The organism is Brenneria populi, from assembly GCF_036016195.1.
Classification (GTDB): domain Bacteria; phylum Pseudomonadota; class Gammaproteobacteria; order Enterobacterales; family Enterobacteriaceae; genus Brenneria; species Brenneria populi.
Window position 1 is genome coordinate 57,086 of the sequence record NZ_JAYWTM010000007.1, and the last position, 115,017, is coordinate 172,102.

The following is a 115,017-nucleotide window of genomic DNA, read 5'->3' on the forward strand; positions in this document are numbered from 1 at the left end:
CCGGATGATCGTGTTCTTGGCGCTGGGGGGAATATTTCTCGACGCCTACGATCTCACCACGCTCTCTTACGGCATTGATGATGTGGTGAAAGAGTTTGCGCTGACGCCGGTGGTCACCGGGCTGGTGACCTCTTCGATCATGATCGGCACCATTATCGGCAACCTGATCGGCGGCTGGCTGACCGACAAATATGGGCGCTATTCGGTCTTTATGGCGGACATGCTGTTTTTCGTGGTCTCGGCGATCGCCGCCGGGCTGGCACCGAACGTCTGGGTATTGATCGGCGCGCGTTTTCTGATGGGGATCGGCGTCGGCATCGATCTCCCGGTGGCGATGGCCTATCTGGCGGAGTTTTCCAAATTCAGCGGCAAAGGCAATAAAGCCGCGCGTCTCGCCTCCTGGTGCCCGATGTGGTACGCCGCTTCCTCCATGTGCTTTCTGATTATCTTCGGCCTCTACTTTCTGCTGCCCGAAGAGCATATCGACTGGCTGTGGCGCGCCTCGCTGCTGTTCGGCGCGGTGCCGGCGCTGCTGATTATCGCGGTGCGGCGCAAATTTATGAATGAGTCCCCGCTCTGGGCGGCCAATCAGGGGGATTTGCGCAGCGCGGTGCGCATTCTGCGCGATTCGTACGGCATTCATGCCCATGAGGCGGAGCCGGATCGCCCGGCGGCGGAGAAGCCGAAACCGCCGCAGGCCAGCTTCCGCGTACTGTTTCAGAAGCCCTACCGGGAACGCACCATCGTGGCCGGCGTGATGAATGTGTGTATCGCCTTTGAATATACCGCCATCGCGTTCTTCCTGCCCTCCATTCTGGCTCAGTTCCTCGGCGCCGGGGTGTTTGAGACCATCTCCGCCTCGCTGGGGCTGAACGCGCTGTTCGCCTTTACCGGCGGCCTGCTCGGCATGCGTCTGGCGTGGAAATATCCGTCGCGCCACGTGGCGATCGCCGGTTTCGCGCTGCAATTTATCGCGCTGGTTTCGCTGGCGCTGATCGGCCAGCCGCAGGCGCTCATCGGCATCGTGCTGGCGGTGAGCATGCTGGCGCTGTGGCTGTTCGCCGAGGGCTTCGGGCCGGGCGCGCAGCTGATGATCTACCCGGCGCTCTCTTACCCCACCTCGATCCGCGCCACCGGCGTCGGCTTCAGCCGTTCGCTGTCGGGGATCGGCAGCGCGCTGGCGCTGTTCGTGCTGCCCATTTTGCAGGCGCGCTTCGGCACCGACATGTTCTGGTTGGTGTCGCTCAGCGCCATTATTCCGATTATTTTCCTGCTGGCGGTGCGCCATGAGCCGACGCAACGGGATATTGACGATGACACCGATGAAAGGAGCGAAGTATGAGCATAAATCCGTTGATTGCGACAGGCGCCGACTACGCGCGGCTGGCCGCCAGGTACCGTCCGATTTTCGCCCGCATCGCCGCCGGCGCCCTGGAGCGGGAACGCGCGCGTCAGCTCCCCTATGAACCGCTGCGCTGGCTGAAGGAGGCCGGATTCGGCGCGCTGCGCGTTCCGCGCGAAAAAGGGGGCGAGGGCGCGTCGCTGCCGCAGCTGTTCCAGCTGCTGATCGAACTGGCGGAGGCGGATTCCAACCTGCCGCAGGCGTTGCGCGCGCACCTGGCTTTTGTCGAAGATCGTCTGAATGCGCCGGACGGCCCGGCGCGCGATCGCTGGTTTCGCCGTTTTATCGACGGGGAGATCGTCGGCAGCGGCTGGACGGAGATCGGCGCGGTGAAGCTGGGCGACGTCAACACTAAGGTAACGCCCGCCGCCGACGGCTGGCGGCTGGACGGCGAGAAATTTTACAGCACCGGTACGCTGTTCGCCGACTGGATCGACGTCTACGCCGAGCGCGTCGACACCGGCGGCGCGGCGATCGCCATCGTCAGCACCGCGCAGCAGGCGGTGCGGCGCGAGGACGACTGGGACGGCTTCGGGCAGCGGCTGACCGGCAGCGGCACTACCCGTTTTAATCAGGCGCATGTCGAGGCGGAGCATGTCTATGATTTCGCCGATCGTTTCCGCTATCAGACCGCGTTTTATCAACATGTGCTGCTGGCCGCGCTGGCGGGCATCGCCAAAGCGGCGGCGCGCGACGCGGCGCAGGGGGTGCGCCGCCGTAGGCGCGTCTACAGCCACGGCAACGGCGATCTGGTCAGGGACGATGTGCAGGTTCAGCAGGTGGTGGGGCAGATAGCGGCCTGGTCGTACGCCGTCGAAGCCACGGTTCTCCAGGCGACGGCGTCGTTGCAGCGCGCCTACGAGGCGCATTTCAGCGGCGATGAGGCGCTGGAGCAGGCGACGAATATTCAGGCCGAGATCGACGCGGCCAAAGCCCAGGCCATTGCTAGCGAATTGGCGCCTCGGGCGGCGACGGAGCTGTTTAATGCGCTGGGGGCGTCGGACACCCGCGCGGATAAGGCGCTGGATCGCCACTGGCGCAATGCGCGCACTCTGGCGTCGCATAACCCGGTGATTTACAAATTGCGCAATATCGGCGCCTGGGAGATAAGCGAAACGCCGCCGACCTTTATCTGGCAGATCGGCGGCAGTCGGCGGGAGGAGTAACGGCCGCCGCCGCCCTCCTTATTCAGTTCAGGCCAACTGCACTGGAATGGCTTTCGCCTGGCGCTGCAGCGCGTTGTCGCCGGAGAAGTAGGCGACTTTAGGGTGATGCTCCCGCGCCTGTTCGTCGGACATCTGCACATAGGAGCAGATAATCAGTCTGTCGCCCACGCAGGCGCAGCGCGCGGCCGCGCCGTTTACCGAAATAATCCGCGAGCCGCGCTCGCCGGCGATTGCGTAGGTTGAGAAGCGCTGGCCGTTGTCCACGTTATAGATATCGATCGCTTCGTATTCCAGTATGCCCGCGGCATCCATGAAATCCCGATCGATGGCGCAAGAACCTTCATAGTGCAAATCAGCCTGGGTCACTTTAACCCGATGCAGTTTGCCTTGCAGCATGGTACGTATCATGGTTTCTCACCTCGGTTTATGCGGTCAAATCGACCTGCTGGTTATCAATCAATCGCGCTTTGCCCAGCCAGGCGGCCATTAAGATCACCGCGCGGGTACTGTCCACCGTCAGCGGCAGCAGCGTATCGGCGTCGCGAATGAACAGCTCGTCCGGCGTGAATCCGGCTTGTCTCAAAGACTCCTCGGCCCGCGCGATAAGCTCGTCCAACTGGCGGTTGCCGTCGGCCAGCTGCGCCGCCACGGTCGCCATAATCTGATTTAGCCGCGGCGCAATCCGGCGCTGTTCGGGGCTGAGATAGCCGTTGCGCGAACTGAGGGCCAGCCCGTCCGGCGCGCGTACGATCGGCACGCCGATAATGCTGATGTCATAACCCATGTCGCTGACGAGCTGACGAATTAACGCCAACTGTTGGTAATCTTTCTCGCCGAAGCAGGCCAGGTCGGGCTGCGCCATATTAAACAGCTTGCTGACAATTGTCGCCACCCCGCGGAAATGGCCGGGACGGCTGGCGCCTTCCAGCATAGAAGAAAGGCCGGGAACCTCGACGAAGGTCTGTTCTTCCAGCCCGTTCGGATAGATCGCGTCCGGCGCGGGGGCGAAAACCAGGTCGACGCCGCGCCGGGTCAGCTTCTCGCAGTCTTCCTGCAAGGTTCGCGGATAGCTCGCCAGATCGTCCGGCCGTTCAAACTGCATCGGGTTGACGAAAATCGTGACGATAACGATATCGGCCCGTTCCTTCGCCTCATCAACCAGCCTCATATGTCCGTCGTGCAAGTTCCCCATGGTGGGGACCAGGGCGATACGTTTCCCATCCTGACGCCAGCGGCGGATTTCACGACGCAACAGCAGAGGGGTTTCAATAATCAACACGTCTATACTCCTTAACGAAAGCGGCTCTCCCCGCCATATTTCAGGCCGTCGCCGTGCCGGCTGCGGCTCGATTTATTTAGGGGTATATATCCGTCATGCTGCAAACTGCGGTTTTTTAATGAAAAGAGTGTTCTTCGGCCGGATAAATGCCCTGTTCGACTTCCTGCGCGTAAAGGCGCGCGGCCGCGCGTATGTCGCCGCTTTGCGCTAAAAAATTCTTGGCGAATTTCGGCGTTTTTTCGCCCGTGATGCCGAAGGCGTCATGCATGACCAAGATTTGTCCGTCGGTGACGTTGCCCGCGCCGATGCCGATAACCGGAATGGCGAGGGCTTGCGTGATGCGCTGCGCCAGCGCGACCGGAACGCATTCCAGCACCAGCAGCTGCGCGCCGGCCTGCTCAAGGGCGCGGGCGTCGTCGAACAGTTGATTGGCCGCCGCTTCATCCCGGCCCTGCACTTTATAACCGCCGAAGATGTTGACCGACTGGGGCGTAAGACCTAAATGGCCGCAGACCGGAACCGCGCGTTCCGTTAGCATCCGCACGGTGGGAGCCAGCCAGGCGCCCCCTTCCATCTTCACCATATTGGCGCCTGCGCGCATCAGCTGCGCCGCCTGGTCGCAGGCCTGTTCCGGCGTTGAGCAGCTCATAAACGGCATATCGGCAAGCACCAGCGCCAGCGGCGCGCCGCGGCGCACGCAGCGGGTGTGGTAAACCACGTCGTCGAGGGTGACGGGCAGGGTCGAGTCGTGTCCTTGCAGCGTCATCCCCAGCGAGTCGCCAATCAGCATTACGCGGATCCCCTGTTCGAAAAATAAACGGGCGAAGCTGGCGTCGTAAGCCGTAATCGAGGCGAATTTCCGCTGTTCCTGTTTCCATTGGCGCAAGTGAGATAGGGTCGTCGGTTTCATGACAGCCTTCCTGAAATCAAGTAATAGGACGAAGAATCGCAGGGGATCATTCTAATGGATGCCGGCGGGCAGCGATAGCGATCAAACGCGCGCTTCAATGAACGGGGCATCAGCCGCCGCGGCCGTCCCAAAGGGTTAATCCGTTGCGATCGACGTTGATCAGAACGTCGGAAAGCGACGTGCCGTCGGGAAAAACCAGCTCAGGGGCGATCTCCGCCAGCGGATAGAGTATAAACTCGCGGTTTTTCATGTCGTAGTGGGGCACGGTGAGCCGCGCGCTGCGGATAACCTCGTTGCCGAACAGCAAAATGTCCAGATCCAGCGTGCGCGGCCCCCAGCGCTGCGCCTTGCGCACCCGCCCCTGTTCCCGCTCGATGGCTTGCGTATGATCCAGCAGTTGCTCCGCGTCCAGAGCGGTTTCCAGCTCCGCGACGGCGTTCAGGTAATCGGGCTGATCCTGCGGGCCCAAAGGGCGGCTGCGGTAAAAAGAGGAGCGGCGGACCAGGCGGGTTTGCGGCACGCTATCCAGCGCGCTCAGAGCGGCATGCGCCTGCTGCAACGGCTGCGCGAGGTTGCTGCCCAAAGACAGATAGACGCGCGTCATCAGGCTTTGTCTCTGCCCGCGGCGGCCGGTTTTCTGGAACGCCGCGGACGGGAGCGGCGGTGCGGCGTCGGGCCGTCGTCCAGCGAATTTAGCATCGATTGTTGACGCGGCGGCACGGCCACCTGGAACTCGCTCCACCACTGCGCCAGGCGCAGAAGGTCCTGATGCTTTTCGATTTCAGCCCGCAGGCAGAGCAGATCGTAGGCCGCGCGGAACTTGGGATGCTCCATCAGTTTGTAGGCGCGCTTCCCCTGACGCCGCGACAGGCGCAGCTGCAGCTGCCAAATGTCGCGCACCAACGACGTAATGCGTTTGGGGATCGCCAGCGAGCGGCATTGTTCATCCAGAATGTCGTTCATCGCCAGGGAAAACGCGTCGAAATAGGCCAGACCGCTCTCCTGCGCCAGTTTCTGCGCATGTTCGATCAGCGGATACCACAGCATGGCGGAGAACAGAAACGCCGGATTGACCCGCATATTGTTTTGCAGGCGCTGGTCGGTGTTTTTCAGCACCTGTTCGATCATCCGCTCCAGCGTGGTGTCGCCGGCGGCGGTAAAGTTACGGCTGATCAGCGGGAACAGCGGCTGGAAAAGCTGGTATTCGCACAGCATTTTGTAGGTCGGATGGCCGTAACCCGTCTGCAGCAGCTTCAGCGACTCTTCAAACATCCGGGCCGCCGGAATATCGTGCAGCAGAGCGGCGAGGCGGGGGATCGGTTCGGCCGTTTCAGGGCTGATGGTCATACCCAGCTTGGCGGCGAAGCGAACGGCGCGCAGCATGCGTACCGGATCTTCGCGATAGCGGGTTTCCGGATCGCCGATCATGCGGATCACGCCCTGGCGCAGATCGTTTAGGCCGTTGGTGTAATCGCGCACGGTGAAATCGGCGATGCTGTAATAGAGGCTATTGATGGAGAAGTCGCGGCGCTGCGCGTCTTCTTCAATGGAGCCGAAAATATTGTCGCGCAGCAGCATGCCGTTCTGGGCCTGCTGGGCTGAATTCTTCTCTTCGCTTTGTTCCTGATGCCGATCGTGGTGCCCGCGGAACGTGGCGACCTCGATCACTTCCGGCCCGAACATCACGTGGGCCAGACGGAAGCGGCGGCCGACCAGGCGGCAGTTGCGGAACAGCTTACGCACCTGTTCGGGCGTCGCGCTGGTGGTGATATCAAAATCTTTCGGCTTTTTGCCCAACAGCAGGTCGCGAACGCCGCCGCCGACCAGATACGCCTCAAAGCCCGCTTTGCTTAGACGATAAAGTACCTTCAGCGCATTATCGCTGATATCGCTGCGTGAAATATTATGTTGGTCGCGCGGGATCACGGTCAGATGTTGACGCGGCTCCTCGGCTTTGACCGTTTCGTTCTCACGGCTCAGCACTTTACGGCAAAAATTAGCGACTCGGGTAAAGATAATACACCTCGATAATGATGAATAATTAATAAATACATGGCCATAAAAAACTTCCAGGAGACGTTTTTAACGTCGCTCCCGGCGACGGCCCGTAAGGGTGGCGGGCAGGGATAGCCCGCCATAAAAAACTTCCGGGAGAAGTTTTTAACGCCGCCAGCGGCGGCCCGCCCAAAAAATAGCGGCTAATCATAGCTCACCAGGCCCTGTTTGAGAATGCTGAAGTGATCGCCGGCCGATTTTCGCCTCCTGCCGCGGGATTGCGGCAAGCGACCAGTGGGCCACGGACCACTCGAGCAGCGCCGTAAGGGTTAAGTCTTGCCAGCTCTCCGGCAGCGGCTGATGCAGAAACTCCAGGGCGGCGATTAATACCGGGCGCGGATCGCCCTCCGGCAGCGCCGGGGCGTGATTCTGTTTGGATAATTTGTGCCCGTCCGCGTTCAGCACCAGCGGCAGGTGAATATAATCGGGCTCCCGCCGCCCCAGTAAACGGTATAGCGAAATTTGCCGCACCGTCGGTTCGATCAGATCCGCGCCGCGTACGATTTCCGTTACGTTCTGGTCGCTATCGTCGACCACCACCGCCAGATTATAGGCAAACAGCCCATCGCGCCGATGAATAATAAAATCCTCGCCGGCGAGCGCCGGGTCGGCGTAAATTTCACCGCTCAGGCCGTCATGGAAGCTCAATACCGGCGAAGTCTGGCGTATGCGGATAGCGGCGCCCGCCGCGGGCAGGGCGCGATCCCGGCAGTGGCCGTCATAGCGGCCGCCTAACTGACGGATACGGCTGCGGGTACAGGTGCAGTAGTAACTCAGCCCCTGTTGAGCGAGCCAGCGCAGCGCCTGTTGATAAAGCGCGTGGCGCTGCGACTGATAGGTCGCCTCGCCGTCCCAATAAAGGCCATAATGTTCCAACTGAGAGAGTATTCGCGCGGCGGCGCCGGGAATTTCGCGCGGGGGATCGATATCTTCAATGCGCACCAGCCAGCGTCCTCGTCTGGCGCGGGCTTGCAGATAGCTGCCGAGCGCGGCAATCAGCGAACCAAAGTGTAGATCGCCGGATGGGGAGGGAGCGAAGCGACCGATGTAATGATCTGTTTCGGGCATAATAAGTAAAAACGGCGCCGCTATTCACGGGTAAACACGACATAGCGCGGTAGAACAGCGGCGAATGTTCCGTTTCAATCGGTTAAGCGGGGGAGCACCCCGCGTAGCCTATCCCCGGGCGAGATTATTCTGCCCGCAGGGGTAGGCCGTTGGGTGAATAGTTATCCTGCCATCTGCTTTTCGCGTATTTCCGCCAGCGTCTTGCAGTCAATACACAAATCAGCCGTTGGACGGGCTTCCAGACGACGGATGCCGATCTCTACGCCGCAGGACTCGCAATAACCAAAGTCTTCGTCTTCGATTTTTTGCAACGTTTTAGCGATCTTCTTGATCAGCTTACGTTCGCGATCGCGGTTACGCAGTTCGAGGCTGAACTCTTCTTCCTGAGCTGCGCGATCCACCGGATCGGGAAAATTAGCTGCTTCATCACGCATATGCGATACAGTACGATCCACTTCATCCCTGAGTTGGTTGCGCCATGCTTCAAGAATACGCTTGAAATGAGCCAGCTGAGCGTCGTTCATATACTCTTCGCCCGGCTTCTCCTGGTACGGCTCTACTCCGGCAATTGCGAGAATGCTCAGAGAAGATGTCTTACGGTTTTGCCCTTCTTGCATGCTGCTTCTCCTACATAACACGACACGCACTATACCCTTCTTATTCGAAGTTACAGCATTGTTAGCAGCTCTCATTTACCTGAATAACCTACCTGCGTAAGTGCGCCAGATGCATTCGTTTTGCCTTACTGCAAATCCAATTTACTGGGTATATCGACCCCCCAAGGGGGAAAACAGGCCGCTATAAATAGCAGATGAAGATTAGGTTGGCAATGCTTCCTGACACCGGCCTGATAAAGTGTGAGGAATAACGTCTTATCATCAGATGATAAACAAGGTGTTAGCATATTATTGCCATAATCACTTTATTTATCGTGCTATCAGTATCGGCAACGGCTCGGTTAATTTGATGCCGTCCGGGGATAATGTGGAGCCGTAACATAAAACTTCAACCCCCTGTTGTTGCGCTGCGGTGAATAATTCGGCATAACGCGGGTCAATATGCCGGGCGGGAGAAACCTGTTTGATTCCCGAATGCAACACCGCGAAAAATAGCACGGCCCGTTCGCCGTTGGCGGCCACCTGCCGCAGTTCGCGCAGGTGCTTTTGTCCTCTAAGGGTGACGGCGTCAGGGAAGTAACCCTGTCCATGTTGCAATAATGTAACGGATTTCACCTCAATATAGCAGTTAATCTTGTCCGGCGCCTGTAACAGCAGGTCGATGCGGCTGTTTTCCGCGCCATACTTCACTTCGCTCTGGCAGGAGGTATAGCCGGCCAGCGGCGCCACCCGGTTGGCCGATAACGCTTCGCGCAGTAGCGCGTTGGCGCGCAGCGTATTGACGCAAATCCAGTCGTTGCGCTGCGTTTCGGTCAACTCCCAGCTGTGCGGATATTTACGTTTGGGGTTATCCGAGGTGGAGTACCAGACGGTATCGCCGGGGGTTGCGCATCCGGTCATGGCGCCGGTATTGGCGCAGTGGATGGTGAGCGTTTTTCCCTCCGGCGTCACTACGTCGGCGAGAAAACGTTTGTAGCGCTTAATTAACCGGGCCGGCTGTAAGCGGGGCGTATATTGCATCGGGATCCTATTTTTGTTTTGTTAGCGGCCAGCTTGCGATGGTCTGATAGCGCGTTTTGCCATTTTCGAACAGCGACTGATACAGGGAAAAATGGCGCATGGCTACCGGCCAGTTGAAATCCGCGGGCGGCAGAGCGACCGGCCTGGTGGCGCCGCGCAGCAGGGTGATATGCGGGTGGAACGGCTGCGCGCTTTGATGGCAGCCGTTGCGCGCCGCCTGCGATCGCAGTAGATCGGCCAGTTGCAATAGCCCCCGGGGAGCCTGCCGGCAGCCCAGCCAGACGACGCCGGGGCGCGGCCAGTGGCCGGCATCGTTGAGGTCGAGCGTAAACTCAGCTTGGCCGATGCGTCCCGCCAGCGTACGCAGCGCCTGTTCCTTTTGCGCGCTGACCTCGCCGAGAAACGCGAGCGTCAGGTGAAGATTGGCGGCCGCAACCGGGCGGCCGGCCTCCGGCGGAAAACGCTCGGCGCGCCAGCGGACGATCTCCCGCTGCGCTTTTTCCGGCAGCGGTAGGGCAAAAAACAGGCGTCGGGTAGGCTGCATGTCGCTCTCTTAAGTTCTGATTCCATCCAATGCTACAATGTCGGCCGTTGAAAGTTAACTTTATACGGTAATACCGTTCACTTAAGCCGATTTTTAGGCGAAACGCAGAGGGAGGTTCCCGTCGGGACGCCTCGCCCCGGGTATCTCGACGCTTAAACGATCGGCATTAACCTTTACGGAGATTTCTGTGATTTTACCGCCCGTCAGCGCCGTACTGAATGAGGTGATAGCCGCGCTGCGCACCTCGCCTCAGGTCTTATTGCATGCGCCGACCGGCGCGGGGAAATCAACCTGGCTGCCGCTACAGCTGCTTCGTCAGGGCGCGCCGGACGGAAAGATCATTATGCTGGAGCCGCGTCGTCTGGCGGCGAAAAGCGTCGCCTGGCGTCTGGCGCAGCAGTTGGGCGAAGAGCCCGGCGGGACGGTGGGCTACCGGATGCGCGCGGAAAGCCGCGTCGGCCCGGCGACCCGCCTGGAAGTGGTCACCGAAGGCATTTTGACGCGCATGCTGCAGCAGGACGCCGAACTGAACGGCGTGGCGCTGGTTATCCTGGACGAATTTCATGAACGCAGCCTGCAGGCCGATCTGGCGCTGGCGCTGCTATTGGATGTGCAGCAAGGGCTGCGTGAGGATTTAAAGCTGCTGATCATGTCCGCCACGCTGGACAATGCGCGGCTTGCGGCGCTGCTGCCCGACGCGGCGGCGGTGGTTTCTGAAGGGCGCAGTTATCCGGTCGAGCGCCACTATTTTCCGTTAAACGGCCAGGAACGTCTGGAAGAGGGCGTCGCCCGTCAGGCGAGACGTTTATTGCACGAACAGCCCGGGTCGATGCTGCTGTTTTTACCCGGCGTGGCCGAAATCAAGCGGGTAAACGCCCTGCTGGCGGGCAGCGTGGCGGATGATGTCGACCTGTGCCCGCTGTACGGCGCCCTGACGCTGGCGGAGCAGCAGAAAGCCATTCTGCCGCCGGCGCAAGGACGGCGCAAGGTGGTGCTGGCGACCAACATTGCCGAAACCAGTCTAACCATCGAGGGCATTCGTCTGGTGGTGGACAGCGGCCTGGAACGCACGACGCGTTTTGACGTCAAAAGCGGTTTAACCCGTCTGGTGACGCAGCGCATCAGCCAGGCATCGATGGTGCAGCGCGCCGGGCGGGCCGGCAGGCTGTGCGCCGGTATTTGCTGGCACCTCTGTTCCCGTGAACAGGCCGAACGCGCCGCCGCACAGAGCGATGCCGAAATATTGAATAGCGATCTCAGCGGTTTTTGGCTGGATCTGTTGCAGTGGGGCTGCGCGGACGCCGGGCAATTAATCTGGCTGGATGCGCCGCCGCCGCCCGCTTTACAGGCGGCCGGCCGGCTGCTGCGCCAGCTCGCCGTTACCGACGGGCAGGGCAAGTTGACTGAGGAAGGACGGAAAGTCGCCGCCCTCGGGTGCGATCCGCGGCTGGCGGCGATGCTGATTACGGCACGGCGGCAGCATCGGGACGCGCTGGCGACGGCCGGATGCCTGGCGGCGATACTGGAAGAGCCGCCGCGCGGGGGAGCGATAAATCTGCTGGACTGGCTGCATCGTCCGCTGCCGCACTGGCTGCGGCGTTCGCAGCAGCTTGTGCGCCGGCTGTCGTCGGAGGCCGGCCGTATTGACGAGGGATGGGCCGCCTGGCTGCTGGCCCGGGGATTCGCCGATCGCATCGCCCGGCGGCGCGGTCAGGACGGCCGCTACCAACTGGCGAACGGCGCCGGGGCGATGATGCCGGCGGACGAGGCGCTGTCCGGCGCCGACTGGCTGCTGGCGCCCGCGCTATTACAGAACGACCATAATGCGGACGCGCGCATTCTGCTGGCGCTGCCGCTGGATATCGAACGTTTGGAGCAACAGGCGCCCGGCTTGATTAGCGAACATAATGTGGTGCGCTGGGACGAAGAAAAAGGTACGCTGCGCGCCAGCGAACAGAGTCGGATCGGCTGCCTGACGCTGCGTTCCCGTCCGTTGAATAAGCCCTCGGACGAGGCGTTGCAGCGGGCGATGTTGGCCTGGCTGCGGGAACAGGGGCTTGGCGCGCTGAATTGGGATACGGCGGCGCAACAGTTGCGCGTTCGGCTGCTGTGCGCCCGGCGGTGGCTGCCCGAGGTAAACTGGCCCGCGGCCGATGATGAGAGCCTGCTGGCGACGCTGGAGCTCTGGCTGCAGCCCTCTCTGTCCGGAGTCAGGGATTTACGCGCGCTGCGCCAAATCGATTTGAGCGAGGCGTTGATGCGTTTGCTGGATTGGCCTTTACGCCAGCGGCTGGATAGCGCGTTGCCCAGCCACTACACCGTGCCGGGCGGCAGCCGGCTGGCGATTACCTATTATGAGGATAAGCCGCCGGTATTGGCGGTGCGGATGCAGGAGATGTTCGGCGAGCGCCAGAGTCCGATGCTGGCGGAAGGGCGCGTCGCGCTGGTGCTGGAGCTGTTGTCGCCGGCCCAGCGCCCCTTGCAGATTACGCGCGATCTGGCGGCCTTCTGGCAGGGCGCTTATCGCGAAGTGCAAAAAGAGATGAAGGGGCGTTACCCCAAACATGTCTGGCCGGACGATCCGGCGAATGCGCTGCCGACGCGGCGCACCAAGAGATATCAGAAGCACTAATTTCAGATGTTTCCTCTTCCTTGAGCAGGGCGCGGGAAACAGAGTAAGGCGGCTTAAGCGTAAAGCGGATAGCTGTTACAACCTGACGGAGAAGCAACAAGCATGTCTCGGGATGACCGCGAACCTATTGGACGTAAAGGAAAAACGTCGGGACGTAAACCTGCGCGCAGGCAGGAGATTCGGCGCCGCAGGGATGATGACTATGATGACGATTATGAAGACGAACGGGATGAGTTTGATGACGATGACGGCGGCTATGATGATGAGGACGCAATGACGGGCAAACCGCGCAAGAGACGCCGCTGGCTGGGGCTGTTCATCAAGCTGGCGTTGATTTTCGCCGTGGCGATGGCGATTTACGGCGTATATCTCGATAGCCAAATTCGCACCCGCATCGAAGGCAAGGTATGGCAACTGCCGGCGGCGGTGTATGGACGTATGGTCAATCTTGAACCCGGCATGTCCTATAACCTGAAGGAGATGATCAGTCTGCTGGAGGGGATGCAGTACCGCCAGGTGAGCCGCATTACCCGTCCCGGCGAATTCAGCGTGCGCGGCAACAGCATTGAAATGCTGCGCCGGCCTTTCGATTTCCCCGACGGTAAAGAGGGGCAGATTCGCGCCCGTCTGACGTTCAGCAACGATCGTCTGGCGCAGATCCAGAATCTGGATAATCAGCGCAACTTCGGCTTCTTCCGTCTCGATCCGAAATTGATCACCATGATGCAGTCGCCGAACGGCGAGCAGCGTCTGTTCGTGCCGCGCTCCGGCTTCCCCGATCTGTTGGTGGATACCCTGGTGGCGACCGAGGATCGCCATTTTTATCAGCATGACGGCATCAGTTTCTATTCGATCGGCCGCGCGTTTTTAGCCAATATCACCGCCGGCCGGGCGATCCAGGGGGGCAGTACGCTGACGCAACAGCTGGTTAAAAACCTGTTCCTCACCAATGAGCGGTCCCTGTGGCGTAAGGCGAATGAAGCCTATATGGCGCTGATCATGGATTATCGCTACAGCAAAGATCGCATTCTGGAGCTGTATCTCAACGAAGTGTATCTCGGTCAGAGCGGCAGCGATCAGATCCGCGGATTCCCGCTGGCCAGCCTCTACTATTTCGGCCGCCCGGTGAATGAGCTCAGTCTCGATCAGCAGGCGCTACTGGTGGGCATGGTGAAAGGGGCGTCGCTGTATAACCCGTGGCGTAACCCCAAAATCACGCTGGAGCGCCGCAACCTGGTACTACGCTTGCTTCAGAATCAGCAGGTTATCGATGCCGATCTGTATAATATGCTGAGCGCGCGTCCGCTGGGCGTGCAGCCCAGGGGCGGCGTCATCAGCCCTCAGCCCGCCTTTATGCAGTTGGTGCGTCAGGAGTTGCAGCAAAGGCTGGGCGATAAGGTCAGCGATCTCTCCGGCGTGAAGATTTTCACTACCCTCGATCCCGTTTCGCAGGATGCGGCGGAAAAAGCGGTAGAGGAGGGGATTCCGGCCTTAAGGGCCGCGCGCGGCGTCAACGATCTGGAGGCCGCCATGGTGATCGTCGACCGTTTCAGCGGCGAGATCCGGGCGATGGTCGGCGGATCGCAGACCCAATATGCCGGCTTTAACCGCGCCCTGCAGGCGCGCCGCCCCGTCGGGTCGCTGGCCAAACCGGCCACCTATCTGACGGCGCTGAGCCAGCCGGACACCTATCGTCTGAATACCTGGCTGGCGGACGAGCCGCTGTCGATGAAGCAGCCCAACGGCCAGCTGTGGCAGCCGAAAAACTACGATCGCCAGTTCCGCGGGCGCGTGATGCTGGTCGATGCGCTGGCCAATTCGCTGAACGTGCCGACGGTCAATCTGGGGATGGCCGTCGGGTTGGATCAGGTGACGGCGACGCTGAAGAAGCTGGGTATTCCCGCCAACGTTATCGAACCCGTGCCATCAATGCTGCTGGGGGCGATTAGCCTGACGCCGATGGAAGTGGCGCAGGAGTATCAGACGATAGCCAGCGGCGGAAATCGCGCGCCGCTGTCGTCTTTACGCTCGGTGATCGCCGAAGACGGCACCGTGCTGTATCAGAGCTTCCCGCAGGCCGAACGCGCCGTTCCCGCCCAGGCGGCCTATCTGACGCTGTACGGCATGCAGCAGGTGGTGGAACGGGGGACTTCGCGTTCGCTGGCGGTCAAATTCCCGAATTATCATCTGGCGGCGAAAACCGGCACCACCAACGATCTGCGCGATAGCTGGTTTGCCGGTGTGGACGGCAAGGAAGTGGCGATAAGCTGGGTCGGGCGGGATAACAACGGGCCGGCGAAGCTGACCGGGGCGAATGGCGCATTGACGCTCTATCGCCGCTATCTGGAAAACCAGACGCCGCTGCCGCTGATGCTGACGCCGCCGGAAGGCATCACCGCCATGACCGTGGACGCCAACGGTAACTTTGTCTGTAACGGCAGCAGCGCCGGGCGGCGGCTGCCGGTCTGGACGGATAACCCGCAGGCGCTCTGCCAGTCCAGGCCGGCGCAGCAGGCGGCCCAGCCGGAGCAGCAAAACGGCGACGGCGTCGCGGACTGGATTAGGCAAATGTTCGGCCAGTAATTCTTCTTTTATCCCCCGAGCGTTCGGGGGATATTTTTTCGCATTATTTCTCAGACTGCCATCCTCCGCTTTTCCAATTTGATGCTGAAAAACGATAATTGACTCTCAATCTGTTATGCGGGAATGTCGATCGCCTCCAGCAGCATCCAAATAGCGGTGATCACCAGCGACAATGCCATAATCGTGTTGAACAACCGCAATTTCCAGGGCTCTTGAAGATGTTTGCCGATTTGGTCGCCAATTGCCGCCCATATCAGAATGCATGGCAGGTTTAGCGCCATGAAGGCGAACATGATGGTGAAAATGCCGCTGCTGGCGGTATAGAGCAATGCCACGTTACTGGCCATCAGCCAGGCCTTGGGGTTGACCGCCTGGAACAGCGCGCCCTGAAGCAGGGTCATCGGCTTGCTTTTCCTGCGTAATTCCGGTGCGGACGCCCGTACGATTTTCCAGGAAAGCCACAGCAGATAGCCGCATCCCAGCACGGTGAGCGGCAGTCTTACCGCGCTCATCCAGCTCAGCAGCCACTCCAGCGCCACGCCCATCAGTGCCGTTTGCACCCCGCAGCCAAGCATAATGCCCAATAGCATCGGCAGGGTGCGGCGTATGCCGAAATTGACCCCGGAGGTCGCCAGCAGCAGGTTGTTGGGACCGGGAGTAATCGACATGACGGTAACGTAGCTGAAAAAAGAGGGATCGAGCATGGTGCTTTCCTTATAACGCTGAATGAGAACGCCATAATAAGTGGAATAAAATAATGGTAACAGTTACAGGAAAATACTATTGTAATGAGCACAGTTTGGATTAATTCTTAATTGTACCCATCGATTGGCGAGGTGATTGTGTCCATTATCGATCCACAAGAAAATACGCTTTATCAGCAACTGGCCGAAACCTTTGCGGCGGCGATCCATCAGGGAACCTGGTTGCCGGGGAGCCGTTTACCGGCAATCCGTCGCGTAGCGGGATCGCATCAGGTTAGTGTGAATACCGTGCTTAATGCCTGGCGTATCCTTGAGGATCGCGGTCTGATCGAAGCCCGCCCGCAATCAGGCTATTTTGTGCGCGGACGTTTGCCGTCGTTGACGAAAACCCGGCAGCACCGTGCGCAGGTTATCTCGCCAAGCAGCGATAAATTGGATCTGATTGATTCGGTCTTTGCCGCGCAAAATCATCCCGATTACCTCAACATTTCTCTCGCCTGTCCACAAAATAGCGATTTTTATCCCGTCGCGAAGATCGGCCGTATTACCGCTTCGCTATTGCGCCGTCAGCCGGACATGATTGGCCGCTATGCCCTACCGCCCGGCAGTGAGCGGCTGCGGCGCGAAGTGGCGCGGCGGGCGATGGAGTCCGGCATGGCGTTGAGCGGCGGCGATATCACGGTGACCCATGGCTGCATGGAGGCATTGCAACTGGCATTACGGGCCGTGACCCGGCCGGGCGATTGCGTGGGGTTGGAAACGCCAACCTATTTTTACCTGTTTCCTCTGCTGGCTAGTCTGGGACTGAAAACGGTGGAAATTCCGACCAGCCCGCAGCGCGGGCTTTCATTGGACGCATTGGAGTTGCTGCTTTCAGAGCAACGGCTTCAGGCGATCGTCGCCATGCCCAATGTGCAGAATCCACTGGGTTGCAGCATGACGCTGGAGGATAAAAAGCGGCTGGCGAAACTGGTTAACGATTATCAAGTGCCGTTGATAGAAGACGGTTTGTATGGCGAGCTACAGTTTAGCTGGCCGCTCTCTCCGGCGGTTAAGGCGTTCGATCGTGACGGTTGGGTGATTTATTGTTCCAGTTTTACGAAAACGCTGGCGCCCGATTTCCGTATTGGCTGGATGGCCGCGGGGCGGTTCAGTGCGACGGTGGCGCGGCTAAAAGCGGTGTCGTCAATGGCGGAGTCTACTTTGCTGTCGGAGACGCTGGCGCAATTTCTGGAATCAGGCGGCTACGACCATCATCTGCGCACGTTGCGCCGCCGCTATGCCGCCCAGTTGGATGAGGCGCGCGGATTGATCGCCCGCCATTTTCCGCAAGGCACCCGCGCCACGCAACCGCAGGGCGGCTTTGTCTTCTGGCTGGAGATGCCGGGTAATGTGGACGGCGTAGCGTTGTTTCATCGCCTGTTGCAGGAGAAAATCAGCGTGACGCCCGGCGCGCTGTATACCCTGAGCGACCGCTGCCAACATGCGATTCGCCTCTCCTGCTGTTATCCCTTTGATGAGCGATACACCTACGCGCTTAAGCGCGCAGGCGCGCTGGCCTGCGAAATGAGCGGCATCGCGCCGGGCAGCGAAAGTTAGTCGCGCGTTACAATCTTCGTGACGCGCGATATGGGCTTACAGCTGCGCGAAGCTGCGGCGCGCAGCGTCGATAGTGCGCTCGATATCCTGCTGGCTGTGGGCCAGAGACATAAAGCCGGCTTCGAAGGCGGAAGGCGCCAGATAAACTCCCTCTTCCAACATCATATGAAAGAAACGTTTGAAACGCTCTACGTCGCTCGTCATCACCTCCTGATAGCAGGTGACGCGCTCTGCCGCGGTGAAAAATAGTCCAAACATCCCGCCAGCCTGATTGATCACCAGTGGAATATTGGCGTTTTTCGCCGCGGCCGCCAGTCCGTCGGCGAGCTGGCGGGTGAGCTCGGTAAGCCGCTGATGTACGCCGGGCTTGGCGACTTCCGTCAGGCAGGCGTAACCGGCCGCCATCGCGATGGGGTTGCCCGATAAAGTGCCGGCTTGATAAACCGGGCCGGTAGGCGCCAGCGCCTGCATTACTTCGCGCCGGCCGCCAAAGGCGCCCACCGGCATACCGCCGCCGATGATTTTGCCCAGGCAGGTCAAATCCGGCGTTACGCCGTAGTGCGCCTGCGCGCCGGCCAGCGCCACGCGAAATCCGGTCATCACTTCATCGATGATCAATAACGCGCCGAACTCGTCGCATAGCGCGCGCAGCCCCGGCAGAAACTCCGGCAGCGGAGGCACGCAGTTCATGTTGCCGGCGACGGGCTCGACGATAACCGCGGCGACCTCTTCAGGATATTGCTCAAAGGCGGCGCGTACCGATGCCAGGTCGTTGTAGGTACAGGTCAGGGTATGACGGGCGAAATCCGCCGGCACGCCAGGGGAGTTGGGCTGACCCAGCGTCAGGGCGCCGGAGCCGGCTTTTACCAGCAGGCAGTCCGCATGGCCGTGATAGCAGCCTTCGAACTTGATGATTTTATCGCGGCCGGTATAGCCGCGCGCCAAACGGATGGCGCTCATGGTCGCTTCGGTGCCGGAGTTGACCATGCGCACCATCTCCATGGTCGGCACCAGCGAGGTCACCAGCCGCGCCATCCGAACTTCCATTTCCGTCGGGGCGCCAAAGCTTAATCCGCGTTCGGCCGCGGCGATGACCGCCTGGCGTACGGCCGGGTGGTTATGTCCCAATATCATCGGCCCCCAGGAGCCGACGTAATCTATATAGGATTTGCCATCGGCATCGTAAAGATAGGCTCCGTCCGCCCGCTCGATGAACAGAGGCGCGCCGCCGACGCCGTTAAACGCGCGCACCGGCGAATTGACGCCGCCCGGAATGAGCTGTTGCGCCGCGGCGTACAGACTTTCAGATTTATTCATTAAAGGATCCTGACGTTACGTTTGTCGTGGAAAGTCAGGCCATTCTAATCAACTGACTACGGTTATGAAAATCGTTGTGCGACGATCGTTTTATTCCGATACGGGTTACGGGAGTGCTTTTGGGGTGCAATCTCATCGTTAAGGGTTAAAATTACTCCCTTTGTTCGTGACTTCTTCATTAGTTGATATGGATTCCTGTGACGAGATTGGCTTCCCCTTCTTTTCCCACCGATCGTAAACGCGGCGCTGCGATCGGGCAGTTTATGCGGCGTGATAAAACACCGGCTCTGATTTTGGCATTGGCGGCGCTGGTCGGCACTCTGGTCGGGTTGATCGGCGTCGCCTTTGAAAAAGCCGTAAACGGGGTTTTGGCTCTGCGAATGTCGGTATTGACTGAATCGGTGCGTGGTTGGATGGTATGGCCGACGGCATTTTTCATCTCCGCGCTGCTGGCGGTCTTTGGTTATTATCTGGTGCGGCGTTTTGCGCCTGAGGCGGGCGGATCGGGCATCCCCGAAATTGAAGGCGCGCTTGAGGAGCTGCGCCCGGTCCGCTGGCGGCGCGTGATTCCGGTGAAGTTTTTCGGCGGGATCGGTACGTTGGGATCCGGCATGGTGCTGGGGCGTGAGGGGCCGACGGTGCAACTGGGGGGGAATATCGGCGGCATGATCGCGGATCTCCTGCCCAAAAGGTTGCGCGACGGCCGCCACTCCTTATTGGCCGCGGGGGCGGCGGCGGGTCTGTCGGCGGCGTTTAATGCCCCGCTGGCGGGGATTTTGTTCATCATTGAAGAGATGCGTCCGCAGTTTCGTTACAGCCTCATTTCAATAAAAGCGGTATTCCTGGGCGTCATTATGTCGAGCATCGTATTCCGCTTGTTTAATGGTGAACAGGCGGTGATCGCCGTGGGGAAACTCGCCGCCGCGCCAGTCAATACCCTGTGGCTGTATCTGGTGCTGGGAATGGTTTTCGGCGTGGTCGGCGTGGTGTTCAACGCGCTGGTATTGCGCGCGCAGGCGCTTTTTTTACAGTTTCATGCCTCGAGTTTGCCGCGTTTTTTATTGGTCGGCGCGGTTGCCGGCGGCGTTTGCGGTATTTTATCCCTGCTGTTTAACGCGGCGACCGGCGGCGGTTTCGCGCTGATACCGCTGGCGGCGGCGGAACACTATAGCATCGGTCTGTTATTGATCATCTTCCTGGTTCGCGTCTTGATGACGCTGATCTGTTTCGGCTCGGGGGCGCCCGGCGGTATCTTTGCCCCGATGCTGGCGCTGGGAACGCTGCTCGGCGCCGCTTTTGGCATGGGGGCCGGTCAGCTATTTCCTGATTATGCGCTTGGCGCCGGAACCTTCGCGATTGCCGGAATGGGCGCATTATTCGCCGCATCCGTTCGGGCGCCGCTGACCGGCATCGTGCTGGTGCTGGAAATGACGGATAACTACCAATTGATTTTGCCGATGATCATCACCTGTCTGGGGGCGACGCTGCTGGCTCAGTTTTTGGGCGGGAAGCCGTTATATTCCGCTATCCTGGCGCGTACGCTCCAGCGTCAGGCGCCGGCGCTGCATGATAAGGGGCATCATGCGTCCGCCGATGTCAAATCTTGAACGTTTTAATTCGCTATTGAATAATAGGCGTCATACTTCAGGCTGCATGTGCGTTGGCTTTGTTGCCCGCTCATGACCCTAGGCCTTTCGCGGAAATGACGAACCCGGTGCGGGCTCACCCGACGGGCCAGCGTGTAGGCGTTGTGCAAAAACGCTTTGCCGTTTTTGTCCTGCAACTGGAATTATTTAGGGTATAATCGAATAAGTTGCGTATTACCTGATAAGAATTAGGTTGGGAGTAAGAAAATGAGCGATGAAGCGGTATTGCCTCTGCAATTTACCGATGCAGCGGCGAAAAAGGTGAAACTCCTGATTGCTGATGAGGAAAATCCGGAGCTGAAACTGCGGGTTTATATTACCGGGGGCGGTTGCAGCGGCTTCCAGTACGGTTTTACTTTTGACGATCGGGTCAACGAAGGGGATATGACCATTGAAAAGCAGGGCGTAGCGCTGGTGGTCGACCCCATGAGTCTGCAATACCTGGTCGGCGGCTCGGTCGACTACACCGAAGGTCTGGAAGGCTCGCGCTTTGTCGTCAGCAATCCGAATGCCAAAACCACCTGTGGCTGCGGTTCGTCTTTCAGTATCTGATTCACTTTTCCCGTCTAAAACGCTAAGCCCCGCGCAATCTGAACGCTTGCGCGGGGCTTTTTGCCGGATTGAATTACCACTCAATGGTAATCAGACGCGCTTCCTCCGCCTTGTTTTCTGCTGTGGCAACGGCTGACGCCTCCCGTTCAGTGGGTATCGGTATTCGCGATTCAGTGATTTTAGGTTGTGGCATACGGGCGACGTTGCATTTTATCTGATGGCGGTTGTGCGTTGATTCAACGCCGCATGCCGGCAGAATAACCAGTCTGGCGTCGATTTGTCCGCCGCTATTGCCCGCATAAGCCGGATCGCAGGCAGCCAGAAGCAAGCCCGCGCGGAGCAAGAAATATTTCATTTTCAGTTTACCCGGTGTTGAAAAGAGCCCGTTCAGGCTTAAAAATAATTTCTATCCTTCATCTTGCGCATTACCGGCGCGCGGCTATGGCAGACGAGGTTTTTGTCGGCGAGTTGCCTGTATTTCAATTAGTGTGGTGAGATTATAGGCAAATCGCCGCGGCGAAAACAGCGATGGTGTTACAAGATGTTTTATTTAAATAGTGATTAATAATTAATAAGTTAGATGACTTATCGTATAGGCTCCAATCTGTTAATCATTTTTTTTCAGTTCGGCCAATTGCCGGCAAATGTGCTGCGCCGCCAGCATTAGGCGCGGTCCGCTGCGGTTGAACCAATCCTCATTGACTTCGACGACCGGAACGGATAGCTGCGGCCGCCAAAATGCCTGCGTAGCGGCGGCGCCCTCTGAAGAACCGCTGATGATAATCGCCTGCGGCTTGCGCATTAACACCTGTTCCCGGCTGACCTGCGGCCAAGGCACCGGGCTGTCGCTGAAAATATTCCGCGCGCCGCACAGCGAGACGACCTGACTTTGCAAGGTGCCGTGCGCCGAAGTGAACAGCGGGTGGGAGCCAAACTGCATAAAAACCCGGATCGGGCGGTTGTCGGCGTATCGCCGCCGCAATTCCGCCAGCTGCCGGCGCAGCGCGGCGGCGGCCTGATCCGCCTGCTCGGGATGCGTACTGTAGTGCGCCAACTTTTCCAGCATGTTGGGAATATCATCAAGGGTTTTGGGATCCAGATAGACGATCGGAATGCCAAAATTGACGAGTTGCTCCAGCGGTCTTTGCGGATTGCCTTCGCGCCAGGCCAGAATGAGATCGGGTTTCAGCGCCAGGATCCGTTCAAGATTGATTCCCTGCCAGGAGGCGACCTGCTCCAGCTTACGGGCTTCGGGAGGATAGTCGGACCAGCTGCTGACCGCTACTAGCTGCGTTTCCATCCCGGCGGCGAATGCCATTTCGGTGGCATGCGGCGCCAGACTGATCACGCGCTGCGGCGCCGCGTTGGCCGCGGCTAAGGTAAAAAAGAGCAATACCCCGCAAAGAGAGTGAATCCGTAATTTCATTGTGAGGCTACCGACGTTCGGCCAGCGCTCGCAGCATGGTCTCTACCATGTGGGTGGATTGCCGGGCGGCCACCGCCAGAAATTCGTCGAAGCTCAGGTGCGATTCCTGGTCGGCGACATCGGAAATCGCCCGAACGATGACGAAAGGCAGCGCAAATTGGTGACAAACATGGGCGATTGCCGTGGCTTCCATCTCTACCGCGATAGCCTGAGGGAAGGTTTTACGGATGCGGGCCAGCGGCTCCGCGCCGTTGATAAACGCGTCGCCGCTGACGATCAGACCGCGCACCGCGTTCAGCTGTAGCTTGGCGATGGCGTCTTTGGCCAGCGCAATCAGCCCCTCATCCGCGATGAACGCCGCCGGGCAGCCGGCCATCTGTCCGGGTTCATAGCCGAAGGCGGTGACATCGGCGTCGTGATAGCGAACCTCATCGGAAACCACGATATCGCCGACCTTCAGCGTCGCGGCCAGTCCGCCGGCCGAGCCGGTGTTAATCACCATATCCGGCCGGCAGTGCTCCAGCAATAATGTGGTGCCCAGCGCGGCGGAAACTTTGCCGATGCCGGATTTTAACAAGGCGACATCAATGCCGTGTAATCGGCCGGTGTAAATTTCACAACCCGCGCGCCGTAGGGTCTGGCGGTTTTCGATACGATCGCGAAGCAGGGTAACTTCTTGCTCCATAGCTCCGATAATGCCGACTTTCATAGTATTCCCCACAAATTTTGTTATAAATAGCATGAGTGTAGCGTCGGCTAGTCTATCATGGCTTACGGGATGAGATGGAGTGCGGGGAGCAACGCCGCCGTCGTTTGACATGGGGAATGGTATGTCCGATATCGATTTTGCCAAGAAGATGAGTTTCCAGCGCCATTTCAGCCGCGCCAAAACGGCTGAGGATAGGTATGCGATCGTGCGTCAGTTTGAGAGCGATCGCGGGCGTATCGTCAACTCCGCCGCCATCCGCCGCCTGCAGCAAAAAACCCAGGTGTTTCCGCTGGAACGTAATGCCGCGGTCCGCTCCCGCCTGACGCACTCCATGGAGGTTCAGCAGGTCGGCCGCTACATCGCCAAAGAAATTCTGCACCGTCTGCAAGCGGAAGATCGGCTGCGGGAGTTAGGGCTGGCGGATGGCGAGGCGCCATTTGAAAGCATGGTGGAAATGGCGTGCCTGATGCACGACATTGGTAATCCGCCCTTTGGCCATTTTGGCGAATCGGCGATTAACCAGTGGTTTAGAAAACTTCTGGATATCGCTTATCTGGATGTCGAGGCCCGGCATGGTGAGGATGGCTGCAAGGTTGGCGCATTGCGTATGCGTCAGGATGGGCTTGACGATCTGCGTGGTCAAATCCGGCAGGATCTGAGCAACTTTGAAGGCAACGCCCAGGCAATCCGGCTGGTGCATACCTTGCTGAAGCTGAATCTCACCTACGGCCAGGTGGGATGCATACTGAAATATACCCGTCCCGCTTACTGGCGCGGAGAGCTTCCCGCGCAGTTCGATTATCTGATGAAGAAACCGGGTTATTACCTGGCGGAAGAGGCGTTCGTAACCGCGCTGCGCCAAGAACTGGGGATGGGGGAGTTTCACCGCCATCCGCTGACTTACATTATGGAGGCCGCCGACGATATTTCTTACTGCATCGCGGATCTGGAGGATGCCGTCGAGAAAGATATTCTGACGATCGACACGCTCTACGAACGTCTGCGGGAGAACTGGGACAGCGTCGGCGAGAAGGATATTTTTGCCAAAACCATCGGCCGCGCCTATGACGAGCGCGATCGTCTGAAGTGGCGCAGCCATGACGATCAGTTTTTCATGAATCTGCGGGTGTATACCGTCGGCCAACTGGTGCCTCATGCCGCGCAGCGCTTTATGGATAATCTGCCGGCAATTTATGCCGGGGCGTTTAATCAGGCGTTGCTGGAAGACGAAAGTCAGCCAAATAAATTACTGAAAATATTCAAGAGGGTGGCGATTAAGCATGTCTTTAACCACCATGAGGTGGAGCAGTTGGAGCTGCAGGGGGACCGGGTTATTCGCGGACTGCTGGATATCTACAGCCCGTTGCTTGAGATGCCGTGCCCGGAGTTCAGCCGGCTTGTGAATGATGATACCCATAAGCGCTATCCTATCGAAACCCGGCTTTACCATAAGCTATCGCGCAAACACTGCCTAGCTTACCGGGAGGCCGTGGAGAGCCTGCGACATCTCGCTTATGAAGAACAGGAAATCCGCGAGTATTATTTCCGGGCGCGCCTGCTGCAGGATTATATCAGCGGCATGACCGACCTTTATGCCTACGATGAATACCGGCGCCTGATGGCCGCGGAATAATAACTTTTGTAAAGAGACCCAATATTTTCTTACGGTTCAGCATCTTCCATTAATGAACCAAGTTGATCCATATTTATCTCATACAGCACGCCTCGTATCTGCCTCGTATCTTGACCGATAAGATAAAGGGTATAAAGGCTGTGAGAGCCCGATCGTTGATTACTGTGAGATATATTCCCATGAAAAGAAAATCACTGGTTTTAAGTGCGCTGACATTCAGTCTCGCAATGGCGATGGGACCGCTCGGCGCGAACGCGGCGGAGTTAGTCCCTTCTTCATCCTCCTCCAATCAACTGCCAAGCCTGGCCCCGATGCTGGAAAAAGTTATGCCTTCGGTAGTGAGTATCGCCGTAGAGGGACACACCAGCGTCGCCAGAGAACAGATCCCGCAGCAGCTGCAACCGTTCTTCGGCGAAGACTCCCCGTTCTGTCAGGACGGCTCCCCGTTTCAGCAGTCCCCCATGTGCCAGGGCGGGGATGAGGGCGACGGCTCGCCATCCCGCCAGCAGGCTTTTCAGGCATTGGGCGCGGGCGTGATCATCAACGCGGAAAAAGGCTATGTGGTAACGAATAACCATGTGGTGGACAATGCGGATAAAATTCAGGTTCGTCTCAATGACGGCCGTAAATATGACGCCAAGGTGATCGGCAGAGATCCCCGTTCCGACGTCGCGCTGGTGCAGCTACAGAGTTTCAAGAACCTGACGGCGATCAAAATGGCCGACTCCGATCAGCTGCGCGTGGGAGATTACACCGTTGCGATCGGCAACCCGTACGGCCTGGGCGAAACGGCGACCTCCGGGATCGTATCGGCGCTGGGGCGCAGCGGGCTGAATATCGAAAATTATGAAAACTTCATCCAAACCGACGCCGCCATCAACCGCGGCAACTCCGGCGGCGCGCTGGTTAACCTGAACGGCGAATTGATTGGCTTAAATACCGCGATTCTGGCGCCCGACGGCGGCAATATCGGCATCGGCTTTGCGATCCCCAGCAATATGGTGAAAAGCCTGGTCGCCCAGATCGTCGAATTCGGCGAAGTGAAGCGCGGCGAACTGGGCATCACCGGGACGGAGCTGAATTCGGAACTGGCCCAGGCGATGAAAGTCGATGCGCAGCGCGGCGCGTTCGTCAGCCAGGTGCAACCGAAATCGGCGGCGGCACAAGCGGGCATTAAGGCCGGTGACGTCATCGTGTCGCTAAACGGCAAGGCGATAAGCAGTTTCGCGGCATTGCGGGCGCAGGTCGGCTCATTGCCGGTCGGCAGCAAGCTGTCGCTGGGCCTGCTGCGTGACGGCAAACCCGTTACGGTGGAAGTTACGCTGCAGCAAAGCACTCAGGCGCAGGTGGCGTCGGGGAATCTGTATTCCGGCATTGAAGGCGCCGAATTAAGCAATACCCAGGTCGACGGCCAGAAAGGCGTCAAAGTCGATAACGTGAAGGCGGGATCGGCGGCGGCGAAAATCGGCTTGAAAAAGGATGACATTATCCTGGGCGTGAATCAGCAGCCGGTTCAGAACCTCGGCGAGCTGCGTAAAATTCTGGACAGCAAGCCGGCGGTGCTGGCGCTGAGCATCCGCCGCGGCGACAGTAATATTTATCTGTTGATGCAATAATCCGCGCGGTTAACGCCGGGTATTTTTATACCCGGCTCTGCCTTTTATCTTCGGGCGCCTGCGGGCGCTCTATTTACTTAGATTGAAAACTATTACATAACCATAAACAATATAACGCTATAGCATAAATTATCGCGAAACAGTATTTTTGCCACTTTCCCATATCCTCTATTGTCACTTCCGTATCGTTAGTTTGCTGGCCGTGCCGGCTGACTACGCAAATCAGCAACATTCTCGTTATTTTTATGGCGGGCGTTTTGACCGCCGCCTTGCGGACCCGCGCTGTGTAAAGCAAGCCGCCGGCGATTTTGGCGCTTAGCTAATGCAATACATCAGAAATGATAATGCATTAAGCGTTTGTTCCAGGGCGGAAGGCAGCCGAAATTGCTGTAATTTGAAAAATGACAGGTAAAAATACCGTTCAATTTTAGGGAGTGATAATGATGTCAATTCGCCGTCTGGGATTATCTCTTGCTACAGCAGCGCTACTGTTTTCCGGCGTCGCCTCCGCGGCAACAGAGTTACTGAATGTTTCTTACGACCCTACCCGTGAGCTTTATCAGCAATATAACGCCGCTTTTATCAAACATTGGAAAGAGACCACCGGCGAGGACGTCACCATTAAAAATTCGCACGGCGGATCGGGTAAACAGGCGCGATCCGTTATCGACGGCCTACAGGCCGACGTGGTAACGCTGGCGCTGGCCGGCGATATCGACGCGCTGAATTTGAATCAGCAAATCATCGATCCCAAATGGCAGGCTCGCCTGCCCGACAACAGTACGCCCTATACCTCCACCATCGTTTTTCTGGTGAGAAAGGGCAATCCCAAGCAAATTAAGGATTGGGGCGACCTGATTAAGCCGGGCGTTGAAGTGATTACGCCGAATCCGAAAACCTCCGGCGGGGCGCGCTGGAATTTCCTGGCGGCCTGGGCCTACGCCAAAGCGCAGCCCGGCGGCAATGACGAAACGGCGCTGAAATTCGTGACGGAGTTGTATCGCCATGCGCCGGTGCTGGATACCGGAGCCCGCGGGTCGACAATCAGTTTCGTGCAGCGTCAGTTGGGCGATGTGCTGCTGGCCTGGGAAAACGAAGCCTACCTCTCTTTGAAAGAGCAGGGCGGCGATCAGCTTGAAATTGTAACCCCGTCGCTCTCCATTCTGGCCGAACCCCCGGTCGCGGTGGTGGACAAGGTGGTCGATCGCAAAGGCACGCGCAAACAGGCGGATGCCTATCTGCAATACCTCTACAGCGATGAGGCGCAACGGATTATCGGTAAAAACTTCTATCGTCCGCGCAATGCCAAAATCGCCGAAGAGTTTAAAGCGCAGTTTGCGCCGGTGAATCTGGTCACCATCGATAAAGACTTCGGCGGTTGGAAAGCCGCACAGGATAAATTCTTCAACGATGGCGGCGTGTTCGACAAAATCTTCCAGGAAATTAATAAGTAAATAACGGATTTCTGATGTTGGAAAGCCGCTGAAACCAGCGGCTTTGATTCGTCGGCGAAGGTTTGGTTTTGCCAGAATCATTGAGTATGACTATTAAAGGCGCCGTATGTCACAACGTAGCTCCCCGGTAATTCCCGGTTTCGGATTAACTTTAGGTTTCAGCTTAAGTTATTTAGGGTTGATTGTACTTATTCCGTTGGCAGGGATGTTTCTTTACGCCAGCCAATTGACGCTGGCGCAGTTTTGGGACCTGATTACCAGCCGACAGGTGCTTTTCTCTCTTCGTCTCTCCTTTGGCACGGCGCTGATGGCCGCTTTTATCAACGGTATTCTGGGCACGCTGCTGGCATGGGTGTTAGTGCGCTACACCTTTCCCGGCCGCAAGGTCATTGACGCGATGATCGACATGCCTTTTGCGCTGCCGACGGCCGTGGCGGGGATCGCGCTGACGGCCCTGTATGCGCCGAACGGTCTGATCGGTTCGCTGTTTCCTTTTAAAATCGCCTATACCGGCATCGGCATTACGCTGGCGTTGATTTTCGTCACCCTGCCGTTTGTCGTCAGGACGCTGCAGCCCGTTTTGGCCGATATTCCGCAAGAGATCGAGGAGGCGGCGGCCTGTCTCGGCGCGCGTCCGCTGCAGGTATTCCGCCATGTGCTGATCCCGGCGCTGCTTCCCGCCTGGCTGACCGGCTTTGCGCTGGCGTTCGCCCGCGGCGTGGGGGAGTACGGTTCCGTGGTGTTTATCGCGGGCAATATTCCTTTTAAAACAGAAATCTTGCCGTTGCTGATCGTCTCTAAACTCGATCAGTATGATTATAAAGGCGCGACCGGAATTGGCGTATTTATGCTGCTGGTGTCTTTCATTATGTTGCTGCTGATTAATTTACTGCAGCGCCGTATTCAACCGAAACTGTAGGCAGCGGCGATGGAACAGGTTATTTCTACTCAAACCCGGTCGGTAAAATCTCCCAAAAAACCGGCGGCGTACTACGTTTTGGTTTCACTGGCGTGGATCGTCTTTTTTCTGATTCTGGTTCTGCCGCTATTGATGGTGGTAACGCAGGGGCTGCATAACGGCATCGGCGCATTCTGGGATGCCATTACCGAGCCTGATGCCATCTCCGCGCTCAAGCTGACGCTACTGGCAACGGTAATTTCGGTGCCGCTTAACGTCGTCTTCGGCCTGGCGACGGCGTGGTGCGTAACCAAGTTTGAATTCCGCGGTAAAAGTTTTTTGCTGGCGTTGATCGATTTGCCGTTTTCCGTCTCTCCGGTGGTCGCCGGTCTGGTCTATGTTCTGCTGTTTGGCGCGCAAAGCCAGCTGTATCCGTTTCTGACCGCGCATAATCTGGAGATCGTCTATGCGGTGCCGGGAATTGTGCTGGCGACCATTTTCGTTACGCTGCCTTATGTGGCGCGCGAATTGATTCCCTTGATGGAGCAGCAGGGATCGCAGGAAGAAGAGGCGGCCAGACTGCTGGGCGCCAACGGCTGGCAGATGTTCTGGCACATCACCCTGCCCAACGTAAAGTGGGCGTTGATCTATGGCGTGGTGCTATGCACCGCCAGAGCGATGGGCGAGTTCGGCGCGGTTTCCGTCATTTCCGGGCATATCCGCGGGCTGACCAATACGCTGCCGCTGCATATCGAAATTCTTTACAACGAATACAATATCGTCGCCGCTTTTAGCGTGGCGATTCTGCTGTTAGTGATGTCGCTGGTCGTTCTATTGCTGCGCCAGTGGAGTGAGAGCCGCCTGACGAAGCAAATAGAGAAACAACAGGAGTTGACCAAAAATGAGCATTGAGATCCGCAATATTAATAAACAATTTGGTCAGTTTCAGGCTCTGAATCAAATTAACCTCGCCATTCAGAGCGGCGAGCTGGTGGCGCTGCTGGGGCCGTCCGGGTGTGGTAAAACCACGCTGTTGCGTATTATCGCCGGCTTGGAGCAGCCGGATAGCGGCAGTATTATTTTTCACGGCGAAGATGTCTCCATTCACGATGTGCGCAAGCGTAACGTGGGGTTCGTTTTCCAGCACTATGCCTTATTCCGCCATATGACGGTGTTCGACAATGTGGCGTTTGGGCTGCGCATGAAGCCGAAAAATATCCGTCCGTCGAAACGCGATATTGAAAAGCGGGTGCATGAGCTGCTCGGCCTGGTTCAACTGGACTGGCTGGCGGATCGTTATCCTGAACAGCTGTCCGGCGGCCAGCGCCAGCGCATCGCCCTGGCCAGAGCGCTGATCGTCGAACCCAGCATTCTGCTGCTGGACGAGCCTTTTGGCGCGCTGGACGCCAAAGTGCGTAAAGAGCTGCGCCGCTGGCTGTCGCGGCTGCATGAGGACATCAATCTGACATCGGTGTTTGTTACCCACGATCAGGAAGAGGCGATGGAAGTCGCCGATCGTATCGTATTGATGAATAAAGGCGTTATTGAGCAAATCGGCTCGCCCGACGAAGTCTATAACCGTCCGGCCAGCGAGTTTGTCTACCACTTCCTGGGCGACAGCAACCAACTGAAAATCGAACAGACGGATGAAACTATTCTGTTTCGTCCGCATGAGGTGGCGCTATCCGTTCAGGCGCAGGATGGCTATCAGCCGGTTATTGTGCGCGACATTCGCCCGCTGGGCGCCTTGACCCGCCTGTCACTCAAGATCGGCAATCAGCAGGAGCTGATTGAGGCTGAGGTAGCGCGGGACGATATTAGCCTGAACGGTTTGCAAAAAGGGGACGTTATCCAGTTCAAGCCTAAGCGCTATAACCATGACTGGGAAATCTGATCGTTTTCGCCAGGCCCGGTTATGGCGGCAAAACTCTTCATACTTCAAGCTGCATGTGCGTTGGCTTTTATTACTCGCCCCGTCGGAGCCGTCGCAAGCGGCGTTCAAATCCGCTCCCGGCAGATTCGTCAGTCATCCGAATCACTGACTTAAGTAAGCTCATCGGGATTAAATAAGAGATATCCTGTCTCTCTGCGCAGGCCAGCCGTTGGCTGGCCAAATTCGTTCCCGACGAATTTGGCCGACGCGGCGCTGGCTTTCGCGACGTCCTGTCGCTCACCCGGCGGTCACGCCCACCTCAGCGCAATTTTTTTACGCGAAGGAAAAATATCAAACAACATACTGTTATTTATGAATATTCGCTAAATAACGTTTAATTATTTTCTGGGGATTCCTCAGCCCTGCGGGGCGTTGTTGAATAAATTGAGCTTTTAGCGGTAGACAGGATCGGATCACTCTCTTCCCTGACAGTACATGGCGAACATCCATTATTCCCCCCTTTTTCTCACTTATTATAAAGTTTATCTAATTAAATAATTGTTATTGTTTTTTTTCAAAAAAAAACATAATTAGATGCTGTTTATTGACATGTATTAATAAAATTCGATCTATATGTGAAGTTTATATACATTTGGCGATGCTCAACGCATTCTTTCTATAGCGAAACATTAGAAATCATAATGGATGTTGTGAGAAAAATAGTTTTTGTTGGTTATTATAAAGCACCATCTATAAGGAAGTGTTTACGATGAGTGGGCGAGTTATTAATTATCAGGATAATATGTTTATACCGAAAGTTATCGCTAATGCTATTATTTGTCTGGTTTGTTCTTGCGGGCAAGGCCTTACCAATGGGAATAGAGAAATCCCGCTTCGCTTCCTGCGCTTATCTCATAAATATCTATCTGTTTCCTCAGTTTTATTTTTTCTTATAGTGATTAATTTATATTTGATCATTTTCATTTGAAATATATTCAACTCTATTGAATCAATCTGATTTTAAGCCTTTTGCAGAGGGGAGATGTTTAGCTTAATGGTGTGATTTTGTATGTTGACAACATAGAAGCCGGCAGCATGTTTTACAAAGCTATTTTTGGCGAGGGTCCGTTCGTGCCGCCGTCGCTGCGGCTGCTGGAGAGAGTGGTTAAATGCGTTGATTTTTCAGAACGGGCAACAGCGTCTGGCTGGCATCGCATAATCAAATAAGAATACTGTCTTATTTTATATGGAATTAAGGAGCAATGATGACGGAAAATAAAGTACGCACGAGTAATCGCAATATTGTCGAACAGTATATGAATACTTACGGGCAGGCTCGTTTATCCAGACACGAACTGTTTGACGAGGAGGGATGTGGGGGGCTTTGGACTACGGATAGCGGCGAACCGGTCGTTATCAAGGGCAAAAAGCAGCTGGCTAAACATGCGGTATGGTCGCTGGCCTGCTTCCCCGACTGGCGTTGGTACAACGTGAAGATATTCGATACGCAGGACCCGGATATTTTTTGGGTTGAATGCGACGGTAAAGGAGAGATTAATTTTAAGGGGTATCCTAAAGGATTTTATCAAAATCATTTCATTCATTACTTCCAGTTTAAAAATGGAAAAATAATCCTCCAGCGTGAATTTATGAATCCTTGTCAGCAATTCCGCGCGCTGGGTATTGATGTGCCGGAAATAATCAGAGAAGGAATTCCGACCTAATGTCCATGTCCATTTATTCATCTTTATCTCGTTTTTATGTGATTCCTTTTTACGTTCTGATAAGTCTAGGGATATGACATGGCTATACCTGATATTGAAGACTATGATCTCGGTTCGCTGGCATCGTCAACGCCAAATAAAGTGGATTGGCGTATTACTCCCGCCAGAAGTTTGCTTTTAGTTCACGATATGCAAAATTTTTTCCTTAACCCGTTACCTGAGTTATTACGTAATACCCTGCTGAAAAATTGCGAGCAATTATTAGCTTGGGCGAGAAGACATGCCGTCCCCGTGGTTTACACCGGCCAGAAAGGCAGCATGAGCGCGAAAGAACGCGGGTTGCTTTATGATTTCTGGGGGGCGGGTATGGATGCCGATCCGTTACACACGGCAATCACACCATTATTGTCGCCTCAACCGGGAGAGCCCGTATTGAAAAAGTGGCGATATAGCGCATTTTTCTCTTCAAAACTCGCCGATATATTTTCCGACCAACGGCGAGACCAAATAATTATATGTGGCGTCTATGCGCAAATTGGCATTTTAACCACCGCTCTGGATGCTTATTCCAGAGATATTGAGGTCTTTTTGGCGCGGGATGCGATAGCTGATTTTTCGCAGGCGGCCCATCAGCGCATGCTGACTTACGCCGCTTCATGCTGTGCTTCGATATTATCGGTGGACGAGGTGGTGGCATGAATACAGATACGGCAATAACCTCGTTGCTGCGGTATGGCAGCAACGATGAATCGTTTGCGTTGTTATTCAGATGCGGGCGCGGCACGGTTCCCGAAATCGAAGTGATCACGGGGGAAGAGCGGCATCTGAATAGCTTGCAAGAGCTGGCGGACTTACCGGCGAATACTGACGGCGGCGATGGGCGGCAAACGTTGCTGGTTGCGCCTTATCGGCAGATTGTTGAACGGGGCTACGCCGTGAATGATGACGGTAAGCCGCTAATTGCGTTCGTCAATGCGCGCTGCAGTAAAGTGCCGCTCCATGAGGCCTTGGCCCTGCTGCCCGATACGCCGTTGAAGGTTAACAACGCCGCGTTCGAATCTTCCGACGATGAGTATGCGCACACGGTCGCTCAAGTCATTCAACGGGAGATCGGCACCGGCCAGGGGGCTAATTTCGTTATCCGCCGCGCCTTTACCGCCGACTTCGCAGATTATGACTGCGAAACGGGATTAACCCTCTTTAAAAACCTGCTGCTGCAGGAAAGCGGCGCGTACTGGACCTTTTTCATTCAGTGCCGCGATGTCACCTTGATTGGCGCATCGCCGGAGCGACATATCACCCTGCAGCAACAGAGGGTCTCTATGACGCCGATCAGCGGTACCTATCGCTATCCCGCCACCGGGCCGACCCGCGAAGGGCTGCTCGACTTCTTATCCAACGAGAAAGAGAAGGATGAGCTGTCGATGGTGCTGGATGAAGAGCTGAAGATGATGACCCGCATCTGCGATGCCGACGTCAAAACGTTCGGCCCCTTCTTAACGCCGATGTCGCGCCTGGTGCATACCGGCTATCGGCTCGAAGGGCATTCGTCGTTGCCGGTGCCCGAGATTTTGCGTTCTTCCATGTTTGCGCCGACAGTCACCGGCAGTCCGCTGGAAAACGCGGCGCGCGTTATCGCCAAATATGAGTCGTCCGGGCGAGGCTACTACAGCGGTTTTGCCGCCTTGCTGGGCTCTGAGGGCGGTGAGCCGACGATCGATTCGGCGATCCTGATCAGGACGAGTGAAATTGATTCGACGGGCGCGCTGACCATAGGGCTGGGGGCTACGCTGGTTCGTACCTCGGATCCTATCGCAGAAGCGGCGGAAACGTGGGCGAAGGCCGCCGCGTTACAGTGCGCCATGGGGTTGAATGGCGGTTCGGCCTCCATTTTTCAGGATGATCAGGTCGCCGTCGCTCTGCAAAAGCACAATCATCGCCTGGCTGCGTTTTGGCGTGATGACGCCGGTGCGAATCCGCGGCGTTGTCGGGGCGAGGTGTTGCTGATTGATAACGAAGACGCCTTCACCTCGATGATGGAGTATCAGCTGCGTGCGATGGGGTTCAACGTCCGGCTCGCGCATTCCGATTCTCCTCTCCAATCCAACCCGCATGAGCTGCTGGTCATCGGCCCCGGACCGGGCGATCCGCGCGATCTGAGCGACAAACGGGTGATCCGCAGCCGCAAGCTGATTCAGACGGCCATGCAACAAGGCCAACCCTTTATCGCGATTTGTTTCGGCCATCAGATTCTGTGTGCCGCCTTGGGGTATCCGATAGTCGCGTTGGCGTCGCCCAATCAGGGGATACAAAAAGAGATTCCCTTCTTTGACAAGGTCGAATGCGTGGGGTTTTACAACACCTTCACCGGGCTGGCGGCCAGCAACGCGTTGGCCAGCGAGTATGGCGAGATTCGCGTTGCACGGGATGAGGCGACCGGCCAAATTTATGGCCTGCGCGGACCGCGCTTTTCGTCCATGCAGTTCCACCCCGAGTCGGTGTTAACCATTGATGGGCCGCGGATCCTTTATGAATCAATCCAACAGGTGGTGGCCTCATGATCTTGGAATGTGTGTGGTGGGAGCCGGCGCCAGACGAGCCGGACATCGGGCAGCTGCAGGCGCAGCTTGAGCAGGTCGATCTGGCCGCCTGGCAGCGAATCGACGCGCTGCAGGCCAAATATTGGATCATGAGTGAGGAGCCGCCGCGCTGGGGGGCGGTTATGGTGTGGCGTGATGAGAAACCCAACCTTGCGACGTTGCCGCTGAATGCGGCCGCCGAGGCGATCGGCAGGCCGCCGGATGTACGGCTGCAATTCACCGTAGCGGCATCTTGCCTGAACGAGTCGATTACCGCGCCCTGGGCGTCTCTGCTAAGTCAGGAGGAAACATGCACCACTATGTCATCGTAAATGCGTTCAGCGATCGCGCGCTGGCCGGCAATCCGGTCGCCGTATTTTTCGACTGTGACGATCTTGAGCCGGAAACCATGCAGCGCATAGCGGCGGAAATGCGGCTCTCGGAATCCACATTTGTATCGCGCCCTCGCAGCGGCGGCGATGCGCATGTCCGCATTTTTACCCCGGTGAACGAACTGGGTTTTGCCGGCCACCCGCTGCTGGGCACGGCGCTGGCGCTATCTCACCGGTTGCAAAAAACCAGCCTGAATATCGAAACCGCGAAGGGCGTTTTCCCCTTCACGCTGGAAGATGCCAAGCTGCGTAGCGATCTCCCGGTCGCCCATGTCGATATGCTCCAGCCGTCCCCGGTAATCCAACCCTATGCGCGAGCTGAAGCGTTGCTGCTCGCGCTGGGGGTATCGCACAGCACCTTGCCGATTGAACAGTACGACGTCGGGCCGCGTCATGTCTTTGTCGGCGTCGCCGATATGCCGGCGCTGGCGTCGCTCAACCCCGATCAGCGTGCGTTGGCGCAGCATGAAAACATGGCCGCGCTCTGTTTCTGCCGCGACGGCAATCACTGGCGCCTGCGCATGTTTTCACCGGCATACGGCGTAGTGGAAGACGCGGCGACTGGCTCGGCCGCCGGGCCTTTGGCGCTGCATTTGGCGCGGCACGGGTGGAGCGACTATGGCCAGCCGTTGGAAATCTGGCAGGGGGTGGAGATGGGGCACCCGTCAAAAATGTACGGCATGGCGCAAAGGGATGAAGGGGCGTACCGGCTGTATGCCGGGGGGCATGCCATCCAGGTAGCGCAGGGCGCCTATACGATTTGAAGGAGAAGGAAAAATGGGAAGTAGTGCGTTTGAAAGCGTCAGCGGCAAGGTGGATACGGACTTTTTGGCTTTCCATACGCCACTGAAGCAGCCGATTGAGCTCGCTTGCGCCTGGGTGCGGGAAGCGATACGCGAACAGGTCAGAGAACCGCGCGCGATGGTGCTGACGACCGCGAATGCGCAAGGGGAGATGAGTTCGCGCGTTATGGCGATCCTTGATTTTTCTGAGAGCGGCATTCTGTTCGCCACTCACAGCTGTAGCCGCAAGATTCAGGATATTGATAGCCATCCCTACGCCTGCGCTCACTTCTACTGGAAAGAGCTAGGGCGGCAACTCTCGGTCAGCGGCAGGGTGGTCAAACAGCCGCATGCCACGGCCAGGGCGATCTGGGACAAACGCCCGATTCCGTTGCATTCGATGTCGACGGTCTCTCATCAAAGTGAGCCGCTGTTGGACAGCGAGTCGTTGCGCAGGGCGGCTGAAGCCCTCGAGGACGCGGGCGCATTGCCCTGTCCCGATCGTTTCTCTGTCTACCAACTGGTACCGCAAACGGTGGAATTTTGGGCCGCCAGTTCGGATCGCCTGCACCGGCGCCTGCGGGCCGAGTATCACCGGAACGAATGGCAAAGCACCTGGCTGCAACCGTAAAAATTTGAAAATACGATGAATTTACCTGACTTTATCTCCCGCCTGACGGGAATAACGAAAGGGTATTTTTCACCGTAAACCGGCGCGCCGTTTTGGTTGGATATGCGTCAATCGCTAGGTTTTGATCCGCTGTATGAGGTTAACACCTTCGCCGAACTGGCGCGTTTCCCCGGTGTCGCCGGTCGTCTGCGTGATGTTCCGCTCGAAGCGCCGATCCCGCGCGGGTTGCAGGCAACATTATCAACGTATCCAGAGCATCATCCGAGGATCATGCTAAGGAGAGGCCATGAATAACGAACAGCAATTACGTGAAATATGTAAATTCATTAATCAGGAACGTGTATTAACGCTCAGTGTCGCTGCGGAAGGGGCGGTGTGGTCGGCAAGTTGTTTTTATCAATTCCAAAAAGATCAGATGGTGTTGTATTTAATGAGCGATATCAATTCACGCCACTCGCAATTAATGCTCAAGGAGCCAACGGTTTCCGGCACCATTATCTCATCGGTGAAGTCAATGATGTCGATGAGAGGGGTTCAATATCAGGCCCACATCACCCCGTTGTCTGAGGAACATGAGGAGCAGGCGCGAAATTTCTATTATGAACGCTATCCAATCAGCCGCGTTATGGCTTTGAAAATATGGAGACTGCAATTGATGGAAATAAAATTTACGCAAAGACGCATGGGCGTGAAACGGTGTTTGCATTGGCTGCGTTCGCCGAGGCGGGAGGCGTTGCCGCAATGAAGAAAAAACATATCGCCATTATCGGCGGCGGCGCGGCGCTAAACGCCATATCGGAGTAACGTAACGGCCGGCCTCGCCCCTTCGGGGTCAACGCTGGCGCGTTGCCGTCTCGCTTCGCTCGGCTCGAACCTGAACGCCGTTTCTCACCCGCACGGCGCGCGCGATATAAAACCGAAGGAGGATTACTGTTAAATTCGTGCAGAATCCTAATTCGGACTCTAATTTTCTGAAAAAAAAGAAAACATTACACAACGCTCTATCACTGTGGGCCTAACTGTAGGCCCATTTTGAAAAACTGCAAGAGGGAATTAATTCTCATAGTTTAAGCGCACGATTTTTAGGCGGCGACGGAATCACGGATATTTATCAGGAGACCATCAATCCCCATCACCTTCGATTCCACTATAGGCCCAGGCACCTAAAACCCGAATGGAAATGATGCAGTGGTGGTCGGATTAACCGGTTTCACTGTGCTTTAAACATCAATCCCTCTTTATTCATCAGCAGGCTCGGAACGACAGAGATGGATTCCTTGTGAGTCGTCATATTCGCTGTCTGATTTATGTAATCCTGAAAGTGTGGGGTTTGCCGATGTGTCTCTTCCGCACGATAGACGAACTTGAACAAGCTCTCATTAGCTACGATTAAAGCTATGCCTGTTTAACAGCACAGGAAGAAACGTCAAATTCCGTTGATGAGGAAGTCTATTGCGGCCTTTACCTGAGTACGGTATTGCGAAGCATCACAAAACACCGTCCCCAGGACCTGGACAGGGATACGATACTTGCCAGCTCGTGAGTCATTACAGCGTATTCTTTGCCGTCCGTCAGTCTGACTACAGGGACAAGGCGATCCGGTCGGCGGCCTGCCGGATACTTTTCAGCAGGTAACAACGGGATCACTATCCGGCGGTTCAACTGTCTAATAATATCGCTCGTGACATCAAGCAGCAGAGGGTAAACGGCACTTTTACCGGTATTACCGTATACGGTGAATTGCATGGTTAAAATGTCCTGTATTCATCACTGAAACAGCTATGTTCATCATGAAAACGATTTAATGCTTCGATAGCCTCCAGGTTCTCTTCCTGCCATTTTTTCGCTTCATGGTGGCGAAGCTCAACATCCAGGGCGGCTGTCAGGGTAGCGCTCAGGTTAATGCCTGCCTCACGCGCTCTGACCAGTAAGGTGCGTTCCACCGTCATGGTCACGCTCTGCGTGTTGCGTTGTTTCGCTGCCATGGTTTCTCTCCTGTAATGAGATACGTGTATATTACACGACATAATACACTTATTTATAACACCAAAATCAGGCCCGGATGCCTTTGCGGTTTCTTCAATTTTAATCGCCGTCGTCATACCTGTTTCGCAGTCCACAGACATGACCGGGGGATAAAATACCGTTTGCGGGATGAGCGGGCTCTTAGCCGCCCGCACCCGCAGCCTGCGAATTTCCCGGACATTGAATGCCGAAAATTCGCAGGGAAATTAATTTCCCTGAGACTTCTGTCACTCTGCCGTCCCGCAATAAGGTTACGGGAACGGAAAGCACACGGGAGAAAAAACTGACCTTGCATAGCCGGACATAGCGCCCCTTGCTCCGCAGCGGTGAAATGGGGTTGGACGTTGAGTTTGGCCCTGTTTCCACTTTAGCGCCGCGACTGTTCGGTGCTCACTTCGCCTCAGTCACCGTTCTAAAGCGTTGCTATCAGGTCTGCGGCGCTAAAGTTATTAAGAGAGTTTATCGTCCTTCAACGGGGTCGATACTAGGTACTCAGCGCACTGGTAATGTCCCAAAGTAATGGTGGTTCTGGCAGTCGAACCGGGGCGTTTATAGCGAAAGCGCCAGATTTTTTTACCGTTGGTTCTGACGAACAGGGTTAGTCCCTGACCGTCGAACAGTTCGTAATCTTTATCGGCGGGTTTTGCCTTCTGGACTTCTGAGGCAGACAATGGACGGGTAAGAACAGCCATAAAATCACTCCTTGATGTGTCAATGGGAAATGACAGCGATGGAGTGGTGCAATATTCTGTTTTCTGAAGAGTTTTTCAGCCCGAAACTCAAAATGGGCCTACAAGATTTCCACCATCAGAGGCATGGGCCCATTCATAGGCCTATTTGCTCTGGTTCCCCCGGCATGCGGAAGGGCGCATACAGACGAAAAAAAACCGTATCCTGTTGTCAGTGATACGGTTTTCTTACTTCCCCGGACTCTATGAGTCATCCCAGGAAGGTAGATTGGTGGGTCGTGCAGGATTCGAACCTGCGACCAATTGATTAAAAGTCAACTGCTCTACCAACTGAGCTAACGACCCGCAGAAGTGGTGGGTGATGACGGGATCGAACCGCCGACCCCCTCCTTGTAAGGGAGGTGCTCTCCCAGCTGAGCTAATCACCCACTTCTAAACTTTATTTTCAGCAAGAAGACCGCTGGCATGAGAGTGGTGGGTGATGACGGGATCGAACCGCCGACCCCCTCCTTGTAAGGGAGGTGCTCTCCCAGCTGAGCTAATCACCCAATCTCAATTCTTCTTACTTTACACAGCGCGGCACACTCAAAAAAAGTGGTGGGTGATGACGGGATCGAACCGCCGACCCCCTCCTTGTAAGGGAGGTGCTCTCCCAGCTGAGCTAATCACCCTCGCTGTGTGGAGTCGCATTATAGGGATAGTTGAAAGTGAGTCAACGCTTTTTAAAAGTAAAATGGCCGTTCGTTGTAAAATTAGGCAGGACGCCCTATTTCTCGACGATAGCGACGCTTCCTCATTCACTTCAATAAGGAATAAAGCGTGGCGTGATACGTTACGGCGTTGAGGAATCGGGGCAGAATGATAGAATATCGCCCACTTTTTGTTATTTGAACTCATGTCGGCACCTGCCGGCAGCCGTTGCGTAAAAAAGGCTGTAATCCCAAATGAAAATTAAAACCCGTTTCGCGCCCAGTCCGACTGGCTATCTTCACGTAGGCGGCGCCCGCACCGCGCTCTATTCCTGGCTGTTTGCCCGTCATCAGGGCGGCGAGTTCGTTTTGCGTATTGAGGATACCGATCTGGAGCGCTCCACGCAGGCGGCGATCGACGCCATTATGGATGGCATGAATTGGTTGAATCTTGATTGGGATGAAGGTCCGTATTACCAGACTAAACGCTTCGATCGTTATAACGCCGTCATTGATCAGATGCTGGAAAACGGCACGGCGTATAAATGCTATTGCTCGAAAGAACGTTTGGAAGCGCTGCGTGAAAAGCAGATGGAGAACGGCGAAAAGCCGCGCTATGACGGATGCTGCCGTGATTCCCACGCGCATCATGCGGATGATGAGCCGCACGTGGTGCGTTTTCGCAACCCGCAGGAAGGCTCGGTTATTTTTAACGATCGCATCCGCGGTCCCATCGAATTCAGCAACCAGGAGCTTGACGATCTGATCATCCGCCGTACGGACGGTTCGCCGACGTATAACTTCTGTGTGGTGATCGATGACTGGGATATGGAAATTACCCACGTTATTCGCGGTGAAGATCATATCAACAATACGCCCCGCCAAATCAACATCCTGAAAGCGTTGGGCGCGCCGGTGCCGGAATATGCGCATGTTTCCATGATTCTGGGCGATGACGGTAAAAAGCTCTCCAAACGCCACGGCGCCGTCGGCGTTATGCAATATCGCGATGACGGCTATCTGCCGGAGGCATTGCTGAACTATCTGGTTCGCCTGGGGTGGTCGGCCGGCGATCAGGAGATCTTCTCTGTCGATGAGATGAAAGCGCTGTTTTCGTTAGAAGCCATCAGCAAGTCCGCCAGCGCTTTCAATACGGAAAAGCTGCAGTGGCTGAACCATCACTACATTAATCATCTGCCGCCGGAATATGTGGCGACGCATCTGGCGTGGCATATCGAGCAGGCCGGCATTGATACGCGCAGCGGCCCGCAACTGAGCGAGCTGGTGACCCTGCTGGGCGAGCGTTGCAAAACGCTGAAGGAAATGGCGGCGTCCTGCCGCTATTTCTATGAAGATTTCGAGCAGTTTGACGCCGACGCGGCGAAGAAACATCTGCGTCCGGTGGCGCGCCAACCGCTGGAGCTGGTGCGCGCCAAACTGGCGTCGATTACGGACTGGACGGCTGAAAACGTTCATCATGCCATTCAGGGAACCGCGGATGAATTGGGGCTGGGCATGGGCAAAGTCGGCATGCCGCTGCGCGTGGCCGTAACCGGCGCGGGGCAGTCTCCCGGCGTTGACGTCACGGTGCATGCGGTCGGTCGGCAGCGGGCGCTGGCGCGTATCGATAAAGCGCTGGCGTTTATCGCCGAGCGTGAAGCGCAGCAGCAATAGCCGTTAGCTGGCTCTATTGACGAAAACCCGCCTGACGGCGGGTTCAGACTGTTGACAAAGTCAGATATTACTCGCCCCGCTGGCAGGGCTCGCCCTTCGGGCCGCCGCAAGCGGCGTTCAAAAACGCACGCGTTTTTGTAGGGGAAGCACGGGGTGAGGTTCCCGCTTACGACGCCTCACCCCCGTGGTCGCCCCGTGTATCTCGAACTGACAGACGGGTTTGTCAGCAACCTCAACCCGCCTGACGGCGGTTTTTTTGCATTGGACGAAAGGGATTACCGACCGGCGATTATCACCGCTTTGCCGATGGCGTCCGGGATGACGTCGCCGTGGTTCTTGCCGGCAAAGAGAATAAATTGCGCGTTGACGCCCTGATCTTTTAACTGCGCCGCCAGCGTGCGCGCCTGGGTAACCATTTTCCGCCGGCCGTGACGCTCTTCGCGCTTGGCGCTAATGGGTTTGCCTGTCGGGGCTTTTTCCGGCGACTCTTCGTACTCGCCCACGCTTAGCGTGACGGAGTGCGGCGGGGCGTCGAGCAGCGGCTTTCTGACCGGAATCACCACGCCGTAGCCCCACCAGATAGACGGGCTTGCCGCCACATAATGCTGAAAAGAGGCGGTATGGTTAAATAATGTGTAAAGCGTGAACAGTCCGCCGAAAGAGTGGCCGGCGAGAGTCTGTTTTTGCCCGTTCACCCGATGGCGCGCCTCCACCCAGGGTTTCACCCGCGTTAGCAAAAACTGGTAAAAAGCTTCGGCTTCGCCGCCTTGGTCGAAATGGGCGTCGACGACGGTCGTCGGCGGCGTGTAATCCCGCGTTCGCGCCGGCACGTCATAGCTTCGCTCGATCTGATAGCCGATGGCGACAATCAGCGGAGCGGGCCCATTCTCCGGTTTATAGCCGTTTACCGCGAAAGGAAACTGCGCATTCCCATCCAACATATACAGTACGGGATACCCTTTTTCTGGCGCCGCCTGGCGTGGCACCGCGATAAACAAACGGTAAGGGCGGTGTTGATCGCTCTCCATATCTGTCTGGCTGATGTCGAAATACTCTCTGGCTTGGTCTGTGACGAGGGGCGGCGCCGACTGCGCCCGGGCGGGTAAAACGCTGGAAGTCATCAAAGCAAAGGCAATCATCATGAAATATCGCATAGGTTGGCGTATCTGGATAAAGATTATCAGATGATAATAAAACGCGTTATCTCTATCATCCTTTTTATTCGCGTCAGGATTTCGGTTATTTTTAGGGCCGAATGACGCCGATAGGTTAGCGATTATAGGGCGGTTGATGCCTTTTTCAGCGGTTGACGTCATAAAAGGATTTAGCCGTTGACACCACTAATCGGGTTTCATATTATGCGACCCGTTCAACGGACTCGGTTCGTAAGGTACGGGGCTATAGCTCAGCTGGGAGAGCGCTTGCATGGCATGCAAGAGGTCAGCGGTTCGATCCCGCTTAGCTCCACCAAACAATCCCACTGTTTGGTATGATATCGTGAACACGCCACATTATGTGGGGCTATAGCTCAGCTGGGAGAGCGCTTGCATGGCATGCAAGAGGTCAGCGGTTCGATCCCGCTTAGCTCCACCAATCCGTTTATTTCCCTTTGCGTATTTTTTCCCGCTAAAGCATGCCGCTTATAAAGGTATTTTTCCTTGCGCCGCGTTACTCCCGCCTCCATCGCATGAAGGCCGGATTTTCCTACTGGTTCTCAGGTAAACGCGGCGTCCAGTCGATCGGCGCGATGCCTTGCTTTTCAAGAAGCTGATTGGCTTGAGAAAAGTGCTTACAGCCTAAGAAGCCGCGATGCGCCGACAGCGGGGAAGGGTGCGGCGCTTTCAGTACGTGATGACGCTGACGATCGATAATGTTGCCTTTTTTCTGGGCGTGCGATCCCCACAATAAAAAGACGATGCCTTCCCGGTTTTCATTCAGGGCGGCGATAACGCGGTCGGTAAAAGTTTCCCAGCCCAGGTTCGCGTGTGAATGAGCCTGGCCCGCCTCAACGGTTAGCACGGTATTAAGCAACATTACGCCTTGCTGCGCCCAGCTTTGCAGAAAACCATGGTTCGGGATGACAAAACCGGGAATGTCGTTGGCCAGCTCTTTATAGATATTGACCAGCGACGGGGGCGCCGGCACGCCGGGCCGAACCGAAAAGGATAATCCATGGGCCTGATTCGGGCCGTGGTAGGGATCCTGACCGAGGATAACCACCTTAACCTGATGCAGTTCGGTATAGCGGAAAGCATTGAAAACGTCTTTCTGCGGCGGATAAATCGTTTTTCCGGCCGCGCGCTCTTTAGCCACGAATTCCAGCGTATTGATAAAGTAGGGTTGTTGTTTCTCTTGCGCCAGCACGTCATGCCAGGTTAGGGAAGTCGCCATCATGCACTCTTTCTTTTTCATTCAGGGGATTTTGTTGCCAGTAGCTTACCGTTCAATTGTTCCAAGGTAAAACCGTAACGCCGGGAAAATACGCGCGGATATTGATTTTCTTGAAAAAAAATTGAAAATTTACAAAAAAATTGCAGGAAGACGTGGTATTAAAATTGATATGAAACAATAAATTGCCGAAGCGGTGAGGTTTTACACCATAATAAAATTGATTTAAGTCAATGAATGGCGGCTATTGTACTGGTATATAAGAAGGCAGATTCTTTTTGTTTTATATAATCGTTAAAAATTAATGGCATTTTGTTGCTAAAACCGTTTGCAATTTAGACAATAATACGCCGTTTACGGAGGCAATAATGGTTACTGGTATTCAAATCACCAAGTCAGACAACAGCGCTTTGATCAACTCTTTCTGGCTGCTGGATGAAGAAAAATCCGAAGCGCGTTGCGTCTGCGCTAAATCCGTTTATAGCGAAGATCAAATCGTTCCGGTCAGCGATCTGGGTCAGATCGAATATCGTGAAGTCCCGCTGGAAATTAAACCGGAAGTACGCGTAGAAGGTGGTCAGCACCTGAATGTGAACGTACTGCGTCGCGAAACGCTGGAAGATGCCGTTAAGCATCCGGAAAAATATCCGCAGCTGACTATCCGCGTTTCCGGCTACGCCGTACGTTTTAACTCGTTGACGCCGGAACAACAGCGCGACGTTATCACTCGTACTTTTACTGAAAGCCTGTAAGTTCCGATTTTCGAAAATCGCATGCGAAAAAAAGGGAGCCTCGGCTCCCTTTTTGTCATTTAGCGATTAATCAGCTTTCTGCGCCGGCTGCCGGCGTTTGCCGATATTTTTCTTATCCCGCTGACGCACCTTCACCTTGGTTTTCTCTTTTTCTTTCTCTTTCTTCTCTTTGCGCTTGGCCAGCACTTTCTTGGACGGTTTGCCCGTGCTCTTGGCGCTTGGCGCTTTGGTGGTCGGACGAAGCTCATCGACTACCCGGGGTTTGAGCGGCTCATTGAGATACCGGCTGATCTTGCCGAGCAGCTGGTGGTCGTGCGCCTCGACCAAAGAGATGGCGCAGCCTTTGCGGCCGGCGCGACCCGTGCGGCCAATACGATGCAGATAGGTATCGGCGGTGCGCGGCAGGTCGAAGTTGAATACGTGGCTGATATCGTTGATATCTATGCCGCGTGCGGCTACGTCGGTGGCAACCAAAACGTTTACCCGTCCGTCGCTCAGGCGTTTAATCGCTTCATTGCGTTTGGCCTGCACCATTTCGCCTTCAAGATAACAGGCGGTAATGCCGGCCTCGCGCAGCCAGGCGACCAGCTCATGTACCCGTTCGCGTTTGCGGACAAAAATAATGGAGCGGGTGACGTCCGGCTGTTTCAACTGGTGGCAGAGCAGGGCCGTCTTGTGTTTGATATCGTCGGCGCGGTAGTACCATTGCAGAATTTTTTTACGCTCGCGGCGCGAGGGATCGGCCTCCACTTCGACGGGATCGTTCAGCAAGCGCTCGGCGAAGTCTTTAATCGCCTCGCCTTCCAGCGTTGCGGAAAACAGCAGCGTTTGTTTACGCCAGCGGGTTTCACCGGCGATATGTTCGATATCTTGGGCGAAGCCCATATCCAGCATCCTGTCCGCTTCATCCAGGATCAGCGTCTCTACCGCGCGGCAATCAAAATTTTCTTCTTTTATGTATTGCAGCAGACGGCCCGTCGTCGCCACGACGATATCCTGGTTTTCGCTAAACACTTCGGCATGGTTCATATACGCCACGCCGCCGGTGATGGTGGCGATATCCAGATGGGTATGCGCGGCCATGGCGCGAGCCTGTTCGGCGACCTGCATGGCGAGTTCGCGCGTCGGTGTTAGGATAAGAATGCGAGGCGGCCCGGATTTTTTACGAGGAAAATCTAACAGATGCTGTAAAACCGGCAAGAGATACGCTGCGGTTTTACCTGTGCCGGTTGGCGCAGAGCCCAGCACATCACGCCCATCCATCGCCGGCGGGATGGCCGCCAGCTGAATTGCCGTCGGACGTTCGTAGCCCATATCGCGCAGGGCGTCTAACAGGCTGTCATCAAGATCTAGCTCGGAAAAATTTGTTGCTGTCATGGTCTACCTCTGTTTGGGGCGCCGATTATAGACGCATTGGCCGGGTTCTTCACCTGTTTAAACAGACAACCGATCTTTTACTGTATAGATGTTTACCCTATGCTACGACGGTTTTAATCGGGAACGGGCAATAATGAGCAGGCAATCTGATAACAAATCGCTGTTGCGGCGCGGCGGATTCACCTTTAAACGGTTTTTCGTCGCCCACGATCGCTGCGCCATGAAGGTGGGTACCGACGGGGTATTGCTGGGCGCCTGGGCGCCGGTTGCCGGCACGCGGCGAATTCTGGATATCGGCTGCGGCTCAGGTTTGATCGCGCTGATGCTGGCGCAGCGTACCGAGGACGACGTCCCGATCGATGCTGTTGAGCTGGATGCCGCCGCCGGCCATCAGGCGTCCGAAAACATCGCTGCGTCTGCGTGGTTCGAACGGATAAAGGTTTATCTTGATGATATCGCGGCGTTTGCCGAGAACAGCGCCGCGGACTATTCTCTGATCGTCAGCAATCCGCCTTATTTCGCGCCTGGCGTCGCCTGCGCTACGGCGCAGCGTACGCAGGCTCGCTATACCGTCACGCTGACGCATGAGCGGCTACTGGACTGCGCGCGACGCTTGATTACGCCCGATGGCCTTTTCTGCGTGGTGCTGCCGGCGCAGGCGGTCGAGAATTTTGTGCGGCTGGCGCGGCGACAGGAGTGGTTTATTCACCGGCGCCTGGATGTGGCGGAGTCTCCTTCCCGACCCGCGCACCGCGTTTTGTTTGCGCTGTCGCGGCGGCCGGGAGAGACTCTGGTGCGGCAATTGGCGATACGCGACGCCGAACATCGCTACTCCGACGCCTTTCAGGCATTGACGAACGCTTTCTACCTGTTTATGTAGGCTCGTACTTGGAACCGGCATCGGCAAAATACGCTATGGCGTAAGAACGGTGGGGACGGGCGTATCGAACGGCTCGGGATAGTCCAGGGTATAGTGCAATCCGCGGCTCTCTTTTCTCTCCAGCGCGCTGCGAACAATTAGCTCGGCCACCTGAACCAGGTTGCGCAATTCCAGTAAGTTGTTGGAGATTCGGAAATGCGCATAGTATTCATCGATTTCATGCTGGAGCAGGGTAATGCGGTGCAGCGCCCGCTCCAGCCGCTTCGTGGTGCGCACGATGCCGACATAGTCCCACATAAATAGCCTCAGCTCATGCCAGTTATGCTGGATAACCACCTGTTCGTCGGAATCGTCAACCTGGCTCTCATCCCAGGCCGCAAGCGTTTTTACCCGATCGATTTGCGGCAGGCGCCGCAGGATATCTTCCGATGCCGACCAGCCGTACACCAGACACTCCAGCAATGAGTTTGACGCCATGCGGTTTGCGCCGTGCAGGCCGGTATAGCTCACCTCGCCGATCGCATACAGCCCGTTGAGATCGGTGCGGCCGCGCCGATCGACCATGACGCCGCCGCAAGTGTAGTGCGCGGCCGGCACAATCGGGATGGGCTGCTTAGTGATATCGATTCCCAGCGATAACAGCTTTTCATAGATGGTCGGGAAATGCTGCTTAACGAATTCCGCCGGTTTATGGCTAATATCCAGATACATGCAATCGGCGCCAAGACGCTTCATTTCGTGGTCAATGGCTCTGGCGACGATATCTCGCGGCGCGAGCTCGCCCCTGGCGTCGAAGTCCGGCATAAAACGGCTGCCGTCAGGTCGCTTGAGGTGCGCGCCTTCGCCGCGTAGCGCTTCCGTCAGCAGAAAATTGCGCGCCTGCGGGTGAAATAGGCAGGTCGGGTGAAACTGATTAAATTCCATGTTGGCGACCCGGCAGCCCGCGCGCCACGCCATGGCGATGCCGTCGCCGGATGAGATGTCCGGATTGGTGGTGTACTGGTAGACCTTGGAGGCGCCGCCGGTGGCGAGAACCACGGTTTTTGCCCGGCAGGACTCGACCACTTCGCGTTCACGATTCCAGATGTAAGCGCCCACCACCCTTCGGGAGCCCGGCAGGCTTAATTTGTCGGAGGTGATTAAATCAACGGCGTTGCAGCGCTCCATGATATGGATGTTGGGGTGCGACAGCGCTTTTCGCACCAGGGTATTCTCCACTTCTTTCCCTGTGGCGTCCGCGGCGTGGAGGATTCGGCGATGGCTATGTCCGCCTTCCCGGGTGAGGTGATAACGCTCTTCTCCGTCGGCGCTGGTCTCGGTATCAAATAATACGCCCTGTTCAATCAGCCACTGCACGCAGTTTTTCGCATGGCCGGCGATGAACGCGACGGCTTCACGTTCGCACAGCCCGTCGCCGGCGATTAACGTGTCTTCGATATGCGCTTCAATGCTATCGGTTTCATCAAAGACCGCGGCGATACCGCCTTGGGCGTAGAAGGTCGAGCCTTCGTTCAGCGGGCCTTTACTGAGAACGGTAACGTTTGCGTGCGCAGCCAGACGGAGCGCGAGGGAGAGCCCGGCGGCGCCGCTGCCGATGATCAATACATCACAAGAGTATTCTGTGCTTGATTGCATGTTCGTATCGTTTCGTCGTGTAAAAAGAGGGGAAAACCGATGGTAGCACTCAATGTTTTATCCATATATTGATTTTTTGCCCCTGTAAAGATGTATAAATACCCGCCTTCCGGCGGGGGCGGTTGGTGCTTATGCCTCGGATTTATCGTATGATCGGCACGATATGCTTGATGATAAATATAAAAAAACGGCGTGCCGGCGTGATAAATCGACCTGAAAAGATTTGGGCGCTATGCGCGGCGGCCCCGACGGGGCAAGGTTCCGGGCGATGCCGAGTGCCGCGGTCTCGCGTCCGTAGTTTGCGGTATGACGAGCATCAAACGGTGTGTCCGGAACTTTATGCGGGGCATCGGCTCTAAGCTAGGGCTTGCTCTGGGATAACTCTATTTATGGCTGGCGGTATTATTTACGTGTGGAGAACGGTTTGAGGAGATATTACCTCGGATGAGCGAGCAGCTAGCAGACCAGGTTTTGGTTGAGCGGGTCCAAAAGGGCGACCAGAAGTCGTTCAATTTACTGGTTATTCGTTACCAGCATAAGGTGGCGAGCCTGGTATCCCGTTACGTGCCTCAAGGGGATGTGCCCGACGTGGTACAGGAATCGTTTATTAAAGCGTATCGCGCATTGGAATCATTCCGCGGCGATAGTGCTTTTTATACATGGCTTTACCGCATCGCCGTGAACACGGCGAAGAATTATCTGGTTGCGCAGGGAAGACGTCCTCCCTCCAGCGATATTGACGCCAATGATGCTGAGAATTATGAAAATGCGGGCGCGTTGAAAGAAATATCGAACCCTGAGAATTTAATGTTGTCAGAGGAGTTGAGAAGCATTGTTTTCCGTACCATTGAGTCGTTACCGGAAGATTTGCGTCTGGCGATTACGCTGCGTGAATTAGATGGATTAAGTTACGAAGAGATAGCCGTCATTATGGATTGTCCGGTCGGCACTGTTCGTTCCCGTATCTTCCGGGCCCGGGAAGCTATTGATAATAAAGTACAACCGCTTATTCAGCGCTAGCGCGTTTCAGGCATGGCGTATGACTAATGATGGATTTGACAAAGTAAGGGTGTCGGTATGCAGAAAGAGAAACTTTCCGCTTTAATGGATGGCGAGGCAGTTGATTCCGAACTGCTGAATGCCTTGTCGCAGGACGGCAAGCTGCAGCAAAGTTGGCAAAGTTATCATCTAATCCGCGATACATTGCGTGGGGATATCGGTGAAGGCGAAAATGTCGTTCACCTGGATATCGCCTCCCGCGTGGCTGCCGCGATTGAAAAAGAGCCTGTTCGTCTGGTTCCGCAAGCGCAACCGGAGTCTCAGCCGCACCCTGAGAGCTGGTCTCGGATGCCGTTCTGGCGCAAGCTGCGCCCGTGGGCCAGTCAGTTGACTCAGGTGGGCGTCGCCGCCTGCGTATCGTTGGCCGTTATCGTCGGCGTGCAAAACTATAACCATGCCGGATCCGCGGATGGCACGGCGGAATCCGCCGCGTTCAGTACGCTGCCGGCGATGGGAACCGCCTCTCCGGTCAGCTTCGGCGTGCCGTCGGAAAGCGTGGCTTCCCATAACGGCCAGCAAAAATTCGACGCGCAGCGCAATCGCCTCAACGCTATTTTGCAAGATTACGAACTGCAGCGTCGTTTGCACGCCGATCAGCTTCAGCATCACGACGATCAGCAGGCTGCAATCCAGGTTCCAGGAACTCAATCACTAGGAACTCAGCCTCGGTAATGAAGCCTGTTTGGTTAACCGCCTGTTTGCTGATCGGCAGTTTGTTTTATTCCATCGTCGCCCCGGCGCAAACCGCTTCCGGGGCGTTGTTGCAACAAATGAACCATGCCAGTCGCGCATTAAATTACGAACTTTCCTTCATCAATATTACCCGTCAGGGCTTTGAGTCGGTGCGCTATCGCCATGCGGTGGTGAACAACCGCTCATTGGCGCAATTGGTCTTTATGGACGGACCGCGGCGTGAAATCGTACAGCGCGGCAATGAAATCAGCTATTTTGATTCAGATCTTGAACCCTTCACGCTGTCGAGCGACCACATCGTCGATTCACTGCCCGCGCTGGTCTACGCCGATTACCAAAGCATCGCGCAGCATTATGATGTCATCCCTGCGGATGGGCGCGTTCGCATCGCCGACCGTCTGGCCGTCGGGGTCAGGATCATTTCAAGGGATGCGACGCGTTATAGCTATGCGGTTTGGATGGACGCCGAGTCTAAACTGCCGCTGCGGGTTGATTTGCAGGATCGTAACGGCGAGCGCCTGGAGCAGTTCCTGGCGACGTCGCTAATCGTGGATGACGACGTCGCCAAGGCGATGCGCCCGCTGGAGAGCATAAACCTGCCCCCGTCGCTGCCGGCGCCCGCGCAAACAAACGTCGACTTTTCCTGGTTGGCTGAGTGGCTGCCTGCGGGAATGAAGGAAATATCCCACAGCCGCAGGACACTGCCCGGCGTCAATATTCCTATTGAAACGCGGCTATACAGCGACGGTCTGTTTAGTTTTTCCGTCAATATCAGTCCCTCTTCCGAAACGCGGACCGAACAATCGGTTCGTACCGGAAGACGCACGATACATACCGAAATTCGCGATAATAATGAGATCACCGTGGTCGGCGAACTTCCGCCGGCTACGGCGAAGCGTGTGGCGGACAACATTATCCTGAAGGCGCGATGATCGATGATTAAAGAGTGGGCGACGGTTATTTCATGGCAGGACGGCGTCGCCGTCCTGCACTGTGAGCAGCGTTCGGGGTGCGGCGGCTGTCAGTCGCGCTCAACGTGCGGAACCGGGCTGTTGAACCAACTGGGCGCGCCTGCCGAACATCAGCTGCGGGTGCCCTGCGCGCAGCCTTTGCAAGCCGGGCAGCGGGTTGAGCTCGGCATCGCCGAAGCGCGTCTGCTGCAGTCCGCCGTGATGGTTTATTTGGTGCCGCTGGTGGGGCTGTTCGCCGGCGCCGCGCTGCTGCAGTCTCTCTTCGCCAATGAGTTTTCCGCCGTTTTCGGTGCTTTGCTGGGCGGCGGACTGGCTTTTTTATCGGTGAAGCGCTGGGCGGGGAGCCTGGGGAAACAGGGGCGCTATCAGCCCGTTATTTTGCAAATCGCGCTGCCCGGCGAATTGTTGAAAATCAGCGCCGTCGCCGAGTAATTCCCGCCTTTTTTCAGGCGTCGCCATCAATTTAATACCTGCTTTCATTCCGTTACCCGCTATTCCGAGTAAAACCGTCATAATCAGGAGTAATACGCCGGACATGACTAGGTTTTCGGGCGTTCGGCATGTAGAATGCAGCGGTTCAGGTGGAAGCCCGTCGCTGCTGTTTTCACCTTAATGCGCATGCCCATCGGCAAGAATTTCAGAAATATCAAGGTAGAAAAATTTTTATAATGAAGCATATACGAAATTTCTCCATCATTGCCCACATCGATCACGGTAAGTCGACGTTATCTGACCGGATTATCCAGATTTGCGGCGGTTTAACCGAACGTGAAATGGCTGCGCAGGTTCTGGACTCCATGGATCTGGAACGCGAACGCGGTATAACGATTAAAGCGCAGAGCGTAACCTTGGACTACAAGGCGCTGGATGGTCAAACCTACCAGTTAAACTTCATTGATACGCCCGGACACGTCGACTTCTCTTATGAGGTATCCCGTTCACTGGCCGCCTGTGAAGGCGCACTGCTGGTGGTTGATGCGGGACAAGGGGTCGAAGCCCAAACGCTGGCGAACTGTTACACGGCGCTTGATATGGATTTGGAAGTGGTGCCGGTGCTGAATAAAATCGACCTGCCCGCCGCCGATCCGGATCGGGTCGCTCAGGAGATCGAAGATATCGTCGGCATCGACGCCACGGACGCGGTGCGCTGCTCGGCTAAGACCGGCGTCGGCGTACCCGAAGTGCTGGAACGCCTGGTGCGTGATGTTCCGCCGCCGCAGGGCAGTGCGGACCAGCCGCTGCAGGCGCTGATTATCGACTCCTGGTTTGATAACTATCTGGGGGTCGTTTCACTGGTGCGCATTAAAAACGGTTCGATGCGCAAAGGTGAAAAAATTAAGGTGATGAGCACCGGCCAGGTTTATAGCGCCGACCGTCTGGGCATTTTTACGCCGAAGCAGGTTGACCGCGACGTGCTTAATTGCGGCGAAGTGGGTTGGTTGGTCTGCGCCATCAAAGATATTCTGGGGGCGCCGGTCGGCGATACGCTGACTTCGGCGCGCCAGCCGGCGGAAAAGGCGCTGCCGGGATTCAAGAAAGTTAAGCCGCAGGTGTATGCCGGGCTATTCCCCGTTAGCTCCGATGATTATGAAGCCTTCCGCGACGCGCTGGGCAAGCTGAGCTTGAACGATGCGTCTCTGTTCTATGAGCCGGAAAGCTCGACGGCGTTGGGATTCGGTTTCCGCTGTGGTTTCCTGGGGCTATTGCACATGGAGATCATTCAGGAGCGGCTGGAGCGTGAATACGATCTGGATCTGATCACCACCGCGCCTACGGTTATTTATGAAATCGAAACCACCGGCGGAGAGATCGTTTATGTCGATAGTCCGTCGAAGCTGCCGCCGCTGAACAATATTCAGGAGCTGCGCGAACCTATCGCCGAATGTCATATGCTGTTGCCGCAGGAGTATCTGGGCAACGTGATTACGCTGTGCATTGAAAAGCGCGGCGTGCAGACCAACATGGTTTATCACGGTAATCAGGTCGCGCTGACTTACGAAATTCCGATGGCGGAAGTGGTGCTCGATTTCTTTGACCGGCTGAAATCGACCTCGCGCGGCTACGCCTCGCTGGATTATAACTTCAAGCGCTTCCAGGCTTCCGATATGGTGCGCGTAGATGTCCTTATCAATGGCGAACGCGTGGATGCCCTGGCGCTGATTACCCACCGGGATAATTCGCAGTATCGCGGCCGCGAGCTGGTGGAGAAAATGAAAGAGCTTATTCCACGCCAGCAATTTGATATCGCCATTCAGGCGGCGATCGGCAACCACATCATCGCCCGCTCAACCGTGAAACAATTGCGTAAAAACGTGCTGGCGAAATGCTATGGCGGCGATGTCAGCCGTAAGAAGAAGCTGTTGCAGAAACAGAAAGACGGTAAGAAACGTATGAAACAGGTGGGCAACGTTGAATTACCGCAGGAAGCCTTCCTGGCTATTCTTCACGTTGGCAAAGACAACAAATAAATCCTGAGGAGTTGGCATGGCCAATATGTTTGCCGTAATTTTAGCGTTGGTAACGCTAATCACCGGCATTGTCTGGTGTTTGGAACGCTTTATGTGGGCGCCCGCGCGTCGGAAGAAATTTGCAGCATCGGGTGAAGGAACCGGCGGCGGCGAAACGTCAAAAGTCGTCGCGCAGCCTGGATGGATTGAAACGGTTGCATCGGTATTTCCCGTCGTCGCGCTGGTTTTGATTGTACGTTCTTTTATTTATGAACCGTTCCAGATTCCGTCTGGCTCCATGATGCCGACATTGCTGATCGGCGACTTTATCCTGGTGGAGAAGTATGCCTACGGTATTAAAGAACCCTTTACGCAACAGACTTTAATTGAAACGGGCCACCCCAAACGCGGCGATATTGCGGTATTTAAATATCCCTCCGATCCCAAAGTCGACTTTATCAAGAGGGTGGTCGGCGTGCCGGGCGATCGCGTCAGCTATAATCCGCTGAGCAAACAAGTGACGATTAGCCCGGGCTGCGACGGCGCGCAAACGTGCGATAAAGCGTTAGCCGTTACCTATAATAACGTTCAGCCCAGCGATTTCGTCCAGACATTTAATCAGCCTGAACTGGAGTCCCGCAGCGGTTTTTATCAAATACCGGTAGGCGAGAATAAAGCCGACGGCGTGCGTATGGGCATTCGCAAGGAGTCGCTGGGTAATGTGACGCACAATATTTTAATTGTGCCCGGCGTGCAGGATCAAATCGGCGGATATTATCAGCAGTCGCAGCAGCAGCTCGCGACCTGGGTGGTTCCGGCGGGCCACTATTTCATGATGGGCGATAACCGCGATAATAGCCTGGATAGCCGTTATTGGGGTTTTGTGCCGGAAAAAAATCTTGTCGGTAAAGCGACGGCAATCTGGATGAGCTTTGAAAAACAGGAAGGCGAATGGCCGACCGGCGTTCGGTTAAGCCGAATCGGCGGCATCCATTAATCAGTGGCAATAAACACGCAGCATTATTATGCTGTCCGTTGTAGAATATTTCCAGATATGAACGTTGGCTCCCGGTCGGGAGCCTATGCAAACGAAACAGTTTTGGCTGATATTAGCCGGTCAGGGCTGTTCCCTGTGCTGTTGTTTTTGACGCATTGTTGATCTATTGGTAACACATGAATCCCATCCTAATAAACCGTTTACAAAGAAAGCTGGGCTATACTTTTCAGCAGTACGAACTTTTGCTACAAGCTCTGACGCACCGCAGCGCCAGCAGTAAGCACAACGAACGACTTGAATTTCTGGGCGATTCCATTCTGAGTTTTGTCATCGCCAACGCGCTATATCACCGTTTCCCCAAGGTCGACGAAGGGGATATGAGCCGGATGCGGGCTACGCTGGTGCGTGGCAATACGTTGGCGGAGATCGCGCGCGAGTTTGAGTTGGGCGAATGCCTGCGTTTGGGGCCGGGAGAGTTGAAGAGCGGCGGTTTTCGCCGCGATTCCATTCTGGCGGATACGGTAGAAGCGTTGATCGGCGGCATCTTTCTCGACAGCGATATTCAGACCATTGAGCGCCTGATCCTGAACTGGTATCAAAGCCGTCTGGATGAGATTAGTCCTGGCGATAAGCAAAAAGATCCTAAAACGCGTCTGCAGGAGTTTTTGCAGGGGCGTCACTTACCGCTGCCAACCTATCTGGTCGTTCAGGTGCGCGGTGAAGCGCACGATCAGGAGTTTACCATTCACTGTCAGGTGAGCGGTTTTAGTGAATCGGTCGTCGGCACCGGCTCAAGCCGCCGCAAGGCTGAACAGGCTGCGGCAGAACAAGCGTTGAAAAAACTGGAGCTTGAATGAGCGAAGAACAGACATACTGCGGTTTTGTCGCTATTGTCGGCCGCCCTAACGTGGGGAAGTCCACGCTGCTGAATCAGCTGCTGGGGCAGAAAATCTCTATTACGTCGCGCAAACCTCAAACGACGCGGCACCGCATTATGGGGATTCACACGGAAGGGCCCTATCAGGCTATTTATGTGGATACCCCGGGGCTGCATATCGAAGAGAAGCGGGCCATCAATCGCCTGATGAATCGCGCCGCCAGCAGTTCCATCGGCGATGTCGAACTGATTATCTTTGTCGTGGAAGGCACGCACTGGACCGATGACGATGAGATGGTTCTGAACAAGCTGCGCGACCAGAAATGTCCGGTGCTGCTGGCTATCAATAAGGTGGATAACGTAACGGATAAAACCAAGCTGCTGCCGCATATTCAATTTCTCAGTCAGCAGATGAACTTCCTGGACGTGGTGCCGATTTCCGCGGAAAAGGGCACGCATGTCGATGCGGTGGCCGGTATCGTGCGTAAGCATCTGCCGCAGGCCGAACATCATTTCCCGGAAGACTATATTACCGATCGCTCCCAGCGCTTTATGGCTTCGGAAATTATTCGCGAAAAGCTGATGCGCTTTTTAGGCGAGGAACTGCCTTATTCCGTGACGGTGGAGATTGAACGCTTCGTCAGCAATGAGCGCGGTGGTTATGATATCAACGGACTGATTCTCGTCGAGCGCGAAGGTCAGAAGAAAATGGTGATCGGCAACAAGGGCGCCAAGATTAAGACCATCGGTATCGAAGCGCGTCAGGACATGGAGCAGATGTTTGAAGCCAAAGTTCACCTCGAATTATGGGTAAAAGTGAAATCGGGTTGGGCGGACGACGAACGTGCTCTGCGTAGCCTGGGTTACAGTGAAGACTGGTAAGGGTCGCGCCGATGGAGGGCTGGCAGCGCGCATTTGTCTTACATGGGCGACCCTATAGCGAAACCAGTCTGTTACTGGATTTATTCAGTGAAAACGACGGTCGGGTGCGCGTTCTGGCTAAAGGCGCCCGGGCCCGTCGCTCCAGTCTGAAAGGCAGTTTACAGCCGTTCACCCCGCTGTTGGCGCGTTGGAGCGGTCGGGGCGAAGTCAAAACCTTACGCAATGCCGAGCCGGTTTCTCTGGCCCTACCCCTTTCCGGCGTCATGCTCTATAGCGGTTTATACGTAAATGAACTGCTGATCCGCGTTCTTGAGCATGAAACCAACTATTCCGCGCTCTTTTTCGATTATCTCGATTGTTTGCGCCAGCTTGCTTCGCAGCAGGCTTCCCCCGAGCCGGCGCTGCGCCGTTTCGAGCTGGCCTTGCTGGGAAGTCTTGGGTATGGCGTGGATTTTCTGCACTGTGCGGGAAGCGGCGAGCCGGTCGCTGACACCATGACCTACCGCTATCGTGAAGAGAAGGGGTTTATCGCCAGTTTGGTTGTCGATAACAGCAGCTTTACCGGATATGAGCTGCGCGCGCTTGCGTCACGGGAGTTTCCCGATTCGGCGACGTTGCGGGCGGCCAAGCGTTTTACGCGCATTGCGCTAAAGCCCTATCTCGGGGGTAAGCCGCTGAAAAGTCGTGAACTGTTTCGCCAGTTTTTACCCAGGCTGAATTTACCCCAAACGCCCTCTTCTGATAAATAATCCCGCTTCTCCTGTACCCGGAAACCAGAACATCGGTGTAAACTGCCTCATGTTACACACTATTTTATCGAGGATTCACCATGTCAGAGCTGTTGTTGGGCGTTAATATCGATCACATCGCAACCCTTCGCAATGCCCGCGGTACCGCCTATCCCGATCCGGTTCAGGCCGCGTTTTTAGCCGAACAAGCGGGTGCGGACGGGATCACCGTGCACCTGCGCGAAGACCGGCGGCATATTACCGACCGCGACGTCCGTCTCCTGAGACAAACCATTCAAACGCGTATGAATCTGGAAATGGCCGTAACCGAAGAGATGGTGAATATCGCCTGTGAGCTAAAGCCCCATTTTTGTTGTCTGGTGCCGGAAAAGCGTCAGGAAGTGACCACCGAGGGCGGACTGGATGTCGCCGGTCAACAGGAAAAAATGAACCATGCCGTGGCTAAATTGAGTCAGGCGGGGATCCAGGTTTCCCTGTTTATCGATGCGGATAAGCAGCAAATCGACGCGGCTGTTGCGAGCGGCGCGCCTTATATTGAAATTCATACCGGCGCCTATGCCGATGCCGTTGATGAGCAGACCCGTCAATATGAGTTTGAACGTATTCGCGAAGCCGCGGCCTATGCAACGAAAAAAGGGTTGAAAGTGAACGCGGGCCACGGCCTGACATACCATAACGTGCAGCCTATCGCGGCGCTGTCGGAGATGCATGAGCTGAATATCGGCCACTCGATTATCGGGCGGGCGGTGATGAGCGGATTGAGCGGCGCCGTGTCTGAAATGAAAGCGCTGATGCGGGAAGCGCGTCGTTAATGGCGATCCTCGGCCTCGGCACGGATATTGTCGAGATTGCCCGCATCGAATCGGTGGTGAAGCGCTCGGGCGAACGTCTGGCGCGCCGTATCCTGACGGAAAATGAGTGGGGACAATATCAGCGGCACCAGCAGCCGGTCCGCTTTCTTGCCAAGCGTTTCGCCGTAAAAGAGGCCGCGGCGAAGGCTTTGGGAACCGGTATTCGCAATGGGCTGGCCTTTACGCAGTTTGAGGTTTTTAACGATGAGCTGGGTAAACCCTGCCTGCGTTTTTTCGCCAGAGCCTCCGAGTTGGCTGCCCTTATGGGGGTGAAACACGTGCACGTTACGTTAGCTGATGAGCGGCGTTACGCCTGCGCGACGGTTATTATCGAAAGCTAACTTAGAGTTGGTCTGCGTGGTGCATGAGTACATATTTTTCCCACAGTTGCTCAGTCTCTTCCTGATGCTCGGGATCTTTGATGATGGTATTGTCGATCGGGCACACTTTCTGACAGGTCGGCGTGTCGTAATGTCCGACACACTCCGTGCAGCGGGCCGCATCGATTTCGTAAATGTCCATTCCCATTGATATAGCCTGGTTTGGGCATTCCGGTTCACACATATCACAATTGATACACTTATGGGTGATGAGTAACGCCATGATAATCTTCTACCTTACAAACAGGGCGCAGATTATACCCGCTGACAGCCGTTTAAACACGCGCAACCGTTCTTGATGTGCGAAGTTACGGGGTAAAATCGCTCTTTATTTGTTAAATTGGTTCTGAATTTATCCTTTAGACTGAACGAATCAACTGAGGTAACTGTGATTATTTAGTTTTAATTTGTTGATTTAGAAATCAAATTAAGTTAATTATGATGTCGCCCCGGTATTTACGAATGTCGTTTGGGCATGATTTCTGTATCGCCGATAAAGTTTGCGACCGGAGAGTCGATAACGGTATAACCTGCATAAAGTGGTTTTTATACTCTAAATAATGCGAGTTGCGGGGGGATAAAACGTTATCGTTTTGAGCGACGCAAAGCGTCGCCCCTTTACGGTCGAGGCTTGCTCAGGAGTTTCGCAACGCGGCCTTGCTGCGAAAAGTTCGTCGGCAACGACACTGCCAGCCAACGGATAGGGCGAGTAACAAAGCCAACGCATCTGCAATTTGAAGTATGACGGGTATATAACTAACAATGTCAGTCTAATGGCGGAACGCATAGTGCAGCAGGAAGGGAATGTTAATCAGTTTGGGATATTGCTTCCTCATCAGGGGGAGGCTGAGCTATTGGGCTATGATTACTGGAACCAATGCCAGCGGCGGTACACCTTTCAGCCGATTTACCGAACATCAGGTAAACTTATGGCCATTGAGCTATTAACCTCGGTTTCTTCCCTCGCCCCGCCGCAAAATTTCATCTCTCCCGAAAAATACTTTGCCAACATCAATGTCGAAGAGCGTTTGCAGATTATTATAGAACAGCTGCAGCTTTTGTCGCATTGGCACCAGCGTTTTATCCGTGACGATCTGCTGGCATCCGTCAATATTGACGGTATGACGCTGCTTGCTTTGCAAAGTAGTCATGAAGCTAAGCGTCTGATTTCTTCAATGCCCTGGATTCGTTTTGAAATGGTGGAAAATCAGGGGGGGTTGCCAAAAGAGGCGCTAACGAAACTGCCCGAAGTGCAGGCGCTATGGTTGGATGACTTCGGGTGCGGTGTCGCGAACTTTTCATCATTAATGCTGGCGCAATATGACTGCATCAAGGTCGCCCGCGAACTTTTCATCCTGCTACAGCAGAGCGGGGAAGGGCGTGAAGTGTTTCCTGCGCTTATCTCCCTACTTGCCCGTTTTTGTAACTATGTTGTTATCGAAGGGATTGAAACCCAGGAAGAGTGGGCCATTGTTAAAGCTTCTCATGCCGATGCCGCGCAGGGATATTATCTTTCTCGTCCGCAGCCGTTTGATAACTTTGAAACGCTGAAAACGGAATTCTAAATAAAAATCAGATTCACTCCATACTTTATAAGTCGTTAATAATATGGTTGCAATGGCATCTATTCTTATTTGTTTTTTATTCATCTTTGATGATTACATTAATTTGTCTAATGCGTATCAGTTTTGAACGATCGCGCTCGCCGTCAAACCATTATCTTGGCTATCTATATACTCATCATGCCTTACGTTGCATGCCGGTTGGCTTTGCTAATGACGTGATAAAGGATTTTTAACGGCTATCGATGACCATGCTGACGGTGCGCCATAATCCGTCAATCGATTTTTCCATGATTTTAACTATTTGATTTATAAGTATAAAAAAATAAATATTTGTTATCAACGATCGAAAGTTGCTTTATGATAGATTTTGTTGATTAAAACAATGATATTTATTGGTATAATTGATTTGCTTACCTGGGATTGATGGTCAAAATGTATCACCGTACCAGATGTGGAGTATTTAATATTCTATTAGGGAAACTTATAACGCAAGCGTTGCTAATATTAAATTAAGACGCTTTTAGGATTTATCGTCCTATTTGATTTGCACACAGTGATATGCGGGGTTTTTATGTTGATATTTCCATGCTTCTGAATCTTCCAGCTTATTCTTTCATCTTTTCCGCTCTTCGGAAATGTGCCGATTATCCTGTAAAGACACGGGGAAAAGAGCTGTTGCCGGGATTTTTCGTCATCGGTGCCGCGGTCTCTACGATCGGGATCTTTCAGGCCTGAGGAGAGCGTTATGGTATATGAAATTATAATAATTATATTAGCATCGCTGCTGTTGCTTTCTGCTATAAGAAATAGAAAATACAAACAACTATTGAACGCTGAGCAGAAAAAACAAGAACTGTTAAATATGGTGTTTTTCGCAACGGAATATGGCCCGGCTTCTATTGTCATCGCCGATGAAAATTGTAATATCATATACGTAAACCGTCAGTTCGTTGCCATGTCGGGCTATATGCCCGATGAGGTTATCGGGAAGAAAACGAATGTATTAAGATCCGGCATGACTAATGATTCCGTTTACGAGGAGCTCTGGTCTACCGTAAATAAAGGGGAGATTTGGAGCGGTGAATTTGTTAACCGCCGTAAAGATGGACAGCCGTATTGGGAAAAAGCCAAGATTGTAAAAATATATAATAAAACGAATGATGCGACGCAGTACGTCGGCGTTAAGTTCGATATCACGGAGAGAAAAATACAGGAACACCACGATAACTCCTATAATCGGGCATTGGAGCTTCTATCGAGCGGTGCGCCGTTAAAAGATATTTTGGATGCCATTATCTTTAGCGTGGAGGAGAAAAACCCTGGCCGCATCGTCTGCTCGGTCCTGCTGGTTGATAAAGAGAAACAGTGTTTGACCCTGGCTTCGGCGCCCAGCCTGCCCGGTTTTTATAAGAATGCGATTCATAACGTCAAGATTGCCGATGGCATCGCTTCGTTTGGGACTGCCGCTTACCGCGGAAAACGCGTGATAGCCGATGATATCTCCGTTCATCCGGACTGGTCCGTGCATAAAGGCCTGGCGCTATACGCAGGGTTGCGCTCATGCTGGTCTGAGCCTATTTATGGTCAAAATAAAGAAGTACTGGGCGTACTGAGCGTTTATCATCGAAAAGTGTATGTTCCTAATGATGAAGAAATTTTTTCCATTGAGAAGTCGGCTCAATTAATCGCTATCGCCATAGAACGCTACCGCGCCATTGATATGCTGCGGCGCAGTGAAGAACACTATCGCCAGTTGGCGCATTATGACTCCTTAACTTCATTGGCGAATGGCTTAACGTTTGCCGAACAGATGGAACAGGCCATCTTGTTGTCGAAACAAACCGGCAGAAAAATTGCCTTAATGTTTCTCGATCTTAATAAATTTAAACAGATAAATGACTCGTTTGGTCATGCCGTCGGCGATCTATTATTAAAAGAAGCGGCGGCGCGTATGCGCAGCGCCGTCAGGGATTCCGATACGGTATACCGGCGCAGCGGCGATGAATTTATTATTTTATTACAAGGGATTAAAGAAGTAGATAATGCCCTGTACGTTGCCGAAAAGATCCATCATGTCTTAAATGAACCTTTTGAAATCGAAGGCAAGAAAATGGATATTTCCTGCAGCATCGGAATTGCTCTCTACCCTGAGCACGGTACGGACTCTCTGACGTTGGCTATTAACGCCGACTCCGCCATGTATCAGGCGAAGGCGATGGGGTGTAGCCAAACGCAAATTTATCATGATTTAAGCAATCATTAATCATGCAGTAATTGCAATAAATAGTATTGATTTAAAATTAATATGCCTGCCGGATATCGTATGTATTCCTTTCGGTAGCGATGTCCGCTTTCATCATTAGATTTGCCTATCAATATGATTTTAAAAAACGCCTTTCTCAACAGGTGAATTTAGTCATGTGTTTTTTGACTTTAATTATCACCGTGACGCCTATTCAATACTTAACCATTTTTAATGTAACGCCGGGGCGTAAACTGTTGCGTTAATAGCACAAAAGTTGAGCTTTGTCTTGCATATATCTGTGATACCTATCAATTTTTAATAAAAACTTAACTCAAACTGCTTGAGTTGAACGTATAACCTAGATTAAGATTAGTCCTATCTTTTGCGGGTAATATAAGATTGTCTTTTTATTGCTCGCGAGTGGGTCAATATAACAATCAGTATAAATCGATAATCTTACCTGGCGCTCTGTTGCATTATTCGCCGCAGCGGTGTGGGTGGGTTGTGTGCGGGTGTTTGTTTAATTCATATTAACTTTTAAGGAATGAAAAATGATACGTAAACTGTTTAAGGCATTACAGAAGGATGAGCGCGGCGTATCCGCCCTGGAATATGCCATTCTGGCCGGTGTGATTGTGGTGGTGGTGGTTGCAGGGGTAACCGGGTTTAAGGAAAATATTAATACTCTTTTTACTAATGCAGGCAATGCTATCTCCAGTGCGGCAACGGCTTCAACACCTAAATGACGATTAATGCTTTTTTTAAAGCTATTGCTCTCCGCATTATTAATAGCCCTGTTCGGGCTATTAATACGTGCCGATTTAACCCGGCGGCGTCTGCCTAACCGCTGGGTCGGTTATTACGCGCTGCTGTTTCCTCTCTATGCCTGGATTCAGGGATGGAGTTGGGGAGCCTTTGTCGCGCACGCGTTAACGGCCGTTATCGCATTTCTGCTGCTGCTGCTGCCGTTTCTGCGCGGCGGCGCCGGCGGCGGCGATGTCAAATTGGGCACGGCGGTGATGTTGTGGGCGGGGCCGCAGTCGGCCGCGGCCGTACTGATGGCGATCGGTCTGGTCGGCGCGCTGCTGGGCATCGGCGGATGGCTGGCGGATCGGCTGGCGGCGAGACGGCCGCCGGCGGCCGCGCTTGCGGGAAAGCCGCCTCTGTCGCCCGGCTATCTGCTGTCGGCGCGGCGCGGGGTGCCGTATGGCGTCGCGCTGGTGGCCGGAGGGATAACGGCGTTAATCAGCCAGGGCTGGGGCATGCAGCCTTAACCCTCTATCCGTCCGAGCGCGGGGTTCACCAACGACGGGTCGCTTTTTCAGTAATCCGATCGTCAAGCCGGGAGTGGCCTGTTGATGTCTTCAGTCTTGAAATTTGCCTTGATTCTCCTTGCGGCGGCCATGCTGGCCGTGGTCGCGCGTCTGTGGTTCGTTAGCAGCCAGAACGCCGCCGCGCCGGCGGAAAAGCCGGTGCAGGTACGCGTCGCCGGCGCGGAGTTGCCGGCCGGGCTACTGCTGCGCGAGAGCGATTTAGGCTGGAAAGCCTATGCCGCCGACAGCGTGCCGAAAGGGGCGCTGCGCGAAGGCAGCACCGCCGCCAATCTGAACGGGGCGCTGGTGCGCAAGCCGTTGACGTCAGGGGCGTTAATTCTGGCCGACGACGTTATCCGACCGGATACGCCCGGCTTTTTGGCCGCGGCATTAAAGCCGGGGATGCGCGCCGTTTCCATACCGGTGGATGAGGTGTCCGGCAATGCCGGGCTGATTCAGCCCGGGGATTTCGTCGATATTATCCTGACCCAACGGCTGAACCAGCAGGAAAACAACCATAGCGGCAATACGCGGCAGGTGGTGAGTGAAACGGTGGTTGAGCGGGTGCGGGTTATCGCTGTCGGTTCCAGTATCCAGCGCCAAACGGAGGAGGGCGGCAAAGCCAACCGCGCCAGGACCGTTACCGTCGAGGTGGCGCCGCGCGCCGCGGAAGCCGTTACCGTGGCGGCGCAGTTAGGCAGCCTCTCTATGGCGCTGCGCAGTTTCGCGCTGGCGGATCGGGATGCGGGCGCCCAGGATGACGCGCAGGGCGCAACGGCTTCGGTGGTGGCGTGGGACAGCGCGCGCGGCAGTGAGAGCCGTCCGGTATGGGGACGCGATGTTTCCCGCGCGCTGGGCGCCAGAGAGTATGAGACATCAGACTCGGAAGGGAAAATCAGTCCGCCTAAATCACAACGGGTGATCATTATGCGCGGCAGTCAACGTCAGGAACAGGAGTTTGGCTCTTATGCTCGCTAGAATCTCATGGCATATGTTGGCGCTGGCGCTGGCCGGCATGGTATTAAGCCTGTCCGTCAAGGCGCAGCAGACAATGACGCTGGCTGTTGGCGCGGGCGAACTGATTAACGTCTCTGATAATATGGCCTCGGTATTTGTCGCCGATCCCGCCATCGCCGACGTGCAGTCGCCCACCCCGGGGGCGGTGCTGGTGTTGGGCAAGCAGGTCGGCACCACGTCGCTGTACATTCTGGATAATAGCGGTAAGCGTCTGGTGCAGCGTACGGTTGTGGTGCGGCATAACTTGTCCGAGGTGCAGACGACGTTACGTCAGCGTTTCCCGAAGCTGCGTCTGACGCTGACGTCGTCGCCCGGCTCGATTATGGTGGCGGGAGCGGTGCCCAACGCCGAAACGGTCGAAGCCATCGCCCGCACCATTCGTCCCTATCTGGGAGAAAAAGATGAGCTGCTCAACCAATTGACGATCGCCAGTCCGGTCCAGGTGCATCTGCGGGTACGCGTCACCGAAGTGTCGCGTTCGGTTACCCAGCAGTTGGGCGTGAACTGGGAAGTGCTCTCCAGTCCGGGGAACTTTCTGCTGGGGTTGGGCGGACTGCGGGATTTCGCCTCAACCGACGCCTCGACCGGCGTAACGACCTATACCCGGGCGTCGAATAACTATGGCGTCGTCGGCGGATTCAAGTCGGGCAGCACCTCGGTTGAAACCATGATTGACGCGCTGGATAAAGAAGGGCTGATCAGTATTCTGGCCGAGCCTAACCTGACCGCGGTTTCCGGCCAAACCGCCAGTTTCCTGGCGGGCGGGGAGTTTCCCGTGCCGGTCCGACAGGAGTCGGATACCACCACCGTCGAATTCAAACCCTTTGGCGTAGCGCTCGATTTTACCCCCACGGTGCTATCGGACGATCGCATCAGTCTCAAGGTGCGTCCTGAAATCAGCGAGATCGATACCAATAGCAGCATCACCATGGATGGCTTGACCATCCCCGGCATCTCCGTTCGGCGGGTCGAAACCACGGTGGAGCTGGCCAGCGGGCAGAGCTTCGCCATCGGCGGATTATTGCAGAACAACGTCAGCGATGTGCTCTCCAAGGTTCCCGGCCTGGGCTCCATCCCGGTATTGGGCAAACTGTTCTCCTCTTCCGATTATCAAAATAATAAAAGCGAACTGGTGGTTATTGTGACGCCGTATCTGGTGCGCCCGACCTCCGCCAACCAGCTGGCGACGCCGTTGGATAGCCTGAGGGCCAATTCCGATATCGAATATATCGTGAATAAGAAGACCGGCGTTGACCCTTTACAGAACAAGGTTCCCCGTTTGACGGGGGCGGCCGGATTCGTTTATTGAAGGTTCACTGTCGCGGATGTTTGTCCATACCAAAGGGAGCGTGATGATGGTTGTGTTTAGCGGACTGCGTCGGTATCGGGTTTTACTGTTTATCTGCGGGGCGATAGGCGTGTTAACCGGCTGCAGCTCATGGCAGCGGGACGATGACGGCATGCCTGATGTTTCTTCCATTCAACTGCAGCAGCGGGGTAAGGAGTGGGTGGCCGTTCCGCCTGATTGCCGCAGCATGCTGCAGCCTAAGCGCGACTGGCGGGATAACGATCGTTGGCGCATCGCATTCGGGTGCGCGACTTACACCAATCTGGCGGTGAGTCTGGCCCGCCCGCAGGATCTGGCGGCGCCGCAGGCGTATAGCGGTATGCAGGCGGATGCGGCGGCGCTATCGGTAACCCGCTATCGCGAGAATAAAGTCGAACCCCTGCGGGAAACCGAGTCCACGGCGGAAACCAGCGATTGAGGCGGATACGGATATGAGTGTACTGGGTGATAAAGAACGTAGTGAACTGCGCGTCGTGAGCTTTGCGGCTTTTGTTCTGGATACGGATAGTAAAGATGAGCTGACGCGTTTTCTCAAAACCAGTACGGTGACGGACAGCCGGGTGGAGCGCGGCAATATTGACGACGCCATCGCCTGGCTGAAGAAAATGGGGCGCTCTCCCCAGCGGCTATTGGTGGATATTTCCGGATCCAGCGGTCCGCTGGATGAGCTGGATCGGCTTGCCAACGCCTGCGAGCCCTCGGTTCAGGTGTATGTCGTGGGCGATCGTAATGATATCGGGCTCTATCGCAATCTGTTGCAGCGCGGGGTACAGGATTACCTGGTGAAGCCGCTGGGCGCCGAATTATTACGCCGGGTTCTGGAAGAGAGCGATCATAATCCGGTGCGGCAGCGGCGGCTGGGAAAATCGATCGCCGTCGTCGGCACGCGCGGCGGCGTCGGCGCGACCAGCGTAGCGGTGCATTTAGCCAGACAGCTATCCGCCGGCGGGGCTCACCGCCGCGTGGTTTATATCGATCTTGATTTCTATGGCGGCAGCGGCATCAGTATGCTGGGGCTGTCGGGGGGAAACTCGCTGGTGGAGATCATGGGGAATGTCAACCGCCTGGATCTCCAGTATCTGGAGCGTACGCTAAGTACGGCGGATAACCGGCTCTACGCGCTGGGCGCCGAACTGGACTATATGGAGCCTTATGAAGCGGCGGAAGGCGTTTTGGGGGAGTTGCTGACGACGCTGAGCCAGCATTTTCACTATGTGGTTCTGGATATCCCGCAGCGCGGCGGCGCGCTGGCCTCCGAGGCGTTTTTCCACGCCAGTTTGGCCTGTATCGTCGCGGAACAATCGGTCTATTCGGCCAGGACCCTGGTCAGACTGGCGCGCCATATCGAAGCCCATCCGAATCCGGCGACGGTGTATAACGTCGTAAACCAGCCGCAGCCGCTGAATCGCAATAAGGTCAATAGCGGCGACTTCATTAAAGCGGTGGATCTTCCGATCGCGGTACAGATCGGCTATGACGCTCAATCCCTCGCGCTGGCGGAGAATCTGGCCGAGCCGCTGCCGGAACGTAGTGAGTTCGCCCAGGGAATAAAACAGCTTGCCGGTATTCTGACCGGCGAAGCGCAGAGCAAGCCCAAAACGGCATGGTGGTCGTCGCTGAGTCTGAAGAGGTCTTCATGAGTTTCGGCCGTAAACCGGTAGCGCCTGTCGACGCATCGCCGCCGCATGAAGCCATGCCGGCGCAGGATGAGCGGGAATATGGCAAAAAACGCGCGGAGGGCGCCCCTGACGTCGCGCAGCGCCGGCCCGCCGGCCCGCAAACGCACGACGCAGCGCCAGCGGCGCCGAACAAGGAGAGCGCGCCGGCGCCTTATCGCCTATCGAGCGGCGAAGATACGGTCGTGCGCTCCGTCCACTATGCCCGGATACGGCAGGCGGTCTTCGCCACGATAGACGTCTCCAGCGCGCTGCAGCGTACGCGCGATGAGGTCAGGCTTGACGTGGAGACGATAATCGCGGAAACGGTGGTCGCGGAAAATATGGCGATGACGCAAACCGAACAGAAGCTCATGGGGCAGGAGATCCTCAATGATATGTTCGGCGTCGGTCCGATCGAGCCGTTGCTACAGGACGATACGATTTCCGACATTATGGTCAACGGCCCGGATCAGATTTATGTGGAACGTTTCGGCAAGCTGGAGCTCACGCCGCTGAAGTTTCGCGATAACGCGCATGTGGTCAGCGTCGCGCAGCGTATCGCCTCATCGGTGGGGCGGCGGGTGGATGAAAGCAGTCCGATGGTGGATGCGCGTTTGGCGGACGGCAGCCGCGTCAACGTGATTTTGCCGCCGCTGGCGATAGACGGCGCGTCGATCTCGATTCGTAAGTTCTCGCGCAAAAACCTGACGCTGCAGCGGCTGGCGGCGAAAGGCAGCCTATCCCCGGCGATGGCGCGCGTGCTGGAAATCGCCGCCGCCAGCCGGCTTAATATTCTTATTTCCGGCGGTACCGGGTCGGGAAAAACCACGCTGCTCAATGCGCTGTCGCGCTTTATTTCCGTTGCCGAACGCATCATCACCGTTGAGGATGCGGCGGAATTACAGCTGCAGCAGCCGCATGTATTACGGCTGGAAACCCGTCCGGCCAATCTGGAAGGGGGCGGCAAGATAACGCAGGGCGATTTGGTGCGTAACGCCTTGCGTATGCGGCCCGACCGCATCATCCTCGGGGAGACCCGCGGCGCCGAAGCGCTGGATGTGCTGCAGGCGATGAATACCGGGCATGATGGGTCGATGACGACGCTGCACGCCAACAATCCGCGCGACGCCCTGATCCGTCTGGAAAGCATGGTGTTGATGGCGAATGGCAATCTGCCGCTGTATTCCATCCGCCGGCAGATTGCCAGCGCGGTACATATGATTGTGCAGGTCGAGCGTATGCGCGACGGCACGCGGCGCATTACCAGCATTACCGAACTGGCGGGCATGGAGGGCGACGTTATCGTGATGCAGGAACTGTTCCGTTTCAACTATGATGCCGGCGCCTATGACGATGAAGTGAAAGGCACGTACGACAGTAGCGGCATGCGGCCGATTTTCGCCGAGCGCGCCCGCTATTTCGGTATGGAAACCGCACTCCTGGAGGCGATGCATCCATGAGTCCGGCCGATATTGTCACGATCGCGTGTTTCGCCTGCTTTTTGCTGCTCGGGCTGGCGGCAATGATATTGACGGATGTGATGAGCCGCCGGGCCGGCGCCCGTATCCGACAGCGGTTGAAAGAGGTGACCGGCGTATCGCGCCACGTATCGCGCAAGAAAATTCTGCAGGATTTGGAGCGGGCGCAGGCCGAAGCCCGCCGCTATCGGCGGCGCAAGGCGATGGGAACGCTAGGCTACTATTTCAACCGGCTCGATACCGTCGGCGGGCGTCAGGGCGGCAGGGTGCTGGCCGGCGCCGTGCTGGCGACGCTGGCGTTCACCTTTCTTCTGCTTCTCTTTGGCGTTATCCCTATCACATGGTGGAGCGCTCCCGCATCGCTATTGCTGGCGCCGCTGGCGGTCGCCATTTTCCTCTACCGTAAACAGGTGGAACGCTTCCAGGTGCGGTTTCTCAATCAGCTGCCGGATGCGATGGATATGATTACCCGCGCCAGCCAGGCCGGGATACCGGTGGTGCAATCCATCCGCAATGTCGGAGAGCACTTCAACGCGCCGCTCGGGCCGGAGTTTCGCCGCATGGGGGATAGCCTGCTGCTGGGGAACGATATTCAGGATGTGGTAGACGATGCGGTGCTGCGCATTGAGCTGCCCGATTTCGCTTTTTTCGCCGTCTGCCTGTCATTACAGCGGGATACCGGCGGTTCGCTGGTGGAAGCGCTGGATAACTTATCCGGGATTATCCGCTCCCGGCGCGATCTGAGGCTGAAAACCAAAGCCATGACGGCCGAAGGGCGTCTGTCCGGCATGATTCTGACCGCGCTGCCTTTTTTTATCGCCGGCGCGCTGTTTGTGCTCAGTCCTGATTATATCGGCGTGCTGTTTGAGACGCCGACCGGACAAAAGCTGCTGTGGGGGGCCGGGATTATGCTGGCGCTGGGCGTGTTGTCGATTCGTAAAATTGCCGGCATGGAGGTGTGAAATGGTGTGGCTGCATCTGATTTCCCTGCTGTGCGCGGCGATCGGCGCGGCGCTGTATCTGTACGCCCGCACCGGCCGACGGGCCAGACTGGCTGAACGCGTACGCAGCGAGGTAAAGCGTAAAGGCGCCCAGCAGGTGGCGCCAAAGCAGCCGGGGCGCAACCGTCTGGCTCGCCGGCTGTTGCGCGTGCTGCAGCCGATCGGCAAGTTTGCGCCGCTGTTCAGCGTCGCTCAGCGGACGGAAATTGCCGAGAAGCTGGTCTCTGCCGGGTACCGCAGTCCGCAGGCGCTGATGATCGTCGTCGCGCTGGCGCTGCTGTCGATAGTGGCGTTATTGGCGCTGGTGGGGCTATTTGTCTGGCCGTTGCTGGAGGGGCAGCGTATTTACGGCATCGTGCTCTGCCTGCTGGCCGTCTACCTGGGCATGCTGTTGCCGCGCGTGCTGCTGGATAGGATGGTGGTGCGGCGCCAGCGCCGGATTCAGCAAGGTTTGCCGGATGCGCTCGATCTCCTGGTGATCTGCACCAATGCCGGATTAGGGCTAAACAGCGCCATTCATCGCGTCGCGGAAGAGATGGACGCCGTCTGCCCGGCATTGGCGGATGAGTTGCGTTTAACCTCGGGGGAGCTGCAGATCAGTAATGATACGGAAATTGTACTGAAACGTCTGGCGCGCCGCACGGGGTTGGAATCGATGAATACGCTGGTGAACACCCTGCTGCAGTCTCGCCAATACGGCACCTCGATCACCCAGGCGTTGCGCATTCTGGCGCGCACCGAGCGCACCGCCAGAATGATGAGGCTGGAGGAGCGCGCCGCCAAGCTGGCGGTCAAAATCACGCTGCCGATGATGCTGTTTATCCTGCCCACGGTGCTGATCGTGGCGGCGGGGCCGGCGGTATTGGGATTGATATCATTTTTTGCGCAGCAGCAACAATGAAAAATACAACGGAAGGGAAATGCCGATGAACGGTAAATACCGAACGGTAATGGTGCTGGTTTTATTGACGTTGCTGACGGGGTGTTCGATTTTTCACCCCTCCGCGCAGCGGCCCGATAGGCGTGTTCAGAGCCAGTCTGAGCTGGAGTCCGGCGATTTGCGCATCGCTTCCAGCGCATTGCAGAGCGGGGATTTCACTATGGCGATGTCTATTTATAGCCGCCTGGCGCAGAGCAATCCCGATGTCGTCGCCGTGTGGTTGGGATTGGCCGATACCCATTTTCTGCAGGGCGAGTTCGGCGCGGCCAATAATGCCTACGTTAAGGCGCAGCATCTGGAGCCGGAAAATATTAATGCCTGGCTGGGGCCGGCCCGGATCCTGGTGCGGCAGCGCCATCTGTCGGAGGCCGTCGCCCGTTATCAGTCAATCCTCACGCGTTTTCCCAATAATGCCCGGGCGTTGTCCGGATTGGGCGTCAGCTACGATCTGTCCGGCGATCATCGCCTGGCGCAGAGCACCTATCGGCGCGGGTTGCAGATCTATCCCGACGATAGCGCGCTGCGCAGTAATTTAGGGCTGTCGCTGGCGCTTGACGGCAAACCGCGCGACGCGATCAACACGTTACTGGGAGCCAGCGGCATCTCCGGCAAGCTGCCGCAGGAACGGGATAACTTGGCGCTGGCTTACGGCATGCTGGGGCGGGACGACGCGGCGGAAGATATCCTGATGAGCACGCAGTCGCAGGATATGGTGCAGGATAATCTGGCGTTTTATCACTACCTGCGCCAGAACATGGGGCAACCCGGCGTGGGTGGCGATGAGTAGCCTGAGAAAGCGCGGGCGGCGATTACGCCGCAGCCAGCGGGGCGTCACGGCGCTGGAGTACGCGTTGGCGGCGCCGCTGCTGTTTGCGGTGATATTCATCGCCATTGAGGTGGCCTTCATTATGCTGGCGGACGCCCATCTGGATATCGCCGCCAATCGGGTGGCGCGCCTGGGGCGTATTGGCTTCGACACGGAAAAAACGTGCGATACGGCGGTGAGAGAAGTGATGACGCAAACGCTGAGCGGATGGGCGAGCGCGGGAGAGATACGCGTCGATGCGCAGGTCTACACGCCGGGGCAGAGTAATGATTTTTCCGATGTGGATGACGAAAACTATAAACCGGTGTGCGACACCGGAGAGCGAGGCGATATGGTGATCTATCGTCTGGGGTTCGATCGCCCCGGCCTGACCGGGTTTATCTCCTGGCTGGGGCTGAGCAAGGTGCGTTTCGAACGGGTGATTCTGATCCAGAATGAATGATGAGAATAGCCGCGATGACGATTTTTTCCCGCTGTTGGCGACAAGGTATTGCGACATTACGGCGCTTCCGGCGCGACAGCCGCGGCGTGCTGGCGGTTGAGGCCGCGCTGATTATTCCTATCGGCGTGTTCGTGATTATCGCCTCATGGGAGCTGTATCAATATTTCAGGACCGCCTCGGTGGTGGATCGCACGGCGTTTATGGTGGCGAACAGCCTCTCCATGCAGCGTGAACTGCATGACAACGCCGACTGCACGTCGGCGAACTCGGTGTGCACCTATAACACCATCGCCTCCGACCTGATGACGCCGCTCGACTATAGCCGCAACGGGGGCATGGCGATCGGCCTCTATCAGGTCTCCTCTGATGAGAACGGCGCGCCTGTCTGGACCGATGCGCCGAACTGTTGGTCAAGAACGTATAAAGGCAGCGCGAATAGCCACAGTATCGTTTCACAGCTTACGCCATCGACGGATTTCCCGGCTCCCGCCAGTAAGAATACGGTGGACACGGTGATCGCGGTGGAGGTTTTTTATGACTACACCCCGTTTATCATCAGTTCGGCCTTCTGGCAGGCGCTGGGCGGCGAAAAGCGAATTGTCAGCGAGGTGTTCTATCGTCCGCGTTTCAACGCATTGTGCGACGATCTGAAGTAAAGACGGGAGGGAAGGGCGCCATGATAAAGCCAGTGCGGTTTTTACTCACCTTGCAACGGGATCAGCGCGGCGCGGTCGCCCTGACCTATCTGCTCTGCTTTCCGCTGATCCTGCTGGCGCTGCTGGGATCCATCGATTTTATCCGCTACAGCATGGCGCAAAGTAAATTGCAGAATGCGCTGGATACGGCGGTGATTTCCGCCGGGCGCAATTTGGATACCTTTACGCCGGTCGCGGGATCGGAGGATGAGGCTAGCTGGCGCGCCGACGCCATCAGCTACTTTTTCAGCAATATGCCGCGAAATTTTCTTGGCAGTTCCGTTACGGAAGATCGGGTAACCATCACCTACAGCGAAGAAACCGATGATTCAGGCAACGCCACCGGCGGGCAACTGGTCCAGATGTCCGCCGTTGGCACCTTGCCCTTGCTGGTGACGGGAATGATTGAGCGAACATCGTTTAACCTGGCGGCGACCAATGAAGCGGTGCGCCGTACCCGCAATGATTTGGAAATGGTGTTGGCGCTGGATAATACCGGCTCGATGAGTAATGAAAACCGGATCGGCAAGCTGAAAACCGCCGCGACGTCGCTGGTTAATACCGTGCTGGGCGCGGCGGCGCAGAAAGATGGCGGCGACAGTAAATCCTATATCGGCATCGTTCCTTTTGCCGATACGGTATATATCGGTCAGGATAAAAAGCACTGGCTATCGGCAGACGCTCAGGCTCTTCCCTATATTGCCGCTGATAAATATTGGGGCGGCTGCGTGGTGGAGCCGTATGTAAATGGTACCTTTAAGGCTAAACCTGGGAAACCAGGTGATTTTGAACCGCTAATGACGGTTGGAACGTTGAGCGAAGCTAATGGTCTGGTCACGACCGATAAACTGAAAGAAAAATATGCGTCAGACCATGGCATCGATGTAAAACGAATTACGTCATTCAAAATTCTGTCTTCCCCGACTCCCACCATCAGAGGCGATCGAGCGATTCAGATCATGCTTAACGGTAGTGGCGATATGGTGCCGAAGTTCGCCTTTAATCCTGATTGGCTATACACCAGTAATATGAATAACCGCTATGATTTCTGTCTGGCATCCAGAGAGATGACGTTTCTGAGCAATGATGAGAGCAATCTGGCGCAAAAGATTGGAGCGATGGATATTGACGGCGGCACCGTTATTCCATTGGGATTATTGTGGGCGTGGCGTATGCTGGATCCCGCTTGGAAAGGCGATAACGGTTGGGGAGATGCGGAAAAACCGCGCGATCCGGCGCTTGGTTTGCAAAAAGTTATTGTGCTGCTGACCGACGGTAATAATGGCCTGGATCCCAATGAAAGCAAAAGCGCCACCAATGGCGTAGTGATTGACGGCGAACGTAATATTAGCGGCAGCTATACCGTTAAATATAACTATCAGGCGACGGTTTCTGGCAGTCTGCTTACCGGGGCTGATAGCTATACAAGCAGTTTCAGTAATCTGAATGACGACAACGCCGCCTACTTTATTCCCCATTTCTATGTATATGCCGACCGTTCGGATTTTAATTCGTTGCGGGTGGGAAGCGATGAGGAGCGGAATAACAGAAATACCCGGCTAAATCCCTATGGTGCGTTGTTCGCAAGTTCCCAAAATGGCCAGGGAGAGGACTGGCAATATGGCAATCCCACCCTTAACCTACTGACCGCCGAGTTATGCACCAATATACGAGCTAAAGGCATTACCATCTACACGGTGGTGCTGGGCAGCGGCACCAACGCCAGCACGCAAACGCTGATGCAAAACTGCTCCAGCGGCGCCGGCAGCTATTATTTCAACGCCACCAACGTGGATAATTTATCGGCGGCATTCGCCTCTATCGCCGCATCGCTTACCGAACTGCGCCTCAATAAGTAATGCCGGCAGGCGTGTTAACCCCGGTTTCTTTCTCGTCATTCGCGCATGTTTCCGCCTGCGCGCGGCGTTTTATTGGCGCGGCCCATCTTTGCAAGCGCGCGGCAGATGGTGATGGTTTTATTCGGCCAAAAGAGATTACTATGGCGGCAGAACAATATCCGAAAGGAGGAGTGGTGTTTTGAGTAATAAGCCAGACCAGCGCATTGTGTTTTTTGATTTGGACGGCACGCTGCATCAGCAGGATATGTTTGGGGATTTTTTGCGTTTTCTGCTCAAGCGGTTGCCCCTTAACCTCATTCTCGTTCTCCCCTTATTACCGGTTATCGGCTGCGGCCTGTTGGTTCGCGGCCGCGCGGCCCGCTGGCCGATGAGCTGGCTGCTATGGGCCATTACCTTCGGCCGCAGCGAGCAGCATCTGATCGACCTGGAAAAACGCTTTGTCCGCCTGTTTCGCCGCCGGGTTACGCCTTTCCCTCAGGTACAGCAACGGCTGCAGGAGTATTTACAAGATAATCAGGCCCAGGTTTGGCTGGTAACGGGATCGCCGCAGCGTCTGGTTGAGCAGGTCTACTGTGACTCTCCTTTTTTAGCCGGCGTGCGGCTAATGGGAAGTCAGATAACGCGGCGCAAAGGCGGTTGGGTGCTCTCGTTGCGCTGTCTGGGACGGGAAAAAGTCATTCAATTAGAGCAACGCCTGGGCGCGCCGCTAAAACTCTATAGCGGCTATAGCGACAGTAAGCAGGATAACCCGCTGCTCTATTTCTGCGAACACCGCTGGCGCGTAACGCCGAACGGCGGTCTGCAACAGTTGGAATAACTTTTTGCCCCAGGAGAGCCAGTAGCTATAATGCCCGCCGCAAAAGTTACCGATGACATAGCGCAAGAGGAAATTGTGAGCAGCGAACGGGATGATGAATATTGGATGCGCCATGCGTTGACGCTGGCCCGGCGCGCTCAGGATGAAGGAGAGGTGCCGGTCGGCGCGGTGCTGGTGCTGGATAATCAGGCGATAGGCGAAGGCTGGAACCGCCCGATCGGCCATCACGATCCTACTGCCCATGCTGAGATCATGGCGCTGCGTCAGGCGGGAATGGTGCTGCGCAACTACCGTTTATTGGATACCACGCTGTATGTGACGCTGGAGCCGTGCATCATGTGCGCCGGCGCGATGATCCACAGCCGTATCGGCCGGCTGGTTTACGGCGCGTCGGATGAGAAAACCGGAGCGGCGGGGTCGCTGGTGGATATTTTGCGTCATCCCGGGATGAACCATCAGATAACCATTGATTCCGGCGTTCTGGCCGCGGAGTGTTCGTCTATGCTGAGCCATTTTTTCCGCATGCGGCGCGCGCAGCATAAAGCCAGGCGCGCGGCGGAGAAAAAAGAGGCGGATTAGCGGCGTTTAGGCTATCCGTTTGCGGTGACCATCCCGAAGAACGAGTGTGTTAGCTTTTCCCCATTACTATTTTTTCGAGCCATATTCCCGTCTATCCCTTTATCTGCGTTTTCCCGCCCCGTGTACGCTACGATGGCGAAGATATGGGCAGGGATGACGAGGTGTGGCGGTGCAAACGCATGATGCAATATTTAAACAGTTTCTCAGCGATATTGATGTAGCGCGGGATTTTCTCGCGATCCATATACCGTCGGATATTCGTGAATGCTGTGATTTCACGACATTGCAACTGGAATCCGCTTCATTTATTGATGAAAAACTGCGCTCCAGGGTGTCGGATATACTCTATTCGCTGCATACCAACACCGGGAAGGGCTATATTTATTGCGTTATCGAACACCAAAGCAGGCCGGAAAGGCTGATGGCGTTTCGTTTGCTGCGCTACTCTCTGGCGGCGATGCAGCAGCATTTGGATCAGGGACATAGTCTATTGCCCCTGGTCGTGCCGTTACTGTTTTATCACGGTAAGCGTAGCCCGTATCCCTATAGTCTGCGTTGGCTGGATAATTTTGCTAACCCGCCCTTGGCCGAGCGAATTTACGGCAACGCCTTTCCGCTGATAGATCTGACCGTTATTCCCGACAAAGAGATCAAAACTCACCGGCGGGTGGCGTTGCTGGAGCTGGTGCAGAAGCACATCCGTACGCGAGATATGCTGGAACTGGCGCAAGATATCGGGTTATTATTTGAGCGCTGGCAGGTGCCGCTGGCGCAAAAACGCGCGTTGCTGTTTTATATTGCGCAGGTCGGCAATACGTCCAGACCGGCGGCGTTTATTGAAACCGTGACGGAGCGGCTATCAACGGATAGGGAAGAAATTATGACGATCGCACAACAGCTTGAGAAGATTGGCTTTGATAAAGGTATTGAACAGGGTCTTGAACAGGGCATGAAAGCCAGCGCGCGGCAGATCGCCCGCCAGTTACTGCTGAACGGTATGGCGAGAGACAAAATCCAGCAGATCACCCAGCTTTCGGATGACGATATGGCGCGCTTATCCGGGGCGGGAGAGTGCGACCCTGAACATTAACGCCGGCTGGTGCCGCTCCGTTCGGTTCTCGCCCGCGGAGAGCCGCGGTTATTTATCGAATGGTCGGTTGGCCCCGCCGTGAATGGGCCGTGGCGTTAACCGGCGCCGCGCTACGTCAATCCGGCACATTGGCGGGCGAGACGGCCGGATAAGCCTGTATTGATAGCTGTTTCAGCTTGGCCTTCGCTTCCTTCTCCAGTAAATACCCTTCGAGGCTCACCATATAACGGCGAATATTTTCCACATAATTATAGGCTTCATGCCCGCGCGCATAGCCGTATGTGGTCTGCGTGTAGTAGCGTTTCTGGCTGAGCATCGGCAGGCGTATTTTCACATCGACCCAGCTGTCAGGGTTGCCGTTCTGTTTGGCGGTCAGCTTGCGGACGTCCAGCAAATGGGCGTAGCCCATATTGTAGGCGGCCAATGCAAACCAGATCTTCTCATCCTCGGGGATGGTCGCCGGCATCTTTTGCATCATGTGCGCCATATATTGCGCGCCGCCGCGAATGCTCTGCTCGGGATCGAGACGGTCGGTGACATCCAGACTTTCCGCGGTATTTCGGGTGAGCATCATCAGTCCGCGCACGCCGGTGGGCGAGGTCGCCAGCGGATTCCAGTGCGACTCCTGGTAGGAAATGGCCGCCAGCAGCTTCCAATCGATATCCGTGGCATATTTTTCAAATAATGGCCGGATGTCCGGCAAGGTTTCGTCAATGGCGCTGAGGAATGTGGTGGTGTCGACGTAATCGAATTCGCCGACATGGCCCAGATATTTTTCCTCCAGGCGGGCGAGGGTGCCGTCCTCAACGATGCGGCTGAAAAAATCGAGCAGCGCCGCGGATAGGCTGTCATCGTGCGATCGCCGCATATACCAGGTTACCGGCTCCTCATCGCTGAGATCGAACGCGACGGCAAGCTGCGGATGGATGCGCTGCATCAGGCCAATGGTAATCGAATCTCCCAGCGTATAGTCGAGTTTGCCGTCAGCCACCTGCTTCAGCAGTTCCGACGAGGTCAGGTCGTAGGCGGATTCCCAGCTCAATAGCGGGTATTTATCCGCTTTCAGATCGCGCAGCGTGGCGATGTGCGCCGACCCCGATGTGACGGCCAGACGTCCTTTTAGATTTTCCATGGTTTTGGGGCGGGGATTTCCCAGGCGGTATACCATCTGTTGCGAGACGGAATAGTAGGTTGGCCCGGCGCGAAAGCGTCCTAAACGCTCATGGTTGTAAATCAGTCCGGCGGCGAGTAAATCCGCGTCGTCGTTATCCAGATCGTCAAACAGCTCATCCAGATTTCTACGCGACGAAACCACCAGCTTGACGCCGAGATAATCGGCGAAACGTTTTGCCAGTTCATAATCAAGGCCCGACGCGGCGCCGTTAGCGGTCGTATAGGTCAGTGGCGAATTAACGGTGCTGATGCGCAGCTCGCCGCGTGCAAGGATCTGTCTGAGCTGGACGTCCTGGCTGCTGCGCCAGGGAATGTTGGGCCATAAGGCCAGCGCCAGCAGTAACGTGATAACCCCAATGAAAAAATAATTTATTTTTAAACGCTTCAAATAGTAGTCTCTCGGCGGCTTGCCGGCTGTCTGTCGCGGCTATTTTTATCACGGCCGTCCCTGTCCGCCGTCGATGCGACGTTTAAAGCCGCGCCCGGCGATTTTTTACTCGTCTCATCCATGAGACTCGCCCTGACGGGCCGCCGCAAGCGGCGTTGAAAATCGCTCTCGGCGATTTTTTATACGAAAAGTCCCAGAGTCGGGGCATTTTGCGCAACAAAGCGCCAGTGTGCAACTTTTATTGATTTGCCTAACGATTAGCCGGCGCCTCGATGCGATGTTTAACAATAGCGGCGCAAACGGTTTCGTCCTGGGCCAGGATTCTCTATAATGACGCGCGTTTCCCCCCTGTAGCGCCCAACGACCGCACCGCTGTCAGTGCATCGAAGACGAGAGAACTTTAGATTATGGAAATACTGCGTGGTTCACCTGCTTTGTCGGCTTTTCGCATTAATAAACTGCTTGCCCGCTGTAAAGAGCACTTTTTGCCGATTAGTGATATCTATGCCGAATACGTGCATTTCGCCGATGTCAGCGCGCCGCTGAACAACGATGAACTGGCCAAACTGACACGTTTGCTGAAGTATGGTCCTTCTCTCGCTGAACATGAGCCGCAAGGCCGTTTGCTGTTGGTCACCCCCCGTCCCGGCACCATCTCTCCGTGGTCTTCCAAGGCGACCGATATTGCGCATAACTGCGCTCTGAACAAGGTGCTGCGTCTGGAGCGCGGTCTGGCTTTTTATATTCATGCGCCGACGCTGAGCGACGAGCAGTGGCGACAGCTGGGCGCATTGCTGCATGACCGTATGATGGAGAGCGTGTTTGACGATATGCGGCAGGCCGAGCAGCTGTTCTCGCACCAGCAGCCCGCGCCGTTGAAACGCGTGGAAATCCTGCTGCAGGGGCGCCAGGCGCTGGAAGAGGCGAATCTCCGTCTGGGGCTGGCGCTGGCGGAGGATGAGATCGATTACCTGCTTGAGGCGTTCAGCAAGCTGGGGCGCAATCCCACGGATATTGAGCTGTATATGTTCGCCCAGGCGAACTCCGAACACTGCCGCCATAAAATTTTTAACGCCGATTGGGTGATCGACGGCGTGGAGCAGCCGAAGTCGCTGTTTAAAATGATCAAAAATACCTTTATTCATACGCCTGATCATGTGTTGTCCGCCTACAAGGATAACGCGGCCGTGATGGAAGGCTCCGCCGTCGGGCGCTTTTATGCCAACGCCGAGGGCAGCTATGGCTACCATCAGGGCGACGCGCATATCCTGATGAAAGTGGAGACCCACAACCACCCGACCGCCATTTCCCCCTGGCCGGGCGCGGCGACGGGCTCCGGCGGCGAAATCCGCGATGAGGGCGCGACCGGGCGCGGCTCCAAGCCCAAAGCGGGCCTGGTCGGCTTCTCCGTATCAAACCTGCGTATTCCCGGCTTTGAACAGCCCTGGGAAGAAGACTTCGGCAAGCCCGACCGTATCGTCAGCGCATTGGATATCATGACCGAGGGGCCTCTCGGCGGCGCGGCGTTCAACAATGAATTTGGCCGTCCCGCGCTGACCGGCTATTTCCGTACCTATGAAGAACGGGTGGACAGTCATAACGGCACGGAACTGCGCGGCTACCATAAACCCATCATGCTGGCGGGCGGCATCGGCAATATTCGCGCCGATCATGTGCAAAAAGGCGAAATCAGCGTCGGCGCCAAACTGATCGTGCTGGGCGGTCCGGCGATGAATATCGGTTTGGGCGGCGGCGCGGCATCCTCGATGGCGTCCGGCCAATCCGACGCCGATCTGGACTTCGCTTCCGTTCAGCGCGATAACCCGGAGATGGAGCGCCGCTGTCAGGAGGTGATCGACCGCTGCTGGCAGCTGGGCGAGCAGAACCCGATTCTGTTTATTCACGACGTGGGCGCGGGCGGGTTGTCCAACGCCATGCCGGAGCTGGTGAGCGACGGCGGGCGCGGCGGGCGCTTCGAACTGCGTGATATTTTGAACGACGAGCCGGGCATGAGCCCGCTGGAAGTTTGGTGCAACGAGTCGCAGGAGCGCTATGTTCTGGCCGTCGCGCCGCAACAGCTGGCGCTGTTTGCTGAAATCTGCCGCCGCGAACGCGCGCCTTACGCGGTGATCGGCGAAGCGACGGAAGAACAGCATCTGACGCTGAACGATCGCCATTTTAATAATAAACCTATCGATCTGCCGCTGGATGTCTTGCTGGGCAAAACGCCGAAAATGCTGCGCGACGTCGAACGCAAGCAGGTGGCGGGCGTACCGTTAAAACGTGACGATATTTATCTGGCCGACGCCGTCGAACGCGTGCTGCATTTACCGGTGGTGGCGGAGAAAACCTTCCTGATTACCATCGGCGACCGTTCGGTTACCGGCATGGTCGCTCGCGATCAAATGGTCGGGCCCTGGCAGGTGCCGGTGGCCGACTGCGCGGTAACGACGGCGAGCCTGGACAGCTACTACGGCGAGGCGATGTCCATCGGCGAGCGCGCGCCGGTGGCGCTGCGTAATTTCGCGGCTTCCGCGCGTCTGGCGGTAGGCGAGGCGTTAACCAATATTGCCGCGACCCATATCGGTCCCCTGACCCGGGTCAAGCTCTCGGCGAACTGGATGGCGGCGGCCGGTCATCCCGGCGAAGACGCCGGGCTTTACGACGCGGTAAAAGCCATCGGCGAAGAGCTTTGTCCGGCGCTGGGGTTAACGATTCCCGTCGGCAAAGACTCGATGTCGATGAAGACCCGCTGGCAGGAAAGCGGCAAGGAGCGCGCCATTACCTCTCCGATGTCATTGGTGATTTCCGCTTTTGCCCGCGTGGAGGATGTGCGTAATACGGTGACGCCGCAGCTGCGCGTCGATGAAGATAATGCCCTGTTGCTGATCGATCTGGGCGCGGGGCGCAAAGCGCTGGGCGCAACGGCGCTGGCCCAGGTTTATCGTCAGCTGGGCCGCGAAACGGCGGACGTTCACGATGCGCGGCAGTTGGCCGGCTTCTTCAACGCCATACAGCAGCTGGTGGCGGATAAAGCATTGCTGGCCTATCACGATCGTTCCGACGGCGGTTTGTTGGTTACGCTGGCCGAGATGGCGTTTGCCGGGCACTGCGGCGTAAACGTTGATATCGCCTCGCAGGGCGACGATGCGCTGGCGACGTTGTTCAATGAGGAACTGGGGGCGGTTATCCAGGTTTCCGAAGCGCGTCGGGCCGAAGTGGAAAGCGTGCTCGCCCGGCATAGCCTGGCGGATTGCGTTCACTATCTTGGCCGCGCCGAAGCGGGCGCTCGCTTTATTATTACCGACGGCGCGCAGGTGGTTTACCGCGAAAATCGTACCACAATGCGTACCTGGTGGGCGGAAACCACCTGGCAGATGCAGCGGCTGCGCGATAATCCGCAGTGCGCCGATCGGGAACATGCCGCCAAGCAGGATGATAACGATCCCGGCCTGAACGTAGCGCTCACTTTTGATCCTCAGGATGATATCGCCGCGCCTTATATCGCCAAACGGGCGCGTCCGCAGGTGGCCGTATTGCGCGAGCAGGGCGTTAACTCCCACATCGAGATGGCGGCGGCTTTCCATCGCGCCGGTTTTGACGCCGTTGACGTGCATATGAGCGACCTGCTGGCGGGACGCCGGGATCTGCAGGCGTTCCAGGCGCTGGTGGCCTGCGGCGGCTTCTCTTACGGCGATGTGCTGGGCGCGGGCGAGGGCTGGGCGAAATCTATTCTGTTTAACGCGCGGGTGCGCGATGAGTTTGCGGCGTTTTTCCAGCGTCCGCAGACGCTGGCGCTTGGGGTATGCAACGGCTGCCAGATGATGTCCAATCTGCGGGAGCTGATTCCGGGCGCCGAGCTTTGGCCGCGTTTCGTCAAGAATAAGTCGGAGCGTTTTGAAGCGCGTTTCAGCCTGGTGGCCGTCGAGAAGAGTCCTTCGTTGTTTATGAACGACATGGCGGGGTCGCGCATGCCGATTGCGGTTTCGCATGGCGAGGGGCTGGTTGAGGTGCGTGATGGCGCGCATCTGGCCGCGCTGGAGCAGCATAACCTGGTCGCGTTGCGTTATGTGAATAACTTCGGCCAGGCGACGGAGGATTATCCGGCTAACCCGAACGGTTCGTCGAACGGCATTACCGCGGTGACCAGCGTCAGCGGCCGGGCTACGGTTATGATGCCGCACCCTGAGCGGGTTTTCCGCACGGTCAGCAACTCCTGGCATCCGGAAAACTGGGGCGAGGACGGTCCTTGGATGCGCATGTTCCGCAATGCGCGCAAGCAGTTGGGTTAATCTTATCTTGAGTAACACCGCAAGGGCTTCGGCCCGAATGCTGGTCGCTTAAGCTGATTTTTAGGGGAAACGCCGGGGGAGGTTCCCGTAGGGACGCCTCACCCCCGGTGGCGCCCCGTGTCTCTCGATGCTTAAACGATCGGCATTAGGCTTCGGTCCCTTGTTTTTTGTGTGTCGCGTTTTCACGACAAATGAGTTGCTGGTCGTCTCCGATCGGCGACATGTAACTATTTGATTTTTATTGGGTGTGTTAGCCTCATGGAAAAGTGTCTGTTTTTGGCGACAGAAACCCAATCGTCGGTTAGCTCGACATGTTTTCCAACGCGGTAGTTAAACGGGATTTAGACATTAAATCAATTATAATCAAATAGTTATACATTTACGTTCTTTGTTGGCATGAAACATGCTTAATAATGGGCGTAGCTCATTCAACTGGTTATGATCGCGCTGTCGATTGGCAGAAATCTTCGCTCATAACGCCCGGAATGACGCCAAAAGAAAGGGTGCCTATCGTCCACCAGAACGATAACAGTCCGCGTAAGCGGCTTTATCAAACATCGGGCGACACGTTGAGTGAGGCACCGCCTATTCAGTTACGCGGTCGGTAAACGCAAGTTTCCCGGCCGCGTAATGTCCACTCCAGCCCGCTTTCCTCTCCCGTCGATGATCGCCTTTGTTTACCGCGTCGTTGCTATTCTCGTCATACTTCCAGTCGCCTATGCGTTGGCTTTGTTACCCGGCGCATCGGGGTCAGCGCCAGCGCGGTGCAAAAACGCTGCGCCGTTTTTGTCCGGCAGCTCGAACTATTTGCGGTATACGCGCGCGATGTTAAAAACGCCCTGACGTTTTTAACTGATTCGGTTAGCATCAGAGCGGATATCTATGGATAAATGAGATGATTTCCTTGAAACGATGGCGTTTATTTCCGCGTTCTCTGCGGCAGTTGGTAATCATGGCGTTTTTACTGGTGCTGTTGCCTTTATTGGTGCTGGCTTATCAGGCGTATCAAAGTCTGAATACGCTCAGCGAGCAGGCGGCGGGGATCAACCGGACGACCTCGACGGACGCCCGGCGCAGCGAGGCGATGACCAGCGTTGCGTTGGCCATGGAGCGCAGCTACCGCCAATATTGCGTTCTGGACGATCAAACGCTGGCGACGCTCTACCAGAATCAGCGTAACCAGTATTCTCAAATGCTGGATTCGCACGCGGCTGTTTTGCCCGACCCGCGCTATTACCAAACCCTGCGGCAATATTTAACCCGGCTTGCGGAACTGCGCTGCCAAGCCAGCGGCCCCGATCGGGCGGCCGCGGAACTGCTGGAGAATTTTTCCCGCGCCAACGGACAGCTGGTTCAAATGACGCGCGAGGCGGTTTTTTCCCGCGGGCAGCAGCTTCAGCGAGCGATTGCCGAACGCGGCCGATTTTTCGGCTGGCAGTCGCTGCTGTTGTTTCTGGTGAGCCTGATGCTGGTCGTTCTGTTTACCCGCATGATTATCGGTCCGGTAAACGGCGTGGAACGTATGATTAACCGCCTGGGGGAAGGCCGCTCTTTGGGAAATACCAGTACGTTTAAAGGACCGCGTGAAATCCGCTCGTTAGCGCAGCGCATTATCTGGCTGAGCGAGCGGCTATCCTGGCTGGAGTCGCAACGGCACGAGTTTCTGCGGCATATCTCTCATGAACTGAAAACGCCGCTGGCGAGCCTGCGTGAAGGCACGGAGCTGCTGGCCGATGAAGTGGTCGGCCCTTTGACGGCCGATCAGAAAGAAGTGGTCTCTATTCTGGACAGCAGCAGCCGCCATTTACTGCAATTAATCGATCAACTCCTGGACTATAACCGTAAGCTGGCGGATGCGCCGACGGAGTTGGAGCGGGTCGACATTGAAGAGATCGTCGATATCGTCGTCTCGTCCCATAGCCTGCCCGCCCGTAGCAAAATGATGCATACCGATATTACACTGGAGTCCGAATACTGTTGGGCGGAGACGACGCTATTGATGCGCGTAATTGACAATCTCTATTCCAATGCGGTGCACTATGGCAAGGAATCCGGTAACATTTGGGTCCACAGCCGTTTGACTGGAAACCGGGTGCAGATTGATGTCGCCAACAGCGGCGCGCCGATCCCGGCGGCGGAACAAAGCATGATTTTTGAGCCTTTTTACCAGGGAAGCCATCAGCGTAAGGGCGCGGTAAAAGGCAGCGGACTGGGGTTGAGCATCGCCCGTGATTGTTTGCGCCGCATGCATGGCGAGTTAAGTCTGATAGCCGTTGATTATGCCGATGTCTGTTTTCGTATTGAATTGCCATTAACTTCCGAGAATGAATAAACAATGAACGCATGGTTCGCCCGTCATTTCCCGCCGCGCATGCCGTCCGCCATTTTCGATGTGCCCGTTCACCGTATGCTGGAAGCCGTGGTGAGGCCGTCCCGGCGGCTGTTGATGATACCGTTATTGACGATGCCGCTACTGGCCGGCTGCAACAATAATAGCGGCAGCCGCCTGGTGTCCGAGGATGTGGAACACTTAACGCCCAAAGAGCAGGTCGCCGATTATCGCGTGGCGCCGTGTGAAGCCCTCTGGCAGGCGGACGAGCGCGAAGCGACGGACAATGCGCTGTTCTGGCTGCGTGCGATGGATTGCGCCGGCCGCCTGACTCAGCCGCAGGCGCGCGCGCAAGCGCGGCAGGTGGCGGGCAGCGGTTGGGAGAGCGCGTTTAAACAGGGGATTTTGCTGGATAATGCCGGTATATCGCAGGCTGAGCGGCAGCAGATGTTGAACAACATCAATCTGTACCGCCTCGATTTCCCCGCGGCGCTGCGTCCGCTGATAGATACCTGGCGTGATAAGCAAACGCTGTTCCTGGCCTTATCCGATGAGCGTTTGCGCTATAAAAGCCTGCTGGAATCGACGGATAAACAGCTGGAGGCGCAGCGGGCGGAGCAGGGAAATTTACACTATCAGCTCGAAATCACCAGGAAGAAGCTGGAGAATCTGACGGACATTGAGCGCCAGCTTTCGGCGCGTAAGCAACCGTCGGGGGAGATGCCCGACGGCGAGCCTGAGCACCGCAATAATGCGGGCGCGGGGCGCGATAGCCTGAACGGCGCCCTGCCGCCGGCCGGGTCCGCTACGGATAAATCGACGACGGAGGAGCCGAAAAAACTATGACGGCGCGGAAAACGGCGAATTTGCTGCTGGTGGACGACGATCCCAGCCTGCTGAAACTGTTGGGAATGCGTCTGACCAGCGAAGGTTTCAGCGTGATGACGGCGGAAAGCGGTCAGGAAGCGTTGCGTTTGCTGGCCAGGGAACGGTTCGAACTGGTGATCAGCGATCTGCGGATGGACGAGATGGACGGCATGGCGCTTTTTTCCGAGATTCAGCGCTACCAACCGGGAATGCCGGTGATCATTTTGACGGCCCACGGCTCGATTCCTGACGCGGTGGCGGCAACGCGGCAGGGGGTGTTCAGCTTTCTGACCAAGCCGGTCGATCGCGACGCGTTATACAAAGCGATTGATGAAGCCTTGGCGCTATCGGCCCCGGTTGGCGATGACGGCTGGAGAGAAAATATCGTCACCCGCAGCCCGCTTATGCTGCGCCTGCTGGAGCAGGCCAAGATGGTCGCCCAGTCGGACGTCAGCGTGTTGATTAACGGGCAGAGCGGAACGGGGAAAGAGGTGTTGGCGCAGGCGATTCACGCGGCCAGCCCGCGGGCCAAGAAAGCCTTTATCGCCATTAACTGCGGCGCGTTGCCGGAACCCTTGCTGGAGTCGGAATTATTTGGCCACGCCAAAGGGGCCTTTACCGGGGCGGTCAGCAGCAGGGAGGGGCTATTTCAGGCGGCGGAAGGCGGTACGCTGTTTTTAGATGAAATCGGCGATATGCCGATTGCGCTGCAGGTCAAACTGTTGCGGGTTTTGCAGGAACGCAAGGTGCGTCCGCTGGGCAGCAACCGCGATCTGGATATTGACGTGCGCATTATCTCCGCCACCCACCGCGATCTGCCTAAGGCGATGGAGAAAGGCGAATTTCGCGAAGATCTCTATTATCGGCTGAACGTCGTCAATATGAAGCTGCCCGCCCTTAACGAACGGGCGGAAGATATCCCGCTATTGGCTAATCACCTGCTGCGCGAGGCCGCCGCCAGACATAAGCCTTTTGTGCGCTCTTTTTCGACCGATGCCATGAAACGGTTGATGACGGCGAGCTGGCCGGGTAATGTCCGGCAGTTGGTTAATGTGATTGAACAGTGCGTTGCGCTGACCAGCGCGCCGGTAATCGGCGAGGCGCTGGTGGTTCAGGCGCTGGAAGGGGAAAATACCGCGTTACCGACATTTGTCGAAGCCCGAAATCGGTTCGAACTGAACTACCTGCGTAAACTGTTGCAGATAGCCAAAGGCAACGTTACCCAGGCTGCCCGAATGGCGGGGCGTAACCGGACGGAATTTTATAAGCTGTTGGGCCGTCATGAATTGGACGCCAACGATTTTAAAGAATAATGCCAATGGATTGTCGGTTTTCATTCCGGCACTCTTGTTATTCTTGCTGATGCCCGGCTTTGGCCGCAACTAGGTAATACAAAGGTTCTTCGATGAAAAAAATTGATGCGATTATTAAGCCGTTCAAACTGGACGATGTACGTGAAGCGTTAGCTGAAGTGGGCATCACCGGCATGACGGTAACGGAAGTGAAAGGGTTTGGCCGCCAGAAAGGCCACACCGAACTCTATCGCGGCGCAGAGTACATGGTCGATTTTTTGCCCAAGGTGAAGGTTGAGATTGTGGTCGGGGACGACATCGTGGATACCTGCGTGGAAACCATCATGCGGACGGCGCAGACCGGTAAAATCGGCGACGGTAAAATATTCGTCTTCAACGTCGATCGCGTTATTCGTATCCGTACCGGCGAGGAAGATGAAGAGGCGATCTAAGATACGCCCGCGATTTACCCGCGTCTTCGCCGTTATCCCTGCTTACGGCCTGATTATCCCCGCGGCAGTCGGCGGGGATCTCCCTTAAGATAACGCTACTGCTTATTGCCCGCCAGTTTATCCGCCAGCGTTTTGAGTTCCGGCGTTTTACGCATCGCGTCTGCCACCAGCTCCGATACGGCGATGGCTCCCTTTTTCTGGAAACGGATCGCATCCGGTTTTTTCAGGCTGCCAATCTGATTACGGTAGAAAGGGTAGCGGGCGGGATCGGCCGCCAGCCAGTACTGTTTCCAGTGATTGTCGTTCCCCTGATTAGCCAACGCGATGGTCGCCGGCTCCATATCCAGCAGCGCAACCTTATTGACCGCGGCGACGTTTTTGATGGTTTGGCTGTAGTCGCCGATAAACGCGTATCCGCCTTCGGCGTTCTGCCTGGTAAAGTGATTGTGCGCCACGGGCGTGCCGATTTTGCCGTCCGCCGTATGGACGCGGGTTGTCGGCGTAAGCAGTACCGGCGTTAACTGGTGCTGGCGGGCAAAATTGACATAGCGTTCCAGCGATGTTTGAAACGACATATCGGCTTTGCCCGGAGGGGATTGGATTTTACCCGCGGCATCGTTGGGATAGGTACACAGATTGGCGACATCGGCGGCCCCGCGCGCGGGTCTGGCGCCGTTGCAGTTCTGGTCGTTGATCCCCATTTGAATGAACAGGAAATCGCCGGCCTTCATCAATGGCTGTATCTGCCGAAACCAGCCGTCATAGAAATAATCGCGCGACCCGCTTCCCGCGCGGGCGCCGTTAACGACTTTTACGCCGCTATCCGGGCGAAATTGCTGTTCGAACGCCTGTCCCCACCCCATGCCGGGCAGAAGAGCCTTTTCATAGGTCGCCGCCGTGGCGTCGCCGATCAGGAAGATACGAATTTGCGCTTTTTGAATGGCGTCCAGATGCCGGCGGGCGAACGGGTAATCCAATGGTTCATAGTCGCCCTGTCCATAGCGACCCACAATCGGGCGAAAAACGCCGTCGGTCAGCACGGTGTATCCGGCGTACCCGGTATTAGGGTCATAATTACGGTTGTGATTAATGACATCGATGATTTTGGTGACGGATTCTTGCTGGGCGGCGGGATAAGTCAGCGGGTCGAAACGCGCCGGCGCGGCGATGCCGGTCTGCTTGAGCGCTGAATTGAATCCCGCGTGAAATGCGGCATAGGCTTTTTTCCATGCGGCGCTATTCAGCGTCGGAGAGGCTGAATCATCAGCCAGCTGTTGCGGACCGGGATAGCCCGCGGCAACCGCCACGTCGGAGATGATGCGGTCGGTCAGCGGGTTGATATTAACGATATTGTCGCGGCCGGATTGCAGCGACGGGGCGAGGGCGTTCAGGCAGATGGCCCGCGGGACGTTGCTGAGCTGGCAGTTGGTGCCGCCGGATTCGATGGCTAAAAGGCGCAGTGGCGATGACAATCCAGAAATATCAATATGATAGTTTCCCTTTTCGTCGGTTTGCGCCTGCCGGCGCTGGCCCTGCTGATCCCGGATGATGATGGTGGCGGGCAGGTGAATTTCGCGATGCGTGACGTGGCCCGTCAGGGTTGTTTCCTCTCCCAGCCTGGCGCCTGATAGCGCCTCGATAGCGCTTGGTTGTTTTGCATTATGCGCGCCGGCGGGCGCCGCATACGCCGGCAGCCAGGGGGCGGAAAACAGTATCGCGCAGGCCATTCCTTCAGAAAAACGTTTAAACATGATTAGACATATCCTTTGTTGCGGGAGTCGGAAACACTTTTTGCAATTTTACACGCCGCCAAATGACTTATGCGCTTAACTTCGTTAAAAGTTTAGGATTTTTATTATGCGTCCAATCCGCTCCGGGGGGATGTTTAAACTTCTCTGCGCCAAGATGAAGAAAAAACAGGTTGGAAATGAAGAAAACTCCGTTTCCCGTTCAGCGGCGTAAATCCTTCCAGGCCTTGCGCCGCCTGAAGCCAATCGTTTGCGTAAAAACCTCTGTCAAGACCTATCTTCATTAGGGAGAAACGGTTTACACTATAGGCCAGTACCCAAAAGGGTGATTGTATTCCAGTATAGAAAGTTAGCTGAGTCAGGAGATGCGGATGTTAAAGCGTGAAATGAACATTGCCGATTATGATGCCGACCTGTGGCAAGCAATGCAGCAAGAAGTGGTGCGTCAGGAAGAGCACATTGAACTGATTGCGTCTGAAAACTATACCAGCCCACGAGTCATGCAGGCGCAGGGTTCTCAGCTAACGAACAAATACGCTGAAGGCTATCCGGGCAAACGTTATTACGGCGGCTGTGAATACGTCGACGTCGTTGAGCAGCTGGCTATCGACCGCGCCAAAGCGCTGTTCGGCGCAGATTACGCCAATGTTCAGCCTCACTCCGGCTCTCAGGCAAACTTCGCCGTCTATACCGCGCTGCTGCAGCCGGGCGATACCATTCTGGGTATGAACTTGGCGCACGGCGGCCACCTGACTCACGGCTCGCCGGTAAACCTGTCCGGTAAACTGTATAACGTCATCCCTTACGGTATCGATGAAAACGGCAAGATCGATTACGACGAGATGGCGGAGCTGGCCCGCACCCATAAACCCAAAATGATCGTCGGCGGTTTCTCCGCTTATTCCGGCGTCGTCGATTGGGCGAAAATGCGTGAAATCGCCGATAGCATCGGCGCCTATCTGTTTGTCGATATGGCGCACGTCGCCGGTCTGATCGCGGCTGATGTGTATCCGTCTCCGGTGCCTCACGCGCATATCGTAACCACCACCACGCACAAAACGCTGGCCGGCCCGCGCGGCGGCCTGATTTTGGCGAAAGGCGGCGACGAAGATCTGTATAAGAAACTGAACTCCGCCGTTTTCCCCGGCGGTCAGGGCGGCCCGCTGATGCACGTCATCGCCGGTAAAGCCGTGGCGCTGAAAGAGGCGATGGAGCCGGAATTCAAGGTCTATCAGCAGCAGGTCGCCAAGAACGCCAAGGCTATGGTCGAGGTGTTCCTGTCCCGCGGCTACGACGTGGTGTCCGGCGGAACAAGCAACCATCTGTTTTTGCTGGATCTGGTCAGCAAAAACATCACCGGTAAGGATGCCGATGCCGCGCTGGGCCGCGCCAATATTACCGTCAACAAAAACAGCGTGCCGAACGATCCTAAGAGCCCGTTCGTCACTTCCGGCGTGCGCATCGGGACGCCGGCGGCGACCCGCCGCGGCTTTAAAGAAGCGGAAGTGCGCGAGCTGGCCGGCTGGATCTGCGACGTGCTGGATAACATCAACGATGAAGCGACCATCGAACGCACCAAACAGAAAGTCCTGGAAATCTGCGCCCGATTCCCGGTTTACGCATAATTCCCCCGGTATCCCCCTGAGAACCGTTGTCCAGGGATAGTTAACAACGGCAGCCTCGCGCTGGCGTTTGAGGTCGCTGACAAACCCGTCTGTCAGATCGAGATACACGGGGCGACCACGGGGGTGAGGCGTCCCTGCGGGAACCTCCCCCCGTGTTTCCCCTAATATCTGACTTTGTCAACAGTCTGTAACGCCAGCCTCGCGCTGGCGTTTTTGCGCGTTGAGGCGCCAAAGGGCAAAACACGCCGCCGCGCGCTTATCACCCGCCCCATCCCTTTCACGCCGTTGTCGAACCACGATTGAACGCCGCGTCGGCGGTTTTTACCGTTGCGTCCGCGTTTGCCCTCTGACAGAGTAGCCGCCGGAGAGGAGAACCCATGATACTGAAATCAACCTATTGGCTGGCGTTAAGCTATTTCACCTACTTTTTCTGCTATGGCGTTTTTTTGCCGTTCTGGAGCGATTGGTTAAAAGGCGAGGGGCTTGCGGCGGAGTCTATCGGCCTGCTGCTGGGCGCGGGTTTGGTCGCCCGTTTCGTCGGCAGCCTGACCATCACGCCCAGCGTTAAGAACTCGGCGCGGCTGATTTTTGCCTTACGCGGGTTGGGGCTGTTGGCGCTGGCGTTCTCCGTGGGGTTCTGGCTGGGCGATGCCTGGCTGTGGCTATTGCTGGTGATGGTCGGCTTTAATCTGTTTTTTGCTCCGCTAGTGCCGTTAACCGATGCGCTGGCGGCCGTCTGGCAACGACAGATCGCCATGGATTATGGCAAAGTACGGGTCTGGGGATCGATCGCTTTCGTCATCGGCTCCGCCGTAACCGGCGAACTGGTGGACATCTGGGGGCATCCGGCGATTTTGGCGATCCTCAGCGCGGGGTTGGCCGCCATGGTGCTGGGCATGCTGCTTCGTCCCAGCGTGATGCCGACCGCGAGCGTTTCTTGCGCGCGCTCCGCGGCCGTTACGCCGTGGAGACGGCTGCTTCGTGAACCCGCGGTATGGCGCTTTCTGCTTTGCGTTTCTTTATTGCAGGGCGCGCATGCGGCCTATTATGGCTTTAGCGTGATTTACTGGAAGGGCGAGGGATATTCAGCGGCGGCCATCGGCTATCTTTGGTCTCTCGGCGTGGCGGCGGAAATTGTCGTTTTCACGTTTAGCCGGCGTCTGTTTCAGCGCTGGAGCGCCAGAAGTCTGTTGCTGCTTTCGGCGATCTGCGGCGTCGTGCGCTGGGCGCTGATGGGCTCCACCATAGCGCTTCCCGGGCTGATTGTGATACAGATATTGCACTGCGGCACCTTTACGGTGTGTCATTTGGCGGCGATGCGTTTTATCGCGGCGCGTACCGATGGCGACGTGCTGCGTTTGCAGGCGATGTATTCGGCATTGGCGCTGGGCGGCAGTATTGCGCTGATGACGGTGGTTTCCGGTTTTCTGTTCGAGCATTTGCAGCGCGGCACGTTCTGGGTGATGGCGGTGTTGGCCGTTCCCGCGCTCTTTTCGCTGCCGCCGGCCGGGGCGCGGTCCGCCGCTGATGCGCAAGAGTAAACGGGCGGCTGCGGAGCGGCGCACGCCGGCGCGATGAGGAATTTATGTTATACTATAACATTTTAACCGATGGGATGCGGCGGCTCTGCTTGCTAAGCCTTGGTTTGGCTATGAGCTGTCAGTCTGTTTTCGCCCATCCCCATAGTTTTATTGATATGCAAACGACGATCGAAAGCCAGAATGAAAAGATCGCCGGCCTGCGCATGGTATGGACCATGGATCCCATTACCTCCGCGGATCTGCTGTACGATGCCGGCAACGCGGTAAAGGATTCCGAAATATGGAAGAAACTGGCCGCGGAGGTCATGGCGAACGTGTTGGGACAGCACTACTTCACTGATATCTACCGGGACGGCCAGCCGGTGAAATACCGGCCGACGCCGACGGAATATCGCCTGTCGCGCAAGGGTAATCAGGCCGTTCTCGAGTTCGTCCTACCCCTGGCCCATCCGCAGCCGCTGGCAGGAAAACCCTTGCTGATTTCTACTTACGATCCGACCTATTTCGTCGATATGTCTTACTCGGATGAGAAGGCCGTAAGGCTGGATCCGACGTTAACCCCGCGCTGTAAAATCACGCTGGTCACGCCGCAGCCTGACGCGAGTTTACAGTCCTATGCGCTCTCCCTGGATAAAGCCGATGCGCCGGCCGAGGATATGGAGCTCGGAAAACAGTTTGCTCAGCGGGTGACGTTGCAATGTCAGTGAACCAAGATTCGCTGGCGCATACGCGGCCGTTGGCGCACCGGCTGCGCGACCTGTGGCCGCTGTGGCTGTTACTGACGCTGTTTGCCGCAGCGGCGTATTACGGCATGAAGTATTGGCCGCAGCTCGTGTTGCAGAGCGCGCTCTGGCAGAAATCCCTGCATCGGCAGATGTCGCACCTGTTGCAGATGGTGGAGCAGCAGCCGCATCAGGCGGGCCTCAGCCTGATGGCGTTCAGCCTGATTTATGGCGTGCTCCACGCTATCGGGCCGGGACACGGCAAGGTGATCATCATGACTTATCTGGCCACGCACCCTGCGAAACTGAAAAGCAGCCTGAAGCTGACGCTCGCCGCGTCGCTGGTTCAGGGGGGAATGGCCGTCGCGCTGGTTACCGTCGTGCTGGGCCTATTACAGCTGTCGAGCAGAACGCTGCATAACAGCAGCTTCTGGATGGAGAAGGGGAGCTTTGTACTCGTGGCGGGGCTTGGCATCCTGCTCTGTTTTCGTGCGTTGAAACAGCTGTATGCGGCCATTGTCCGGCCGCCGAAGCCTGCCGCTATCTTACGCGTGACGCCGCTTGAACCGTCAGGTCGTGCAGGTTCAGCGCTCCGTCCTGCGCCGGCGCAGCGCCTTCCCCTGCATCAGCATGAGGCCGATTGCGGCTGCGGGCACCGCCATTTGCCGAGTCAGGAAGAGCTGGAGCGCGATGGCAACTGGCGCACGCGCCTGATGGTTGTTCTGGCGATGGGGATGCGCCCCTGCTCCGGCGCTATTCTAGTGCTGCTTTTTTCCAAGGTGATCGGCGTTTATCCGTGGGGAGTCGCGTCTGCGCTGGTGATGGCGGCGGGAACGGCGCTCACGATCTCGGCGCTGGCCGTGTTGGTGTTTTACTGCCGCCGTCTGATTGAGAGGCTGGGGGTGAATCGCGCCTCGCCGGTTTGGCGGCGCGTTGTCTTTTCTCTTCTGGCATTGGCCGGCGGGTTCATTTTGGTGAGCTCCGGCATCCTGCTTTATCTCAGCGCACAGCCCGCTATGATGGGCGGTATCCGCCCGTTCTCCGGCTGATTTTACCCTTTATTAACGTACTGTTAAAAAACCGTTGCCTCCGATAATCACGACAGTATATCATTCCGCAAATGATAATTATTATCATCTATTCCCTAGCGTTTCAGCCTTTGGTTGCCAGCCATTTGAATGCGTTGGGGGATATAACATAATCGGAGAAGGGAATAATAATGAAGAAATGGCTGTTCTCAGTCGTTGTGATGCTGGGGCTGAGTGCGAGCGTCGTCGCCAGCGCGAACCCGATTGTCGTTGAAGACGTCAGCGGCAGGAAGGTGGAAATTAAATCCGAAGTGAAACGGATTATTTTAGGCGAAGGCCGGCAGATTTATTTGCTGGCGGCTTTCGATACTGAAGCGCCATTCCAACGCGTGGTTGGCTGGCGTGACGATCTGCCGAAGGCCGATTACGACGGCTATCTGGCTTATGAAAAGAAATACCCGGAAATCAAAAAGCTGCCGACATTTGGCGGGGCAAAGGATGGTACCTTCAACGTAGAGCAGGCGTTGACGCTGAAACCCGATCTGGTACTGATGAATCTGGAATCAAAAGCGGCGACGGATGAAGGCAAGCTGATTGAAAAGCTTAGCTCGCTGGGGATTCCAGTCGTGTTCATCGATTTCCGCGAGAAGCCGTTTGAGAATGCGGAAAAAAGCATTCACATCATGGGACAGTTGCTGGGTAAATCGCAGCGCGCCGACGCATTGATTCAGTTCCGCCGCGAGCAGATTGAACTCGTTACCGATCGGTTGAAAAACTATCAGGGTGCGCGTCCGAAAGTGATGATCGACCGCGCGGGTGGGTATGACGATGAGTGCTGCATGTCATTCGGCGACGAGAACTTTGGCCGCATGGTTGAAGCGGCGGGCGGCGACAACATTGCCAAGAATATCATTCCCGGTACATTCGGCGCGCTGAACCCTGAGCAGATTATCAGCGCGCGTCCGGATGTGGTGGTGGTGACCGGCGCCAACTGGAAAAACTACAATACCGCGAACGGCTGGGTAGGCGTCGGGCCGGGAGCCGATCGGCAAGAGGCGCTACAGCGTCTGCAAAAGCTGATGGAACGTTCGGCATTCAAAACGCTGCCGGTTGCGACCAATGGCAATGCTCATGCCATCTGGCATCAGTTTTATGACAGCCCGTATCAGTTTGTGGCGATTCAGGTATTAGCGAAATGGATGCATCCTGAACTGTTCAAGGATATCGATCCTGATGCGACGTTCCGCACGTTCCATGAAAAATTCCTGCCGCTGCCGTATCAACCGGGCTATTGGGTGACGCTGCCGGCGAAGAAATAGCGCCGTTCCGCTTAATCCAGAGTATAAAAAAGCACTGAGCCTATCCCAGTGCTTTTTTTGCCTGCGCCGGGCGCGGGTTAGATGGCCGGTTCGCTGACCAGGCCATCGATAATCACCTGCGGAATGCCCTGCGAGCAACGCTCGATGCGTCCTTTCACGCCATAGACCGCCGCCAGGCTTTCCGGACTGATCACGTCGGCAGGCGCGCCGTCGGCGATCAGATTGCCGTTTTGCAGCATCAGCACATGGTCGCCATGGCGCAGTGCGATGTTGATGTCGTGCACCACCACCACCGTGATGATATTTCTCCTGCGCGTTTCCCGACGCACCAAATCCATAACGTGAAACTGGTAGTTGAGATCCAGCGCGCTGAGCGGTTCATCCAGTAGCAATAGCGAAGGCCGGCGGATTAACGACTGCGCCAGCCCGACCAGCTGTTTTTGCCCGCCGGAGAGCTGATCGAGGTAGCTTAACGACAGATGCGCGATGCCGAGTTGTTTCAGCAGCGCCATGACTTCAGCCTGACCGCCGGCGCTATGCAGGCCGCCGGACGCGCGCTGCGCGACAATGATGGATTCGAGCACATGCAGATGTACGCCGGCCGGCAGGGATTGCGGCAGGTAGACCACTTTCTCGGCGCGTTTGGCGAACGGCAGCTGCATCAGATTGCTGTCGTCCAGCCACAGTTCGCCTTCGCAATGATTAAGCCCCGCCATTGCCCTCAGCAGCGTGGATTTGCCGCTGCCGTTCGGCCCCAGCAGCACGGTGATCTTTCCGCTCGGCAGCAGGGGCGCCGACAGATCGCCAATCACCTGACGTTTGGGGTAGCCGGTGCGCAAGTGCGCAATGCGTAATCCTGATGGTTGCTGATGGCTCATATATTTCCCCTATGGCGCAGGATAATGCTCAGGAAGAAAGGCACGCCAATCAGCGAGGTGACGATCCCTACAGGAATAATGACTCCGGGGATCAGATTTTTCGACGCCACCGAAGCCAGCGACAGCACCAGCGCGCCGATTAACGCGCTGGCGGGCAAATAAAAGCGGTGGTCTTCGCCAAACATCATGCGGGCGATATGCGGGGCGACCAGTCCGATAAAACCGATGGGGCCGACAAAGGCCACGGATACCGCAGACAGAATACTGATGCGCAGTAAGGTCGCCAGACGCAGGCGCCGGACGTTGATGCCGAAACTGACGGCGCGGTCCTCACCCAATCGCAATGCGGTGAGTTTCCATGAGCTCATCAGCGACAGAGGCATGATGGCGAGCAGAATCAGCAGCAGAATCCCCAGCTTCTCCCAGGAGGCCCGCGCCAGACTGCCCATGGTCCAGAACACCAGCCCTTGCAGCGTATCTTCGTTAGCGATGAACTGGAGCATGGAAACCAAAGCGTTGAAGGTAAATACCAGCGCGATGCCAAATAAAACGACGCCGGATGTGGCCACCTGAGTCCAGCGCGTAATGCCGTCCAGCAACAGGGCGGCCAACAGTGCGAATATAAACGCGTTCGCGGAAATGAACCACTGCGCCGGAATCCCCGGAATACCGATATTCAGCACGATGGCGAGCGCGGCGCCGAACGCCGCCGCCGAAGATACCCCGAGCGTAAACGGGCTGGCCAGCGGGTTATTCAGGATGGTCTGCATCTCCGCGCCGGCCAAACCCAGCGCCAGGCCGACAACAATCGCCATCAGGGCATAGGGAAGGCGGATATCCCAGACGATCACCCGGGTTCCCGCGTCGGCGGCGGCGGGATGGGTTAATGTTTGCCATAACGCATCCAGCGTCAGCCCCGCGGGACCCATCGTGAAGTCCAGCAGCAAAGAACAGATAATCGCGAGAGCCAGCAGGGCGATCGCGGTCATTCTGCGGCGGATGATATGTCGATAGCGATACATTACGTCGCCGCCGGGAATAGCGTTTCCCGCGCCATGCTTTTCAGCGACCTGCGTGATATCGGCGAGCTTCGGGTCTGTTGTTACGCTCATAGATGTTTATTTAGCCTGCTTCCAGAAAAAAATAAAATCGTCGCCGGGCAATGCGGTGAAATTATCAATAATATAGCGATAGTTTTCATCTGGATTCAGCTGAGGAAAATGCTGCGGATAAATCGCTTTTGCCAGGTATTCCATACCGATGATATTGAAAGGATTGTTATAGAATTGATGATAGATGCCGTAGGCTTTTTTCTGCTGCACAGCCGGAATTTGGCTGACGCCGGTGCGGTTTAACAGAATGTCCGCCTGCGCATCGATGCTTTTCTCATCGGCGCCAAGCCCGAACGGCAGCGGATTTACGCCGCTGCCGTTGGCTTTGCTGCGCATGGCGCCGGTCATGATGTAGGCGTCCGGCTTCATGCTGATGAGCTTCTCCAACGAGATGTAACCGTTGGCACCCGGCAGTAGCTCGGATCCGATATTACGCGCGCCGACGGCTTCCACCAGGCCGCCCCAGCCGTTGTGGGCGTGGCTAAAGCAGCAGGTGTCCGAGCGCCCGGCCCATGCTTCGACAAACACGTTTGCCTTGGTCGGCAGCGACGCCGTCTGTTTTTGGATATCGGCAAGGTGCCGGCGATAAAAGTCGGTGTAGGCTTTGGCGTTGTCTTCCTTGTTTAACACCTTACCCAGCAGGTCAATACTGGACGCGGTGTTCTTGACGGGGTTGACCTCATAGTCGACAAACACCAGCGGGATGTTAAGCGCCTTCAGCTTGCTGATAACGCCATTGTCGGTCAATGACTGTTTAGCGCGTAGCTGGGCGATGATCAGGTCCGGCTGTTTTGACAGCACGCTCTCCAGTTCAACTTCGCCCTTGTCGCCAAAGCCCATATCGAGAATCGCCGCGGCCCGCGGCCATTTTTTCGTCATCAGCGCCCAGGTGGCCGCATCCGACCTTTTCGGCAGGTTATTCCAGGCAACCAGGCGTTGAAATGGATTTTCCCTGTCGAGCAGGGCGAGAGCCATAATATCGCGTCCGTCCTGTAGAACGATTCGCTGAGGTTCTTTTTTAATTTCAATGGATTGACCGTCGATATCGGTAATGGCGAGCGGGTATTGCGTGGCATAGCCGGCAATTGGGGCCATCAATGCGGCGGACAGTAAAAGACTACGCGCTATTTTTGGGGACATGTTCGTCATCCTTGCTTGCTTTGAAGAGAAATGATTTTAATAAGTATTATCATATACTCATAGAATTATTCCGCGGATGGAAGAGCAAGACGAGCAGGAGTAAGTAAAAAAAGCATGCCACTCAAGGAGCTGGCATGCGTTACTGCGTGGTAACCAGGTGTATCAGCGTTTTAGCGCGTCGCTTAAATCTTCGCGCATGGTCGACAGTATGGATTTGACGACGCGCGGATTACCCGCGACCAAATTGCCGGAGGCGAGGTAGTTGTGGCCGCCGATAAAGTCGGTCACGATACCGCCGGCTTCACGAACCAGCAGCTCGCCGCCGGCGAAATCCCAGGGCTTCAGGCCGATCTCAAAAAAGCCGTCGACACGGCCGGCGGCGACATAGGCCAGATCCAGCGCGGCGGAACCCGTGCGGCGGAAATCGGCGCATTGGGTAAACAGCGATTCGATAATTTTGATGTAGCTTTTGGCGTGCTGTTTAGCTTTAAACGGGAAGCCGGTAGCCAGTATGGCGCCATCCAGGTCGCGCGCATTACTGCTGCGCAGACGATAGCCATTCAGCTGCGCGCCCTGACCGCGAGTGGCGGTAAACAGCTCATTGCGCATGGGGTCGTAAACAACGGCGACTTCGGTGCGGCCTTTGATGCGAACCGCAATGGAAACCGCAAAGTGCGGCAGACGTTTGATGAAATTGGTGGTGCCATCCAGCGGATCGATTACCCATTGCACATCCTGGTCTTCGCCGACCAGTTCGCCGCATTCTTCACCGATAACGGTGTGTTGCGGATAAGACTTACGGATGATGTCAACAATCAGACGCTCGGCGTCTCGGTCGACGTTAGTGACAAAGTCATTGCTGCCTTTTTGACTGGCTTCGACCGCGTCGGGCGTTTCGTAATTTTTAGCAATTAAATTACCGCCTTTACGCGCAGCGCGTATAGCGATATTGAGCATCGGATGCATGGTATCGTCCACTAGAATGTTAAAGAACGGAAAGCGGGCGGCATTATAGCAGGAGAAAATGAAAATATCTAAGTTTGTGTTAGAATAACCCGATTTCCTTCTCGCATTACAGAGTCCGCATGTTACACAATATTCGCATCGTTCTGGTTGAAACGTCCCACACGGGCAATATGGGATCGGTTGCCAGAGCGATGAAAACCATGGGGTTAAGTAAACTCTATCTGGTTAATCCATTGGTAAAACCCGATTCACAGGCGATCGCGCTGTCTGCCGGCGCCAGCGACGTGATCGGCAACGCCGTGATGGTCGACACGCTCGACCAGGCGCTTGAAGGGTGCAGTTTGGTGGTGGGAACCAGCGCGCGTTCGCGTACCTTGCCCTGGCCGATGCTGGAGCCGCGCGAATGCGGCGAGCGCAGCGCTCAGGAAGCGGAACACGCCCCCGTCGCCCTGGTGTTCGGCCGGGAACGCGTCGGCTTGACCAACGATGAATTGCAGAAGTGCCATTATCATGTTGCGATCCCCGCCAATCCGGAGTATAGCTCTCTGAATCTGGCCATGGCCGTGCAGATCCTGGCGTATGAGGTGCGCGTCGCCTATCTGGATCGCCAGCAGACCGACAAAGAGGAGTATGGCGCAACGCCTTACCCGCTGGTGGACGATCTGGAGCGTTTTTATCAGCACCTTGAACAGACGCTGCGGCAAACGGGCTTTATCCGGCAGGCGCATCAAGGGCAGGTGATGAACAAGCTGCGTCGCCTGTTCACCCGAGCCCGGCCGGAGAGTCAGGAACTGAATATCTTGCGCGGCATTCTGAGTTCGATTCAGAAACAGCATAATGAGTGACGCTGAATAATACTTGAGCGAAATGCTAGGTTAAATAGTTGACTAAAACACTCGGGAATGTCAGACTCGAATCCTGGTTTGCCAATACATGTTTTAAGAATACATGTTTCATCTACAGGTACCACTATCATGAGACTGACATCTAAAGGGCGCTATGCCGTTACCGCCATGCTTGATGTGGCGCTGCATTCCAAAGAAGGCCCGGTTCCGCTGGCGGATATCTCCGAGCGGCAGGGCATTTCGCTCTCCTATCTGGAACAATTATTTTCACGCCTGCGTAAAAACGGACTGGTCGCCAGCGTTCGCGGCCCGGGCGGCGGCTATCTGCTGGGTAAGCATGCCCGCGAAATCGCCGTGGGCACGGTCATTTCCGCCGTGGACGAATCGGTGGATGCCACGCGTTGCCAGGGGCGTGAAAGCTGTCAGGGCGGCGAACGTTGCCTGACGCACACCCTATGGCGCGATCTGAGCGATCGCATCACCGACTTCCTGAATAACATTACGCTGGACGAGCTGGTCAATAACAAAGAAGTGCTGGACGTCGCGGATCGTCAGGAAACGGACGCGCGCCGCGCCGCCGGCGGACGCCTGCAGGAGACGATCAACGTCAATCTGCGCGCCTGAGATGCGACGCCGCTCTGCGGCGGACTGAAGGGGACGGGTGGGAAAGGCCCGTCAAGCTTGGCGAAAAGAATTTTTTAACAGCGCGTCGCGTTAGTATCCAAGAAAAGATACGGGCGGCATAGCCGAATGCTGGTCACTTAAGCCTGTTTCAGGGGGAAACACCGGGAGGTGCCCGTTGGGACGCCTCACCCCGAGTATCTCAATGCTTAAACGATCGGTATTAAGGCATAGCCCGTTATAAAACAAGACGCTTGGCACGTTTTGAAGTGATGTACGGAGTTTATGAGCAATGAAGTTACCGATTTATCTGGACTATTCAGCAACGACGCCGGTCGATCCGCAAGTCGCTGAAAAAATGATGCATTTTTTGACCCTGGACGGTACTTTTGGCAACCCGGCTTCCCGCTCTCACCGCTTTGGCTGGCAGGCGGAAGAAGCCGTCGATATCGCCCGTAATCAAATTGCAGAATTAGTGGGCGCGGATTCCCGCGAGATTGTCTTTACCTCTGGCGCGACGGAATCGGATAACCTGGCTATTAAAGGCGCGGCAAACTTCTACCAGAAGAAAGGCAAGCACATCATCACCAGCAAAACGGAACATAAAGCCGTACTGGATACCTGCCGCCAGCTAGAGCGTGAAGGATTTGAAGTCACCTATCTGGCCCCGCAGCGTAACGGCATTATCGACCTGAAAACGCTGGAGGCCGCGATGCGCGATGACACCATTCTGGTTTCCATCATGCATGTGAATAATGAGATCGGCGTGGTGCAGGATATCGCCACTATCGGCGAAATGTGCCGCAGCCGCGGTATCGTGTTTCATGTCGATGCGACCCAAAGCGTGGGCAAACTGCCTATCGACCTCAGTCAGCTAAAAGTGGATCTGATGTCTTTCTCCGGCCATAAAATTTATGGGCCGAAAGGCATCGGCGCGCTGTATGTTCGCCGTAAACCCCGGATTCGCATTGAAGCGCAGATGCACGGCGGCGGTCATGAACGCGGCATGCGTTCCGGCACGCTGCCCGTACATCAAATCGTGGGCATGGGTGAAGCATTCCGTATCGCTAAAGAGCGGATGGATACCGATATCGCTCATCAGCGCGCGTTGCGCGACCGCCTGTGGAACGGCATCAAGGATATCGAAGAAGTCTATCTGAATGGCGATCTCGAACAAGGGGCGCCCAACATCCTTAACGTCAGCTTTAACTACGTTGAGGGCGAATCGCTGATTATGGCGCTGAAGGATCTGGCGGTGTCGTCCGGATCCGCCTGCACGTCAGCCAGTCTGGAACCCTCCTATGTATTGCGCGCGCTGGGTATGAACGATGAGCTGGCGCACAGTTCGATCCGTTTCTCTTTGGGACGGTTTACCACCGAGGAAGAGATCGACTACGCCATTGATCTGATACGTAAATCCATCGGCCGCCTGCGCGAGCTTTCTCCGCTGTGGGAAATGTTTAAACAGGGCGTGGATATCAGCAGCATCGAATGGGCGCATCATTAATTCGCAGGATAGGGGACGACGATTATGGCTTACAGCGAAAAAGTAATTGATCACTATGAAAATCCACGCAATGTAGGATCGTTCGACAATGCGGATCCGAACATTGGCAGCGGCATGGTCGGCGCGCCGGCCTGCGGCGACGTCATGAAGCTGCAGATCAAGGTCAACAATGAGGGCATCATCGAAGATGCGCGTTTTAAAACCTATGGCTGCGGCTCCGCCATCGCATCCAGCTCGCTGGTCACCGAGTGGGTGAAAGGCAAATCGCTCAACGAAGCCGAAGCGATTAAAAACACCCAGATCGCCGAAGAGCTTGAGCTGCCGCCGGTGAAAATCCACTGCTCCATTCTGGCGGAAGACGCCATCAAGGCGGCGATCGCCGACTATAAAAGTAAACGTGAAGCCAAGTAAATCGCCGAGGTCGTTATGTCAATTTCTTTGAGCGACAGCGCCGCGCAACGGGTAAACGCGTTTCTGACTAACCGGGGCAAGGGCATCGGCCTGCGTCTTGGCGTACGGACATCGGGCTGTTCCGGTATGGCGTATGTGCTGGAATTTGTCGATGACGTAAACGCGGATGACGTGATATTCGAAGATAAAGGCGTTAAGGTCATTATTGACGGCAAAAGCCTGGTCTATCTTGATGGCACCGAGCTGGATTTCGTCAAGGAAGGATTGAACGAAGGCTTTAAGTTCAATAATCCCAACGTCACCGGCGAATGCGGCTGCGGTGAAAGTTTTAACGTTTGACCACTTCTCCGGGCATTCTCTGCTTCTTCCTACCGGGGAGAAGCGGAGGCAATGGTCGAATGCAGGTCACTTAAGCCGGTTTTTAGGGGAAACACAGGGGGAGGTTCCCGTCGGGACGCCTTACTCTGTTGGCCGCCCCGTGTATCGATGCTTAAACGATCGGCATTAGGCGATGACTCCGGATCCCTCAGAGCACGCTATGGATTACTTTACTTTGTTCGGACTGCCTATTCGCTACGATGTGGATGGCGGTCTGCTGGTTTCCCGTTTTCAGGATCTGCAACGGCGGTTTCACCCCGACCGTTTCGCCGCCAGCCCGGAAAAGGAGCGCATGCTGGCGTTACAGCAGGCGGCGACGATCAATAATGCCTATCAAACGCTGAAACATCCGCTGAAACGCGCGGAGTATATGCTATCTTTGCACGGTTTCGATTTAAGCAGTGAACAGCATACGTTGCGCGACACCGCGTTTTTGCTGGAACAGCTCGAATTGCGCGAGGAGCTGGACGCCATCGCGCGGCATGACGATGCCGAAGCGGAACTGGCGCGGTTCGCCGATCGGCTGCGCGCCATGCTGGCGGCGCGCGACGGGCAAATGCGCGCTGAATTGGACGGCGAGGCGTGGGCGGATGCCGCGGATACCGCGCGCAAACTGCGTTTTTTAGACAAACTCCAGCAGCAGGTTGAACAACTCGAAGAACAATTGCTGGACAGGTAAGTTTTTAATCCGGCAGGGAAAGCGGCGCCGTTCAGGCATCGTGCGCCGCGTTTCCCGCCAGCCAATTGATGGAAGCTCAATATGGCCCTATTACAAATCAGCGAGCCGGGACTCAGCGCGGCGCCGCACCAGCGGCGTTTGGCGGTCGGCATCGATTTAGGCACCACGAATTCTCTGGTCGCCACCGTACGCAGCGGCGAGGCGCAAACCCTGAAAGACGACGAAGGGCGCGAGCTCCTGCCGTCGGTCGTCTATTATCACGCCGCGGGGCATGAGGTGGGTTGGAGCGCCCGCGCAAAGGCGGCGCGCGATCCCGCCAATACCGTCAGTTCGGTAAAACGAATGATGGGACGCTCTCTGGCCGATATCCAGCAGCGTTATCCGCATTTGCCCTATCGATATCAGGCCAGCGAAAACGGCCTGCCTTTAATACAAACGCCGGCCGGAAATATGAATCCGGTGCAGGTTTCGGCGGATATTCTCTGCGCGCTGGCGCAGCGGGCAGAGCAAGCGCTGGGCGGCGCGCCGGATGGCGCGGTGATTACCGTGCCCGCCTATTTTGACGACGCGCAGCGTCAGGGCACCAAAGACGCCGCCCGTCTGGCCGGTCTGCATGTTTTGCGCCTGCTCAACGAGCCGACGGCGGCGGCCATCGCCTATGGACTGGATTGCGCTAAGGAAGGGGTGATCGCCGTTTACGATCTGGGCGGCGGCACCTTTGATATCTCGGTGCTGCGTTTAAGCCGCGGCGTGTTTGAAGTGCTGGCGACCGGAGGCGACTCCGCGCTGGGGGGCGATGATTTCGACAATCTCCTGGCGGAGTGGCTGCGCGAGCAGGCCGGTATCAACTCCCGCGACGATCGTCGTTTGCAGCATAGGCTGCGCGAGGTCGCGATTCAGGCCAAGATCGCATTGAGCTCGGCGCCGTCGGCGCGGGTCGAGGTGGCGGGCTGGCAAGGCGACGTCACGCGCGCGCAGTTGGACGCGCTGATTGCGCCGTTGGTTAAGCGCACGCTGCTCTCCTGTCGTCGCACCCTGAAAGATGCGGGCGTCGCGCCGGATGAAGTGCGGGAAGTGGTGATGGTGGGCGGTTCTACCCGCGTGCCGCTGGTCCGCGAACAGGTCGGCGTGTTCTTTGGCCGAACGCCGCTGACCTCTATCGATCCCGATAAAGTGGTGGCGATCGGCGCCGCCATTCAGGCCGATATTCTGGTGGGCAACAAGCCGGACAGCGAAATGCTGCTGCTGGATGTTATTCCGCTGTCGCTGGGGCTGGAAACGATGGGCGGCCTGGTGGAGAAAGTGATCCCGCGCAATACCACCATTCCGGTGGCCAGAGCGCAGGAGTTCACCACCTTCAAAGACGGCCAAAGCGGGATGATGATCCATGTTTTGCAGGGCGAGCGCGAGCTGGTTCAGGACTGTCGTTCGCTCGGGCGTTTCTCTTTGCGCGGCTTACCGCCGCTGCCCGCGGGCGGCGCACATATTCGCGTCACATTTCAGGTGGATGCTGACGGTCTGTTGAGCGTGACGGCGATGGAAAAATCCACCGGCGTGGAGGCCTCGATTCAGGTCAAGCCTTCTTACGGGCTGAGCGATACGGAGGTCGCGACCATGATTCAGGACTCCATGCTGAATGCGCAGCAGGACGTCGGCGCGCGAATGTTGGCCGAGCAGCGGGTCGAGGCGGCGCGGGTGCTGGAAAGCCTGCAGAATGCGCTGGCGGCAGACGGCGATTTGCTGACCGCTGATGAAAAAACGCTCATCGACGCGGCGTCCGAACAGGTACGGCAGGCGATGGCGGAAACGGATGCGCCGGCGATTGAAGCCGCAATAAAAAAATTAGATCAACAAACCCAGGGTTTTGCCGCCCGTCGGATGGATTCCTCTATTCGCCGCGCGCTGGCCGGCCACTCTGTGGACGAGGTTTAAACATGCCTAAGATTGTTTTTCTGCCTCATCAGGATCTCTGTCCTGAAGGGGCGGTTTTGGAAGCGGAACGCGGGGAAACCATTTTGGATGCGGCCCTGCGCAACGGAATTGAAATCGAGCATGCCTGCGAGAAATCCTGCGCTTGTACCACCTGTCACTGTATTGTGCGCGAAGGTTTCGACTCTTTAGCGGAAAGTACGGAAGACGAAGATGACATGCTGGATAAGGCCTGGGGACTTGAGCCGGAAAGCCGGTTAGGGTGTCAGGCGCGTATAGCGGGCGAGGATTTGGTGGTTGAAATTCCTCGCTACACGATTAATCATGCTCGTGAACACTAACGGACAGGAGTGACTATGGGATTGAAATGGACGGACAGCCGCGCAATTGGCGAAGCGCTTTATGATCGCTATCCTGATGTCGATCCGCAAACCGTTCGTTTTACCGATATGCACCAATGGATTTGCGATCTGGAAGAGTTTGACGATCTTCCCGACGCTTCCAGTGAAAAAATTCTGGAAGCGATCCTGTTGGTTTGGTTAGATGAAGCGGATTAATTGACGATACGGGCTGCCGACGGTGGCCCGTTTATTTTTTGCGATCGCGCAAAAGTAATCTATACCCGAACGCTGGTCGCCCCGTGTATCTCGATCTGACAGACGGGTTTGTTGGCAAATTCAAAAACGCTGTGGCGTTTTTGCCCTGCAACGCGAATTGTTTAGGGTATAAGGAATAATCCTGGAGCAGAATTATGACAAGCGAAGCTATGCTGATATCACTCTCCAATCAACCCGCTGATGCGCGCTGGGGTGAAAAAGCGCCGTTAAGCGTGAACGAGCGGGGATTTACTATCCATTTGAACGGCGCGTCTCCTCTGGCGGCCGTGCAACGTGCGGCCCGCAAAATAGATGGTCAGGGGATCAAGCATGTGAAGCTGGCCGGCGACGGCTGGGATCTGGAAAGCTGTTGGGCGTTTTGGCAGGGTTTCCGGGCGCCGAAAGGCAAACGGACGGTTGAATGGCCGGAGCTGAGCGAGGCCGACAGGAAAGAGCTGGACGATCGCCTCAAGATCGTCGACTGGGTACGCGATACCATCAACCTGCCGGCGGAAGATCTGGGGCCGGAACAGTTGGCGACCCGGGCGATCGATCTGCTGCACGATGTCGGCGGCGAGGCGATCGGCTATCGGATCACCAAAGGCGACGATCTGCGCGAGCAAAACTACGCCGGTATTCATACCGTGGGCCGGGGATCCGAGCGCGCTCCGGTGCTGCTGGCGCTGGATTACAACCCGACGGATAACCCGGATGCGCCGGTGTTCGCCTGTCTGGTCGGCAAAGGCATCACCTTTGATACCGGCGGCTACAGCCTGAAGCCCAGCAGCTTTATGGACTCGATGAAGTCGGACATGGGCGGCGCGGCGACGGTAACCGGCGCGCTGGCGCTGGCGATTGCCCGCGGGCTGAAACGGCGCGTCAAAATGTATCTGTGCTGCGCCGACAATATGGTGAGCGGCAATGCGTTCAAGCTGGGCGACATCATCCGCTACCGCAACGGCAAGAGCGTTGAGGTGATGAATACCGACGCGGAAGGGCGTCTGGTGCTGGCCGACGGGCTGATTGACGCCAGCGAACAGAATCCGCAGCTGATCGTCGACTGCGCTACCCTGACCGGCGCGGCCAAGACGGCGCTGGGCAACGACTACCACGCGTTGTTTAGCTTTGACGATGAGCTGGTCGCGGCGTTGCAGCGCAGCGCCAAACAGGAAGGCGAACCGTTCTGGCGTTTGCCGCTGGAGGAGTTTCACCGCAGCCACTTGCCCTCGAACTTTGCGGATTTAAACAACATCGCCAGCGCGGCCCACAGCGCCGGCGCCAGCACGGCCGCCGCGTTCCTGTCCCACTTTGTGAAAAATTATCAACAAGGCTGGCTGCACATCGACTGTTCCGCCACCTACCGGAAAGGGGCGGTAGAGCAGTGGGCGACCGGCGCGACCGGGCTAGGCGTGCGGACGCTGGCGAACTTGCTGTTAAGCAAGGCCGAGTAGATTCCGGCGTCCGTTTCCCGTTATGCCCGCGCAGGCGGGCATCTTCGGCGATGCCGCCGCGCCAGGCGTATCGAGCGGGAGATGGGTTCTCCTGTTTGCCAACGATGATTTGAGGACCGATATGGATTTTTCACCGCAAAACAAACTGGAAGAGCTCCTGGTTCTGGCGGCGGCCGAGCCGGCGCACCGGCCGGCGTTTTTCCAGGAACTGATGGACGCCACGGTATGTATACTGGGGCGCAGCGACGAGCTGGCCGCAGAGGGGGAGCAGGTCTTGGCGGCCGGCGGCAATGTCGAGATTCAGCACTGGGAAAAAGCCGACGGTGCGTCAGCCATTCCTTTTTTCTCTTCGCTGGCCGCGCTGCAGCTGGCGGTGACGGAAGAGGCGTCGTTTTTAGCCTTGCCGGCGCGCTCGCTGTTCGAGCTGACGCTGGGCGCGACGCTGTTCCTCAACCCGAATCTGCCTTACGGCAAAGAGTTCCTGCCGCAGGAAGTGGAGCATATGCTCTCTGGCGAGGGCCATGGCTTCGTGCGGCAGAGGGTGGTTGAGGAAGATACCGAAGTGTTGCTCAGTCAGCCCGCCGAAATGCCGGCGCAGATGATCGATTCATTAACGCAGTTATTGCCCAAATACCGGCATGTTCGCCGGGCGTTTCTGGCGCAGATTCATGAGGCCGGCGAGCGGGAGCCGCATCTGCTGATCGGGCTGGATGTCGATGGCGGTGATGCGGAAGAGGTTATTCGCGCCGCCGGCAGCGTCGCCAGCGACACCCTGCCCGACGAACGGCCCGTCGATTTATGCCTGGTTAAAGAGGGCGAGTCAGGCGTCAGCCACTATATGACGAAACATACCACGCCTTTCTATGAACGTAAGTGGGGCAGCTTTCTGCGGGAGTTTAAAGGCGTGGGAAGAGCCTGAAAAGATAGGCATCCCCAGCGCGCGATGAGAGGCGCAGTCGGCCTCGCCGCCGCGTATCCTCGACGGAATTAAGCGGGCGGCATTAACGCTTCGGTCGGCTTAATCCCGCGCGATCGGCAGATCGTCCCGCCCGCCCCATTCGCTCCACGAGCCGTCGTACAGGGCGACATCCTGAGCGTTGAGCTGCGTTAACGCCAGCACCACAACGGCGGCGGTGACGCCGGAACCGCAGCTGACGACGGCCGGCCGGTTTAGGTCCACGCCCTGCTTACGCAGGATCATCGCCAGCTCGTCGCTGGGTTTCAGCGCGCCGTCGACCACCAGATCGTTCCAGGGAACGTTAAGGCTGCCGGGGATACGGCCGCGATGCAGGCCTGGGCGCGGTTCGTCAACTTCCCCTCTAAAACGGGCCTCCGGGCGGGCATCGATAATTTGCGCCGAGTCATGCTCAACTATCGCCAATACGTCGTTACGCCGGCGAATCGCGGAGGCATCCAGGCGTGGCGAGAATGTCTGCGGCGAACGTTCAACATCTCCCTGTTCCAACGGCAGATTTTGGCTTTTCCAACCGGCCAGTCCGCCGCTCAGAATCGATATCCGCTGCGCGCCGAAGGTGCGCAGCATCCACCAGGCGCGGGGCGCGGAAAACAGATTTCCCTCGTCGTAAATGACGATATGTCGCCGCTCGCTGATGCCCAGCCGCCCCATCGCGCGCGCGAAGTCATCGCCGTCGGGCAGCATATGCGGCAGGTCGCTACGCTGGTCGGATAAGGTTTCAATATCAAAAAAAACCGCGCCGGGTAAATGTCCGGCGCGGTATTCGGCGTGAATATCACGGGTGGTTTCACCCGGCGGCAGCATACGGGCGTCGATAAGCGTGATATCGCTGTCGTCAAGGCGTGCGGCAAGCCAGTCGGCGGAAACGAACCGTACGGATGAAGATGCTGACATAGAGCCCCCAGGCAGAGGCTGAAGGAGCCAGCCCCGATGTGAATGATGCGGCCATTGTCAGCGATTTTATCCGTTACGACAAGTACGGGCCCGCCGTCCGACGCCGCGCTTGCCGGCCGGTTTGCATCGCGTAGGGAATAAACCTGGAAAATAAGGTAGGGGAGAAGATAATATTTTTTTAATAAAATGTTATTTCTTCGGTAGGCAAGCGGTTATGCCCACCCTATAATTTGCGCCGCTTTTGTTGTTGGTCAGAATTATTATTCTTTCAATCCGGCGTTACCGACAGTTATTGAACGAGGTCAATATGACGATAGAACGTACCTTTTCCATCGTAAAACCGAATGCTGTGGCAAAGAACGCCATCGGCGCGATTTACGCGCGTTTTGAAAGCGCGGGATTTAACATTGTGGCGGCCAAAATGCTGCATTTGACGCGCGAACAGGCCGAAGGCTTTTACGCCGAACACCGGGGCAAACCGTTTTTCGACGGCCTGGTTGCGTTCATGATATCGGGCCCGATCATGGTGCAGGTGCTGGAAGGCGAAAATGCGGTGCAGCGTAACCGCGACATCATGGGCGCGACTAACCCGGCTAACGCGCTGGCGGGCACGCTGCGCGCCGATTACGCCGACAGCCTGACGGAGAACGCGGTGCACGGTTCGGACTCCATCGAATCCGCGCAGCGCGAAATCGCCTATTTCTTCAGCGCCGATGAGATTTTTCCGCGCAATTAATTCCGCGCGCCGCTGGTCTGACGCTACTAAACTTTGTACAATGCGGCGCCCCGGCGGGTCTGCGCTTTGTCCGGGGCGCTTTTTATCATCCTTCTTACGAGCCATAACGTGTAATAACGAGGCCAAGAGTCTTTTATGTCCGAACACATCGTGTCTGAAAACGCCGTATCTGAAATTTCACCGGCGTCCGCCGTCGCTATCGAGCCCGCCAAACCTGCGCTGGAAAAAGTCAACCTGCTGGATCTGAACCGTCCGCAAATGCGGGAGTTTTTTGCCTCTTTGGGGGAAAAACCCTTCCGCGCCGATCAGGTGATGAAGTGGATCTATCACTATTGCTGTGATGATTTCTCCCAGATGACGGATATCAACAAAGCGTTTCGCGCCAAACTGCAAGAGGTCGCCGAAATCCGCGCGCCGGAAGTGGTGGCGGAGCAGCGCTCCTCCGACGGCACCATCAAGTGGGCGATTCTGGTCGGCGGCCAGCGTGTGGAAACCGTCTATATTCCGGAAGAGGACCGAGCGACGCTGTGCGTCTCTTCCCAGGTCGGCTGCGCGCTGGAGTGCAAATTCTGTTCAACCGCCCAGCAGGGCTTTAACCGCAACCTGCGGGTTTCCGAAATTATCGGCCAGGTGTGGCGCGCGGCGAAAACCATCGGCGCGTTTAAGGTCACCGGCCAGCGCCCGATCACCAACGTAGTGATGATGGGAATGGGGGAGCCGCTGCTTAACCTGACCAACGTGGTGCCGGCGATGGAGATCATGCTGGATGATTTCGGTTTCGGTTTGTCGAAGCGTCGCGTCACGCTGTCGACCTCCGGCGTGGTGCCGGCGCTGGATAAGCTGGGCGATATGATCGACGTAGCTCTGGCGATCTCCCTGCACGCGCCGAACGATGAAATTCGTAACGAAATCATGCCGCTTAATAAGAAATACAATATCGAAACCTTTTTGAGCGCGGTGCGGCGTTATCTGGAGAAGTCCAACGCCAATCAGGGGCGGGTGACGGTGGAATACGTGATGCTGGACCATATCAACGATGGAACGGAGCATGCGCACCAGTTGGCCGAATGTCTGAAAGACACGCCGTGCAAGATTAACCTGATTCCCTGGAATCCGTTCCCCGGCGCGCCCTATGGCTGCAGTTCGAACAGCCGGGTCAATCGTTTCTCCAAAGTGCTTATGGAATATGGTTTTACCACCATTGTGCGTAAAACGCGCGGCGACGATATCGACGCCGCCTGCGGTCAGCTTGCCGGCGAAGTGGTGGACAGAACCAAACGTACGCTAAAGAAAAAAATGGCGGGTGAACCTATCTCGGTTAAAACGGTCTGATACCTGATAGTCCGCGCGATAGCCGGGCGGCGATGATGCGCTAATCGCCTAGACCCGCAGGGGATGGCTGCGGCCAGACGCGGATTAAGGTAACATAGCCGCCGATATGCTCGGCCGGGACGACAATGGAAGGAAGTCAGGCGTGATGCGACAGGTAACACAGGGAAGGGGACGGCCGCTGGTTTTCGCCGCCGTTTTGTTGGCCGGCTGCGGCCATTCGTCCGGTGAAAAGGCCGATGCGGCGGCAGCGCAGACCCGCTTGCAGCTGGGGTTGGAGTATCTGGCGCGCAATAACCTCGACGCCGCTCGCCAAAATTTCGCCAAAGCGCTGGAGGCCGCGCCGCAAGACTACCGCACGCAGTTAGGCATGGCGCTTTACGAGCAGCGGGTGGGCGAAAACCAGGCGGCGGAACAGCGTTATCGGCTCGCGTTGCGGCTAGCGCCGGGAAACGGCGACGTAATGAATAATTACGGTGCGTTTCTGTGTAGTTTAGGGCAGTATGTGGCGGCGCAGCGGCAGTTCAGCGCGGCAGCCCGACTCCCCGATTACCATCAGGTCGCCGATGCGTTGGAGAATGCAGGTTATTGCTTTTTCAAAGCCGGTCAAAATGATAATGCGCGCAGCGTATTGAACCGGGCGCTGAGGTATGATCCAGCAAAAGGCTTCATGTTGTTAACAGAAGCGGATAAGCAGTTTTCCGCCGGACGGTACCAGCAGGCTCAATGGCTGCTGGACGTTTATCAGCATACTCTCCCGGCCAGCGCCGAGAGTTTATGGTTACAGATTCGTTTCGCCGCGCTGGCGGGTCATGATGACGACATCGAACGTTATGGCAAATCGCTGGCGCGAAGTTTTCCACAATCCAAACAGTACCAGCAGTTCTTAGCTAATGAATACTGAAGCCACTCAAGATAATACAGCACCAACCATTCCCGGCGAACGTCTTCGTCAGGCGCGTGAACGTCTGGGATTGACCCAGCAACTCGTTGCTGAACGTTTGTGTCTTAAGCTCTCCATCGTGCGTGAAATCGAAGAAGGCAACGCGCCGGCTAATTTGGCGCCGACGTTTTTACGCGGCTATATCCGTTCTTATGCGAAGCTGGTCCATGTATCGGAAGGCGAATTGCTGCCCATGCTGGATAAGCATGTGGTTCCCAAGGCGTCCAATGTGGCGCCGATGCAGAGCTTTTCTTTGGGAAAAAGCCGCAAGAAACGCGATGGCTGGCTAATGACCTTCACCTGGCTGGTGGTCATCATCGTTCTGGGGCTGACCGGCGCCTGGTGGTGGCAAAATCATCAGGCGCAGCAGCAGGAAATCAACAGTATGGTCGATCATGCCGCCTCGATGCAGACCGCGAGCGAGGGGCAGGATGTGCCGTTGATGGATAATAGCGACGCGCAGGATCCGGCCGTCTCCGCCGACGCGCCTTCCGCCCCGACGGATGCGCCGCTGAGCGCGGACAGCGCGGCGCAGACGCCGGCTCAGCCCGAGATCGCGCCGGCCGCGCCGACGGCCTCCGCGCCGCAGCCATCGGCGGCGAATGCGAACCCGAGCGCGCCGCCGCCGGCCGCAGGCGATGCGCCTTCGCCGGTCGCCGCGGCGCAAGCGCTGGTGATGAATTTCAGCGCCGATTGCTGGCTGGAAGTGACGGACGCCAGCGGGAAAAAACTGTTCAGCGGGATGCAGCGTAACGGCGGCTCCCTGAATTTGAGCGGTCAGGCGCCTTATCATCTGAAAATCGGCGCGCCCGCCGCGGTACAGATTCAATATCAAGGTAAACCGGTCGATTTAAGCCGGTTCGTAAGAAGCAATCAGGTTGCACGTCTGACGCTGGCGGCGGAATAAGCCAGACGCTACCCGCGATGTTGCAATTTTGGAGAAGAAGTAATGCATAACGCAGCACCCATCACCCGTCGGAAATCAAAGCGGATTTACGTCGGCAAGGTGCCTATTGGGGATGGCGCGCCGATTGCGGTGCAGTCTATGACCAATACCCGAACCACTGATGTTGAAGCGACGGTTAATCAAATCAAATCACTGGAACGCGTCGGTGTTGATATTGTGCGTGTTTCCGTTCCAACCATGGACG

General features: G+C 56.3%; 106 protein-coding genes, 6 tRNA genes, 1 other RNA gene and 2 pseudogenes (2 of these 115 only partly in view). 81 read left to right on the top strand and 34 right to left on the bottom strand.

The features are described from left to right. Positions 1-1,342, top strand: partial view of an MFS transporter gene (locus VSX58_RS10170; protein ID WP_327617962.1) — the 3' portion only. 113 nt of this gene lie to the left of the window's left edge; the window shows 1,342 of its 1,455 coding nt (coding positions 114-1,455); its start codon lies off the left edge, out of view; its stop codon occupies positions 1,340-1,342. Further along, positions 1,339-2,568 (top strand): acyl-CoA dehydrogenase family protein, encoded by a 1,230-nt coding sequence (locus VSX58_RS10175; RefSeq protein WP_327617963.1) that lies wholly within the window; start codon positions 1,339-1,341, stop codon positions 2,566-2,568. Before VSX58_RS10170 ends, VSX58_RS10175 begins: the two co-directional genes overlap by 4 nt. 27 nt (positions 2,569-2,595) lie before the next feature. On the opposite strand, the gene panD is transcribed toward VSX58_RS10175, so the two are convergent. The 9 genes and pseudogenes from panD to thpR form a co-directional block, all read right to left on the bottom strand. After that, the gene (gene panD / locus VSX58_RS10180; protein ID WP_327613661.1) at positions 2,596-2,976 is read right to left on the bottom strand and encodes an aspartate 1-decarboxylase; all 381 of its coding nucleotides are present in this window, start codon (positions 2,974-2,976) and stop codon (positions 2,596-2,598) included. 16 nt (positions 2,977-2,992) lie between these two features. Beyond that, a complete protein-coding gene (gene panC / locus VSX58_RS10185) occupies positions 2,993-3,847 on the bottom strand; it encodes a pantoate--beta-alanine ligase (protein ID WP_327617964.1) in 855 nt (284 codons plus the stop codon). A 115-nt stretch (positions 3,848-3,962) separates the two neighbouring features. Continuing rightward, a complete protein-coding gene (gene panB, locus VSX58_RS10190) occupies positions 3,963-4,757 on the bottom strand; it encodes a 3-methyl-2-oxobutanoate hydroxymethyltransferase (protein ID WP_327617965.1) in 795 nt (264 codons plus the stop codon). Between the two features lie 109 nt (positions 4,758-4,866). Then, positions 4,867-5,361, bottom strand: coding sequence for a 2-amino-4-hydroxy-6-hydroxymethyldihydropteridine diphosphokinase (folK, locus tag VSX58_RS10195; RefSeq protein ID WP_327617966.1), 495 nt, complete (start codon positions 5,359-5,361; stop codon positions 4,867-4,869). After that, the gene (gene pcnB / locus VSX58_RS10200) at positions 5,361-6,773 is read right to left on the bottom strand and encodes a polynucleotide adenylyltransferase PcnB (protein ID WP_327618210.1); all 1,413 of its coding nucleotides are present in this window, start codon (positions 6,771-6,773) and stop codon (positions 5,361-5,363) included. The genes folK and pcnB overlap by 1 nt, the downstream gene beginning before the upstream one ends. Positions 6,774-6,966: 193 nt before the next feature. After that, a pseudogene (gluQRS, locus tag VSX58_RS10205) lies at positions 6,967-7,880 on the bottom strand (tRNA glutamyl-Q(34) synthetase GluQRS). Positions 7,881-8,041: 161 nt separating this feature from the next. Beyond that, positions 8,042-8,497 carry an RNA polymerase-binding protein DksA gene (gene dksA / locus VSX58_RS10210; protein ID WP_136168102.1) on the bottom strand — a complete coding sequence of 152 codons (456 nt, stop codon included), beginning with the start codon at positions 8,495-8,497 and terminating at the stop codon, positions 8,042-8,044. 309 nt (positions 8,498-8,806) lie between these two features. After that, positions 8,807-9,517, bottom strand: a complete 711-nt coding sequence (sfsA, locus tag VSX58_RS10215; RefSeq protein WP_327617968.1) for a DNA/RNA nuclease SfsA — start codon at positions 9,515-9,517, stop codon at positions 8,807-8,809. A 7-nt stretch (positions 9,518-9,524) separates the two neighbouring features. Next, positions 9,525-10,061, bottom strand: coding sequence for an RNA 2',3'-cyclic phosphodiesterase (thpR, locus tag VSX58_RS10220; protein WP_327617969.1), 537 nt, complete (start codon positions 10,059-10,061; stop codon positions 9,525-9,527). A gap of 187 nt (positions 10,062-10,248) precedes the next feature. On the opposite strand from thpR, the gene hrpB reads away from it, so the two are divergent. Together hrpB and mrcB are read left to right on the top strand one after the other, a co-directional pair. Continuing rightward, a complete protein-coding gene (hrpB, locus tag VSX58_RS10225) occupies positions 10,249-12,693 on the top strand; it encodes an ATP-dependent helicase HrpB (RefSeq protein WP_327617970.1) in 2,445 nt (814 codons plus the stop codon). Between the two features lie 102 nt (positions 12,694-12,795). Continuing rightward, on the top strand, positions 12,796-15,276 hold the full coding sequence (gene mrcB / locus VSX58_RS10230; RefSeq protein ID WP_327617971.1) for a bifunctional glycosyl transferase/transpeptidase: 2,481 nt from the start codon (positions 12,796-12,798) through the stop codon (positions 15,274-15,276). A gap of 113 nt (positions 15,277-15,389) precedes the next feature. Here the strand turns inward: mrcB and VSX58_RS10235 are convergent, their stop codons facing one another. After that, on the bottom strand, positions 15,390-15,980 hold the full coding sequence (locus VSX58_RS10235; RefSeq protein ID WP_327617973.1) for a LysE family translocator: 591 nt from the start codon (positions 15,978-15,980) through the stop codon (positions 15,390-15,392). Positions 15,981-16,118: 138 nt separating this feature from the next. Between VSX58_RS10235 and VSX58_RS10240 the strand changes: the two genes are divergently transcribed. Continuing rightward, positions 16,119-17,579, top strand: coding sequence for an aminotransferase-like domain-containing protein (locus VSX58_RS10240; RefSeq protein WP_327618211.1), 1,461 nt, complete (start codon positions 16,119-16,121; stop codon positions 17,577-17,579). A gap of 36 nt (positions 17,580-17,615) precedes the next feature. On the opposite strand, the gene hemL is transcribed toward VSX58_RS10240, so the two are convergent. Then, positions 17,616-18,896, bottom strand: a complete 1,281-nt coding sequence (gene hemL, locus VSX58_RS10245) for a glutamate-1-semialdehyde 2,1-aminomutase (protein ID WP_327617975.1) — start codon at positions 18,894-18,896, stop codon at positions 17,616-17,618. A gap of 197 nt (positions 18,897-19,093) precedes the next feature. On the opposite strand from hemL, the gene clcA reads away from it, so the two are divergent. Both clcA and erpA read left to right on the top strand, forming a co-directional pair. Then, positions 19,094-20,503, top strand: a complete 1,410-nt coding sequence (clcA, locus tag VSX58_RS10250) for a H(+)/Cl(-) exchange transporter ClcA (protein WP_407654862.1) — start codon at positions 19,094-19,096, stop codon at positions 20,501-20,503. A gap of 246 nt (positions 20,504-20,749) precedes the next feature. After that, complete coding sequence (gene erpA, locus VSX58_RS10255; RefSeq protein ID WP_327617977.1) at positions 20,750-21,094, top strand: iron-sulfur cluster insertion protein ErpA; 345 nt, start codon at positions 20,750-20,752, stop codon at positions 21,092-21,094. 73 nt (positions 21,095-21,167) lie between these two features. Here the strand turns inward: erpA and VSX58_RS10260 are convergent, their stop codons facing one another. The 3 genes from VSX58_RS10260 to mtnN all read right to left on the bottom strand — a co-directional run bounded on the left by VSX58_RS10260 (position 21,168) and on the right by mtnN (position 23,229). Further along, the gene (locus VSX58_RS10260) at positions 21,168-21,449 is read right to left on the bottom strand and encodes a hypothetical protein (protein WP_327617978.1); all 282 of its coding nucleotides are present in this window, start codon (positions 21,447-21,449) and stop codon (positions 21,168-21,170) included. 252 nt (positions 21,450-21,701) lie between these two features. After that, complete coding sequence (gene btuF, locus VSX58_RS10265) at positions 21,702-22,520, bottom strand: vitamin B12 ABC transporter substrate-binding protein BtuF (RefSeq protein ID WP_327617979.1); 819 nt, start codon at positions 22,518-22,520, stop codon at positions 21,702-21,704. Positions 22,521-22,527: 7 nt separating this feature from the next. After that, positions 22,528-23,229 carry a 5'-methylthioadenosine/S-adenosylhomocysteine nucleosidase gene (gene mtnN / locus VSX58_RS10270; protein ID WP_327617980.1) on the bottom strand — a complete coding sequence of 234 codons (702 nt, stop codon included), beginning with the start codon at positions 23,227-23,229 and terminating at the stop codon, positions 22,528-22,530. Between the two features lie 121 nt (positions 23,230-23,350). Here mtnN and dgt point away from each other — a divergent pair, with 121 nt between their 5' ends. The 14 genes from dgt (at position 23,351) to VSX58_RS10340 (ending at position 37,556) form a co-directional block, all read left to right on the top strand. Beyond that, on the top strand, positions 23,351-24,862 hold the full coding sequence (gene dgt, locus VSX58_RS10275; RefSeq protein WP_327617981.1) for a dGTPase: 1,512 nt from the start codon (positions 23,351-23,353) through the stop codon (positions 24,860-24,862). 179 nt (positions 24,863-25,041) lie between these two features. Then, positions 25,042-26,478, top strand: coding sequence for a serine endoprotease DegP (gene degP / locus VSX58_RS10280; protein WP_327617982.1), 1,437 nt, complete (start codon positions 25,042-25,044; stop codon positions 26,476-26,478). 443 nt (positions 26,479-26,921) lie between these two features. After that, positions 26,922-27,932 (top strand): sulfate ABC transporter substrate-binding protein, encoded by a 1,011-nt coding sequence (locus tag VSX58_RS10285; RefSeq protein WP_327618213.1) that lies wholly within the window; start codon positions 26,922-26,924, stop codon positions 27,930-27,932. A gap of 106 nt (positions 27,933-28,038) precedes the next feature. Next, entirely contained in the window at positions 28,039-28,851 is an 813-nt protein-coding gene (gene cysT / locus VSX58_RS10290; protein ID WP_327617983.1) for a sulfate ABC transporter permease subunit CysT, read from the top strand. Between the two features lie 9 nt (positions 28,852-28,860). Further along, entirely contained in the window at positions 28,861-29,742 is an 882-nt protein-coding gene (gene cysW / locus VSX58_RS10295; protein ID WP_327617984.1) for a sulfate ABC transporter permease subunit CysW, read from the top strand. After that, positions 29,732-30,724 (top strand): sulfate/molybdate ABC transporter ATP-binding protein, encoded by a 993-nt coding sequence (locus tag VSX58_RS10300; protein WP_327613643.1) that lies wholly within the window; start codon positions 29,732-29,734, stop codon positions 30,722-30,724. Before cysW ends, VSX58_RS10300 begins: the two co-directional genes overlap by 11 nt. A gap of 1,241 nt (positions 30,725-31,965) precedes the next feature. Further along, complete coding sequence (locus VSX58_RS10305) at positions 31,966-32,427, top strand: PhzA/PhzB family protein (protein ID WP_327617985.1); 462 nt, start codon at positions 31,966-31,968, stop codon at positions 32,425-32,427. A 78-nt stretch (positions 32,428-32,505) separates the two neighbouring features. Continuing rightward, a complete protein-coding gene (locus VSX58_RS10310) occupies positions 32,506-33,126 on the top strand; it encodes an isochorismatase family protein (protein WP_327613641.1) in 621 nt (206 codons plus the stop codon). Beyond that, positions 33,123-34,988 carry an anthranilate synthase family protein gene (locus VSX58_RS10315; RefSeq protein WP_327617986.1) on the top strand — a complete coding sequence of 622 codons (1,866 nt, stop codon included), beginning with the start codon at positions 33,123-33,125 and terminating at the stop codon, positions 34,986-34,988. The genes VSX58_RS10310 and VSX58_RS10315 overlap by 4 nt, the downstream gene beginning before the upstream one ends. Beyond that, positions 34,985-35,338, top strand: a complete 354-nt coding sequence (locus VSX58_RS10320) for a hypothetical protein (protein WP_327617987.1) — start codon at positions 34,985-34,987, stop codon at positions 35,336-35,338. The genes VSX58_RS10315 and VSX58_RS10320 overlap by 4 nt, the downstream gene beginning before the upstream one ends. Beyond that, positions 35,317-36,162, top strand: coding sequence for a PhzF family phenazine biosynthesis protein (locus VSX58_RS10325; protein WP_327617988.1), 846 nt, complete (start codon positions 35,317-35,319; stop codon positions 36,160-36,162). Before VSX58_RS10320 ends, VSX58_RS10325 begins: the two co-directional genes overlap by 22 nt. A 13-nt stretch (positions 36,163-36,175) precedes the next feature. Then, the gene (locus tag VSX58_RS10330) at positions 36,176-36,811 is read left to right on the top strand and encodes a pyridoxal 5'-phosphate synthase (RefSeq protein ID WP_327617990.1); all 636 of its coding nucleotides are present in this window, start codon (positions 36,176-36,178) and stop codon (positions 36,809-36,811) included. 102 nt (positions 36,812-36,913) lie between these two features. Further along, positions 36,914-37,105 carry a hypothetical protein gene (locus tag VSX58_RS10335; RefSeq protein WP_327617991.1) on the top strand — a complete coding sequence of 64 codons (192 nt, stop codon included), beginning with the start codon at positions 36,914-36,916 and terminating at the stop codon, positions 37,103-37,105. Further along, a complete protein-coding gene (locus tag VSX58_RS10340) occupies positions 37,098-37,556 on the top strand; it encodes a PNPOx family protein (RefSeq protein ID WP_327617992.1) in 459 nt (152 codons plus the stop codon). Before VSX58_RS10335 ends, VSX58_RS10340 begins: the two co-directional genes overlap by 8 nt. A 39-nt stretch (positions 37,557-37,595) precedes the next feature. Here VSX58_RS10340 and VSX58_RS10345 read toward each other — a convergent pair. From VSX58_RS10345 to VSX58_RS10380, 8 genes and pseudogenes are all read right to left on the bottom strand, one after another. Continuing rightward, positions 37,596-37,723: non-coding RNA, RtT sRNA (locus VSX58_RS10345), on the bottom strand. Positions 37,724-38,237: 514 nt separating this feature from the next. After that, a pseudogene (locus tag VSX58_RS10350) lies at positions 38,238-38,557 on the bottom strand (CcdB family protein). 2 nt (positions 38,558-38,559) lie between these two features. Beyond that, complete coding sequence (locus VSX58_RS10355) at positions 38,560-38,796, bottom strand: type II toxin-antitoxin system CcdA family antitoxin (protein WP_327617993.1); 237 nt, start codon at positions 38,794-38,796, stop codon at positions 38,560-38,562. Positions 38,797-39,285: 489 nt separating this feature from the next. Continuing rightward, positions 39,286-39,528: an integrase arm-type DNA-binding domain-containing protein gene (locus VSX58_RS10360; protein WP_407654863.1), complete on the bottom strand. Its 243-nt coding sequence runs from the start codon at positions 39,526-39,528 to the stop codon at positions 39,286-39,288. A gap of 266 nt (positions 39,529-39,794) precedes the next feature. Next, positions 39,795-39,870: transfer RNA gene (locus VSX58_RS10365), tRNA-Lys, on the bottom strand. Between the two features lie 7 nt (positions 39,871-39,877). Continuing rightward, positions 39,878-39,953: transfer RNA gene (locus VSX58_RS10370), tRNA-Val, on the bottom strand. Positions 39,954-39,997: 44 nt separating this feature from the next. Further along, positions 39,998-40,073 (bottom strand) — tRNA-Val (locus VSX58_RS10375). 47 nt (positions 40,074-40,120) lie between these two features. Beyond that, positions 40,121-40,196: transfer RNA gene (locus VSX58_RS10380), tRNA-Val, on the bottom strand. A gap of 273 nt (positions 40,197-40,469) precedes the next feature. On the opposite strand from VSX58_RS10380, the gene gltX reads away from it, so the two are divergent. Further along, entirely contained in the window at positions 40,470-41,888 is a 1,419-nt protein-coding gene (gltX, locus tag VSX58_RS10385) for a glutamate--tRNA ligase (protein ID WP_327613635.1), read from the top strand. 275 nt (positions 41,889-42,163) lie between these two features. Here gltX and VSX58_RS10390 read toward each other — a convergent pair whose 3' ends face one another. Further along, on the bottom strand, positions 42,164-43,030 hold the full coding sequence (locus VSX58_RS10390; protein WP_327617994.1) for an alpha/beta hydrolase: 867 nt from the start codon (positions 43,028-43,030) through the stop codon (positions 42,164-42,166). A 252-nt stretch (positions 43,031-43,282) separates the two neighbouring features. On the opposite strand from VSX58_RS10390, the gene VSX58_RS10395 reads away from it, so the two are divergent. Both VSX58_RS10395 and VSX58_RS10400 read left to right on the top strand, forming a co-directional pair. Beyond that, positions 43,283-43,358, top strand: a tRNA-Ala gene (locus VSX58_RS10395). A gap of 47 nt (positions 43,359-43,405) precedes the next feature. Beyond that, a tRNA-Ala gene (locus VSX58_RS10400) sits at positions 43,406-43,481 on the top strand. A gap of 111 nt (positions 43,482-43,592) precedes the next feature. Here the strand turns inward: VSX58_RS10400 and ung are convergent. Next, the gene (gene ung / locus VSX58_RS10405; protein ID WP_327618214.1) at positions 43,593-44,279 is read right to left on the bottom strand and encodes a uracil-DNA glycosylase; all 687 of its coding nucleotides are present in this window, start codon (positions 44,277-44,279) and stop codon (positions 43,593-43,595) included. A 365-nt stretch (positions 44,280-44,644) separates the two neighbouring features. Here ung and grcA point away from each other — a divergent pair, with 365 nt between their 5' ends. Next, a complete protein-coding gene (grcA, locus tag VSX58_RS10410; protein WP_327617995.1) occupies positions 44,645-45,028 on the top strand; it encodes an autonomous glycyl radical cofactor GrcA in 384 nt (127 codons plus the stop codon). A 66-nt stretch (positions 45,029-45,094) separates the two neighbouring features. Here grcA and srmB read toward each other — a convergent pair whose 3' ends face one another. Next, positions 45,095-46,405 (bottom strand): ATP-dependent RNA helicase SrmB, encoded by a 1,311-nt coding sequence (gene srmB, locus VSX58_RS10415; RefSeq protein WP_327617996.1) that lies wholly within the window; start codon positions 46,403-46,405, stop codon positions 45,095-45,097. Between the two features lie 133 nt (positions 46,406-46,538). Between srmB and trmN the strand changes: the two genes are divergently transcribed. Next, complete coding sequence (gene trmN / locus VSX58_RS10420; protein WP_327617997.1) at positions 46,539-47,285, top strand: tRNA(1)(Val) (adenine(37)-N(6))-methyltransferase TrmN; 747 nt, start codon at positions 46,539-46,541, stop codon at positions 47,283-47,285. 33 nt (positions 47,286-47,318) lie between these two features. Here the strand turns inward: trmN and nadB are convergent, their stop codons facing one another. Further along, complete coding sequence (nadB, locus tag VSX58_RS10425) at positions 47,319-48,920, bottom strand: L-aspartate oxidase (protein WP_327617998.1); 1,602 nt, start codon at positions 48,918-48,920, stop codon at positions 47,319-47,321. 444 nt (positions 48,921-49,364) lie between these two features. On the opposite strand from nadB, the gene rpoE reads away from it, so the two are divergent. The 11 genes from rpoE (at position 49,365) to acpS (ending at position 58,787) form a co-directional block, all read left to right on the top strand. Continuing rightward, a complete protein-coding gene (gene rpoE, locus VSX58_RS10430; protein ID WP_048637826.1) occupies positions 49,365-49,940 on the top strand; it encodes an RNA polymerase sigma factor RpoE in 576 nt (191 codons plus the stop codon). A 57-nt stretch (positions 49,941-49,997) separates the two neighbouring features. Continuing rightward, the gene (gene rseA, locus VSX58_RS10435; RefSeq protein WP_327617999.1) at positions 49,998-50,651 is read left to right on the top strand and encodes an anti-sigma-E factor RseA; all 654 of its coding nucleotides are present in this window, start codon (positions 49,998-50,000) and stop codon (positions 50,649-50,651) included. Beyond that, on the top strand, positions 50,651-51,604 hold the full coding sequence (rseB, locus tag VSX58_RS10440; RefSeq protein ID WP_327618000.1) for a sigma-E factor regulatory protein RseB: 954 nt from the start codon (positions 50,651-50,653) through the stop codon (positions 51,602-51,604). Before rseA ends, rseB begins: the two co-directional genes overlap by 1 nt. Positions 51,605-51,607: 3 nt before the next feature. Further along, on the top strand, positions 51,608-52,075 hold the full coding sequence (gene rseC / locus VSX58_RS10445; RefSeq protein ID WP_327618001.1) for a SoxR-reducing system protein RseC: 468 nt from the start codon (positions 51,608-51,610) through the stop codon (positions 52,073-52,075). A 236-nt stretch (positions 52,076-52,311) separates the two neighbouring features. After that, a complete protein-coding gene (gene lepA, locus VSX58_RS10450) occupies positions 52,312-54,111 on the top strand; it encodes a translation elongation factor 4 (protein WP_327618002.1) in 1,800 nt (599 codons plus the stop codon). Between the two features lie 16 nt (positions 54,112-54,127). Beyond that, complete coding sequence (gene lepB / locus VSX58_RS10455) at positions 54,128-55,087, top strand: signal peptidase I (protein ID WP_327618003.1); 960 nt, start codon at positions 54,128-54,130, stop codon at positions 55,085-55,087. Positions 55,088-55,263: 176 nt separating this feature from the next. Beyond that, positions 55,264-55,944: a ribonuclease III gene (gene rnc / locus VSX58_RS10460; protein ID WP_319604311.1), complete on the top strand. Its 681-nt coding sequence runs from the start codon at positions 55,264-55,266 to the stop codon at positions 55,942-55,944. Beyond that, the gene (gene era / locus VSX58_RS10465; protein WP_327613624.1) at positions 55,941-56,846 is read left to right on the top strand and encodes a GTPase Era; all 906 of its coding nucleotides are present in this window, start codon (positions 55,941-55,943) and stop codon (positions 56,844-56,846) included. Before rnc ends, era begins: the two co-directional genes overlap by 4 nt. Before the next feature lie 11 nt (positions 56,847-56,857). Next, the gene (gene recO, locus VSX58_RS10470) at positions 56,858-57,595 is read left to right on the top strand and encodes a DNA repair protein RecO (protein WP_327618004.1); all 738 of its coding nucleotides are present in this window, start codon (positions 56,858-56,860) and stop codon (positions 57,593-57,595) included. Positions 57,596-57,675: 80 nt separating this feature from the next. Continuing rightward, on the top strand, positions 57,676-58,407 hold the full coding sequence (gene pdxJ / locus VSX58_RS10475) for a pyridoxine 5'-phosphate synthase (protein WP_327618005.1): 732 nt from the start codon (positions 57,676-57,678) through the stop codon (positions 58,405-58,407). Further along, positions 58,407-58,787: a holo-ACP synthase gene (gene acpS / locus VSX58_RS10480; protein WP_327618006.1), complete on the top strand. Its 381-nt coding sequence runs from the start codon at positions 58,407-58,409 to the stop codon at positions 58,785-58,787. The genes pdxJ and acpS overlap by 1 nt, the downstream gene beginning before the upstream one ends. 1 nt (position 58,788) lies before the next feature. Here the strand turns inward: acpS and VSX58_RS10485 are convergent, their stop codons facing one another. Continuing rightward, positions 58,789-59,049 (bottom strand): YfhL family 4Fe-4S dicluster ferredoxin, encoded by a 261-nt coding sequence (locus VSX58_RS10485; RefSeq protein ID WP_327613620.1) that lies wholly within the window; start codon positions 59,047-59,049, stop codon positions 58,789-58,791. 550 nt (positions 59,050-59,599) lie between these two features. Here VSX58_RS10485 and pdeH point away from each other — a divergent pair. The 18 genes from pdeH to VSX58_RS10575 all read left to right on the top strand — a co-directional run bounded on the left by pdeH (position 59,600) and on the right by VSX58_RS10575 (position 77,699). Beyond that, a complete protein-coding gene (gene pdeH / locus VSX58_RS10490; RefSeq protein ID WP_327618215.1) occupies positions 59,600-60,391 on the top strand; it encodes a cyclic-guanylate-specific phosphodiesterase in 792 nt (263 codons plus the stop codon). Between the two features lie 745 nt (positions 60,392-61,136). Then, on the top strand, positions 61,137-62,654 hold the full coding sequence (locus tag VSX58_RS10495) for a sensor domain-containing protein (protein ID WP_327618007.1): 1,518 nt from the start codon (positions 61,137-61,139) through the stop codon (positions 62,652-62,654). A gap of 533 nt (positions 62,655-63,187) precedes the next feature. Then, a complete protein-coding gene (locus tag VSX58_RS10500; protein WP_327618008.1) occupies positions 63,188-63,382 on the top strand; it encodes a Flp family type IVb pilin in 195 nt (64 codons plus the stop codon). A gap of 6 nt (positions 63,383-63,388) precedes the next feature. Further along, positions 63,389-63,910 carry an A24 family peptidase gene (locus VSX58_RS10505; RefSeq protein ID WP_327618009.1) on the top strand — a complete coding sequence of 174 codons (522 nt, stop codon included), beginning with the start codon at positions 63,389-63,391 and terminating at the stop codon, positions 63,908-63,910. 84 nt (positions 63,911-63,994) lie between these two features. Then, positions 63,995-64,927: a Flp pilus assembly protein CpaB gene (gene cpaB, locus VSX58_RS10510; RefSeq protein WP_327618010.1), complete on the top strand. Its 933-nt coding sequence runs from the start codon at positions 63,995-63,997 to the stop codon at positions 64,925-64,927. Next, positions 64,917-66,275, top strand: coding sequence for a type II and III secretion system protein family protein (locus VSX58_RS10515; protein WP_327618011.1), 1,359 nt, complete (start codon positions 64,917-64,919; stop codon positions 66,273-66,275). Before cpaB ends, VSX58_RS10515 begins: the two co-directional genes overlap by 11 nt. Positions 66,276-66,318: 43 nt before the next feature. Further along, a complete protein-coding gene (locus VSX58_RS10520; RefSeq protein WP_327618012.1) occupies positions 66,319-66,732 on the top strand; it encodes a CpaD family pilus assembly lipoprotein in 414 nt (137 codons plus the stop codon). Positions 66,733-66,745: 13 nt separating this feature from the next. Then, entirely contained in the window at positions 66,746-67,954 is a 1,209-nt protein-coding gene (locus tag VSX58_RS10525) for an AAA family ATPase (RefSeq protein WP_327618013.1), read from the top strand. Then, entirely contained in the window at positions 67,951-69,432 is a 1,482-nt protein-coding gene (locus VSX58_RS10530; RefSeq protein WP_327618014.1) for a CpaF family protein, read from the top strand. The genes VSX58_RS10525 and VSX58_RS10530 overlap by 4 nt, the downstream gene beginning before the upstream one ends. Then, complete coding sequence (locus tag VSX58_RS10535) at positions 69,429-70,412, top strand: type II secretion system F family protein (RefSeq protein ID WP_327618015.1); 984 nt, start codon at positions 69,429-69,431, stop codon at positions 70,410-70,412. The genes VSX58_RS10530 and VSX58_RS10535 overlap by 4 nt, the downstream gene beginning before the upstream one ends. 1 nt (position 70,413) lies before the next feature. Further along, a complete protein-coding gene (locus VSX58_RS10540; protein WP_327613610.1) occupies positions 70,414-71,352 on the top strand; it encodes a type II secretion system F family protein in 939 nt (312 codons plus the stop codon). Positions 71,353-71,377: 25 nt separating this feature from the next. Further along, positions 71,378-72,178 (top strand): tetratricopeptide repeat protein, encoded by an 801-nt coding sequence (locus VSX58_RS10545; protein WP_327618016.1) that lies wholly within the window; start codon positions 71,378-71,380, stop codon positions 72,176-72,178. Next, entirely contained in the window at positions 72,171-72,659 is a 489-nt protein-coding gene (locus VSX58_RS10550; protein ID WP_327618017.1) for a TadE/TadG family type IV pilus assembly protein, read from the top strand. Before VSX58_RS10545 ends, VSX58_RS10550 begins: the two co-directional genes overlap by 8 nt. Further along, positions 72,656-73,315, top strand: a complete 660-nt coding sequence (locus tag VSX58_RS10555; protein ID WP_327618018.1) for a TadE/TadG family type IV pilus assembly protein — start codon at positions 72,656-72,658, stop codon at positions 73,313-73,315. Before VSX58_RS10550 ends, VSX58_RS10555 begins: the two co-directional genes overlap by 4 nt. Positions 73,316-73,335: 20 nt before the next feature. Beyond that, positions 73,336-75,213: a TadE/TadG family type IV pilus assembly protein gene (locus tag VSX58_RS10560; protein ID WP_327618019.1), complete on the top strand. Its 1,878-nt coding sequence runs from the start codon at positions 73,336-73,338 to the stop codon at positions 75,211-75,213. 178 nt (positions 75,214-75,391) lie between these two features. After that, a complete protein-coding gene (gene yfhb / locus VSX58_RS10565; RefSeq protein ID WP_327618021.1) occupies positions 75,392-76,030 on the top strand; it encodes a phosphatidylglycerophosphatase C in 639 nt (212 codons plus the stop codon). 30 nt (positions 76,031-76,060) lie between these two features. Then, complete coding sequence (gene tadA / locus VSX58_RS10570) at positions 76,061-76,609, top strand: tRNA adenosine(34) deaminase TadA (RefSeq protein ID WP_327618022.1); 549 nt, start codon at positions 76,061-76,063, stop codon at positions 76,607-76,609. Between the two features lie 169 nt (positions 76,610-76,778). Continuing rightward, positions 76,779-77,699, top strand: coding sequence for an Rpn family recombination-promoting nuclease/putative transposase (locus VSX58_RS10575; RefSeq protein WP_327618023.1), 921 nt, complete (start codon positions 76,779-76,781; stop codon positions 77,697-77,699). Between the two features lie 115 nt (positions 77,700-77,814). Here VSX58_RS10575 and mltF read toward each other — a convergent pair whose 3' ends face one another. Next, positions 77,815-79,260 (bottom strand): membrane-bound lytic murein transglycosylase MltF, encoded by a 1,446-nt coding sequence (gene mltF / locus VSX58_RS10580; protein ID WP_327618024.1) that lies wholly within the window; start codon positions 79,258-79,260, stop codon positions 77,815-77,817. A gap of 407 nt (positions 79,261-79,667) precedes the next feature. Between mltF and purL the strand changes: the two genes are divergently transcribed. The 5 genes from purL (at position 79,668) to glnB (ending at position 88,492) form a co-directional block, all read left to right on the top strand. Beyond that, positions 79,668-83,552 carry a phosphoribosylformylglycinamidine synthase gene (purL, locus tag VSX58_RS10585; RefSeq protein WP_327618025.1) on the top strand — a complete coding sequence of 1,295 codons (3,885 nt, stop codon included), beginning with the start codon at positions 79,668-79,670 and terminating at the stop codon, positions 83,550-83,552. An 895-nt stretch (positions 83,553-84,447) separates the two neighbouring features. Beyond that, the gene (locus tag VSX58_RS10590) at positions 84,448-85,884 is read left to right on the top strand and encodes a sensor histidine kinase (protein ID WP_327618026.1); all 1,437 of its coding nucleotides are present in this window, start codon (positions 84,448-84,450) and stop codon (positions 85,882-85,884) included. A gap of 3 nt (positions 85,885-85,887) precedes the next feature. Further along, on the top strand, positions 85,888-86,727 hold the full coding sequence (gene qseG / locus VSX58_RS10595; RefSeq protein WP_327618027.1) for a two-component system QseEF-associated lipoprotein QseG: 840 nt from the start codon (positions 85,888-85,890) through the stop codon (positions 86,725-86,727). Then, entirely contained in the window at positions 86,724-88,061 is a 1,338-nt protein-coding gene (gene glrR, locus VSX58_RS10600) for a two-component system response regulator GlrR (RefSeq protein WP_327618028.1), read from the top strand. The genes qseG and glrR overlap by 4 nt, the downstream gene beginning before the upstream one ends. 92 nt (positions 88,062-88,153) lie before the next feature. Further along, positions 88,154-88,492: a nitrogen regulatory protein P-II gene (gene glnB / locus VSX58_RS10605; RefSeq protein ID WP_327615958.1), complete on the top strand. Its 339-nt coding sequence runs from the start codon at positions 88,154-88,156 to the stop codon at positions 88,490-88,492. A gap of 95 nt (positions 88,493-88,587) precedes the next feature. Here the strand turns inward: glnB and VSX58_RS10610 are convergent, their stop codons facing one another. Beyond that, positions 88,588-90,243: a GDSL-type esterase/lipase family protein gene (locus tag VSX58_RS10610; RefSeq protein ID WP_327618029.1), complete on the bottom strand. Its 1,656-nt coding sequence runs from the start codon at positions 90,241-90,243 to the stop codon at positions 88,588-88,590. 368 nt (positions 90,244-90,611) lie between these two features. Here VSX58_RS10610 and glyA point away from each other — a divergent pair, with 368 nt between their 5' ends. The 5 genes from glyA to VSX58_RS10635 all read left to right on the top strand — a co-directional run bounded on the left by glyA (position 90,612) and on the right by VSX58_RS10635 (position 96,475). Further along, entirely contained in the window at positions 90,612-91,865 is a 1,254-nt protein-coding gene (gene glyA, locus VSX58_RS10615) for a serine hydroxymethyltransferase (protein WP_327618030.1), read from the top strand. Positions 91,866-92,242: 377 nt separating this feature from the next. Then, positions 92,243-93,406 (top strand): 3-phenylpropionate MFS transporter, encoded by a 1,164-nt coding sequence (locus VSX58_RS10620; RefSeq protein ID WP_327618031.1) that lies wholly within the window; start codon positions 92,243-92,245, stop codon positions 93,404-93,406. A 44-nt stretch (positions 93,407-93,450) separates the two neighbouring features. Beyond that, positions 93,451-94,113, top strand: coding sequence for a DUF1007 family protein (locus tag VSX58_RS10625; protein WP_407654864.1), 663 nt, complete (start codon positions 93,451-93,453; stop codon positions 94,111-94,113). Beyond that, a complete protein-coding gene (locus tag VSX58_RS10630) occupies positions 94,104-95,177 on the top strand; it encodes a nickel/cobalt transporter (RefSeq protein ID WP_327618033.1) in 1,074 nt (357 codons plus the stop codon). Before VSX58_RS10625 ends, VSX58_RS10630 begins: the two co-directional genes overlap by 10 nt. Positions 95,178-95,347: 170 nt before the next feature. After that, positions 95,348-96,475: an ABC transporter substrate-binding protein gene (locus VSX58_RS10635; protein WP_327618034.1), complete on the top strand. Its 1,128-nt coding sequence runs from the start codon at positions 95,348-95,350 to the stop codon at positions 96,473-96,475. Between the two features lie 77 nt (positions 96,476-96,552). Here the strand turns inward: VSX58_RS10635 and VSX58_RS10640 are convergent, their stop codons facing one another. The 4 genes from VSX58_RS10640 to suhB all read right to left on the bottom strand — a co-directional run bounded on the left by VSX58_RS10640 (position 96,553) and on the right by suhB (position 100,571). Then, positions 96,553-97,353 carry an ABC transporter ATP-binding protein gene (locus tag VSX58_RS10640; protein ID WP_327618035.1) on the bottom strand — a complete coding sequence of 267 codons (801 nt, stop codon included), beginning with the start codon at positions 97,351-97,353 and terminating at the stop codon, positions 96,553-96,555. Further along, a complete protein-coding gene (locus VSX58_RS10645) occupies positions 97,350-98,465 on the bottom strand; it encodes a FecCD family ABC transporter permease (RefSeq protein ID WP_327618036.1) in 1,116 nt (371 codons plus the stop codon). Before VSX58_RS10645 ends, VSX58_RS10640 begins: the two co-directional genes overlap by 4 nt. A 6-nt stretch (positions 98,466-98,471) precedes the next feature. Continuing rightward, positions 98,472-99,605 carry an ABC transporter substrate-binding protein gene (locus VSX58_RS10650; RefSeq protein ID WP_327618037.1) on the bottom strand — a complete coding sequence of 378 codons (1,134 nt, stop codon included), beginning with the start codon at positions 99,603-99,605 and terminating at the stop codon, positions 98,472-98,474. A 162-nt stretch (positions 99,606-99,767) separates the two neighbouring features. Next, entirely contained in the window at positions 99,768-100,571 is an 804-nt protein-coding gene (gene suhB / locus VSX58_RS10655) for an inositol-1-monophosphatase (protein WP_327618038.1), read from the bottom strand. Positions 100,572-100,690: 119 nt separating this feature from the next. Between suhB and trmJ the strand changes: the two genes are divergently transcribed. From trmJ to sseB, 11 genes are all read left to right on the top strand, one after another. Continuing rightward, on the top strand, positions 100,691-101,416 hold the full coding sequence (gene trmJ, locus VSX58_RS10660; protein ID WP_327618039.1) for a tRNA (cytosine(32)/uridine(32)-2'-O)-methyltransferase TrmJ: 726 nt from the start codon (positions 100,691-100,693) through the stop codon (positions 101,414-101,416). Between the two features lie 129 nt (positions 101,417-101,545). After that, the gene (iscR, locus tag VSX58_RS10665; protein WP_327615970.1) at positions 101,546-102,040 is read left to right on the top strand and encodes a Fe-S cluster assembly transcriptional regulator IscR; all 495 of its coding nucleotides are present in this window, start codon (positions 101,546-101,548) and stop codon (positions 102,038-102,040) included. Between the two features lie 289 nt (positions 102,041-102,329). Continuing rightward, the gene (locus VSX58_RS10670; protein WP_327618040.1) at positions 102,330-103,544 is read left to right on the top strand and encodes an IscS subfamily cysteine desulfurase; all 1,215 of its coding nucleotides are present in this window, start codon (positions 102,330-102,332) and stop codon (positions 103,542-103,544) included. Between the two features lie 24 nt (positions 103,545-103,568). After that, complete coding sequence (gene iscU / locus VSX58_RS10675) at positions 103,569-103,955, top strand: Fe-S cluster assembly scaffold IscU (RefSeq protein ID WP_327618041.1); 387 nt, start codon at positions 103,569-103,571, stop codon at positions 103,953-103,955. A gap of 15 nt (positions 103,956-103,970) precedes the next feature. Next, on the top strand, positions 103,971-104,294 hold the full coding sequence (iscA, locus tag VSX58_RS10680) for an iron-sulfur cluster assembly protein IscA (protein ID WP_327615973.1): 324 nt from the start codon (positions 103,971-103,973) through the stop codon (positions 104,292-104,294). Positions 104,295-104,493: 199 nt separating this feature from the next. After that, positions 104,494-105,012, top strand: a complete 519-nt coding sequence (gene hscB / locus VSX58_RS10685; protein WP_327618042.1) for a co-chaperone HscB — start codon at positions 104,494-104,496, stop codon at positions 105,010-105,012. Between the two features lie 81 nt (positions 105,013-105,093). Beyond that, on the top strand, positions 105,094-106,944 hold the full coding sequence (gene hscA / locus VSX58_RS10690; RefSeq protein ID WP_327618043.1) for a Fe-S protein assembly chaperone HscA: 1,851 nt from the start codon (positions 105,094-105,096) through the stop codon (positions 106,942-106,944). A 2-nt stretch (positions 106,945-106,946) separates the two neighbouring features. Further along, positions 106,947-107,282 (top strand): ISC system 2Fe-2S type ferredoxin, encoded by a 336-nt coding sequence (fdx, locus tag VSX58_RS10695; protein WP_327615976.1) that lies wholly within the window; start codon positions 106,947-106,949, stop codon positions 107,280-107,282. Between the two features lie 15 nt (positions 107,283-107,297). Then, entirely contained in the window at positions 107,298-107,498 is a 201-nt protein-coding gene (gene iscX, locus VSX58_RS10700) for a Fe-S cluster assembly protein IscX (protein ID WP_327615977.1), read from the top strand. 194 nt (positions 107,499-107,692) lie between these two features. Beyond that, positions 107,693-108,988 carry an aminopeptidase PepB gene (gene pepB, locus VSX58_RS10705; protein WP_327618044.1) on the top strand — a complete coding sequence of 432 codons (1,296 nt, stop codon included), beginning with the start codon at positions 107,693-107,695 and terminating at the stop codon, positions 108,986-108,988. Positions 108,989-109,109: 121 nt separating this feature from the next. After that, positions 109,110-109,907, top strand: a complete 798-nt coding sequence (gene sseB / locus VSX58_RS10710; protein ID WP_327618045.1) for an enhanced serine sensitivity protein SseB — start codon at positions 109,110-109,112, stop codon at positions 109,905-109,907. A 99-nt stretch (positions 109,908-110,006) separates the two neighbouring features. Here sseB and sseA read toward each other — a convergent pair whose 3' ends face one another. Beyond that, positions 110,007-110,858 carry a 3-mercaptopyruvate sulfurtransferase gene (gene sseA, locus VSX58_RS10715; RefSeq protein WP_327618046.1) on the bottom strand — a complete coding sequence of 284 codons (852 nt, stop codon included), beginning with the start codon at positions 110,856-110,858 and terminating at the stop codon, positions 110,007-110,009. A 307-nt stretch (positions 110,859-111,165) separates the two neighbouring features. Between sseA and ndk the strand changes: the two genes are divergently transcribed. The 5 genes from ndk to ispG all read left to right on the top strand — a co-directional run. Further along, the gene (gene ndk, locus VSX58_RS10720; RefSeq protein WP_327618047.1) at positions 111,166-111,594 is read left to right on the top strand and encodes a nucleoside-diphosphate kinase; all 429 of its coding nucleotides are present in this window, start codon (positions 111,166-111,168) and stop codon (positions 111,592-111,594) included. A gap of 135 nt (positions 111,595-111,729) precedes the next feature. Continuing rightward, positions 111,730-112,926: a bifunctional tRNA (adenosine(37)-C2)-methyltransferase TrmG/ribosomal RNA large subunit methyltransferase RlmN gene (locus VSX58_RS10725; protein WP_327618048.1), complete on the top strand. Its 1,197-nt coding sequence runs from the start codon at positions 111,730-111,732 to the stop codon at positions 112,924-112,926. Between the two features lie 145 nt (positions 112,927-113,071). Next, complete coding sequence (pilW, locus tag VSX58_RS10730) at positions 113,072-113,827, top strand: type IV pilus biogenesis/stability protein PilW (RefSeq protein WP_327618049.1); 756 nt, start codon at positions 113,072-113,074, stop codon at positions 113,825-113,827. After that, the gene (gene rodZ / locus VSX58_RS10735; protein ID WP_327618050.1) at positions 113,817-114,773 is read left to right on the top strand and encodes a cytoskeleton protein RodZ; all 957 of its coding nucleotides are present in this window, start codon (positions 113,817-113,819) and stop codon (positions 114,771-114,773) included. Before pilW ends, rodZ begins: the two co-directional genes overlap by 11 nt. 42 nt (positions 114,774-114,815) lie before the next feature. Continuing rightward, on the top strand, positions 114,816-115,017 hold the 5' portion of the coding sequence (ispG, locus tag VSX58_RS10740; protein ID WP_327613455.1) for a flavodoxin-dependent (E)-4-hydroxy-3-methylbut-2-enyl-diphosphate synthase. Its footprint extends 920 nt past the window's final position; only the first 202 of its 1,122 coding nucleotides appear in the window; the start codon lies at positions 114,816-114,818; its stop codon lies off the right edge, out of view.

Excerpts from the sequence above, each read along its gene's own strand:
- iscA (WP_327615973.1), top strand. The coding sequence starts at position 103,971 with ATGTCAATTTCTTTGAGCGACAGCGCCGCGCAACGGGTAAACGCGTTT.
- cysW (WP_327617984.1), top strand. The coding sequence starts at position 28,861 with ATGGAACAGGTTATTTCTACTCAAACCCGGTCGGTAAAATCTCCCAAA.
- iscR (WP_327615970.1), top strand. The coding sequence starts at position 101,546 with ATGAGACTGACATCTAAAGGGCGCTATGCCGTTACCGCCATGCTTGAT.
- gltX (WP_327613635.1), top strand. The coding sequence starts at position 40,470 with ATGAAAATTAAAACCCGTTTCGCGCCCAGTCCGACTGGCTATCTTCAC.
- VSX58_RS10535 (WP_327618015.1), top strand. The coding sequence starts at position 69,429 with ATGAGTCCGGCCGATATTGTCACGATCGCGTGTTTCGCCTGCTTTTTG.
- VSX58_RS10315 (WP_327617986.1), top strand. The coding sequence starts at position 33,123 with ATGAATACAGATACGGCAATAACCTCGTTGCTGCGGTATGGCAGCAAC.
- purL (WP_327618025.1), top strand. The coding sequence starts at position 79,668 with ATGGAAATACTGCGTGGTTCACCTGCTTTGTCGGCTTTTCGCATTAAT.
- acpS (WP_327618006.1), top strand. The coding sequence starts at position 58,407 with ATGGCGATCCTCGGCCTCGGCACGGATATTGTCGAGATTGCCCGCATC.
- pdxJ (WP_327618005.1), top strand. The coding sequence starts at position 57,676 with ATGTCAGAGCTGTTGTTGGGCGTTAATATCGATCACATCGCAACCCTT.
- VSX58_RS10260 (WP_327617978.1), bottom strand. The coding sequence starts at position 21,449 with ATGAAATATTTCTTGCTCCGCGCGGGCTTGCTTCTGGCTGCCTGCGAT.
- ndk (WP_327618047.1), top strand. The coding sequence starts at position 111,166 with ATGACGATAGAACGTACCTTTTCCATCGTAAAACCGAATGCTGTGGCA.
- VSX58_RS10645 (WP_327618036.1), bottom strand. The coding sequence starts at position 98,465 with ATGAGCGTAACAACAGACCCGAAGCTCGCCGATATCACGCAGGTCGCT.
- VSX58_RS10505 (WP_327618009.1), top strand. The coding sequence starts at position 63,389 with ATGCTTTTTTTAAAGCTATTGCTCTCCGCATTATTAATAGCCCTGTTC.
- VSX58_RS10320 (WP_327617987.1), top strand. The coding sequence starts at position 34,985 with ATGATCTTGGAATGTGTGTGGTGGGAGCCGGCGCCAGACGAGCCGGAC.
- VSX58_RS10360 (WP_407654863.1), bottom strand. The coding sequence starts at position 39,528 with ATGGCTGTTCTTACCCGTCCATTGTCTGCCTCAGAAGTCCAGAAGGCA.
- VSX58_RS10670 (WP_327618040.1), top strand. The coding sequence starts at position 102,330 with ATGAAGTTACCGATTTATCTGGACTATTCAGCAACGACGCCGGTCGAT.
- dgt (WP_327617981.1), top strand. The coding sequence starts at position 23,351 with ATGTCCGATATCGATTTTGCCAAGAAGATGAGTTTCCAGCGCCATTTC.
- pepB (WP_327618044.1), top strand. The coding sequence starts at position 107,693 with ATGACAAGCGAAGCTATGCTGATATCACTCTCCAATCAACCCGCTGAT.
- rseB (WP_327618000.1), top strand. The coding sequence starts at position 50,651 with ATGAAGCCTGTTTGGTTAACCGCCTGTTTGCTGATCGGCAGTTTGTTT.
- VSX58_RS10545 (WP_327618016.1), top strand. The coding sequence starts at position 71,378 with ATGAACGGTAAATACCGAACGGTAATGGTGCTGGTTTTATTGACGTTG.
- VSX58_RS10175 (WP_327617963.1), top strand. The coding sequence starts at position 1,339 with ATGAGCATAAATCCGTTGATTGCGACAGGCGCCGACTACGCGCGGCTG.
- nadB (WP_327617998.1), bottom strand. The coding sequence starts at position 48,920 with ATGCAATCAAGCACAGAATACTCTTGTGATGTATTGATCATCGGCAGC.
- panB (WP_327617965.1), bottom strand. The coding sequence starts at position 4,757 with ATGAAACCGACGACCCTATCTCACTTGCGCCAATGGAAACAGGAACAG.
- folK (WP_327617966.1), bottom strand. The coding sequence starts at position 5,361 with ATGACGCGCGTCTATCTGTCTTTGGGCAGCAACCTCGCGCAGCCGTTG.
- rodZ (WP_327618050.1), top strand. The coding sequence starts at position 113,817 with ATGAATACTGAAGCCACTCAAGATAATACAGCACCAACCATTCCCGGC.
- glyA (WP_327618030.1), top strand. The coding sequence starts at position 90,612 with ATGTTAAAGCGTGAAATGAACATTGCCGATTATGATGCCGACCTGTGG.
- era (WP_327613624.1), top strand. The coding sequence starts at position 55,941 with ATGAGCGAAGAACAGACATACTGCGGTTTTGTCGCTATTGTCGGCCGC.
- VSX58_RS10515 (WP_327618011.1), top strand. The coding sequence starts at position 64,917 with ATGCTCGCTAGAATCTCATGGCATATGTTGGCGCTGGCGCTGGCCGGC.
- glnB (WP_327615958.1), top strand. The coding sequence starts at position 88,154 with ATGAAAAAAATTGATGCGATTATTAAGCCGTTCAAACTGGACGATGTA.
- hscA (WP_327618043.1), top strand. The coding sequence starts at position 105,094 with ATGGCCCTATTACAAATCAGCGAGCCGGGACTCAGCGCGGCGCCGCAC.
- dksA (WP_136168102.1), bottom strand. The coding sequence starts at position 8,497 with ATGCAAGAAGGGCAAAACCGTAAGACATCTTCTCTGAGCATTCTCGCA.
- mrcB (WP_327617971.1), top strand. The coding sequence starts at position 12,796 with ATGTCTCGGGATGACCGCGAACCTATTGGACGTAAAGGAAAAACGTCG.
- hscB (WP_327618042.1), top strand. The coding sequence starts at position 104,494 with ATGGATTACTTTACTTTGTTCGGACTGCCTATTCGCTACGATGTGGAT.
- rnc (WP_319604311.1), top strand. The coding sequence starts at position 55,264 with ATGAATCCCATCCTAATAAACCGTTTACAAAGAAAGCTGGGCTATACT.
- VSX58_RS10555 (WP_327618018.1), top strand. The coding sequence starts at position 72,656 with ATGATGAGAATAGCCGCGATGACGATTTTTTCCCGCTGTTGGCGACAA.
- panD (WP_327613661.1), bottom strand. The coding sequence starts at position 2,976 with ATGATACGTACCATGCTGCAAGGCAAACTGCATCGGGTTAAAGTGACC.
- VSX58_RS10640 (WP_327618035.1), bottom strand. The coding sequence starts at position 97,353 with ATGAGCCATCAGCAACCATCAGGATTACGCATTGCGCACTTGCGCACC.
- glrR (WP_327618028.1), top strand. The coding sequence starts at position 86,724 with ATGACGGCGCGGAAAACGGCGAATTTGCTGCTGGTGGACGACGATCCC.
- VSX58_RS10540 (WP_327613610.1), top strand. The coding sequence starts at position 70,414 with ATGGTGTGGCTGCATCTGATTTCCCTGCTGTGCGCGGCGATCGGCGCG.
- VSX58_RS10235 (WP_327617973.1), bottom strand. The coding sequence starts at position 15,980 with ATGCTCGATCCCTCTTTTTTCAGCTACGTTACCGTCATGTCGATTACT.
- VSX58_RS10625 (WP_407654864.1), top strand. The coding sequence starts at position 93,451 with ATGTTATACTATAACATTTTAACCGATGGGATGCGGCGGCTCTGCTTG.
- degP (WP_327617982.1), top strand. The coding sequence starts at position 25,042 with ATGAAAAGAAAATCACTGGTTTTAAGTGCGCTGACATTCAGTCTCGCA.
- ung (WP_327618214.1), bottom strand. The coding sequence starts at position 44,279 with ATGGCGACTTCCCTAACCTGGCATGACGTGCTGGCGCAAGAGAAACAA.
- VSX58_RS10500 (WP_327618008.1), top strand. The coding sequence starts at position 63,188 with ATGATACGTAAACTGTTTAAGGCATTACAGAAGGATGAGCGCGGCGTA.
- VSX58_RS10610 (WP_327618029.1), bottom strand. The coding sequence starts at position 90,243 with ATGTTTAAACGTTTTTCTGAAGGAATGGCCTGCGCGATACTGTTTTCC.
- lepA (WP_327618002.1), top strand. The coding sequence starts at position 52,312 with ATGAAGCATATACGAAATTTCTCCATCATTGCCCACATCGATCACGGT.
- VSX58_RS10620 (WP_327618031.1), top strand. The coding sequence starts at position 92,243 with ATGATACTGAAATCAACCTATTGGCTGGCGTTAAGCTATTTCACCTAC.
- cpaB (WP_327618010.1), top strand. The coding sequence starts at position 63,995 with ATGTCTTCAGTCTTGAAATTTGCCTTGATTCTCCTTGCGGCGGCCATG.
- VSX58_RS10390 (WP_327617994.1), bottom strand. The coding sequence starts at position 43,030 with ATGATGATTGCCTTTGCTTTGATGACTTCCAGCGTTTTACCCGCCCGG.
- VSX58_RS10550 (WP_327618017.1), top strand. The coding sequence starts at position 72,171 with ATGAGTAGCCTGAGAAAGCGCGGGCGGCGATTACGCCGCAGCCAGCGG.
- rpoE (WP_048637826.1), top strand. The coding sequence starts at position 49,365 with ATGAGCGAGCAGCTAGCAGACCAGGTTTTGGTTGAGCGGGTCCAAAAG.
- VSX58_RS10340 (WP_327617992.1), top strand. The coding sequence starts at position 37,098 with ATGAATAACGAACAGCAATTACGTGAAATATGTAAATTCATTAATCAG.
- erpA (WP_327617977.1), top strand. The coding sequence starts at position 20,750 with ATGAGCGATGAAGCGGTATTGCCTCTGCAATTTACCGATGCAGCGGCG.
- sfsA (WP_327617968.1), bottom strand. The coding sequence starts at position 9,517 with ATGCAATATACGCCCCGCTTACAGCCGGCCCGGTTAATTAAGCGCTAC.
- VSX58_RS10310 (WP_327613641.1), top strand. The coding sequence starts at position 32,506 with ATGGCTATACCTGATATTGAAGACTATGATCTCGGTTCGCTGGCATCG.
- VSX58_RS10330 (WP_327617990.1), top strand. The coding sequence starts at position 36,176 with ATGGGAAGTAGTGCGTTTGAAAGCGTCAGCGGCAAGGTGGATACGGAC.
- VSX58_RS10590 (WP_327618026.1), top strand. The coding sequence starts at position 84,448 with ATGATTTCCTTGAAACGATGGCGTTTATTTCCGCGTTCTCTGCGGCAG.
- srmB (WP_327617996.1), bottom strand. The coding sequence starts at position 46,405 with ATGACAGCAACAAATTTTTCCGAGCTAGATCTTGATGACAGCCTGTTA.
- VSX58_RS10305 (WP_327617985.1), top strand. The coding sequence starts at position 31,966 with ATGATGACGGAAAATAAAGTACGCACGAGTAATCGCAATATTGTCGAA.
- VSX58_RS10495 (WP_327618007.1), top strand. The coding sequence starts at position 61,137 with ATGGTATATGAAATTATAATAATTATATTAGCATCGCTGCTGTTGCTT.
- cysT (WP_327617983.1), top strand. The coding sequence starts at position 28,039 with ATGTCACAACGTAGCTCCCCGGTAATTCCCGGTTTCGGATTAACTTTA.
- tadA (WP_327618022.1), top strand. The coding sequence starts at position 76,061 with ATGCCCGCCGCAAAAGTTACCGATGACATAGCGCAAGAGGAAATTGTG.
- VSX58_RS10355 (WP_327617993.1), bottom strand. The coding sequence starts at position 38,796 with ATGGCAGCGAAACAACGCAACACGCAGAGCGTGACCATGACGGTGGAA.
- suhB (WP_327618038.1), bottom strand. The coding sequence starts at position 100,571 with ATGCATCCGATGCTCAATATCGCTATACGCGCTGCGCGTAAAGGCGGT.
- rseA (WP_327617999.1), top strand. The coding sequence starts at position 49,998 with ATGCAGAAAGAGAAACTTTCCGCTTTAATGGATGGCGAGGCAGTTGAT.
- VSX58_RS10520 (WP_327618012.1), top strand. The coding sequence starts at position 66,319 with ATGATGGTTGTGTTTAGCGGACTGCGTCGGTATCGGGTTTTACTGTTT.
- VSX58_RS10560 (WP_327618019.1), top strand. The coding sequence starts at position 73,336 with ATGATAAAGCCAGTGCGGTTTTTACTCACCTTGCAACGGGATCAGCGC.
- sseB (WP_327618045.1), top strand. The coding sequence starts at position 109,110 with ATGGATTTTTCACCGCAAAACAAACTGGAAGAGCTCCTGGTTCTGGCG.
- fdx (WP_327615976.1), top strand. The coding sequence starts at position 106,947 with ATGCCTAAGATTGTTTTTCTGCCTCATCAGGATCTCTGTCCTGAAGGG.
- VSX58_RS10725 (WP_327618048.1), top strand. The coding sequence starts at position 111,730 with ATGTCCGAACACATCGTGTCTGAAAACGCCGTATCTGAAATTTCACCG.
- VSX58_RS10325 (WP_327617988.1), top strand. The coding sequence starts at position 35,317 with ATGCACCACTATGTCATCGTAAATGCGTTCAGCGATCGCGCGCTGGCC.
- btuF (WP_327617979.1), bottom strand. The coding sequence starts at position 22,520 with ATGAAATTACGGATTCACTCTCTTTGCGGGGTATTGCTCTTTTTTACC.
- mtnN (WP_327617980.1), bottom strand. The coding sequence starts at position 23,229 with ATGAAAGTCGGCATTATCGGAGCTATGGAGCAAGAAGTTACCCTGCTT.
- thpR (WP_327617969.1), bottom strand. The coding sequence starts at position 10,061 with ATGCAGCCTACCCGACGCCTGTTTTTTGCCCTACCGCTGCCGGAAAAA.
- lepB (WP_327618003.1), top strand. The coding sequence starts at position 54,128 with ATGGCCAATATGTTTGCCGTAATTTTAGCGTTGGTAACGCTAATCACC.
- iscX (WP_327615977.1), top strand. The coding sequence starts at position 107,298 with ATGGGATTGAAATGGACGGACAGCCGCGCAATTGGCGAAGCGCTTTAT.
- sseA (WP_327618046.1), bottom strand. The coding sequence starts at position 110,858 with ATGTCAGCATCTTCATCCGTACGGTTCGTTTCCGCCGACTGGCTTGCC.
- VSX58_RS10525 (WP_327618013.1), top strand. The coding sequence starts at position 66,746 with ATGAGTGTACTGGGTGATAAAGAACGTAGTGAACTGCGCGTCGTGAGC.
- pilW (WP_327618049.1), top strand. The coding sequence starts at position 113,072 with ATGCGACAGGTAACACAGGGAAGGGGACGGCCGCTGGTTTTCGCCGCC.
- grcA (WP_327617995.1), top strand. The coding sequence starts at position 44,645 with ATGGTTACTGGTATTCAAATCACCAAGTCAGACAACAGCGCTTTGATC.
- VSX58_RS10650 (WP_327618037.1), bottom strand. The coding sequence starts at position 99,605 with ATGTCCCCAAAAATAGCGCGTAGTCTTTTACTGTCCGCCGCATTGATG.
- VSX58_RS10285 (WP_327618213.1), top strand. The coding sequence starts at position 26,922 with ATGTCAATTCGCCGTCTGGGATTATCTCTTGCTACAGCAGCGCTACTG.
- hemL (WP_327617975.1), bottom strand. The coding sequence starts at position 18,896 with ATGAATAAATCTGAAAGTCTGTACGCCGCGGCGCAACAGCTCATTCCG.
- iscU (WP_327618041.1), top strand. The coding sequence starts at position 103,569 with ATGGCTTACAGCGAAAAAGTAATTGATCACTATGAAAATCCACGCAAT.
- VSX58_RS10530 (WP_327618014.1), top strand. The coding sequence starts at position 67,951 with ATGAGTTTCGGCCGTAAACCGGTAGCGCCTGTCGACGCATCGCCGCCG.
- VSX58_RS10300 (WP_327613643.1), top strand. The coding sequence starts at position 29,732 with ATGAGCATTGAGATCCGCAATATTAATAAACAATTTGGTCAGTTTCAG.
- trmN (WP_327617997.1), top strand. The coding sequence starts at position 46,539 with ATGAGCAGGCAATCTGATAACAAATCGCTGTTGCGGCGCGGCGGATTC.
- rseC (WP_327618001.1), top strand. The coding sequence starts at position 51,608 with ATGATTAAAGAGTGGGCGACGGTTATTTCATGGCAGGACGGCGTCGCC.
- VSX58_RS10335 (WP_327617991.1), top strand. The coding sequence starts at position 36,914 with ATGCGTCAATCGCTAGGTTTTGATCCGCTGTATGAGGTTAACACCTTC.
- VSX58_RS10635 (WP_327618034.1), top strand. The coding sequence starts at position 95,348 with ATGAAGAAATGGCTGTTCTCAGTCGTTGTGATGCTGGGGCTGAGTGCG.
- VSX58_RS10630 (WP_327618033.1), top strand. The coding sequence starts at position 94,104 with ATGTCAGTGAACCAAGATTCGCTGGCGCATACGCGGCCGTTGGCGCAC.
- VSX58_RS10485 (WP_327613620.1), bottom strand. The coding sequence starts at position 59,049 with ATGGCGTTACTCATCACCCATAAGTGTATCAATTGTGATATGTGTGAA.
- pdeH (WP_327618215.1), top strand. The coding sequence starts at position 59,600 with ATGGCGGAACGCATAGTGCAGCAGGAAGGGAATGTTAATCAGTTTGGG.
- qseG (WP_327618027.1), top strand. The coding sequence starts at position 85,888 with ATGAACGCATGGTTCGCCCGTCATTTCCCGCCGCGCATGCCGTCCGCC.
- recO (WP_327618004.1), top strand. The coding sequence starts at position 56,858 with ATGGAGGGCTGGCAGCGCGCATTTGTCTTACATGGGCGACCCTATAGC.
- trmJ (WP_327618039.1), top strand. The coding sequence starts at position 100,691 with ATGTTACACAATATTCGCATCGTTCTGGTTGAAACGTCCCACACGGGC.